86 protein-coding genes, 2 tRNA genes, 1 other RNA gene, 4 pseudogenes and 1 riboswitch (2 of these 94 running past the window's edge) are annotated in these 115,343 nt (G+C 70.1%); of the genes and pseudogenes, 41 read left to right on the top strand and 52 right to left on the bottom strand.

All coding sequences use genetic code 11. The annotated features are described in order from the left end of the window. Nucleotides 1-2,616, bottom strand: the 5' portion of a protein-coding gene (locus MANAM107_RS06250; protein ID WP_223912547.1) for a DUF4011 domain-containing protein. It extends 1,887 nt beyond the left edge of the window; 2,616 of the gene's 4,503 nt are visible here — the first part of the coding sequence; it begins with the start codon at nucleotides 2,614-2,616; its stop codon lies off the left edge, out of view. 409 nt (nucleotides 2,617-3,025) lie between these two features. On the opposite strand from MANAM107_RS06250, the pseudogene MANAM107_RS06245 reads away from it, so the two are divergent. Together MANAM107_RS06245 and MANAM107_RS06240 are read left to right on the top strand one after the other, a co-directional pair. Beyond that, nucleotides 3,026-3,659: pseudogene (locus MANAM107_RS06245) on the top strand (ABC transporter ATP-binding protein); the annotation flags it as partial. Nucleotides 3,660-3,822: 163 nt separating this feature from the next. After that, the gene (locus MANAM107_RS06240; RefSeq protein ID WP_223912540.1) at nucleotides 3,823-4,971 is read left to right on the top strand and encodes an ABC transporter permease; all 1,149 of its coding nucleotides are present in this window, start codon (nucleotides 3,823-3,825) and stop codon (nucleotides 4,969-4,971) included. A 64-nt stretch (nucleotides 4,972-5,035) separates the two neighbouring features. On the opposite strand, the gene recR is transcribed toward MANAM107_RS06240, so the two are convergent. Both recR and MANAM107_RS13075 read right to left on the bottom strand, forming a co-directional pair. Next, a complete protein-coding gene (gene recR, locus MANAM107_RS06235; RefSeq protein WP_218929162.1) occupies nucleotides 5,036-5,644 on the bottom strand; it encodes a recombination mediator RecR in 609 nt (202 codons plus the stop codon). Between the two features lies 1 nt (nucleotide 5,645). Continuing rightward, on the bottom strand, nucleotides 5,646-8,828 hold the full coding sequence (locus MANAM107_RS13075) for a DNA polymerase III subunit gamma and tau (RefSeq protein WP_263421934.1): 3,183 nt from the start codon (nucleotides 8,826-8,828) through the stop codon (nucleotides 5,646-5,648). A 323-nt stretch (nucleotides 8,829-9,151) separates the two neighbouring features. On the opposite strand from MANAM107_RS13075, the gene MANAM107_RS06225 reads away from it, so the two are divergent. Further along, complete coding sequence (locus MANAM107_RS06225; RefSeq protein ID WP_223912537.1) at nucleotides 9,152-10,039, top strand: fructose bisphosphate aldolase; 888 nt, start codon at nucleotides 9,152-9,154, stop codon at nucleotides 10,037-10,039. Between the two features lie 239 nt (nucleotides 10,040-10,278). Here the strand turns inward: MANAM107_RS06225 and ffs are convergent. After that, an RNA gene (gene ffs / locus MANAM107_RS06220) (signal recognition particle sRNA small type) lies at nucleotides 10,279-10,373 on the bottom strand. A 169-nt stretch (nucleotides 10,374-10,542) separates the two neighbouring features. Here ffs and MANAM107_RS06215 point away from each other — a divergent pair. The 3 genes from MANAM107_RS06215 (at nucleotide 10,543) to MANAM107_RS06205 (ending at nucleotide 12,046) form a co-directional block, all read left to right on the top strand. Further along, nucleotides 10,543-10,630: transfer RNA gene (locus MANAM107_RS06215), tRNA-Ser, on the top strand. Nucleotides 10,631-10,875: 245 nt separating this feature from the next. Continuing rightward, complete coding sequence (locus MANAM107_RS06210; RefSeq protein ID WP_223912534.1) at nucleotides 10,876-11,484, top strand: septum formation family protein; 609 nt, start codon at nucleotides 10,876-10,878, stop codon at nucleotides 11,482-11,484. A 100-nt stretch (nucleotides 11,485-11,584) separates the two neighbouring features. Beyond that, nucleotides 11,585-12,046 (top strand): septum formation family protein, encoded by a 462-nt coding sequence (locus MANAM107_RS06205; RefSeq protein WP_223912531.1) that lies wholly within the window; start codon nucleotides 11,585-11,587, stop codon nucleotides 12,044-12,046. 95 nt (nucleotides 12,047-12,141) lie between these two features. Here MANAM107_RS06205 and MANAM107_RS06200 read toward each other — a convergent pair whose 3' ends face one another. Continuing rightward, on the bottom strand, nucleotides 12,142-12,729 hold the full coding sequence (locus MANAM107_RS06200) for a hypothetical protein (protein WP_223912528.1): 588 nt from the start codon (nucleotides 12,727-12,729) through the stop codon (nucleotides 12,142-12,144). 350 nt (nucleotides 12,730-13,079) lie between these two features. On the opposite strand from MANAM107_RS06200, the gene MANAM107_RS06195 reads away from it, so the two are divergent. Together MANAM107_RS06195 and MANAM107_RS06190 are read left to right on the top strand one after the other, a co-directional pair. After that, on the top strand, nucleotides 13,080-13,418 hold the full coding sequence (locus MANAM107_RS06195; protein WP_124934002.1) for a type II toxin-antitoxin system VapB family antitoxin: 339 nt from the start codon (nucleotides 13,080-13,082) through the stop codon (nucleotides 13,416-13,418). A gap of 55 nt (nucleotides 13,419-13,473) precedes the next feature. Further along, the gene (locus tag MANAM107_RS06190; protein ID WP_308443647.1) at nucleotides 13,474-14,082 is read left to right on the top strand and encodes a LytR C-terminal domain-containing protein; all 609 of its coding nucleotides are present in this window, start codon (nucleotides 13,474-13,476) and stop codon (nucleotides 14,080-14,082) included. A gap of 235 nt (nucleotides 14,083-14,317) precedes the next feature. Here MANAM107_RS06190 and MANAM107_RS06185 read toward each other — a convergent pair whose 3' ends face one another. Next, nucleotides 14,318-15,745: a uracil-xanthine permease family protein gene (locus tag MANAM107_RS06185; RefSeq protein WP_223912525.1), complete on the bottom strand. Its 1,428-nt coding sequence runs from the start codon at nucleotides 15,743-15,745 to the stop codon at nucleotides 14,318-14,320. A 259-nt stretch (nucleotides 15,746-16,004) separates the two neighbouring features. Here MANAM107_RS06185 and MANAM107_RS06180 point away from each other — a divergent pair, with 259 nt between their 5' ends. Together MANAM107_RS06180 and MANAM107_RS06175 are read left to right on the top strand one after the other, a co-directional pair. Next, complete coding sequence (locus MANAM107_RS06180) at nucleotides 16,005-16,430, top strand: DUF4190 domain-containing protein (RefSeq protein WP_223912521.1); 426 nt, start codon at nucleotides 16,005-16,007, stop codon at nucleotides 16,428-16,430. Between the two features lie 107 nt (nucleotides 16,431-16,537). Further along, nucleotides 16,538-17,275, top strand: coding sequence for a glutamine amidotransferase-related protein (locus MANAM107_RS06175; RefSeq protein WP_179901265.1), 738 nt, complete (start codon nucleotides 16,538-16,540; stop codon nucleotides 17,273-17,275). A 79-nt stretch (nucleotides 17,276-17,354) separates the two neighbouring features. On the opposite strand, the gene MANAM107_RS06170 is transcribed toward MANAM107_RS06175, so the two are convergent. Further along, on the bottom strand, nucleotides 17,355-18,089 hold the full coding sequence (locus tag MANAM107_RS06170) for a glutamine amidotransferase (RefSeq protein ID WP_223912518.1): 735 nt from the start codon (nucleotides 18,087-18,089) through the stop codon (nucleotides 17,355-17,357). 68 nt (nucleotides 18,090-18,157) lie between these two features. Then, nucleotides 18,158-18,979 (bottom strand): phosphorylase family protein, encoded by an 822-nt coding sequence (locus MANAM107_RS06165; RefSeq protein WP_223912514.1) that lies wholly within the window; start codon nucleotides 18,977-18,979, stop codon nucleotides 18,158-18,160. Between the two features lie 576 nt (nucleotides 18,980-19,555). Here MANAM107_RS06165 and hrpB point away from each other — a divergent pair. Beyond that, nucleotides 19,556-22,252: an ATP-dependent helicase HrpB gene (gene hrpB / locus MANAM107_RS06160; RefSeq protein ID WP_223912511.1), complete on the top strand. Its 2,697-nt coding sequence runs from the start codon at nucleotides 19,556-19,558 to the stop codon at nucleotides 22,250-22,252. Nucleotides 22,253-22,605: 353 nt separating this feature from the next. Here the strand turns inward: hrpB and MANAM107_RS06155 are convergent. Continuing rightward, a tRNA-Ser gene (locus MANAM107_RS06155) sits at nucleotides 22,606-22,691 on the bottom strand. 129 nt (nucleotides 22,692-22,820) lie between these two features. Next, entirely contained in the window at nucleotides 22,821-23,252 is a 432-nt protein-coding gene (locus MANAM107_RS06150) for a nucleoside deaminase (RefSeq protein WP_223912901.1), read from the bottom strand. Between the two features lie 404 nt (nucleotides 23,253-23,656). Between MANAM107_RS06150 and betT the strand changes: the two genes are divergently transcribed. Beyond that, nucleotides 23,657-25,681, top strand: coding sequence for a choline BCCT transporter BetT (gene betT, locus MANAM107_RS06145; RefSeq protein ID WP_263421953.1), 2,025 nt, complete (start codon nucleotides 23,657-23,659; stop codon nucleotides 25,679-25,681). 104 nt (nucleotides 25,682-25,785) lie between these two features. Here betT and MANAM107_RS06140 read toward each other — a convergent pair whose 3' ends face one another. From MANAM107_RS06140 to MANAM107_RS06130, 3 genes are all read right to left on the bottom strand, one after another. Then, nucleotides 25,786-27,942 (bottom strand): outer membrane protein assembly factor BamB family protein, encoded by a 2,157-nt coding sequence (locus MANAM107_RS06140; protein ID WP_223912506.1) that lies wholly within the window; start codon nucleotides 27,940-27,942, stop codon nucleotides 25,786-25,788. 208 nt (nucleotides 27,943-28,150) lie between these two features. Further along, nucleotides 28,151-29,506, bottom strand: coding sequence for an FtsX-like permease family protein (locus tag MANAM107_RS06135; RefSeq protein ID WP_223912495.1), 1,356 nt, complete (start codon nucleotides 29,504-29,506; stop codon nucleotides 28,151-28,153). Continuing rightward, on the bottom strand, nucleotides 29,503-30,486 hold the full coding sequence (locus tag MANAM107_RS06130; RefSeq protein ID WP_223912492.1) for an ABC transporter ATP-binding protein: 984 nt from the start codon (nucleotides 30,484-30,486) through the stop codon (nucleotides 29,503-29,505). The genes MANAM107_RS06135 and MANAM107_RS06130 overlap by 4 nt, the downstream gene beginning before the upstream one ends. A 432-nt stretch (nucleotides 30,487-30,918) precedes the next feature. Here MANAM107_RS06130 and MANAM107_RS06125 point away from each other — a divergent pair, with 432 nt between their 5' ends. Next, nucleotides 30,919-32,241: a sensor histidine kinase gene (locus MANAM107_RS06125; RefSeq protein ID WP_223912489.1), complete on the top strand. Its 1,323-nt coding sequence runs from the start codon at nucleotides 30,919-30,921 to the stop codon at nucleotides 32,239-32,241. Nucleotides 32,242-32,302: 61 nt separating this feature from the next. Then, nucleotides 32,303-33,199, top strand: a complete 897-nt coding sequence (locus MANAM107_RS06120; RefSeq protein ID WP_223912486.1) for a response regulator transcription factor — start codon at nucleotides 32,303-32,305, stop codon at nucleotides 33,197-33,199. 142 nt (nucleotides 33,200-33,341) lie between these two features. On the opposite strand, the gene MANAM107_RS06115 is transcribed toward MANAM107_RS06120, so the two are convergent. Continuing rightward, a complete protein-coding gene (locus tag MANAM107_RS06115; RefSeq protein WP_223912483.1) occupies nucleotides 33,342-34,427 on the bottom strand; it encodes a proline racemase family protein in 1,086 nt (361 codons plus the stop codon). A gap of 187 nt (nucleotides 34,428-34,614) precedes the next feature. On the opposite strand from MANAM107_RS06115, the gene MANAM107_RS06110 reads away from it, so the two are divergent. From MANAM107_RS06110 to upp, 3 genes are all read left to right on the top strand, one after another. Next, the gene (locus MANAM107_RS06110; protein ID WP_223912480.1) at nucleotides 34,615-35,400 is read left to right on the top strand and encodes a helix-turn-helix transcriptional regulator; all 786 of its coding nucleotides are present in this window, start codon (nucleotides 34,615-34,617) and stop codon (nucleotides 35,398-35,400) included. Nucleotides 35,401-35,598: 198 nt separating this feature from the next. Continuing rightward, on the top strand, nucleotides 35,599-36,369 hold the full coding sequence (locus tag MANAM107_RS06105) for a VOC family protein (protein ID WP_223912478.1): 771 nt from the start codon (nucleotides 35,599-35,601) through the stop codon (nucleotides 36,367-36,369). A 131-nt stretch (nucleotides 36,370-36,500) separates the two neighbouring features. Then, nucleotides 36,501-37,139, top strand: a complete 639-nt coding sequence (gene upp, locus MANAM107_RS06100) for a uracil phosphoribosyltransferase (RefSeq protein ID WP_223912476.1) — start codon at nucleotides 36,501-36,503, stop codon at nucleotides 37,137-37,139. 65 nt (nucleotides 37,140-37,204) lie between these two features. Here the strand turns inward: upp and MANAM107_RS06095 are convergent, their stop codons facing one another. Together MANAM107_RS06095 and MANAM107_RS06090 are read right to left on the bottom strand one after the other, a co-directional pair. Next, nucleotides 37,205-37,711, bottom strand: a complete 507-nt coding sequence (locus MANAM107_RS06095) for an SRPBCC family protein (RefSeq protein ID WP_223912474.1) — start codon at nucleotides 37,709-37,711, stop codon at nucleotides 37,205-37,207. A gap of 87 nt (nucleotides 37,712-37,798) precedes the next feature. Next, complete coding sequence (locus MANAM107_RS06090; protein ID WP_223912472.1) at nucleotides 37,799-38,293, bottom strand: DUF5979 domain-containing protein; 495 nt, start codon at nucleotides 38,291-38,293, stop codon at nucleotides 37,799-37,801. Nucleotides 38,294-38,549: 256 nt separating this feature from the next. Between MANAM107_RS06090 and MANAM107_RS06085 the strand changes: the two genes are divergently transcribed. The 4 genes from MANAM107_RS06085 (at nucleotide 38,550) to MANAM107_RS06070 (ending at nucleotide 43,112) form a co-directional block, all read left to right on the top strand. Next, a complete protein-coding gene (locus MANAM107_RS06085) occupies nucleotides 38,550-38,699 on the top strand; it encodes a hypothetical protein (protein WP_179900767.1) in 150 nt (49 codons plus the stop codon). A gap of 4 nt (nucleotides 38,700-38,703) precedes the next feature. Then, nucleotides 38,704-40,230, top strand: a complete 1,527-nt coding sequence (locus tag MANAM107_RS06080) for a sensor histidine kinase (RefSeq protein WP_223912470.1) — start codon at nucleotides 38,704-38,706, stop codon at nucleotides 40,228-40,230. Further along, complete coding sequence (locus MANAM107_RS06075) at nucleotides 40,227-41,750, top strand: SLC13 family permease (RefSeq protein ID WP_223912468.1); 1,524 nt, start codon at nucleotides 40,227-40,229, stop codon at nucleotides 41,748-41,750. The genes MANAM107_RS06080 and MANAM107_RS06075 overlap by 4 nt, the downstream gene beginning before the upstream one ends. A 165-nt stretch (nucleotides 41,751-41,915) precedes the next feature. Further along, nucleotides 41,916-43,112 (top strand): glycerate kinase, encoded by a 1,197-nt coding sequence (locus MANAM107_RS06070; RefSeq protein WP_223912464.1) that lies wholly within the window; start codon nucleotides 41,916-41,918, stop codon nucleotides 43,110-43,112. A gap of 120 nt (nucleotides 43,113-43,232) precedes the next feature. Here MANAM107_RS06070 and MANAM107_RS06065 read toward each other — a convergent pair whose 3' ends face one another. From MANAM107_RS06065 to MANAM107_RS06055, 3 genes are all read right to left on the bottom strand, one after another. Further along, nucleotides 43,233-44,075: a MetQ/NlpA family ABC transporter substrate-binding protein gene (locus tag MANAM107_RS06065; RefSeq protein WP_223912461.1), complete on the bottom strand. Its 843-nt coding sequence runs from the start codon at nucleotides 44,073-44,075 to the stop codon at nucleotides 43,233-43,235. A 144-nt stretch (nucleotides 44,076-44,219) separates the two neighbouring features. Further along, entirely contained in the window at nucleotides 44,220-44,951 is a 732-nt protein-coding gene (locus MANAM107_RS06060) for a methionine ABC transporter permease (protein ID WP_223912458.1), read from the bottom strand. Next, nucleotides 44,948-45,964: a methionine ABC transporter ATP-binding protein gene (locus MANAM107_RS06055; protein WP_373314085.1), complete on the bottom strand. Its 1,017-nt coding sequence runs from the start codon at nucleotides 45,962-45,964 to the stop codon at nucleotides 44,948-44,950. Before MANAM107_RS06055 ends, MANAM107_RS06060 begins: the two co-directional genes overlap by 4 nt. Before the next feature lie 98 nt (nucleotides 45,965-46,062). After that, nucleotides 46,063-46,152: riboswitch (SAM riboswitch) on the bottom strand. 245 nt (nucleotides 46,153-46,397) lie between these two features. On the opposite strand from MANAM107_RS06055, the gene MANAM107_RS06050 reads away from it, so the two are divergent. Further along, nucleotides 46,398-47,432 (top strand): alpha/beta hydrolase, encoded by a 1,035-nt coding sequence (locus MANAM107_RS06050; RefSeq protein ID WP_223912452.1) that lies wholly within the window; start codon nucleotides 46,398-46,400, stop codon nucleotides 47,430-47,432. Between the two features lie 27 nt (nucleotides 47,433-47,459). On the opposite strand, the gene MANAM107_RS06045 is transcribed toward MANAM107_RS06050, so the two are convergent. Beyond that, entirely contained in the window at nucleotides 47,460-48,038 is a 579-nt protein-coding gene (locus MANAM107_RS06045; RefSeq protein WP_223912449.1) for a low molecular weight protein-tyrosine-phosphatase, read from the bottom strand. A gap of 124 nt (nucleotides 48,039-48,162) precedes the next feature. Here MANAM107_RS06045 and MANAM107_RS06040 point away from each other — a divergent pair, with 124 nt between their 5' ends. Continuing rightward, nucleotides 48,163-49,890 (top strand): DUF885 domain-containing protein, encoded by a 1,728-nt coding sequence (locus MANAM107_RS06040; protein ID WP_223912446.1) that lies wholly within the window; start codon nucleotides 48,163-48,165, stop codon nucleotides 49,888-49,890. 66 nt (nucleotides 49,891-49,956) lie between these two features. Here MANAM107_RS06040 and MANAM107_RS06035 read toward each other — a convergent pair whose 3' ends face one another. The 4 genes from MANAM107_RS06035 to efeU all read right to left on the bottom strand — a co-directional run bounded on the left by MANAM107_RS06035 (nucleotide 49,957) and on the right by efeU (nucleotide 55,238). Next, nucleotides 49,957-51,330 carry an amidohydrolase gene (locus tag MANAM107_RS06035; RefSeq protein ID WP_223912443.1) on the bottom strand — a complete coding sequence of 458 codons (1,374 nt, stop codon included), beginning with the start codon at nucleotides 51,328-51,330 and terminating at the stop codon, nucleotides 49,957-49,959. A 132-nt stretch (nucleotides 51,331-51,462) separates the two neighbouring features. After that, nucleotides 51,463-52,827, bottom strand: a complete 1,365-nt coding sequence (locus MANAM107_RS06030) for a Dyp-type peroxidase (protein ID WP_223912441.1) — start codon at nucleotides 52,825-52,827, stop codon at nucleotides 51,463-51,465. 29 nt (nucleotides 52,828-52,856) lie between these two features. Further along, a complete protein-coding gene (gene efeO, locus MANAM107_RS06025) occupies nucleotides 52,857-54,182 on the bottom strand; it encodes an iron uptake system protein EfeO (RefSeq protein WP_223912898.1) in 1,326 nt (441 codons plus the stop codon). Between the two features lie 108 nt (nucleotides 54,183-54,290). Then, nucleotides 54,291-55,238 (bottom strand): iron uptake transporter permease EfeU, encoded by a 948-nt coding sequence (gene efeU / locus MANAM107_RS06020; RefSeq protein WP_223912438.1) that lies wholly within the window; start codon nucleotides 55,236-55,238, stop codon nucleotides 54,291-54,293. A 204-nt stretch (nucleotides 55,239-55,442) separates the two neighbouring features. Between efeU and MANAM107_RS06015 the strand changes: the two genes are divergently transcribed. After that, nucleotides 55,443-57,662, top strand: coding sequence for a hypothetical protein (locus MANAM107_RS06015; RefSeq protein WP_223912435.1), 2,220 nt, complete (start codon nucleotides 55,443-55,445; stop codon nucleotides 57,660-57,662). Between the two features lie 29 nt (nucleotides 57,663-57,691). Here MANAM107_RS06015 and MANAM107_RS06010 read toward each other — a convergent pair whose 3' ends face one another. Together MANAM107_RS06010 and MANAM107_RS06005 are read right to left on the bottom strand one after the other, a co-directional pair. Further along, nucleotides 57,692-59,077, bottom strand: coding sequence for an MFS transporter (locus MANAM107_RS06010; RefSeq protein ID WP_223912432.1), 1,386 nt, complete (start codon nucleotides 59,075-59,077; stop codon nucleotides 57,692-57,694). Continuing rightward, on the bottom strand, nucleotides 59,070-62,171 hold the full coding sequence (locus MANAM107_RS06005; protein WP_223912429.1) for a glycoside hydrolase family 2 TIM barrel-domain containing protein: 3,102 nt from the start codon (nucleotides 62,169-62,171) through the stop codon (nucleotides 59,070-59,072). The genes MANAM107_RS06010 and MANAM107_RS06005 overlap by 8 nt, the downstream gene beginning before the upstream one ends. A gap of 237 nt (nucleotides 62,172-62,408) precedes the next feature. Here MANAM107_RS06005 and MANAM107_RS06000 point away from each other — a divergent pair, with 237 nt between their 5' ends. Beyond that, a complete protein-coding gene (locus tag MANAM107_RS06000; protein WP_223912895.1) occupies nucleotides 62,409-63,401 on the top strand; it encodes a LacI family DNA-binding transcriptional regulator in 993 nt (330 codons plus the stop codon). 122 nt (nucleotides 63,402-63,523) lie between these two features. Here the strand turns inward: MANAM107_RS06000 and MANAM107_RS05995 are convergent, their stop codons facing one another. The 4 genes from MANAM107_RS05995 to nrdF form a co-directional block, all read right to left on the bottom strand. Beyond that, on the bottom strand, nucleotides 63,524-64,324 hold the full coding sequence (locus MANAM107_RS05995; protein WP_223912426.1) for a hypothetical protein: 801 nt from the start codon (nucleotides 64,322-64,324) through the stop codon (nucleotides 63,524-63,526). Nucleotides 64,325-64,333: 9 nt separating this feature from the next. Continuing rightward, nucleotides 64,334-65,335 (bottom strand): IS481 family transposase, encoded by a 1,002-nt coding sequence (locus tag MANAM107_RS05990; protein ID WP_223911092.1) that lies wholly within the window; start codon nucleotides 65,333-65,335, stop codon nucleotides 64,334-64,336. A 324-nt stretch (nucleotides 65,336-65,659) separates the two neighbouring features. Then, nucleotides 65,660-66,865, bottom strand: a complete 1,206-nt coding sequence (locus MANAM107_RS05985) for a Fic family protein (protein WP_223912422.1) — start codon at nucleotides 66,863-66,865, stop codon at nucleotides 65,660-65,662. Between the two features lie 148 nt (nucleotides 66,866-67,013). Further along, complete coding sequence (gene nrdF, locus MANAM107_RS05980) at nucleotides 67,014-67,988, bottom strand: class 1b ribonucleoside-diphosphate reductase subunit beta (protein ID WP_223912406.1); 975 nt, start codon at nucleotides 67,986-67,988, stop codon at nucleotides 67,014-67,016. 176 nt (nucleotides 67,989-68,164) lie between these two features. Between nrdF and MANAM107_RS05975 the strand changes: the two genes are divergently transcribed. Then, nucleotides 68,165-68,833: a nucleoside/nucleotide kinase family protein gene (locus MANAM107_RS05975; protein WP_223912403.1), complete on the top strand. Its 669-nt coding sequence runs from the start codon at nucleotides 68,165-68,167 to the stop codon at nucleotides 68,831-68,833. A gap of 405 nt (nucleotides 68,834-69,238) precedes the next feature. Here the strand turns inward: MANAM107_RS05975 and MANAM107_RS05970 are convergent, their stop codons facing one another. The 5 genes from MANAM107_RS05970 to MANAM107_RS05950 all read right to left on the bottom strand — a co-directional run bounded on the left by MANAM107_RS05970 (nucleotide 69,239) and on the right by MANAM107_RS05950 (nucleotide 76,503). Continuing rightward, the gene (locus MANAM107_RS05970; protein ID WP_223912400.1) at nucleotides 69,239-70,687 is read right to left on the bottom strand and encodes a GntP family permease; all 1,449 of its coding nucleotides are present in this window, start codon (nucleotides 70,685-70,687) and stop codon (nucleotides 69,239-69,241) included. Further along, complete coding sequence (locus MANAM107_RS05965) at nucleotides 70,684-71,241, bottom strand: gluconokinase (RefSeq protein ID WP_223912397.1); 558 nt, start codon at nucleotides 71,239-71,241, stop codon at nucleotides 70,684-70,686. The genes MANAM107_RS05970 and MANAM107_RS05965 overlap by 4 nt, the downstream gene beginning before the upstream one ends. 100 nt (nucleotides 71,242-71,341) lie before the next feature. Further along, the gene (locus MANAM107_RS05960) at nucleotides 71,342-72,790 is read right to left on the bottom strand and encodes a sugar porter family MFS transporter (RefSeq protein ID WP_223912394.1); all 1,449 of its coding nucleotides are present in this window, start codon (nucleotides 72,788-72,790) and stop codon (nucleotides 71,342-71,344) included. A 187-nt stretch (nucleotides 72,791-72,977) separates the two neighbouring features. Next, the gene (locus MANAM107_RS05955; protein WP_223912391.1) at nucleotides 72,978-74,834 is read right to left on the bottom strand and encodes a hypothetical protein; all 1,857 of its coding nucleotides are present in this window, start codon (nucleotides 74,832-74,834) and stop codon (nucleotides 72,978-72,980) included. Beyond that, entirely contained in the window at nucleotides 74,821-76,503 is a 1,683-nt protein-coding gene (locus MANAM107_RS05950) for a hypothetical protein (protein ID WP_223912387.1), read from the bottom strand. Before MANAM107_RS05950 ends, MANAM107_RS05955 begins: the two co-directional genes overlap by 14 nt. 383 nt (nucleotides 76,504-76,886) lie before the next feature. On the opposite strand from MANAM107_RS05950, the gene MANAM107_RS05945 reads away from it, so the two are divergent. Then, the gene (locus MANAM107_RS05945; RefSeq protein WP_223912384.1) at nucleotides 76,887-78,476 is read left to right on the top strand and encodes an SLC13 family permease; all 1,590 of its coding nucleotides are present in this window, start codon (nucleotides 76,887-76,889) and stop codon (nucleotides 78,474-78,476) included. Nucleotides 78,477-78,560: 84 nt separating this feature from the next. Here the strand turns inward: MANAM107_RS05945 and MANAM107_RS05940 are convergent, their stop codons facing one another. The 5 genes and pseudogenes from MANAM107_RS05940 to MANAM107_RS05920 all read right to left on the bottom strand — a co-directional run bounded on the left by MANAM107_RS05940 (nucleotide 78,561) and on the right by MANAM107_RS05920 (nucleotide 85,816). Next, nucleotides 78,561-79,718, bottom strand: a complete 1,158-nt coding sequence (locus MANAM107_RS05940; RefSeq protein ID WP_223912379.1) for a hypothetical protein — start codon at nucleotides 79,716-79,718, stop codon at nucleotides 78,561-78,563. 326 nt (nucleotides 79,719-80,044) lie between these two features. Further along, nucleotides 80,045-80,493, bottom strand: a pseudogene (locus MANAM107_RS05935) (transposase family protein). Nucleotides 80,494-80,560: 67 nt separating this feature from the next. Then, on the bottom strand, nucleotides 80,561-82,660 hold the full coding sequence (locus MANAM107_RS05930) for a peptidase domain-containing ABC transporter (protein ID WP_223912375.1): 2,100 nt from the start codon (nucleotides 82,658-82,660) through the stop codon (nucleotides 80,561-80,563). Further along, nucleotides 82,650-85,433 carry a type 2 lanthipeptide synthetase LanM family protein gene (locus MANAM107_RS05925; protein ID WP_223912372.1) on the bottom strand — a complete coding sequence of 928 codons (2,784 nt, stop codon included), beginning with the start codon at nucleotides 85,431-85,433 and terminating at the stop codon, nucleotides 82,650-82,652. The genes MANAM107_RS05930 and MANAM107_RS05925 overlap by 11 nt, the downstream gene beginning before the upstream one ends. 230 nt (nucleotides 85,434-85,663) lie before the next feature. After that, nucleotides 85,664-85,816 carry a lacticin 481 family lantibiotic gene (locus MANAM107_RS05920; RefSeq protein ID WP_223912368.1) on the bottom strand — a complete coding sequence of 51 codons (153 nt, stop codon included), beginning with the start codon at nucleotides 85,814-85,816 and terminating at the stop codon, nucleotides 85,664-85,666. A 476-nt stretch (nucleotides 85,817-86,292) separates the two neighbouring features. Between MANAM107_RS05920 and MANAM107_RS05915 the strand changes: the two genes are divergently transcribed. From MANAM107_RS05915 to MANAM107_RS05895, 5 genes are all read left to right on the top strand, one after another. Beyond that, complete coding sequence (locus MANAM107_RS05915) at nucleotides 86,293-87,513, top strand: ATP-binding cassette domain-containing protein (protein ID WP_223912893.1); 1,221 nt, start codon at nucleotides 86,293-86,295, stop codon at nucleotides 87,511-87,513. 11 nt (nucleotides 87,514-87,524) lie between these two features. Continuing rightward, nucleotides 87,525-88,265 (top strand): ABC transporter permease, encoded by a 741-nt coding sequence (locus MANAM107_RS05910; RefSeq protein WP_263421933.1) that lies wholly within the window; start codon nucleotides 87,525-87,527, stop codon nucleotides 88,263-88,265. 35 nt (nucleotides 88,266-88,300) lie between these two features. Then, entirely contained in the window at nucleotides 88,301-89,200 is a 900-nt protein-coding gene (locus MANAM107_RS05905; RefSeq protein WP_223912362.1) for an ABC transporter permease, read from the top strand. 542 nt (nucleotides 89,201-89,742) lie between these two features. Beyond that, entirely contained in the window at nucleotides 89,743-89,988 is a 246-nt protein-coding gene (locus MANAM107_RS05900) for a transposase (RefSeq protein ID WP_223912359.1), read from the top strand. Between the two features lie 557 nt (nucleotides 89,989-90,545). Next, complete coding sequence (locus MANAM107_RS05895) at nucleotides 90,546-91,823, top strand: IS256 family transposase (RefSeq protein ID WP_223909453.1); 1,278 nt, start codon at nucleotides 90,546-90,548, stop codon at nucleotides 91,821-91,823. A 79-nt stretch (nucleotides 91,824-91,902) separates the two neighbouring features. Here MANAM107_RS05895 and MANAM107_RS05890 read toward each other — a convergent pair whose 3' ends face one another. Together MANAM107_RS05890 and MANAM107_RS05885 are read right to left on the bottom strand one after the other, a co-directional pair. Next, on the bottom strand, nucleotides 91,903-92,604 hold the full coding sequence (locus MANAM107_RS05890) for a response regulator (protein ID WP_223912355.1): 702 nt from the start codon (nucleotides 92,602-92,604) through the stop codon (nucleotides 91,903-91,905). Further along, nucleotides 92,601-93,677 (bottom strand): sensor histidine kinase, encoded by a 1,077-nt coding sequence (locus MANAM107_RS05885; RefSeq protein ID WP_223912352.1) that lies wholly within the window; start codon nucleotides 93,675-93,677, stop codon nucleotides 92,601-92,603. The genes MANAM107_RS05890 and MANAM107_RS05885 overlap by 4 nt, the downstream gene beginning before the upstream one ends. A 783-nt stretch (nucleotides 93,678-94,460) precedes the next feature. Between MANAM107_RS05885 and MANAM107_RS13250 the strand changes: the two genes are divergently transcribed. The 3 genes and pseudogenes from MANAM107_RS13250 to MANAM107_RS13240 all read left to right on the top strand — a co-directional run bounded on the left by MANAM107_RS13250 (nucleotide 94,461) and on the right by MANAM107_RS13240 (nucleotide 95,820). Next, nucleotides 94,461-94,910 carry a transposase gene (locus MANAM107_RS13250; RefSeq protein WP_373314075.1) on the top strand — a complete coding sequence of 150 codons (450 nt, stop codon included), beginning with the start codon at nucleotides 94,461-94,463 and terminating at the stop codon, nucleotides 94,908-94,910. 68 nt (nucleotides 94,911-94,978) lie between these two features. Next, nucleotides 94,979-95,311 (top strand): annotated as a pseudogene (locus tag MANAM107_RS13245) (transposase). 11 nt (nucleotides 95,312-95,322) lie between these two features. Then, nucleotides 95,323-95,820, top strand: a complete 498-nt coding sequence (locus MANAM107_RS13240; RefSeq protein ID WP_373314074.1) for a transposase — start codon at nucleotides 95,323-95,325, stop codon at nucleotides 95,818-95,820. Between the two features lie 551 nt (nucleotides 95,821-96,371). On the opposite strand, the gene MANAM107_RS05870 is transcribed toward MANAM107_RS13240, so the two are convergent. From MANAM107_RS05870 to nrdH, 4 genes are all read right to left on the bottom strand, one after another. Next, nucleotides 96,372-97,124, bottom strand: a complete 753-nt coding sequence (locus MANAM107_RS05870) for a hypothetical protein (RefSeq protein WP_223912349.1) — start codon at nucleotides 97,122-97,124, stop codon at nucleotides 96,372-96,374. 293 nt (nucleotides 97,125-97,417) lie between these two features. Continuing rightward, complete coding sequence (gene nrdE / locus MANAM107_RS05865) at nucleotides 97,418-99,574, bottom strand: class 1b ribonucleoside-diphosphate reductase subunit alpha (protein ID WP_223912346.1); 2,157 nt, start codon at nucleotides 99,572-99,574, stop codon at nucleotides 97,418-97,420. Then, nucleotides 99,559-99,978, bottom strand: coding sequence for a class Ib ribonucleoside-diphosphate reductase assembly flavoprotein NrdI (gene nrdI / locus MANAM107_RS05860; RefSeq protein WP_179901330.1), 420 nt, complete (start codon nucleotides 99,976-99,978; stop codon nucleotides 99,559-99,561). Before nrdI ends, nrdE begins: the two co-directional genes overlap by 16 nt. Nucleotides 99,979-99,997: 19 nt before the next feature. Continuing rightward, nucleotides 99,998-100,240, bottom strand: coding sequence for a glutaredoxin-like protein NrdH (gene nrdH, locus MANAM107_RS05855; protein ID WP_179901329.1), 243 nt, complete (start codon nucleotides 100,238-100,240; stop codon nucleotides 99,998-100,000). A gap of 744 nt (nucleotides 100,241-100,984) precedes the next feature. Here nrdH and MANAM107_RS05850 point away from each other — a divergent pair. From MANAM107_RS05850 to MANAM107_RS05830, 5 genes and pseudogenes are all read left to right on the top strand, one after another. Further along, nucleotides 100,985-101,662, top strand: a complete 678-nt coding sequence (locus MANAM107_RS05850; RefSeq protein WP_373314073.1) for a DUF4956 domain-containing protein — start codon at nucleotides 100,985-100,987, stop codon at nucleotides 101,660-101,662. Between the two features lie 129 nt (nucleotides 101,663-101,791). Next, a complete protein-coding gene (locus MANAM107_RS05845; RefSeq protein ID WP_223912342.1) occupies nucleotides 101,792-102,628 on the top strand; it encodes a polyphosphate polymerase domain-containing protein in 837 nt (278 codons plus the stop codon). Between the two features lie 346 nt (nucleotides 102,629-102,974). After that, nucleotides 102,975-103,524, top strand: a pseudogene (locus tag MANAM107_RS05840) (DUF4956 domain-containing protein); the annotation flags it as partial. Nucleotides 103,525-103,651: 127 nt separating this feature from the next. After that, nucleotides 103,652-104,611 carry a polyphosphate polymerase domain-containing protein gene (locus MANAM107_RS05835; protein ID WP_223912340.1) on the top strand — a complete coding sequence of 320 codons (960 nt, stop codon included), beginning with the start codon at nucleotides 103,652-103,654 and terminating at the stop codon, nucleotides 104,609-104,611. A gap of 75 nt (nucleotides 104,612-104,686) precedes the next feature. After that, complete coding sequence (locus MANAM107_RS05830) at nucleotides 104,687-106,414, top strand: carbohydrate-binding domain-containing protein (protein WP_223912337.1); 1,728 nt, start codon at nucleotides 104,687-104,689, stop codon at nucleotides 106,412-106,414. Nucleotides 106,415-106,638: 224 nt separating this feature from the next. Here the strand turns inward: MANAM107_RS05830 and MANAM107_RS05825 are convergent, their stop codons facing one another. Both MANAM107_RS05825 and hisC read right to left on the bottom strand, forming a co-directional pair. Then, nucleotides 106,639-108,558, bottom strand: a complete 1,920-nt coding sequence (locus tag MANAM107_RS05825; protein ID WP_223912335.1) for a glycoside hydrolase family 13 protein — start codon at nucleotides 108,556-108,558, stop codon at nucleotides 106,639-106,641. A 178-nt stretch (nucleotides 108,559-108,736) separates the two neighbouring features. Continuing rightward, entirely contained in the window at nucleotides 108,737-109,909 is a 1,173-nt protein-coding gene (hisC, locus tag MANAM107_RS05820; protein WP_223912333.1) for a histidinol-phosphate transaminase, read from the bottom strand. A 47-nt stretch (nucleotides 109,910-109,956) separates the two neighbouring features. Between hisC and MANAM107_RS05815 the strand changes: the two genes are divergently transcribed. After that, nucleotides 109,957-110,364 (top strand): phage holin family protein, encoded by a 408-nt coding sequence (locus MANAM107_RS05815; RefSeq protein ID WP_223912330.1) that lies wholly within the window; start codon nucleotides 109,957-109,959, stop codon nucleotides 110,362-110,364. A gap of 66 nt (nucleotides 110,365-110,430) precedes the next feature. Here the strand turns inward: MANAM107_RS05815 and MANAM107_RS05810 are convergent, their stop codons facing one another. The 4 genes from MANAM107_RS05810 to MANAM107_RS05795 form a co-directional block, all read right to left on the bottom strand. Then, nucleotides 110,431-112,761, bottom strand: coding sequence for an alpha/beta hydrolase (locus tag MANAM107_RS05810; protein ID WP_223912327.1), 2,331 nt, complete (start codon nucleotides 112,759-112,761; stop codon nucleotides 110,431-110,433). Continuing rightward, the gene (locus MANAM107_RS05805; RefSeq protein ID WP_179900074.1) at nucleotides 112,754-112,987 is read right to left on the bottom strand and encodes a hypothetical protein; all 234 of its coding nucleotides are present in this window, start codon (nucleotides 112,985-112,987) and stop codon (nucleotides 112,754-112,756) included. Before MANAM107_RS05805 ends, MANAM107_RS05810 begins: the two co-directional genes overlap by 8 nt. Nucleotides 112,988-113,294: 307 nt before the next feature. Further along, on the bottom strand, nucleotides 113,295-114,158 hold the full coding sequence (locus tag MANAM107_RS05800; protein WP_223912323.1) for a DUF817 domain-containing protein: 864 nt from the start codon (nucleotides 114,156-114,158) through the stop codon (nucleotides 113,295-113,297). A 285-nt stretch (nucleotides 114,159-114,443) separates the two neighbouring features. Beyond that, nucleotides 114,444-115,343 carry the 3' portion of an NCS1 family nucleobase:cation symporter-1 gene (locus tag MANAM107_RS05795; RefSeq protein ID WP_223912320.1) on the bottom strand. It continues 606 nt past the right edge of the window, so only the last 900 of its 1,506 coding nucleotides appear in the window; its start codon lies beyond the right edge, outside the window; the stop codon is at nucleotides 114,444-114,446.

Raw genomic sequence — 115,343 nt, 5'->3', positions numbered from 1 at the left:
CAGGCGGTGGCGGCGCACGCCGCCGGCCAGGCACTGGGTGAGGATCGAGTCCTCCTCCCGAGCACCCCCCTCCCCCGAGTCCCTGGCGGCCGCGCTGGCCACAGCCGTGGGCGGCATCTGCTTGGGATCCCCGACGACGACCACGGAGCGGCCCCGTCCCATGGTCCCCACCGCATTGGCCACGGGGATCTGGGAGGCCTCGTCGAACACGACGATGTCCACGAACTGGCGGTCGGCGGGGAAGAAGCGGGCCACGGAGTCGGGGGAGACCAGGATGCAGGGGGTCAGGGCGGTGACGAGGTCCCCGTAGGAGTCCATGATCTCGCGCACGCTCATACCCCGGCGCCGGCGGTGGATCTCGTCGCGCAGCCCTTGGGCCCGCTGGCCCGCACCGGCCAGGGCCTCCTCGCGGTTGCGGGCGACCACGCTCAGCAGCTCGGCGGCCAGTGCGCCGCGCAGGCGCTCCTGGGCCTGACGGTAGGAGTCCAGCAGGCGGGCGTGCGCCGCCACATCGAAGGCCTCCAGCCCTGCCCGGCGGGAGCGCTCCACGAAGGAGGCCTGCGCGACCCGTCTCCTGGTCGCGTCATCCAGGACCCGCAGGTCGGGGGCCGCGCCCCTGCCCCCGGGGCCGCCCGCCAGGCCCCGGGCCGGGACGAGCAGGCCGCCGGCGGCCTCCGTCAAACCGGCGCCCTCGAGGAAGGAGGCGGCGTCGTCGGGCCCCTGCGGGAGCCCACCGCCCCACCAGTGCTCCGACTCCGAGGGGATCGCGGCCACCGCCTGCCCCGGTGAGACCAGCTCGGCGCGCGCCGCGTAGTAGGAGAGGCCCACGCAGTTGGGCCCGTGCACCCCGGCACGGTAGGCCTCCAGGTGCTCCCGGATCGCAGCGATGGTTCGGCGCTCGGCCCCCAGGCTCCCGGGCACCGGGCCGGGCCCGAGGTCCAGGGCCTCGCGCAGGGCCTGGCGCACCTGCGCGGGCCTCATGCGGTTGTCGTGGAGGTTGAGCACGAGCCCGCCGATCCCGGCATCCCGGCTCAGGCGCCGGGCGACGACGTCGAGGGCCGACCTCTTCTCCGCCACGAACATGACCGTGCGCCCCGTGGCCAGGGCACGGAAGATGAGGTTGGCGACGGTCTGGGACTTCCCTGTTCCCGGCGGGCCCTCGACCACGAAGCTGCGCCCGGCCACGGCCTCGGCCACCACCCGGGCCTGCGTGGCGTCGGCGGTCAGGGGCAGGGCCTCGATGACGGTGTCGATATCGGCCTCCGGCGCGGCGCCGGCCGGGTCGGCGAAGGGGCTCGGGGGCGCCTGGACGAGGTGGCCCACCAGGGGATTGGCGGCGATGCTCGGCCAGTGCTCATCGAGGTCCCGCCACATCCGGTAGGTGGAGAACTGGAAGAGCCCCAGGTGCACGGTGGAGGACACCGCGTCGTTGCGGCCCTCCTGGCGGAGCCTGCGGCGGACCCGGTTCAGGGTCGACTCCAGGTCCAGGCCGTGCTCATCGTGCAGGGGCCGAGCCAGCTCTGCCAGATCGATACCGGTCTCCTGGGCGAAGCTGGTGAGGAAGGAGTGGTTCGGGGTGGAGATCCCCGTCTCGTCGAGCTCGATCCCGTACTCGTCGTCCTCCCTCCCGGTGCGATGGAGGGTGACCGGGATGAGGATGAGCGGGGAGCGCACCTGGCGCCCGCCCATCGACCACTCCAGGGTGCCAATGGCCAGGTAGAGGTTATTCGCCCCGGTGTCGTCAACGATGGTCTGGGCGCGGGCCGCCAGGGACTGGAGGGTCGCCGTGTAGTCCTTGCGGGCCAGTGAGGTCTCCACCTGGCGGTGCTCGGCCAGGAGGCGGGCCGCCCGGCCCTCCTCCTGGGCTCCGGGCCCGCAGTGGTAGTGGGCCGGGCGCAGGACGATGAGCTCGCGGTCGTTGATCAGGTCCTCCAGGCGCCCCACCAGGTCCTGAGGGACCTCGAGCTCGATGGGCGCGTCGGTGGAGGGCGCGTCGGTGGAGCGCAGGGGGCGGTTGATGAGGGGGTTGCGCAGGGTGAGGTCGAGCAGGCTCCGCTTCCACCCCTCGATCCGCGGCGGAACCACCCGGCCGGCCGAGCCGCTGATCGGGGCGCCGGCCGCCTCGGCCAGTGGAGCGCTGGGAGCCGGCGGGGCACCGCTCCCACGAGCAGCCGGGCTGGGGCGGTGCTGGTGCGGCGTCGGGGTCGGGGCGGCCTGGGGCACATCGGCCGGGCCGGGCAGGCCGAGGATGCGGATGAGCTCGTGCACCTCCTCACGGCCCTGTGGGGAGCCGATCAGGCGCAGGACCTCGCCGACCGCCACCAGCGCCGCCAGTGCCTTGCCGTCGTCGAAGGCCTCGCCGTGGACGGCCTCGTTGCGCAAGCGGCGCACCTCGTGGAGCTTGCCCGCCAGGCCCGCAGGCAGGCGGAGGAGGTAGCGCCCATCGCTGCCGCGCCTGGTCAGCAGGTCGATCTGGACGGAGAGGTCGGCCAGATCGCCCAGGTCGTGCGGCTGAGGGCCGGGGCCCTCGATCCTGGCACGCAGATAGGGCTCCAGGCGCTTGGGGAGGATGCTCAGGAGCGCCTTGAGGACGAGATCGCGGTTATCCAGTTCCATGGCTGTTCCTCACCTGCCTGGCCCGACGGGTCCCGGCGCGGCTGGAGCCGTCAGGACCGACGGGGCGCCCCGGGCCAGGCGGGCCCGAGGCGCGGGCCGTCCTGGCAGGAAGCCGGGGCAGGTGCGAGGTCTGGTAGGGGTGAATGAGAAGGAGGGGATGCGGCCGGAGCCGGCACACGCAGGCTACCCCAACGTCGCGCGCACCATCGGCACCCCGCCCACCAGCCCGACCGCCCCGTGACGCAGGACCCACTGCCAGTGGGCTCCGTCGTCGATGGGCGAGCAGCGCGGGCCGAGCAGGCATCCGCCGAACGGGCGAGGAGAGCACTCGGGCCCCGTGCGGACGGCGCCCCTCCCAGCAGGCCCATTGGACCCATGCCGCACCGGGCCTCATCGCTACCCTGGAGCCATGAGCATCGAGGTGACGGAGGTGTCCCGGTTCTTCGGCCGGTTCCCGGCGGTCCAGCAGCTGAGCCTGTCGGTGCCCTCGGGCAGCGTCACCGGGCTCGTGGGCCCCAACGGAGCCGGCAAGACCACTCTGCTGCTCATGCTGGCCGCCCTCCTGGCCCCGGACTCCGGCACCATCCGGGTGGCCGGGTTCGATCCCGTCTCCCAGCCCCGGGAGGTGCACCGCGCCGTGGGCTGGATGCCCGACGCCTTCGGCACCTGGGACTCCCTGACCTGCGCCGAGATCCTCCTGACCTTCGCCGACGCCCAGCAGATGGACCGGGCCGCCTCCCGGCAGGCGGCCGAGCGCATGCTCGCCACCGTCCACCTCCAGGAGATGGCCCGCCAGCCCGCGCGGGTCCTCTCCCGCGGCCAGAAGCAGCGCCTGGGCCTGGCCCGCGCCCTCATCCACCAGCCCCAGGTCCTGCTCCTGGACGAGCCCGCCTCCGGCATGGATCCCCGCTCCCGCGCCGACCTGCGCGCCCTGCTGCGCGACCTGGCCGGCGCAGGCACCACCGTCCTCATCTCCAGCCACATCCTGGGCGAGCTGGAGGAGATGGTCGACGGCGTCGTCTTCATGGCCCGCGGGCAGGCCATCGACTCCCCACTGACCGGCCAGGGCCTGAGCGCCCCACCGGGCGCGGCGCCGCCGCCGGCCGAAGGCGCGCCGGCGCCCGTGGCCGGCCCCACGCCCGTGCACCGGACCTGGCTGCTGCGCGCCCTGGAGGAGGCCTACCTGGCCCTGGAAGGAGAGCGCCGATGACCCGCAACGGCGTTATGACCGTCGCACAGCTCGAACTGCGCCAGCGGGTGAGGTCCACGCGATGGCGCATCATGCTCCTCATCTGGGCACTGGTGCTCCTGCTGGTCTGCGGTGGGCTGACCCTGTTGGCGCTGCCCACCGACGAGCTGCTGCGCAGCGCCACCCCCTGGCTCTACGACATCATCGTGTGCTTCGTCATGGGGATCGGGCTCATCGTGGCCCCCACCCTGTCCTCCACCTCCATCAACGGGGACCGTGCCGACGCCACCCTGGCCCTTCTTCAGGCCACAGCACTCAGGCCCGCCGAGATCGCCCTGGGCAAGCTCATGGCCGCCTGGCTGGCGGCGCTGGCCTTCCTGGCCGTCGCACTGCCCTTCCTGCTCGTGCTGGTGGCCGGGGGCGGCGTCTCGGCCCGGGTGTTCCTGACCCACCTGATGATCCTGCTCATCACCCTGGCCAGCGTGTGCGCGATCGGCCTGGGGCTCTCCGCACTGACGGCACGGACCTCCGCCTCCACGGTCCTGACCTACCTGGTGGTGGCGGCCCTGGTCATCGGCACCCCGCTGGCGATGACCATCCTCGCCCCGGCGGTGCGCGACCAGCAGGAGGTGACCATCCACTCCCTGCTCTCCTCCCCCGACCAGCCCGGCGCACCAGAGGATGAGACCGAGCCGCAGTGCACGCGGAGCGTCCGCATTGAGGAGATCCACCGCGTGGAGAGGGTCTGGTGGCTGCTGGCGCCCAACCCCTTCATCATCCTCAGCGACGTCTCCGCACGCTACGGCGACGTTCAGCCCGAGTACTCACCCGATATCGGGGAGGAGGTCGATTACTACGTCTACTACGTCTACTACGTCGACGTTCAGGCCGGGTACTCACCCGATAGCCCACTGGTCGCCATCGGGGAGGAGGTCGATGCGATGCGCACACCCGAGCCTGCCAGCAGAACGGAGGCCTACTGCACCTGCTCGGAGTGCGACAGCGTGCCTCCGGAGGACTCCAGGGACTCCTCGCCGGCGCACCTCGCCTTCTGGCCGGCCAGCCTGCTGTTCCTGGCGCTCCTGGGCACCGGCGCTGCGAGCGCAGCGACCCGCTGCCTGGCGGTGCCCGCCACGACCCTGCCGCGAGGCATCCGCCTGGCCTGAGGGGCGCACCGCGGCACGCAGAGCCCGAAGGGCCTCCACAACCGCCGCCGTCGTGGGTGGCGGCTCAGTCCTCCACCCGCCGGCGCCCCTCGAAGGCACGGCCCAGGGTGACCTCATCGGCGTACTCCAGGTCGCTGCCCACCGGCAGGCCGGAGGCCAGGCGGGAGACCGGCACCTCCATGCTGCGCAGCATCCGGGTGAGGTAGGCGGCGGTGGCCTCGCCGACGACGTCGGGATCGGTGGCCAGGATGACCTCCTCGACCTCCTGCGAGCCCAGGCGGTTGAACAGGTCGCGGACCCGCAGGTCGTCGGGCCCCACCCCGTTGATGGGGTCGATGGCCCCACCGAGCACGTGGTAGAGGCCCCGGTACTCGCGGGTGCGCTCGATGGCCACCACATCCTTGGGCTCCTCGACCACGCAGATGACCCGGCGGTCGCGGCGCGGGTCCCGGCAGATCCCGCACTGGGGCTCCTCGGCGATGTTCCCGCAGGTCTCGCAGAAGCGGACCCTGGCCTTGACGGCGCGCAGGGCCTCGATGAGCCGCTCCACGGCGGCGGCATCCGCAGCCAGGATGTGGAAGGCCATGCGCTGGGCGGACTTGGGGCCGATCCCGGGCAGCTCGCCGAACTCGTCGATGAGGTCCTGGACGGCGCCCTCGTAGATTGCCGGCATCTCAGTGCCCCTCCTGGGTCACGGTGATCTCCTCGATAACAGTGGCCCCCAGGATGCGCTTGACCACCTCCAGGCCGACGACGCCGGCATCCTCGGCGTCCTCGTCATCCTCACTGGGGGTGTCCTCGGCCAGGGAGACGTCCTCGCTCTGCGCGGCGGCCCGGGCCGCAGCCATGGCGGCGGCCAGCCTGGAGCCGGCCATGCCCGACGGCGCCCAGGTCGCCGAGTCCTGCGGGGCCGGGCCATCGGGGTCGCCGGGCTCCTCGGGCAGGGGGATGCCGTCGGAGAAGGTCTCGGGCTCCTCCCAGGAGGTGGGGCTCAGCGCCCCGGAGGGACTGCCAGGACCACCGGCTTCAGCGGGGCCGACCGCCTGGGCGGGCCCGGTCTCGGGAGCGCCGGCCGTCGACGGCGCGGATCCGGGGCTGTCCGGACCACGCGCCGGACCGGCCGGGGTGGGCGGCAGTGCCCGCAGGCGGTGGACGGTGGCCAGGCGGGGCTCGTCCTCCTCCAGGTCCCCGTCATCCTGGGGGCCCTGCGCGCCCGCACCGGGCGGGCCCTCCGGCGGCTGCGCCCGATCCTGGCCGAGCGCCTCGCCGCCGGGGACAACCACGGGGCCCCAGCCATCGTCCCCCACACCACGCGCAGCGCCCGCGGCCGTGGCGTCCGCACCCCGCGGGCCGGGCCCGCCGTCGGGCCCGCGCGCCGGACCCGCCGCCGGGCCGAAGTCGGGCGCGGCCTCGGGGCTGGCCGCGGATCCGGTCCCGGGAACGGACTCAACGCCGGGCTCAGGGCCGGGTCCTGCATCCTCCGGCTCCTGCGGCGATGGGCTCGCTCCTCCCCCGGGAATGGCAACAGGGCCCCAGCCGTCATCGCTCGGCGGGGCCCCGGTGGTGGCCGGCGCTGACCGGTGGGGCGCAGCGCCATCACCGCTCGCCGTCCCCGCGGCATCAGTGGGCCCATCCCCCACGGCGCCGGTGGGGGGCACCGCCTCCCAATCCTCGGGGGGAGGCTCAGCCTCCCAGCCGCCGGGACCGCTCGCCCCGCTCGGCTCCCCGGGGGCCTCGAAGCCCTGCGGGGCCCGGGCTCCCACGCCTCCACGGCCTCCACTGGGCGGGCCGGGGCTTCCAGCACCGCCCTGCGGGCCCGAGCCGGGCCTGCCTCCGCGGCCACCCCCGGGACCGTGGCCCCCAGGACCACCCGGCCCGCCAGAGCCACCAGGGCCGTCATCACCGGTGAGAATCGCGCGCACCTCCACCTGCAGGCCCAGGGCCTGGTGGATGGCGGCGGCAAGAATCGGTCCGTGCCCGCCGTTCTCGAAGGCGCCCACCAGTCCGGGGGCGTTGAACAGCAGGGTGAGGACGCCATTGGCCAAGGTGCCGGGCCGGGAGTTGGGGCCCACCAGCGCCCAGGTCGCGCGGCGCGAGCGCTTGGCGGCCTCCAGGACCTCCTCCCAGCGAGTGCGGAGCATCTCGGCCTCCGCAGCGCCGGGCCCCGGCGGCTCCTGCGTCCCCTGCGGCGCCCCACTGGGCGCTCCGGCCGACGGCGCCGATCCCGGAGCGGCCTCCTCCCATGGCACTGCTGGCGCCTGCCCCGACGACCCGGCTCCCCCGCGAGCGCCGGAGGCCCGGCGGTCCCCCGGGTGCGAGGGCGGCTCACCCTCATCCCAGGCCACTGGCGGCATCCCGGCGGGGCCGGCAGATGAGTCCGGGCCAGAGCCCGAGGCCCCCTCTGTGCCTGCGGCAGCGCCCTGCCTGCGGGGGTCGTAGCCCTCAGCGGCCTGCGCGGCACCGGGATGGGCCGGGCCACCGGCAGGCGCGCCGCCCTGCCCGGGCGCCGCCCCGCCTCCCGGGGAGCCCTCACCGCCCGCCGTGGGCGGGGACTCCGGTGTGGAGCCCGTGGATGCCTGGCGGGCAGCCTGCGCCGCCAGCTCGCGCCCCGATGCCGGGGCCGTACCGCTCCGGCTCGGCGCGGCGGGGCCACTGGCGGCACCGGGGCCACCGGTAGCGCCGCCCTGCGCCGCCGGCCCGGCCGCGGCTGTGGCAACCGGGGCGCCCATGGCCGCGGCGCCCGCGCCCTGGGCCCCGGCCACTGGCACGATGAGCCTGGCCACGAGCAGCTCCAGCTGGAGCCTGGGCGAGGTGGCCCCCACCATGGCGGTCAGGGCCTGCGCCGTCATGTCGGCCGCCCGAGACAGGGCCGCGGCGCCCAGGGTGCGGGCCTGGACATCCATGCGGGAGAGCTCGTCGACGGGCAGGGAGCCCAGCGCCGGGCCCGCCTGGTCCCCGGCCAGGGCGATGACCAGCAGATCGCGCAGGCGCTGGAGCAGGTCCTCCACGAAGCGGCGGGGATCGTGCCCGGAGGTGACCACCCGGTCGACCACGCGGAAGACCCCGGCGCCGTCGGCCGCCGCGATGGCGTCGACGCACTGGTCGAGCATGGTGGTATCGGTGTACCCCAGGAGGGCCACGGCGCGCTGGTAGTCCACGGCGCCGTCGAGGGCCCCGCCGATGAGCTGGTCCATCACCGACAGGGTGTCGCGCACGCTGCCGCCCCCGGCCCGCACCACCAGGGGGAAGACACCGGGGCCGGCATCGACGCCCTCGGCCTGGCACAGCTGGGCGAGATAGGCCTCCAGGGTGTCGGGCGGAACGAGCCGGAAGGGATAGTGGTGGGTACGCGAGCGGATGGTGCCGATGACCTTCTCCGGCTCGGTGGTCGCGAAGATGAACTTCACGTGGGCGGGGGGCTCCTCCACGAGCTTGAGCAGGGCGTTGAAGCCCTGGGCCGTGACCATGTGGGCCTCATCGAGGATGAAGATCTTGTAGCGGTCGCGCGCCGGGGCGAAGGCGGCGCGCTCGCGCAGATCGCGGGCGTCGTCGACGCCGTTGTGGCTGGCGGCGTCGATCTCCACCACATCCAGGCTCCCGGGCCCGCCGGTGGCCAGGTCCTGGCAGGAGGGGCACTGCCCGCAGGGGGTGTCGGTGGGCGCCTGGGCGCAGTTGAGGCAGCGCGCCAGGATGCGGGCGCTGGTGGTCTTGCCGCAGCCGCGCGGGCCGGAGAAGAGGTAGGCGTGGGTGACGCGGTCGGCGCGCAGGGCCGCCATGAGCGGGGCGGTCACATGGTCCTGCCCGATGACGTCCTGGAAGGCGTCGGGGCGGTAGCGGCGGTACAGGGCGGTGGTCACACTCCGAACTCTAGCCCGGAACCCCGCCCCCGCCGCTGCACATCTTCGGCGCCCACGGACCGATTCCCAGACCGACGATCCGCATGATTCCGCGGGCCCGGCCGGAGCCGCCTGGGTGAAGATGTGCAACGGGCCCGCGCTGCACATCTTCACGGCGCACAGCGGTGGCCGCGGCGCCGGATCTGGCGCTATGGCGCCGCAGGCCGGGGGCGGGCCGGCGCGAAGATGTGCAACCGGACATGTTGTTGAGAATGGTTATCATGTATGGTGCTGCTGTCGGGCCCCGCCTGACCACCCCCACCCCCACTCGCGAAGGACAGAACGTGAATCAGCAGCAGGCCGAGCAGATCCGACACGGCGCGGGATTCATCGCCGCCCTCGACCAGTCCGGCGGCTCCACCCCCAAGGCCCTGGCCGGCTACGGCATCGACTCCGAGCGCTACACCAACGAGGCCGAGATGTACGCGCTGGTCCACGCCATGCGCAGCCGCATCATCACCTCCCGGGTCTTCACCTCCGAGCGCATCATCGGAGCGATCCTCTTCGAGCGGACCATGGACGCCCAGATCGAGGGGCGCCCCACCGCCGAGTACCTGTGGGAGGTCAAGCAGATCGTCCCCTTCCTCAAGGTGGATAAGGGCCTGGCCGACGAGGCCGACGGCGCCCGCCTCATGAAGCCGATCCCCGGCCTGGAGGACCTCCTGGGCCGCGCCGTGGCCGCCGGCATCTTCGGCACCAAGATGCGCTCGGTCATCCTGGGCGCCGACGAGGCCGGCGTGCGCGCCGTCGTGGCCCAGCAGTTCGAGATCGCCGAGAAGATCCTCGATGCCGGCCTGGTCCCGATCATCGAGCCCGAGGTCGACATCCACGCCCCCGACAAGGCCGAGGCCGAGGACCTGCTCGTGACCGAGCTGACCCGCCGCCTCGACGCCCTGGACGAGGGCCGCGACGTCGTCCTGAAGGTGACGATCCCCAGCCGCGACGGCCTGTACTCCTCGCTCATCGAGCACCCGCGGGTCATGCGGGTGGTGGCACTGTCCGGCGGCTACGAGCGCGAGGACGCCAACGCGCGCCTGGCGCGCAACCCCGGCCTCATCGCCAGCTTCTCCCGGGCCCTCCTGGAGGGCCTGTCCGACGGGCAGGCCCAGGCCGACTTCGATGCGACCCTCGATGCGACGATCGAGGGGATCCATCGGGCCTCCGTGGCATGAGAGGCCCTCGCGCATCGTGACGGGCGGGGCGGGGCACTGGGCCCGCTCCTGCCCGCCACCCGGTCTGACGCGCCGGGAATCGTGGTGCAGCGTCACGCGGCGGCCGTCGTCGGAGCCCTCCCGACGGCGGCCGTCGTCGTGCTCCCGCAGCGCCGGCCCACGAGCCGGCCCACAGGCCGGGCACAAGTCGCCGCAGGCCGGTCCTGGCCGGGGCCGGCCTGCACTCCCGGCGCCCGGCACGCAAGGACCCCTCGCGCACCCGCCAGAGCCCGCTTACCCTTGCTACCTTCCGGTCCTGGGGGATTCACTGGATGACGCCGCACGAGGGGCCGGGGATGAGTGTACCCGACTCCCGTGCCACGCAGGACCCAGCAGGGCCCCACGGGCACACCACCGCGCGTGACTGATCCCACCGTCGTCGGGCGGCCATCGGGTGGCCCCGGCCCCCGGGTCTCCGATATATTCCCTTCCTGTTGCGGCGGGATCTCCTGCTCAGCACACCTGGAGGATTCGCCTAGTGGCCTATGGCGCACGCTTGGAAAGCGTGTTGGGTGCAAGCCCTCGGGGGTTCGAATCCCCCATCCTCCGCCATGAATCGCAGCCCCCGCCGGCCCCGGCGGGGGCTGCGAGTATCTACGGCCTCCTTCCGCAACTCTCCGCCCGTGAGTGGCTGGACCTGCTCAGGACGCCTGGACCAGGTGGCTCGGGGGTGCGCCGCCCGCCTGCCACCGCACCCCAGGAGGCCCGGCCCGCCGGGCAGCAGCGCCACGACGGTGGGGAGGACGGCCCATGACTACCCACTGACGCCGGGGGATGCCGCTGGCATGGTGGGCTTCATGAGCACAGCAACCCGCGCATTGATCACCATCCCCGCCGCCATGGTGCTGGCCCTGGGCCTGGGCGCCTGCCAGGACCAGGCCGTCTCGACCCCGCCCTCGCAGGACTCCCAGTCGGAGGCACAGGCCACCGGCTCCAGCGAGGCGAGCACCAGCGACGACGGCACCGCCGACGGCGGCACCCGCGAGCGCACTGCCGGCCCCACCCAGGGCACCAGCGCCCCCGAGACCTCCTCCGTCAGCTCCACCACGCTCTCCGTCGGCGACTGCCTCAAGGACCCGGGAACCGGCACGGGCAGCACACAGGTCGGTGATGTCACCGTGGTGGACTGCTCCGAGCCCCACCTCTACGAGGTCTACGCCGAGTCCGAACTGACCGGAGCGGCCCTGCCTTCTGAGCAGGAGATCGAGACCACCGCCGCGCAGACCTGCAGCACCGGCTTCGAGGAGTTCGTCGGCATCAGCCCCGAGGCCTCGCAGACCTACAGCTACACCTACCTCTACCCCACCCAGGCCACCTGGGATCAGGGAGACCGCCTCATCTCCTGCATGGTGACCACCAACACCGGCACGGAGACCACCGGCTCGGCCAAGGGAGCGGCCCAGTAGGCCCACTCCCCAGATGCATGGGGAGTCATGGGGAGTACATGGGGAGTCGTCCCCATAACGGCGGAATGCGGCGGATCTCCCGGGTGGCTACGATCCGGGCATGCGCAAACTCAAGCCACTCCTCATCATCCCTACCGCTGCGATCCTGGCCGCCGGCATGACCGGGTGCAGCGTCATCCAGTCGATCACCGGCGGCACCCACTCCGCTGACATCGCTGTGGGCCAGTGCCTCAAGGACCTCGGCGCCTCCACCCAGGAGGTGAGCCAGGTGCCCGTGGTGGACTGCTCCGAGCCCCACCTCTACGAGGTCTATGCCGAGACAGAGCTCAGCGGCGACCAGCTCCCCGATCAGGCCACCATGGACTCCGAGGCCGAGTCCACCTGCTTGGGCACCGGCTACAGCGACTACGTGGGCGTGGCCTTTGAGGAGTCGGAGTACGGCACCACCTACCTCACGCCCTCCCAGGACACCTGGGATGCCGGTGACCGCAAGATCTCCTGCCTCATCACCTCCGCGGACGGCTCGGAGATGACCGGCTCGGTCAAGGGCAGCGCCAAGTAGCCCCGACCCGGCTCCCCTCCCACCAGCCCGTCCCGGAACGACGACGGCGCCACCCCTGATGGGGTGGCGCCGTCGTTGTCGTGAACCGGCCGGCTCTACTGGGTCATGGTTCGCACGCGTAGAGTGCTCAGGGCGGTGCGCCGGAGTGCAAGGGCGCGCAGCAGCGACCCGGGGTCGATCCCCTCCTGCGCATCGCCCTGTCCGCCGCGGCGGAGGTCACTGGGGTCCTCACGCGTGCGGTGGTCGCGCATGAGGGTCTCCATCCACTCGGGAACGGAGGCCTCCTCCCGGGGGAAGAGGCGCCGCTCCTCGGCGCAGTCCTCACCGGTGCAGGGAGGCAGGAGGTAGGGCCGGCGGTCGTAGGCGAAGTCCGAGACCAGCGCGTAGTCACGGGTGCTCATCGACAGGAAGGCGGTGGTCCAGGCCCCGCGCCCGGGCCGGGCCATGGCCCGGCGCAGGGCGATGGCCCTGCCCACGATCTCGCGGGGCACGCCGCCCTCCACCCAGCGCAGCCGCCGCAGCAGACCGGTGCGGCGCAGGACGCGGTGGGCGCAGTACGAGCGCCGGCCCAGGGCATCGACCTCCACCACCAGTTCCTTGGCCCCACTGGATCTCAGCCAGCTGGCGCAGTGGTCGGCGAAGCTGTCAAGGGCCTGGTCAGGGGTGATCCCTTGTTCGCTCATGACAACCGTTTCCCCGTCCTTTCAGCAGCGCCCGGGTGGGGCACGAGGTCGTGGGCGCACCGCCCACACGGGTGCACGTTACAGGGTCGTTATCTCCCGGGTACAGCGCCCGAGGTTGGACGGGCGACCCCGGTCGATGGGGAGGACTCCCCGCAGACCGCCGTGGACCTCGTCGAGGAGCCCCATCCAAGGCCGGGTCGGGAGGCGCCGTCGGGCGGCCGGCCCGACCCACAGATGGGCCCCTGCGGGGAATGCGGTGGGGGGCGGGGGCTGCGGCTGGCGGAGATCGTCACCACCATGAGTCCTGCCTGCGGTGAGCCGAGAGCGCCACGGGCCTCTAAGATGGCGCCGTGATCTTCAAGGCAGTGCGTGAGACGGCCCCGTATCCGGAGCACGGGGTCACCACTCAGCGCGAGTGGGCGGTCATCGCTCCGCGCCAGGTTCGGCTCGCCGACCTGACCACCACGCGCGCCACCCTGGATCTGCGCAGCCTGCTCGACGACGACTCGACCTTCTACGGCGACCTGTTCGCCCATGTGGTGTCCTACCGCGGCCAGCTGTACCTGGAGACGGGGCTGCACCGGGCCCTGCGCGCCGCCCTCCAGGGGCGCACCGCCATCCACGCGCGCATCCTGGAGGTCGCCGACGACGGTGTCCCCCGCCTGGCACCGGCGCCTCCCGGGGCGTGAGGCCGCAGGTGCGGGAGCGTCACGGCCTGCGGGTGCGTCCACTACCCTGGAGGGCGTGAGCACTCCTGCAGACCCCCGCACCGAGTACCGTCGACGCATGATGCGCCGTCAGACCACTGTCATCGGCTCTATTGTCGTCGTCATGGCCGGTCTGGTGGCGGTATCCCTGCTGGTGTGGACCGGCGCGCTGCCGATCAAGGGCCCGGGCTTCGCCCAGGCTGAGGAGACGGTGGCCTACACCCCACCCCCCTGCCCGCCCGAGGGCTCCACCACGGTGGACCTGACCTCCTTGACGATCAATGTCTACAACGGCTCGGAGACGGTGGGGCTGGCCGGCAACGTGGAGGAGGTGCTCACCGACGCCGGGCTGAGCGTGGCCACGGCCGCGGACTGGCCCCAGGGCGATTACCAGGGCAATGTCCAGATCATGGCCTCCGAGGCGGGCCTGGTCGGCGCCTACTCGCTGACCCAGATCTTCCCCAACTCCACCGTGCAGATCGACACCACGCTGGAGCCCACCGATCCGACCGTCTCGGTGGTCCTGGGCGACGAGTACGAGCACACGGTCCTGCCCGCGGACGAGATCCAATTGCTGGGCTCCGGGCAGGCGATCGCAGCCCCCGGCAACTGCGTGGCCGTCTCCCCCGCCGCCAAGGAGGGCTGAGCGGGGCTCCGGGACACCGCCCATCGGCCTCCGCCGGAGCCGGGGGCAGCGCCGAGCGGCGCCAGGGCACCGCAGGGCACCGGAACTGCGGGCGACGGCCGGCAGCGGGCCCGGGCGGCGGTGGGACGAGCGCGATTGAGCCTCACGTGGCGACACGTGCGTCACTTCGCGGAATGGACGTGCCTTCTAGGTGACGTCCATTCCGCGAAGCGACGCCCGATTGCCGCCCCGCTGCTCAATCCTCCCGGCCCGCAGCCGGCTCGGCGTGGACGGCGCGGTCGGCGTGGGCGACGCGGGTGGAGTAGGCGGGGCCCTCGAGCTCGGTGCCGGCGGGCGCTGAGGCCGGGGAGGCCTGCTCCAGGTTGGTGCCCCGCACCCGGGAGATCCACCGCATGAGGTGGTAGATGCCGATGGCCGCGGCCGAGCCCAGGGCGATGCCCTCGAAGGTCATGGAGCCGGTGACGAGCGTGTAGTTGGCGATGGCCACCACCATCGAGACGGCGGCGGTGTTGAGGTTGACGGGGTCGGAGAAGTCCACGCGGTTCTGCACCCAGATGCGCACCCCCAGCATGCCGATCATCCCGTACAGGACCGTGGCGGCCCCGCCCAGCACCCCGGCGGGGATGGTGGCGATGATCTCCCCGAACTTCGGCAGCATGGACAGTCCCAGGGCTGTCAGGGCGGCCACGACGTAGGCGGCGGTGGAGTAGACGCGGGTGGCGGCCATGACGCCGATGTTCTCCGCGTAGGTGGTGGTTCCCGAGCCGCCCCCGCTGCCGGCCAGGGCGGTGGACAGGCCGTCGGCCAGCAGGGCGCGGCCGGTGACGTCGTCGAGGTTCTCCCCGGTCATCGCGGCCACCGACTTCACGTGCCCGATGTTCTCGGCCAGGAGGACCAGCACCACGGGGACGAACAGGCCCAGCAGGGAGGGGTCGAAGGCGGGGGCGCGGAAGTGGGGGGCGCCCAGCCAGGGGGCCTGGGCGATGGCGGAGAAGTCCACCTCCCCGCGCACCATCGCGGTGGCGTAGCCGATGAGCACGCCGATGAGTACCGCCAGGCGCCCGACGATCCCCTTGAACAGCACCGTGATGAGCAGGATGGAGGCGATGGTGACCACGGCGGTCACCGGGGCCTGCTTGACATTGTTCCAGGCCGAGGGCGCCAGGTTGAACCCGATGAGGGAGACGATGGCGCCGGTGACGATCGGCGGCATGAGGCGGTCGATCCAGGCCGAGCCGGCCAGGTGCACCACCAGGCCCACCAGCGCCAGGGACAGGCCGGCTGCGATGACCCCGCCCTGGGCCAGGGCCGCCTTGTGGGGGTCGACCGGGCCCGCGCCGTCGGCGACATATCCGGTGACGGCGCCGATGGGGGCGATGAGGGCGAAGGAGGAGCCCAGGTAGCTGGGCAGGCGACCGCTGGTGATCCCCAGGAACAGCAGGGTGCCCACACCGGTGAAGAACAGGGTGGTGGCGGGGTCGAAGCCGGTGAGCAGGGGGACTAGGAAGGTGGCCCCGAACATGGCGACCACATGCTGGACGCCGATGCCCACGGTGCGCGGCCAGCTCAGGCGCTCGGCGGGGGCGACGACCTCACCGGGGGCGATGGAGCGGCCGTCGCCATGGAGGCGCCAGCCGCGGAAGGAGGGGGATGATGCGGACACATTGTCTCCTGCGGGACGAGGAACAGCCGGTGCACATCCTCCCCGCAGGCCCTCGGGCACGGGAGCGGGGCGCTGGCACGGCCAGAATCACGGCAGGATCCGGCGGAACCCACCGGAACTTCAGCATAGACGCACCAGCGCCCGGCCACAGTCCTCGCCGCGGTGGGGTGTCGCACGCCGGGCCCCGCGCGCACCTCCTGCGCCCCGGCTCCTCCGCCGGGAGGAGACGGGGCCGCAACGGGGCGGGCATGATGGGCCCATGAGCACCTCCGCACCCGGACACCACTGGCAGGCCGCCTCTGCCCACGCCGGCGCGGGCAGAGGTCCGCAGGCAGTGGGCATGGTCGGGGGCGTGGCGGTGGACCTGTCCTCCGACAGGCTCCCGGCGGACTTCGTCTTCCCCGGCACCGAGGAGGTCAATCCCTTCACGGTCTTCTCCGGACCCGGCTACCAGGCCCCGCAGCCCCGCACCGATCCCGCGGCCACCGGGGCCCTGGTGTTCGCGCTGCTGTCCTTCATCCCCTGCGCGGGCCTGTTGGCAGCGGTCCTGGGGTGGTGGTCGCTGCGCCGGCTCCGGCGCTCCTGGACCACGGGCCAGGCCCTGGCCTGGCTGGGCGTGGTTGTGGGGACCGCGACGACGGTCTTCTGGCTGTGGTTCGCGTGGATGACCGTGGCCAGCCTCTGAGCGCGCCTCGCCCCAGCCCGCGGGCCGCCCCGTGCGGCGGTGAAAGGCGGTGAGGAGACTTCGGTGATGCAGCCCCCCGCCCGCCCCTCAGGCTCTACAGTGGGCCTGTGAAGCCTTTCATCATGGTGTCCACGCGCTCCGAGCTGGAGGCGGCGCAGGACGAGTACGCATCCTTCCTGGCCCAGAGCGGACTGGCCCGCGAGGACCTGCTGCACCTCCAACTGGAGGAGATCGATTTCCTGCGCGATGTCTCCGTTGAGCGGGTCTCGGGCGTCTTCATCGGAGGCAGCCCCTACAACATCACCACCCCGGCAGGCGCCAAGACCCGCAGTCAGTTGGATGTGGAGGATCAGGTCCGCGATCTGCTGGCGGTGGCCCTCAAGGAGGGGGTGCCGCTGCTGGCCACAGGCTTCGGCCTGCAGGTCCTGGCCGGCTATCTGGGGACGGCGGCCAGCCCGGAGTACGCCGAGGAGCTCGGCTCAGCGGATGTGTTCCTCACTGCCGAGGGGCGCCAGGACCCGCTGCTGGCCGGACTGCCCCAGGCCTTCACGGTGTTCGTCGGCCACGACGAGGGGGTGGGTGAGGTGCCCGCGCACGCCACGCTGCTGGCCTCCTCCCCCGACTGCCCGGTGCAGATGGTGCGCGTGGGCCGCAATGTCTACGGCACCCAGTTCAACCCCGAGCTCGACATCGAGCGCTTCAAGCAGCGCGTGAGCATCTATGACGAGGCCGGCTACGGGGACCCGGACCTCAGCGAGGACATCCTGTCCAAGGCCCGCTCCGAGGAGCCCCACCAGGCCGGCAGCATCATCCGCAATTTCGTGGCCCACTTCTCCCGCGACTAGTGCCCGGATCGATGGGCCCGGCGCCACCAGCACCCCCGCTCCACGGCGGCGGGCCAGCCGCTCCCGACTGGAGCGCGGCTCAGTCCCGGGCGTGGATCTGAACGAAGTTCGACAGCACCTTCCAGGAGTCGCTGACGTCCTGAGCGCGCACCCGGGCCTGCAGAGCGGGCAGCTCATCGGGCACGAAGTAGCCGTGGTTGGCATAGAAGCTCAGGCGGTGCGCCAGGTAATCGCCGTCGAGCTCGGGATGGAACTGGGTGGCGTAGAGGTTCGAGCGCACCCGGAAGATCTGGATCGGGCAGTCCTGCCCGGTGGCCAGGACGACCGCATTCGCGGGAGGCACGGTCACCGCCTCCTTGTGCGCCACGAAGGCCTGGAAGACCTCCGGGATGCCCGCGCAGATCGGGTCCTCCCTGCCGGCCAGGGTCAGCGTGATGTCGGGCGCCCCCACCTCTTCGCGGTAGGTGGTGTCGATGACGGCCCCCTGGTGGCGGGCGAGGGTCCCCACCCCGTAGCAGGCCCCCAGGAAGGGGAAGTCCGCCTCCACCACGCGGTCCAGCAGCCGGCCGAGCTCGGCCTCCACGCGCAGCTGGGTGGCGGACTTCAACTCCTCGGGGGTGGAGGCGTTGAAGGGCGAGCCGCCCACGAGGATCCCCGACCAGTCCTCCAGGTCGACCTCCGGGAGCGGCTCGGCCTCCAGGCGCAGCCGCACCAGGGAGGACTCCTCAAGACCCGTGCGCGCCAGGAACGCCTCGTACTCGGTGTCGGCGGGCTCGTCGTCGTCACGGGTGGCCAGGAACAGGAAAGGCTTCACGCCGGTGACCCTAGCGCCATCACGCCCTCACAGGGGCGCAATCTCACAGATCGGCTCCTCACATCGGCTCAGGCGCGCAGGCCGCCCAGGACGGTCTCGATCGCGTCGAGCACCACCGTCGCGGCGGGGCGCTGGAGGCGCGAGGTGGAGGCCGGGGCGGCCCGGCGGCCCGAGGGCTGGGCGGCGGGCTCGGCCAGGACCTCGTCGATGGCGGCCAGGGCGGCCGTGGGCACCCCCGCCGCCGCCAGGGTCATGCCCTCGGCGACCGTGTCCGTCACTGCGGCGTCGGCGCCCATGCCCGCCAGTACGCGGGCCTCGGCGGGCGTGGGGCGCATCGGCCCGGGGGTCAGGGCCACCACTCCCATGCCGCGCACGCCGCGCATGCGGGCCAGGCGGGCGGTCAGGGCCTCATCCCAGGCCGCCGAGACGATCTCATCGGCGGGGAAGAGGGGCGCGCAGGACAGGTTGATGTGGTCGCCGATGGCCAGCAGGTCGCCCGGGGCCGCCGCGCCCAGGGAGGAGGCCCGCGCTACCAGCAGGGCGGCCCGCACCCCGGCAGCCCCGACGATCCGGGCCAGGGCCGTGGTGGTCCGGGCGGACTTGCCCTCAATGGGGCTGGTGCGGCCGCGGGCCACCAGGACGCTCAGGCCGTCGCGCTCATAGGAGACCAGGGCATCCTCCTGGCCGGGTCCCACCGGGGCGCACACGCCGGGGAGGAAGGACAGGCGCACGCGCGCCGAGGGGCGCCCCCAGGCGGAGTCCAGGACCCCCAGCATCGCGGGGTCGGCGATGACCAGCAGATCGTGCCGGGCCCGCCCGGTGGCCAGAAGGATGGAGACGCCGGAAGGATCCTCATCCCAGGTTCCAGGGGCAGCCGGCTGCTCAGCCATGAGGTCCTCCGTTTTTGATGAGTTCGACAAATTCTGTCCACTAGAGTACAGGTACATGCACAACCTCATCTGTGCGATCCAACGATGCATAGCCACATTTACTAGAGAAAACCTAGAAGAGCATCAATAGTTGCAGTTGAGTAACAACTGGGCTCCTGGGGCATGACAACACTGTCATTCACCGGCAGATCATATTCCCGCGCCGGTGCAGAAGGCAGGCCCGGGCCAGGCCGACTGTGCCCGGGGCGGGCCCGCCCCGGGCACAGCGCGCAGGCAGGGCGCGCCGTTATCCAGGACGACCCCCTTCATGCTCGCACCGGCGAGATCTCATGAACGCCGGAAATATCCCGCGTGCGCATCCCTCCAACCCCGCTGCACATCTTCAACCGCGAGCCCGACGGGATCCTGCGGAAAGGTCGGGGCGGAAGGCGCCATGCGCCCCTGAAGATGTACAGCGCCCCTACCGCTGCACATCTTCAGGGCCCCAGGGACGGGCCGCCGGGACGAGAGCCGCGGAATCCTGCGGTCAGACCGATGAGTCGGGTGCTGAAGATGTGCAGCAGGGAGGATAGGGGCATGTGCCCGGACCGCGAACCCGACCCCCTGTCCGCCCTGTTCGCCTCACCTCCCGACCTGCCGGTCCTGGCCGCCCTGCCCGAGCTGCGGGCGGCCCTGGCCCAGAGCACCCGGCCCGTCATCCTCACCGCGCCCCCGGGCACCGGCAAGACCACGCTCGTGCCCGTGGCCGTCCACGACCACCTCCGGGCACAGCGCAGCCACCAAGCCGGGGGCTCCCAAGCCGGGCGCTCCGAGACCGGGCACTCCAAGGCCGGACGGCCGCTGGCCGGGCAGGATCATGGGGCCCCCACCCCGGGCCGCGTCGTCGTCACCCAGCCGCGGCGCGTGGCCGCGCGCGCCGCCGCCCGGCGCCTGGCCTCCCTCCTGGGCCAGGAGGTCGGAGGCACCGTCGGCTACGCGGTGCGCGGGGAGCGGCGGGCCTCACCGGCCACCCGCATCGAGGTCGTCACCAGCGGGCTCCTCCTGCGCCGGCTCCAGTCCGACCCCGAGCTGCCCGGGGTATCCGCCGTCGTCCTGGACGAGGTGCATGAGCGATCCCTGGACAGCGACCTCCTCCTGGCCCTGCTCCTGGACGCCCGCGCCCTGCGCGAGGACCTGCCCCTGATCGCCATGTCCGCCACGGTCCAGGCCGAGCGCCTGGCCGGGCTCCTGGGCGCGCGCGCCATCGAGGCCCCCGGACGCCTGCACCCCGTTGAGGAGATCTGGGCCCCCAGCCGCACCGGCCGCCTGGGGGCGCACGGGGTGCCCCGCGAGTTCCTGGCCCACGTGGCGGACACCGCCCTGGGGGCGCTGGAGTCCCATGAGGGCGACGCCCTGGTCTTCCTGCCCGGCGCGCGGGAGGTCGACGAGGTCACCCGCCGCCTGCGCACCGGCGTGCCCGACGGCGTCGACGTGCTGCCCCTGCACGGCCGCCTTCCTGCGGCCGCCCAGGACGCGGCCCTGGCGGCCAGTGCTCCTGGGCGGCGGCGCATCGTGGTGGCCACGAGCGTGGCCGAGTCCTCCCTGACCGTCCCAGGGGTGCGGATCGTCGTGGACGCCATGCTGGCGCGCGAGCCGCGCCTGGATGTGGCCCGCTCCATGAGCGGGCTGGTGACCGTGGGGGCCTCGCGCGCCTCGGGCATCCAGCGGGCGGGCCGGGCGGGTCGTGAGGGGCCCGGGGTCGCCTACCGCTGCTGCTCGCCCACCGACTGGGCCCGGGCACCACTGGCGCCCACCCCGGAGATCCTCACCGCGGATCTCACGCGCACCGCCCTGGAGCTGGCCGCCTGGGGAGCGCCCGACGGCGACCTGGCCTGGCTCGATGAGCCCCCGGCGGCCGCCATGGCCGCGGCCCGCGAGACCCTCGGCTCCCTGGGACTGGTCGACGACGGCGCCCTGACACCCCTGGGGCGGGCCGTGGCGGACATCCCGACCGACGTGCGGCCCGCACGGGCCCTGCTGGCTGCGGTGCCTGTCCTGGGGCGTCACCGCGCCGCGGAGGCCACCGCCCTGCTCACCACCGATCTGCGCACTGCCGACGCCGACCTGCCCGCCCTGGCCCGGCGCCTGCGCGAGGGCGGCCCCGGCAGCGGGCCGTGGCGCACGGAGGCCCGCCGGTTGGAGCGGGCCGCTGGCACGCGGGCGGCCAAGGTGGGGCCCGAGGCGGGCCGGGGGCTCCCATCCCGGCCGCCAGCGGGCTCTCCGCACCCTCCGGACGCGCAGGAGGCGATCGCCCTGGTGGTGGGGCTGGCCCACCCCCAGTGGATCGCCCAGCGCCGTGGACAGGCCCCGGCGCCGGGCTCCCCCGCCCGCTACCTCACCGTGGCCGGCAGCGGACTGCGCCTCCCCGAGGGCTCGCCCCTGGCCGGCGAGGAGTGGCTGGCGGTGGCCGAGATCGACCGCTCCCCCACCGGCGGGCCCGAGGGCCTCATCCGTGCGGCGGCCCCACTGGACGAGGCCATGGCCCTGGAGCTGGCCGCACCGTGGCTCGCCCAGGACCACCGGGTCGCCTGGCAGGGCCAGGTGCTGCGCAGCGAACAGGTGCGCGTCCTGGGCGCCATCCCCCTGAGCCGGGCGGCCGGCTCATCCCTGGAGCCCCAGGAGGCGGCGCGGGCCGTCGTCGAGCGGGTGCGGGACAAGGGCCTGGGGATGCTGACCTGGAGCGGGCAGGCCTCACGGCTGCGGGCCCGACTGGGTCTCCTGCACACGCACCTGGGCGATCCCTGGCCCGCGATGGATGAGGAGAGCCTGCTGGAGCGCGCCCAGGAGTGGCTGGCACCCGCGGTCATGACAGCGGTGGGGGACTCCTCCTCGAGCCTGGACCTGGGGGCGCTGGACATGGAGGGGGCGCTGCGGTCCCTGCTGCCCTGGCCGCAGGCCGCGCGCCTGGAGGAGCTGGTGCCCGAGCGCCTGGAGGTGCCCTCGGGATCGCTGGTGCGGGTGGAGTACGGCCAGCGCCCACGGCTGGAGGTGGCCGTCCAGGAGTGCTTCGGCTGGCAGGCCACGCCCCGCATCGTCCAGGGCCGGGTGGCGGTCCAGCTCCACCTGCTCTCCCCCGCGCGCAGGCCCGTGGCGGTCACCGACGACCTGGCCTCCTTCTGGCGGCAGGGCTACCCGCAGGTGCGCGCCGAGATGCGGGGCCGCTACCCCAAGCACGCCTGGCCCGAGGACCCCTGGCAGGTCCCGCCCCACCGCGGCACCGCCCGCCGCCGCTAGGCGCGCTTGCCCGGGAGGCGGCGCGCGCCGTCGGCAGAGGGCCGTGCGCGCCGTCGGAGGGGCCTGGCGCCGGATGCGGGGCTGCGGATCCGGGGCCCGCGGCGCTCAGAATGGGCGTCGCTTCGCGGATATCGCGTCACTTGGCGACCTGAGCGACACCTGCAGGTGTCGTCCATTCCGCGAAGTGACGCCTTTGTCGCGAAGTGACGTCCAACGTGCTCCTCCCTCCCACCGCCCTGGCCTCAGGCCCCGGGAGGCCACCCCTGGCCCGACCCGCATGGGCCCGGCCCAGCACCGCTCGGCGCGGGCAACGAGGAACCCCCTGGCGACTCGGGGTCGCCAGGGGGTGTGCGCGGTAGCGCTGGGATTCGAACCCAGGGTGGCTATGAACCACACAGACTTTCGAGATCTGCACCTTCGGCCGCTCGGACACGCTACCTCAGGCGTCGAGGGTACACGCCCGCCCGCCCTGCGCCCAATCCCCGGGGTCTGCGGTCTGCGTCACCGCACCCCGGTCCACCGCGGGGCTCCACGACGACGGGCCGCGGCATCGGGGCCGGCACCGGCGTCAGCGGCGCTGGGCGAAGAAGTCGGTGAGAAGCGCCTGGGACTCCTCGGCCCGCAGCCCGGCATGCACCTCGACCTGGTGGTTGGCGCGCGAGTCTCGCACGACGTCGCGCACCGAGCCGCAGGCGCCGGTGCGCGGCTCCCAGGCCGCGAAGACCAGGCGCGAGACCCGGGCCAGGACGATCGCCCCCGCGCACATGGTGCAGGGCTCCAGGGTGACCACGAGGGTGCAGCCCTCCAGGTGGGAGTCGCCCAGGGCGGCACCGGCGGCTCGCAGGGCGCGGATCTCGGCGTGCGCCGTCGGATCGCACTGCGCCTGGCGGGCGTTGGCGGCCTCGGCGAGCACCCCGCCCCCGCCCGACAGGACGACGGCGCCCACCGGCACCTCACCGGCCCGCCCTGCCGCACGGGCCAGCCCCAGGGCACGCCGCATGGCAGCGTCAACGGCATCAGTGGCGCCCGGCTCGTCGATCCCTCTCACCAGGACAGCCTGGCACACCCGGCGCCGCCCGCCCCGATCGGCTCCGCAGGCCCGCGGAGATCAGCGACACCGCCCACCTGTAGTATGATCCACTTCACAACAGCGTGCCGAAGCGTCCGCCAACAGCGAGGACACCGTGCACCTTTCTGCATAATTCCGCCGCTTCGGCTTGAAGCATCCTGCCAAACCTGGAAAGGTCTTAATAGTTATCTGATCGTCATCCAGGACCCAGGAAGGAACGGAGCGCCTCCGTGACACATTCCTCCACGACCACCACCGAGCCGACCACCGTCCCCGGCATCGAACCGACCGCCCAGCCCCGGCCCCTCAACCGAGTGGTCTTCCTCGCCTCCGCGATGGTCATCGCGGTGGTCGCAGCAGCGGCGATCATCAGCCCCACCGCCCTCCAGGGGGCCTTCGGTGCGGCCGTGGGCTGGACCGGGCGCTGGTTCGGGTCCTTCTACATCCTGCTGGTCACGGCGGTCCTCGTCTTCGTCGTGGCGCTGGCCTTCTCGCGCTTCGGGACCGTGCGCCTGGGCCCCAGCAACTCCACCCCGGACTTCTCCACCTTCTCGTGGGCCGCCATGCTCTTCGCCGCCGGCATCGGCACCGGGATCATGTTCTTCGCGATCGCCGAGCCCGTCGCCCAGTACATGGCACCACCCACGGGCCAGGCCGAGACGATCGCCGCCGCCCGGCAGGGCATCGTCCTGACCCTCTTCCACTACGGCATCTCCGGCTGGGGGCTGTACTCCCTGGTGGGCATGTCGATGGCCTACTTCGCCTACCGCCGTCGAGACAGCCTGGCAGTGCGCTCCACCCTGCGCCCTCTGCTGGGCGACCGGGTCGACGGGCTGGCCGGGGACCTCATCGACACCGCGGCGCTCATCGGGGGCGTGTTCGGCATCGCCGCCTCCCTGGGCGTCGGCGTGGTCCAGCTCAATGTCGCACTGAGCATCCTGTTCGGGCTGCCCCAGGGCGCCCCCACGCAGATCGGCCTCATCGCCCTGTCCGTCCTCATGGCCACCGTCTCGGCCGTCTCTGGCGTGGACCGCGGAGTGCGCATCCTGTCCAACATCAACGTGCTGCTGGCCATCGGCCTGGCCCTGTGGGTGCTGGTCACCGGCAACACCGCCTTCCTGCTGGACTCCCTGGTGGGCTCCATCGGGGACTTCGCCACCCAGTTCCCGCTGCTGACCCTGGAGACCTACGCCTACGACCGCCCCGAGACCTGGCTCAACGGGTGGACACTGTTCTTCTGGGCCTGGTGGATCACCTGGGCGGCCTTCGTCGGCATGTTCCTGGCCCGCATCTCCCGGGGACGCACCATCCGCCAGTTCGTCCTGGGCTCCCTGGCCCTGCCCTTCAGCTACATCGTCATGTGGGTCTCGATCTTCGGCAACCAGGCGCTCAGCCTCATCCGCTCGGGCGACACCGCCTTCGCCCAGGCCACCGTCAGCCAGCCCGAGCAGGGGCTCTACCTCCTGCTCAACTCCATGCCCGGGGGCACGGGCCTCATCGCCCTGGCCCTGTTCATCGGCATCCTGTTCTACGTCACCTCCGCCGACTCCGGGGCCCTGGTGATGTCCAACCTGTGCGTGCGCGCCCGGGGGGAGCACCAGGACGCGCCCGCCTGGCTGCGGATCTTCTGGGCCTCCCTCACCGGGATCCTGACCATCGCCATGCTCCTGGCCGGCGGCATCCCGATCCTCCAGCAGGCCACGATCGTCATGGCCCTGCCCTTCTCCTTCGTCATCATCACGGTCATGGTGGGCCTGTGGCGGGCCCTGAGCACGGAGGCCACCCGCAACGCGGCCCGCTCCATCGCCTACCGCAACCGCGCCCTGGGGTTCACGGGAACCGCGGCGGGCCTCAAGCGCATCTCCTGGCGCGACCGGCTCTCCCACACCTTCGACACCGTCTCCCCGGCCCGGGCCAAGCGCGCCCTGGAGGGACGGATCGTGCCGGCCCTGGAGGCGGTGGCCGAGGAGCTGCGCAAGGAGAGCCTGCTCGCAGAGGTCTACGTCGAGGGCGAGGAGGCCCAGGACCCCGACGACGAGCGCAACTTCCTGGGGCGCGCCACCCTGGTGGTCAGCCCTCCGGGAACGCCCGCCTCGCCGGAGGAGGACCCGCTGGCCGTGGAGCGGTCCTTCGGCCTGGACTCCTTCCGCTACGTGGTGCGCATGGTCCAGGCACCGGTGCCCGCCTATGGCGCCGTCGTCCACGAGGCGGACGACCTCACCGTGCGCCTGGAGGTGCGCCCGCGCGGGGGCGGCCAGGGCTACGACCTCATGGACTGGTCGGTCGACCAGGTCGCCCACGATGTCCTGGACCACTACGAGCGGTGGATCGAGTACCTGGGCACCTCCGAGACGCTGTAAAACTCCCACCACCCCAACTTTCGACAATTTGCATGAGATCGGCCTTTTCCGGGGCTGGAGAAGTACGATCTCATGCAAATTGTCGAAAAGAAGGGGTGAGGCGCCTACGGTCGCAGCGCCACCTCCGTGACCTCGGTCTCGGCGGTGTTGACGAAGACCCGCCCGGTGCTGGACTGCACCACGGACCAGTCGTTGCCCCGCGCCAGCAGCCACCCGGTCCTGGCCGCCGGGTCGATCGCACAGGTCTTGGAACTGGCGGTGTGGACCAGCAGCCTCTCCTTGGCGCAGTAGGTCATCGTGGCCAGGCGGTAGCCGGAGACCCTGCCGGAGGGCGCGGGCCGCAGCCGCAGGTACTCCGCGAGCGCCCCCGTGGCCGGGTCGATGACCAGCGCCCCACTGATCGTGGCCACATACAGGGTGCCCTCCACCAGCAGGGGGCTGTTGAGGATGTCTTCCCCGTCCACCTCCACCCGCCACAACTCGCGCTCCTGGCGCGCGTCGTAGGCCAGGACGTGGGCGTAGCCGGAGCCCTGGCCCGAGCCGCCCGTGATCGAGGTGGTGGCGTAGACGGTGTCCTTGCCGTCGGAGACCAGGCCCACGAAGGAGTGCCCGGGCACCAGGTCGGTCAGCACGGTGGCGGCGCCGTCGGCGGGGTTGATGAGGGACAGGGCCCCGCCCGCCACCCCCGAGACGGCGGCGCTGCCCACGCAGATCCGCCCGCCGGCCAGGGCCAGCCCGAAGGGCCGGGACTGCTGGTGGGAGCCCAGCTCGGCCACCTGGGAGGCCTCCCCCAGCCCGGGCCGGGCGGTGCGCCACACGCGGGCATGCTCGTAGCTGGCCATCACGAGGCCGGAGCCGTCGGTGGCCATGGACTCCACCTGCCCCTGGGTGCCCGAGGTGCGCGCCACCGCGCCCTGGGTCAGCTCCGCGGCGCCGAGGTCCAGGCGGGTCAGGGTGCGCCCCTGGTAGGCGCCCACGTACAGCGCGTTCTCGTCGTCGGGGATGAAGGGCGCCTGGCTGGCAAGGCCGGCGGGCTTCACCTCCGGATCGCGCTGGGCCACGACCCTGCCCGCCTCGACGTCGACCTCGATGTACTGGCACCCGGCCTCGGTGGAGGCCACGATGCCCAGGATGTTGCTGCGGCCGGGCAGGAGCGCCATCGCCCGCGCATAGCGGTTGGGGATGGCCGTGACCTCCCCGACCTTCCGGCCGGTGGCGTTGTCCATGGTGAACAGCACGCCGGTGCCGTCGCCCCGCCCCTGGATCGCCAGGCTGTGCCCGGGCTTGGTGGGGTGGGGGGCGTAGTGGCCGTTGAAGGGGTAGACCTCTGTCTGGGTCCAGGTGCCCGCGGCGGTGTCGTAGATGAGGCTGCGCGTGTCGCCGGGGCTGCCGATCGGCAGCTCGACGGCCAGGTGGGTCTCATCCAGGGCGGTGAGGTAGCGGGCGATGCCGGTCGAGGCGGCCTCGGGGTGGGTGATGGTGGCGGCCACCCGGCTGGGGTCCTTGCGGTCGAAGGCGGCGATGCGCGGGGAGCTGCTGCCCACGCCCGCGTAGACGGTGCCGCCGGCGACGGCGATGTGCCGGGTGATGCTGGCGCCCTGGCCCACCGCCGCCCCGTAGGTCAGGCTCCCGGCCACCGGGTCGATCCGCACCACGGTGGCCTCGGAGTTGCCGATCCACACCTGGCCATCGGCATCGAGACGCGGCTCGTAGCCCTGGGCCCATTTCTTCTCCGGGGAGACAACGGCGCCCAGGTCCTTCCAGCCGTTGTCGCGCACGTTGGCCTTGATAACCCGGGTGCCGCAGGTGGCGATGATGGCCTCGGCCTTGGGGGCGTAGACGAGCTCGCGCACGCCCGCGCCGTCGGACAGGCCGGTGAAGGTCCGGGTACCGTCGAGGGAGCCGGTGGCGGCGTCGATGATCTGCAGGTGGTTCGTGGCGCCCACGACCCCCAGGGCGATCTTGAGCCTGCCGTTGTCCGGGTGGGTGAAGAAGCAGGCGGCCATCACCTTCCTGTCGGCGCTGAGGTCGGTGTAGGTGGCGATGACGCGGGTGCCGGTCTTGCTGGTGGTGATGGTCCGCAGGGAGGTGTCCGTGGCGGGGCTGAGGGCGATGGGGGGTGGGGCCGCCGCGGCCGGGGCGGGCAGGCCCGCGCCTTGGGAGGCAGCGCCCAGGGCGCAGACCCCCAGGGCCCCGGCGACGACGCTGCGGCGACTGGGAAGGCCGGAGGGCGGGGAGGGCGGTGCGGATGCTGGGGACATGGGGCTCCTTCCGTCGGGCGCCGAGGCAGCCGTGATGTTGTTGACGGTTCACCTTATGGGCGCAGCCATGACGTTGCCTGAACGCCAGCAGCACAATCCATGACCCCAATTTTCGACAATTTGCATGAGATCGGCGTTTTCCGGGCCTGGAGAAGTACGATCTCATGCAAATTGTCGAAGAGAAGGGCAGCGGGGCGGGGCGGGCCGGTCATTCCCGGGCGCGCAGCACCTGGGCCGGGCTCTGCCGGCCGACGAGCGCGCTGACTCGCGAGGAGGCGACGACGGCCAGGCAGGTGGTCAGCAGGGTCGCGCCGCAGACGATCGCCGTGGGCCCGTTGGCGAAGCCCATCAGCATCTCAACGACCGACCGGTTCAGGAGCCGAGCCATGAGCACCGCCGCGGCCAGGGCGACAAGCAGCCCGATCAGGCACGCCGCCACAGCGTGGATGACGCCCTCGAGAACCTCCATGAGCAGGACATCGCGCTCCTCAGCCCCAGCGGCGCGCAGCAGGGCGGCGTCGCGCTGCCGCTGGCCCGCGCTCATGGCGATCACCGCCACGCCTCCCGTCCAGGCCACGAGGAAGGGAAGCCCGAACAGCGAGAAGAAGGCGCTGCTACTCGCACCGGGCAGCCCGGCGGCGACACCGAGCACGATGGCCACCAGGCCGATCGCCACCACGAAGGGCAGGACCGTAGCAGAGGATCGCCGGGACTCCAGGGCACAGGTGCGCCCCGCCACATGCCAGGCCACTCCCCTGCCGGGGACGAGGGCTGCGACCATGCGCTCCAGGAGCGGGGTGATCCACGCGCACAGGAGGCACAGGAGCACCAGGGCGCTCAGGGAGCCGTTGAAGACCGCCTGTATCCCGGCCTCGCCGTCGTCGCTCACCGTGATGACGACCAGGCCGGCCACCCACCCTGCGGCTGCGATGACCACCCCAAGGATGCGCAGGACGATCCGACCGGTATCGCGACCAGGAGCGCCGCCTCCGCCGGTACCGCGCAGCAGGACGGCCTCGGGGGCGCAGGCGGCCCGCCTGGCCGCCGACCGGCCGCCCAGCACGAGGGTCCCCGCGCTGATGAGGGCCGTCCAGATCAGGTCGGCGGCCTCCCAGCGCAGGGACGAGGTGGGCGGGAAGACCCCGTCGGAGACGAGCTGATCGAGCAGGAGCCTCCCCAGGGGGATGCTCAGCGGCACCGAGACCAGGGAGGCCAGGAGGCCCAGGGCGAGGAGCTGGCCCAGGATGAGGCCGCGCACCGTGGAGGGGCTCATGCCCAGGGCCTTCCACAGCCCGTGCTCACGCTCGCGCTGGGAGACCGCCAGGCCGCTGGTGGAGGACAGGACGGCCGTGGCCGAGAGGACCACGCCCGTGATGAGCAGGCCGGAGATGACGTTCGCCGATTCGATGATGTCGGCGTCCCCGGTGGAGCGTGCGAGCGCCAGCGCACCGTGGACCACCCGGAACTGCCCCGCGATGCAGGAGGCGGCGACCACCGCGATCGCCAGGGTCCACGCCCAGGATCCGCCGTGATGGCGCAGGTCGGCCAGCAGGAGGCGGATCATCGTGGCCCTCCCGCACCGCGATGGCACTGGGGGTCCGCGTAGCCGCTGAGGCTGCGGGCGGCCCCAATGGCGCGGGCGCCGTCCTGGCGCCCGTCCCGGCGCCCGTCCTCGCGGGCAGACAGGACGGCGGCGGAGACGGCGGCGGGATCCCCGCCGGGCAGGCTGGCGACGAGGCAGCCCGCATCCATGACCAGGACGCGCTGGGCCCGCGCCGCTGCGGCGGCGTCATGGGTCACCATGAGGACGGTGGCCCGGGCGGCGTCACGCCCGCCAGGCGCGCCCCCGGCGCCCCCAGATCCCCCAGTGCCCCCCGCGCCCTGCCCGGCGAGCGCTGCGAGCCAGTCCAGGACGGTCGCTGCTGCGCCGACGTCGAGAGCCGCCGTGGGCTCATCGGCGAAGACGAGATCGGGGCAGGAGGCCAGCACCCGCGCGATGGCGACCCGCTGGCGCTCGCCCCCGCTCATCTGGTGGGGCAGGTGGCGCGCCTGGGCGGACAGGCCGACGCGCTCCAGCGCCTCATCGACGCCCCTGCGGCTGAGGGGACGACGGCGCAGGCGCCCGGGCAGGGCCACATTGTCGCGGGCAGACAGGGAGGTGACCAGGTTGTCGTCCTGGAAGATGAACCCCACGTGCCGCGCCCGGAATCGGGCGGCGGCGCGGGAGGACAGCTCGCTGGTCCGGGTGCCCAGGAGACTGACCGTGCCGGCGGTGGGGGCGTCGAGCCCGGCGATGCACTGCAGGAGGGTGGACTTGCCGCAGCCCGAGGCGCCCACCAGGGCGGTGAAGCTGCCAGCGGGCAGGGTGAGGCCGACGTCGTCGAGGGCGGTCACGGCCGCGGCCCCCCGCCCCTGGAGGCGGAAGACGCGCCGGAGCCCCTGGACCTCGATGGCCGGGATCGCCGGCGCGGCTGGCCGCACCGCGCCGGGAGATTCGGCGCCGAGCCGGCCGGCGGGATCGGTCCGTGGACGGAATATGCTCATGCGCCGATGGCACCCGATGCCCGGCCGCGGGTCACTGGTGCGTGCTGCCGTTGCCGGCTCCACCCCGGGGCACCCCCTCCTCCTGCTCAACCGCGGTGGGTGGTGCTGGCTCCACCCGCCTCCATGCCCCGCGCTCACTCCCCCGCCCTCGATCCTCCGCAGCCGGCCCCGACCCGCACCGTCCCACCTGCCACCCCCTCCCGGCCCACCGCGAGCGCCCGGATCCGGGTGCCAGCACCCGTGCGCCCGGCCCCCGGGGAGCGTTAGCGTCCCTGTCATGCCCTCCGCACCGCGCGCTGCCCCACCCACAGCCCGGCCACTCGCGCCCCCGAGCGCCACCAACGGGGCGCTGACAACGGTGCCACCCCGGGTGCCGCCCCAGGGAGTGCCCCGGGTGGCGCCCCGGGCGATGAAGCCGCGGCCCCCGAGCGCATGAGCCCCGGGCGCCGCAGCCCCGGGCGCCGCAGCCCCGGGCACCTGGCCCGTATCGTGGCGTGGGAGCTCCTGCACGCACTGGCATGGGCTCCTCTGGCGCTGCTGGGCATCCTGGCCATCCTCTTCTTCCACCTGACCGTCCCCATCGGCGCGGCAGTGCAGCGGGCCATCGCGCGCCGCCTGGGCGCCCACGCGGCCTCGGGCCGCCCAAGCGGTGAGCGCCTGAGCCCCTGGCTCCTGTCCCGCGTGGCCGAGGCGGCCTTCTGGCGCCAGGACCTTCCCCTGTGCCTGGGGGCCTTCCTGCTGGGCCTGGCCTCGGCGTACATCACCTCCAACGGGCTGACCATCGCCGTCGCCATGATCACGGTGCCCCTGTCCGCCTCGCGGGCCCAGCCGGTGACGGTCCGGCTCAACGGGCCCGCGCTGGTCGTGACGGACCCGACCACGGCCTGGTGGCTCATCCTGCTCGGCGTGGCCGTCCTGGCCCTGACCGCCGCCCTTCTGCTGGGGGTGGGCGTGGTGCGGCTCCGGCTCATCACGGCCCTGTCCGGCGATCGCGAGGAGCCGCGAGTCCGGCGGTTGAGAGCGGAGGTCGGCCAGCTCACGGCCAGCCGCGCCACCCTCATGGACGCTTTCGAGGTCGAGCGCGCCCGCATCGAGCGGGATCTTCACGACGGCGCCCAGCAGGACCTCGTGGCCCTGACGATGAGCCTGGGGGCACTGCGCCTGAGCGCCGAGTCCCTGCCCGACGAGGAGATCTCGCAGGCCGCCCGCGCGAGCCTGCTGTCCGGCGTCGATGCCGCCCAGGACCGCGCGGAGGCGGCCCTGGGCAGTCTGCGCGAGACGGTGCACGGCATCCGCCCCGAGGTCCTGTCCGAGCGGGGCCTGGTGCCGGCCCTCCGGGATCTGGCGGGCCGAGCGCCCCTGCCGACCGCCGTCGTCATCACGGGCGACGACGGCGACCTCGCCGCGATCTCCCCGCCCGTGGCGACCGTGGTCTACTTCGCGGTCGCCGAGGCCCTGACCAACGCGGCCAAGCACGCCCGGGCCGGCCACGCCACCGTCACCGTGCGCTGCTCGGGCGCGAGCCTGAACGCGACGGTCAGCGATGACGGCGTTGGCGGGGCCGACCCGCGGCGGGAGCGGGCCACGGGCCTGCGCGGCATGGAGCAGCGGGTGGAGTCCATCGGCGGGAGGCTGGAGGTGCACTCGCCGCCCGGGGGCGGGACGCGGCTGTCGATGACGACTCCCCTGGTGCCACCCTGGGGCGCGCACTCCGCCGTGCCCCCGGCACTGGCCGGCCCTCCGGTGGCCCCGTGACCGGCGGGGGCTCGGGATGGGGCTCGGGACCGCTGCGGCCGGCCTGCGGCAGGATGAGCCCATGAGGATCCTGCTGGCCGACGACGCCACGCTCCTGCGCGAGGGTCTGGCCGGCCTGCTGACCGCGGCTGGGCACGAGGTGGTGGCGCAGGCTGCCGACGCTGATGCCCTGCGCCGCGAGGTCGCGCGCCTGGCGGGATCGGGGCGGCTGCCCGACGTCGTCGTCACCGACGTGCGCATGCCGCCCACGGGCACCGACGACGGGCTGCGCGCCGCTGTCGACCTGCGGCGCAGGTACCCGGGCCTGCCCGTGGTGGTGCTCAGCGCCTATGTGACCGGGCAGTACGTGCAGGACCTGCTGGAGGGCGCGGGGGATGCCCCGGGCGGGGGGCATGGCGGCGGGGCGGTCGGCTACCTGCTCAAGGAGCGGGTGGGGCGGGTCGCCGACTTCGTGCACTCCCTCGATGTCGTCGTGGGCGGTGGGGTGGTGATCGATCCGGAGGTGGTCTCCCACCTCATGAGGGCGGCGCGTGCCGCGGGCCAGCGGGATGGGGCGGGCATGGCCGGCCCTCCAGTGGCCGAGGCGGCGGGCGCGCGGGGGGACGGGCTGGCCGCCGGCCGGATCGGTGAGGCCCCGGGCCTTCGCGGAGCCCGCGGTCCCCGGGCGGATGAGGGCTCCTGCCTGGCGCCCGTCGCCCCTGGACGGGCCACGGCGTCGGGGCCCGGCGGCACGGATCGCGGCGGTACGGGGCTCAACCGGCTGACCCCGCGGGAGCAAGAGGTTCTCGAGCTGATGGCCCAGGGGCTGTCCAACACGCAGATCAGGGAGCGGCTGGTGCTCTCCGATGGGGCGGTGGCCAAACATGTCGCCAGCATCTTCCGTGCGCTCGACCTGCAGCCCGGTGAGGAGAACCGCCGGGTGCGGGCCGTCCTGGCCTGGCTGCACGCCACCGCCTGACCCCAGGATGCTGTTGACGGCTCGTGAGGGGCGCGCAGCCAATCCATCGCCCCCACTTTCGACAATTTGCATGAGATCGGCGTTTTCCGGGCCTGGAGAAGTACGATCTCATGCAAATTGTCGAAGAGAAGGGCAGCGGGGCTCAGTCCCCGCCCAGCACGAAGCCGTGGCGCACGGGGTCGCGGGGGTCCAGGAGCAGTTGGCTGTAGCCGGTGACATAGGCCGATCCGGTGACGCGCGGGATGATCGCCGGGTACTGGCCCACCGTCGTCGTCCCGAGAACCTCCCCGCGCAGGCGGGTGCCGATGAGGCTCTCCTGGACCAGCTCCTCCCCCACCGCCAGGCGGCCCTGGGCGTGGAGGAGCGCCATGCGGGCGCAGGTGCCCGTGCCGCAGGGCGAGCGGTCCACCTGCCCGCTGCCGAAGACGACGACGTTGCGCCAGTCCACCTGCGCGGTGGTGGACGGCTCGTAGACCTCGACCAGGTCGATGCTGGTGATATGCGGCAGGTCGGGGTGGCGCACCTGGACCTCCTCGTTGATGCGGTCGCGCAGGCGCAGCGCCGCCCCGGTCAGGGCGGGCAGGTCCTCGGCGCTCACCCGCACCCCCAGCTGCGCGGCGCTCACAATGGCGAAGAAGCTGCCGCCGAAGGCGATGTCGCACACGACCGCCTCGCCCCGCCCGGGCTGGAGCTCGAGGCGCACCTCGCGCCGGTAGACGAACGCGGGGACGTTGACGAAGGAGACCTGCGTGACCGCGCCGTCCTCCACCAGCGCCTCGGTACGCACGAGACCGGCCGGGGTATCGAGGACCACGGGGGTCGGGCCCTCGCGGGAGGGCACCATGCCCGACTGGAGGACCGCGGTGACGGTGCCGATGGTGCCGTGGCCGCACATGTTGAGGTAGCCGCCGCCGTCCATGAAGACGACGCCGACATCGGCCCGCTCATCGGCGGATGGCAGGACCACCGCGCCGAACATGTCGGCATGGCCCCGGGGCTCGTGGATGAGGGCGCAGCGCAGGTGGTCCAGGCGCTGGCGCAGGTCCTCCCGCTTGGCGGCCATGTCCCGCCCGCGGACCTCGGGCATGCCGCCGACGACGACGCGCGTGGGCTCGCCGGCCGTATGGGTCTCGATGGTGCTCAGCGCCGGCAGGCCGTCCCGGTCGGGGCCGTGGCCGCCGCGCCGGCCCCTCCAGTCATGATCCTCCACGCATGCCTGTGCGCCCACGGCCTCCCCTGTCGCTTGCCATCGTCTGCGGCTTGGCGCCCCGGTGCGCCTGGCCCGACGGTAGTGCGCCCCGCCCCCCGCAGCCTGGGACCCCAGGCCCCCAACCTTCGACAATTTGCATGAGATCGGCCTTTTCCAGGCCTGGAGAAGTACGATCTCATGCAAATTGTCGAAAAGAAGGGGCGGCATGAGTGCGCAACCCTCGGACTCCCTGGATTCCCGCAGGCCGCGAGCGCCCGCACCCCATGAGGCCCTCGCCCTGCACGCCACCGGCTTCCTGCGCGATCACTACCGCGAGCCGATCACCATCCACGACCTGTCCGACCACCTCTCCTACAGCCCCTCCCACCTCACCCGTTCCTTCACCCGAGTGGTGGGCGTCTCGCCGATCCGCTACCTGGCCTCCTGGCGCCTGCACGAGGCCAAACGCCTGCTCATCAGCGAGGGCCTGGATGTCGCGGAGGCGTGCTACGAGGTGGGCTACACCTCGGTGGGAACCTTCTCGCGGCGCTTCGTCCGAGACGTGGGGCTGCCACCCGCGTCCCTGCGCCGCTCGGCTGACTGGCTGGCGGACACCAGCCTTCCCCCGGTGAGCCTGCTGAGGCCGGCCGCGACGCGAGTGCGGGTGCGCGTCGTCGTGCCCCCGCCGCTGCGCATACGGCTCGGCGAGGAGCCCCACCAGTGGGTGGGCACCTTCCCGATGCCGATCCCCTGTGGTCCGCCATGCACCGGGGCCCTGCGCCGCGGCGTGGTCGAGGTGTGCCTGCCCGTGGTGCCGGGCGCACCCTGGCTGCTGGTCACGCTGGCACCTGGAGGCGCTGACGTCGTCGAGCACCTCGCACCCCGGGAGCCGCTCGTCGCCCGGCCGCACCGTCTGTCCGGCCAGGAGGAGGTGGTCACCATGGAGGTGGGCCCCGCACAGCCCTGGGACCATCCCATGCTGGTGGCGCTCCCCGCGCTGTGGCCCGGCTGAACCACTGCCAGACCGCTGATGGGACGCGGCGCTATGCGTCGTCGGCCCATGCGCGCCACCGGATCACAGCAGGATCGGAGTCGTCGACAGCCGGGCAGTCCACCTACCGTAGGGGCAACCTCACCTGGGCCGATGGCGACCGGCGCGGGCCTGGCCGCAGGAACGAGCCCTCATATCCTTGACATCCTTGGAGGACCGATGGCCGCTTCAACCGTCACCACGACGACTTCTCCGGGCCGCCCCTGCTGGCTCGAGCTCTACACCCCCGATGCCGAGGCCGCGGCAGCCTTCTACGGCGGGCTGCTGGGCTGGCAGGTCGCCGACGCCGACCCGGGGTCGGGCATCTCCACGATGGTGTTGCTCCGCGATCACCTCATCGCCTCCTTCGAGCCGCAGGAGGGCCAGCAGGACGATGGCGGCTGGCTGGTCACCCTGCTCGTCGACGACGTCGCGGCGGCTGTCACCCAGGCGGAGGCGGCAGGCGGGGGCGTCGTCATCCCGTGCACCGAGGTGGGCGAGGACGGCACGACCACCTTCGCCGTCGTCACTGATCCTGGGGGCGCACAGGTCGGCATGATCTCCGATACCGACCCGGCGCCCGCGGCTCCGCAGGAAGCGGGCATGCCGCTGTGGTACGAAGTGCTGACTGATGGGCTGGATGCCGGTGTCGGCTTCTACGAGACGGTGTTCGGCTGGCGCACCCGCGAGGTGGAGCCCGGCCAGGGCCTGCCCTACCGCGTCAACGACCCGGGGACGGGGCCCCTGTGCGGCATCGGGGAGCGCTCGGCCTTCACCGGGGGCGCTCCGGCCTGGCGGGTCTACTTCGGGGTGGAGGATCTCGACTCGGCCGCGGCGCGCGTGCCGGCACTCGGCGGCAGGGCACTGGGGGAGCCGCAGGACAGCCCCTACGGCCGGATTCTCCCGGTAGCCGACCCCCACGGCGCCAACTTCATGCTCGTCGAGATGTGAGGATCCCCCACCTCCCCAACCTTCGACAATTTGCATGAGATCGGCCTTTTCCGGGCCTGGAGAAGTACGATCTCATGCAAATTGTCGAAATGAAGGGGGAGCGGGGGCGGGCGACACCGTAGGCTGGGGGCATGCGCCTCCACATCGCCGACCACCCCCTCATCGACCACAAGCTCTCCGTGCTGCGGGACTCCCGGACCCCCTCGGCGGTCTTCCGCCAGCTCGTCGACGAGCTCGTCACCCTCCTGGCCTACGAGGCCACCCGCGACGTCCGCACTGAGGAGGTCGAGATCACCACCCCCGTGGCCGTCGCGCAGTGCCGCCGCCTGGCCACCCCCCAGCCCATCGTGGTGCCGATCCTGCGGGCCGGCCTGGGAATGCTGGAGGGCATGACACGCCTGCTGCCCACCGCTGAGGTCGGCTTCCTGGGCATGAAGCGCGACGAGGACACCCTGGAGGTGGAGACCTACGCCAACCGCCTGCCCGACGACCTCTCGGGCCGCCAGTGCTTCGTCATCGACCCCATGCTCGCCACCGGCCACACCCTGGTGGCCGCCATCGACTACCTCCTGGAGCGCGGGGCCCGCGACGTCACCGCCCTCTGCCTCATCGCCGCCCCCGAGGGCGTGGCCACCCTGGAGGCCGCGGTCGGCCAGCGGGCCAACGTCACCGTGGTCACCGCCGCCGTCGACGAGCGCCTCAACGAGCACGCCTACATCGTCCCGGGCCTGGGCGACGCCGGCGACCGCCTCTACGGCATCGTCGACTGACCGCCGGCTGCAGCCGGCTCGACGACGCCGCCCACCGACCGCCTCCAGCGGCCCACCCGGATTTCTTACGCGCCTTGTCCGCGAGCGCCATCGCGGCCCTCGAAGCGCGACCATGCGCGGATCCAGGCAGGGTGCCGGGTCGGGCGACGCACCCCACCGGTGGCTGCCCGCTCAGCCTTGTCCAGCAGGTCCTCGATGACGGCGTCGTGCAGCGGCGCCACGAGCACCGGGAACAGGAGCCGCATCACCCCATGAGCCCGCCCCAGCAGGATGTGCCGCACCCGGCAGCGCCGCTCACCCAGTGCCTCCACGCTGAGCTCGTGGATCCCCGCGATGCCCGTGGTCCGGTGGAACAGGAAGCGCACCCTCCTGCCGGGCTCGTACTCCACCACCCGGTAGCGGATGGCGCCGTGACCGCCATCGGCCCCCACCGCGAGCGGGCGATCCAGCACCATTGGCACCCAGCGCTCGCTGGGCCACAGCCGGTCCCCCTCGCCGCCCAGCCCATCCAGCAACGGGGCCAGGTCCTGGGCTGGGGCGTTGATCGTGCGCTCATGAATGCTGCGGATCATCGACATACCTCCGTCAGAGGAGTGGTGGCCCCCATACTACGCGGATCGGCCAGACGCGGGCGGGCTCGGGGCGGTATCGCGGCGGGCTCACCGGCCCGCGCAGCCGCCGGTCCGGGCCTCGTGCAGCACCCCGGTGCAGGCGGCCCGGTAATCGACCTCGACCACCGCGGCTGTCGGCCCACCGCCCGCGCTACCGGCGATGACCACCGAGCTCCCGGCCACCGACCGCCCCTGCCTGGGCTCGACGACGTAGCCGGGCAGGTCCAGATCCTCGGCGTCGGCCGTCACCGTGCAGCGCGTCCCCATGGGGAAGACCCCCTCGACAACGGTCGGGGCACCCGAGCCCCGGGCACTGACCGTGCCCTCCTGGCCGTCGGTGCAGGTGTAGTCCAGCAGGTAGTCGCGCACCAGCCCCGCCGGCGCCCCGGTGACGCGCACAGAGACCTGCAGGTCGCCAGTGCGCACCGCCTGCGCCCGGGCCGGGATCACCACAGCCAGGAGCACCACCATCACTCCCACGAAGGCCACGAGTGCGAACCGGTGCCTATCCAGCACTCCCCTCAGGCGGGCAGTCAGTCCCATCAAGCCGCCGCTTCCCTTTCTTCCACTCCTGCCCGCGACACACCATCAGCGGGAGGCAGAGGCTATGCCCGCCCGTGGGCGCCCGGCAATGCGCCCAGGCCACTCGTTCCCAACTCTTGACTCAACCGTGACGGCTTCATGACCCCAGGGCCCGGCAGCGGCCGCAGACCCTCGACGCCGTCACACGCCCGCTACATAAGAAAACACTAAGCCTGGTCTCGGGAGGCCCTGCGACAGGGCCGAAACACTGGGTGGCATGAACAGCGCACGCCGCATTCTCGCCCTCGCCGTCGTCATGCTCGTCCCCGTCCTGCTGGCACTGGCGGCGGAGAGTCTGGCCTTCATGCCGGGCCCGCCCCAGGCACCCGACGTCGTCCACCTCAGTGGCGGCGCGCAGGGGGGTTGAGCGCATGTCCGATCGCACCACCCCCGCGCAGGCCCCCACACCCCGGAGAGCCGACGGCTCCCGCATCCCCGCACGGCTGCGCATCGTGGCCTGGATGCTGTTCGTCGTGGCCCTGGGCCTGGTGACCATGGTCGTCTCCGTGCGCTCCACCCTCATGGCCGACATTGCCCAGAGGGCCAACGAGGAGGTGACCCAGGAGGTCACCGAGCTCCAGCGCTTCGCCGCCACCGGGCTCGATCCCGCCACCTCCAAGCCCTTCACCTCCACCACCAGCCTGGTAGAGGTCTTCCTGTCCCGCCAGCACTTCGCCGAGCACGAGTCCGTCGTCGTGGTCAACCACTCCACCGGGAAGGCGGAGCAGCTCTCGGGGGAGAACACCCCCCGGCTCGACCTGAGCCTGTCCGACCCCCTGTTCACCCAGATGATCCAGTCCCCCTCAGGGGCCACCGAGTACGGCAACGGGGAGATCCGCTGGGCCCGGGTCGAGCTCCAGCCGGAGGATCCCCAGCAGCACCTGTCCTTCATCGCGATCAGCTTCACCGGGCCGCACGTGACCACGCTCAACTCCACGATCTGGCTCATGGCGGGTATCGGCGCCGCCGTCCTGGTCCTCACCGGGCTCATCGGGCTGCTCGTCTCCCGGCAGATCCTGCGACCTCTGCGCGCCCTGGGGGAGGCGGCCCGCTCCATCACCGAGCAGGACCTGACCCACCGCCTGCCCGTGCACGGGCGCGACGACATCGCCGCCCTGACCTCATCCTTCAACGGGATGCTCGACCGACTGGAGGAGGCCTTCACCGGCCAGACCCAGTTCATCACCCGCGCGCACAGCGAGCTCGCCGAGCCGCTGAGCACCATGGACGCCCAGCTGGCCGCCGCACCGGCCACCGCGCAGGCCCGTGAGCAGCGCGCCACGATCGCCGGGCTCCTGGGGGTGCTGGAGGATCTGCACACCCTGGCCCAGGCCGAGCGCCGCGATTTCGTGCACCCCGATCAGCAGGTCGAGGTCCTGGAGCTGGCCGGCACCCTGCAGGCCGACCTGGAGGCGCAGGCCCCCGGGCGCTGGCGCCCCCAGGTCCTGGCGGCGGGCACCGCCGCCCTCGATGCTCAGCGCATCCGCCAGGCCGTCTCCCACCTGGCCCGCAACGCCCTCCAGCACGGGGGCACCGGTCCCCTCCGGCTGCGCATCGCGCCGACGACGGACAGCTACGGCCGCAGCGGCCTGGAGATCTCCGTGACCGATGCCGGCCCCGGGGTGCGCACCGAGGACGTCGACTGGCTCTTCGAGCGCTTCACCCAGGAGGAGGCCGGCTCCCGGCGCCGGGGCGCCGGACTGGGCCTGGCCATCGTCCGCGCGATCGCCGACGCCCACGACGGCACCGTCTTCATCAGCTCCGCTCCCGGACAGGGAGCCACGGTGGGGATGCGCATCCCCGCGGGCCCGGCCTGGTCCCTGCGCCGTCACGACGACGCCGCGCCTGCGCCGTCGGCCTCGGTCTCCTCGCCCCTGAGCCCAGGGGGCGCCTCATGACGACCCTGGAGACCCTGCCGCTCTCACTGGCACCGAAGGAGGCCGACCAGGAGCCCCGCGCGCGGAGCATCCCCTGGGGCCGCATCCTGTCCGCCACGGTGGCCCTGGCCCTGTGCGCGGGCATCGCAGTGGCGCATGCGCTCTCCCCCGAGGGCCCCTCCCTGCCGGCCTCCATCACGCTCATCGTCTTCGTCCTGGCGGTGTGGGCCTGGGCCTTCACCAGGCTCGATGACACCTATGTGTCGCTGGGCGCGGGCACAGCCCTGGTACTCAGCGGCTCGCTGAGCCCCAAGGAGCTGTTCTCCAGCCTCGGGGATGACACGATCTGGCTGCTCGTGGCCGCCTTCGTCATCGCCGTGGGGGTCACGGCCTCGGGCCTGACCGCCCGGGCCGCCGCCTGGCTGGTCACCGGCACCGACCGGCCCCGCGTCCTGTTCCATCTCATCACCGCAGCCATCGTGGGCACGGTCTTCGCGGCTCCCTCCACCTCGGGGCGGGCGGCCCTGCTGCTGCCGGTGTTCGTGGCCATTGCCAGGGCGCTGCAGGCCCGGCCCCAGGACAGCGGCCGCCAGCGCCGGGCCCGAGCCCGTCTGGTCCACGCCCTGTCCCTGGTCTTCCCCACCGTCATCCTGCTCTCGGCGGTCGGCTCCTTCCTGGGCGCTGGGGCGCATCTGGTGACCGCGCATATCGTGGCCGCGGCCGGGAGCCGGGACTTCTCCTTCGCCAGCTGGCTGCTGCTGGGCCTGCCCCTGGCGGCCCTGTCCAGCCACCTGGCCACCGAGCTCATCCTGGCCCTGTTCACCCGCCGCGCCGACATGCGCCAGCGCATCAGCATCGCCATGGAGGACCTGGCCGCGGGCTCCGCGACGCCGCTGACCGGCCCCCTGACCCAGGTGGAGAACCGGGCGGCCCTCCTGCTGGGCACCGTGGTGGTCCTGTGGTGCACCGAGTCCCTGCACGGCATCGACCCGGCGATCGTGGCCCTGGTGGGGGTCCTGGTCACCGCCCTGCCCGGGTACGGCGCGGTGTCGCTGAAGAAGGCCCTGGGCAAGGCGCCCTGGTCGCTGCTGGTGTTCATGGCCGCGACCCTGGCCATGGGCGACGCCCTGGTCAATACCGGCGCGGCCCAGTGGGTGGCCTCCACCGCCTTCACCGCCCTGTCGATCAGCTCCCCGTGGCCCTTCATGGTGGCCGTGGTCCTGCTCTCGACGGCGGCCCACCTGGTCATCCAGTCCCGCTCGGCGCGCTCGGCGGTACTGGTGCCGATCGTGGTGGCGCTGGCCCCCGCCGTCGGCGTCGACCCGGCGGCAGCGGCCTTCGCCTCGACCGCGGCGGCGGGCTTCTGCCACACACTGCCCTCCTCGGCCAAGCCGGTGGCCATGTTCGCCTCCGCCGAGGAGGTCGAGACCTTCACCCCGGCGGACCTGAGGCGCCTGTCGCTCATCCTGGGCCCCGCCATGGCCCTGCTGGTCCTGGCATGCAGCGCCTGGCTCTGGCCGGCGCTGGGCCTGGGCTGGTAGCGGACCCGGCCCAGCTCGCCCACCCGGTGCCCCGGCCCGGCACCCTCAGCGTCATGCCCGATGTCATCCACCAACCGAACCACCGCCCGAGCCCACCCCTGACCACCGACCGAACCGCATCTGATCCTGACGCATCCACGACCGCTCGAACCACGGGAGGATTCCATGTCCACGACCATTCCCACACGTATCGTCATCGCCCCCTCGGGCTTCAAGGAGAGCATGTCCCCCGAGGAGGTCTGCCAGGCGGTGGCCCGCGGGGTGCGTCGGGTCCTGCCCGGCGCCGTCGTCGACGAGCTGCCGCTGGTCGACGGCGGCGAGGGCTCGGCCGCCACGATGGCCCGCGCCACTGGCGGCGAGCTGGTGGCGGCGCGCGTGACCGGACCGGTGGGACAGCCCGTGGCCTCCCACCTGGCCCGGCTCGGGGGCGCCTCGACGGGCACCTGGCTCATCGAGATGGCGGCCGCCGCCGGGCTGCGCCTGGTGCCCGCCGATGTGCGCGACCCGGGCGCCACCACCACCCGCGGCGTCGGCGAGCTCATCACGGTGGCCCTCGACGCCGGGGCGCACCGCATCATCATCGGCTGCGGGGACTCGGGGACCTGTGACGGCGGGGCCGGGGCGCTGGTGGCCCTGGGCACCCGACTGCTGGATGCCCAGGGGCGCGAGGTCGAGCCCACCGGCAGCAATCTGGCCCGGGTGGATCGCATCGATACCTCGGGCATGGACCCCCGCCTGGCCAGCACCGAGATCCTGGTGGCGGGCAATATGCACAATCTCCTGACCGGGGAGCGGGGGGTGGCCCGGGTCTTCGGCCCTCAGAAGGGCGCCACTCCCGAGCAGGTCGAGGCCCTGGATGCCGGGCTGGCGCACTGGGCTGGGCTGCTGGCCGGCGCCTTCCCCGAGCAGGTGGGGGGACGCGACCTGCTGACCGGCCCCGGTACGGGGGCCTCGGGCGGCCTGGGGGCGGGGCTCGCGGCGGGCACCGGCGCCCAGCTGCTCTCCCGGTTCGAGGTGTTCATGGATGCCGAGCGCTGCGGCATGGATGTTGACGGGCTCATCGCCCAGGCGGATCTGGTGCTCACCGCGGAGGGGGCGGTGGACTTCCAGACCCCCCGCGGGAAGATCCCGGCCGAGGTGGCGCGCCGGGCCAAGCGGGCGGGCAGGCCGGTGATCGCCCTGGCGGGCACCATCGGCCGGGGGGCCGCGGATGTCCATGCCGCCGGGATCGACGCGGTGGCGGGGATGATCCCGGCGCCCATGGAGCTCGGGGAGGCGGTGGCCCGGGCGGAGGAGCTCCTGGCCGACGCCACCGAGCGCACCCTGCGCCTGGTGCTCCTGGGCGCCGCCATGGCGGCCTGAGCCGCGCCCACCCCGCCCGTTGCACATCTTCAGCCGTGACGCCGACGCATCCATGCGGAGAAGTCGGAGTCACCACCCCGCAGGGGGCCTGAAGATGTGCAACAGCGGGAGGAGCGGCCCTCAGAAGGCGGGCAGGACGGAGCCGTCGGTCCAGGTCTCCTGAATGAAGGAGCGCACCTCCTCGCGGTTGAGCAGCTCGGCGAGCTTCTTGAGGTCGGCGTTGTCCTTGTCCTCCGTGCGCACCACCAGCTGGTTGACGTAGGGGCTGTTCTCCGCCTTCTCCAGCTCCAGGGCGTCCTTGCTGGGCACCAGGCCCGCCTCGATGGCGTAGTTGCCGTTGATGACGGCGGCGTCCGCATCCTGCATGGAGCGGGCCACCTGGGCCCCATCAACGGTGGTGAAGGTGAGGTTCTTGGGGTTGGAGGTGATGTCGGTGTCGGCCGGCTGCTCCACGGCGGCATCGAGCTCGATGAGCCCGGCCTGGGCCAGGAGCTTGAGGCCACGGGCGGTGTTGGCCGGGTCGGAGTTGAGGATGATCTCGCCGCCCGAGGGGATCTCATCCACCGAGGCGACCTTGGAGGAGTACAGGCCCAGGGGCTCGATGTGGACGTCGGAGATGGCCACGAAGTCGAAGCCCTTGTCCTTGATCTGCTGGGCCAGGTAGTTGGGGGTCTGGAAGAAGTTGGCGGCCAGGGAGCCGTCATCAAGGGAGGTGTTGGGCGTCTGGTAGTCGTTGATCTCCACGATGTCCAGGCTGATGCCCGATCCCTCCACCAGATTGTCCTGGACGAACTGGAGGATAGTGACGTGGGGCTGGGGGGAGGCGCCCACGGAGATGACCGAGGTCTCGCCCTCCTTGGTGATACCGCTGACGCCGGAGTCCGAGCTGCAGGCGGCCAGGGTGGCGCCGACGGCGGCGACCAGGCCGACGGAGAAGGTGCGGCGGGGGATGGTTGCGGACATGGGGGTTCCTTTCAGGGCTGGGTCTACTGCCCGGGCCGGTGCGATGACATGGGCGGGCGCCCATCGCCGTCGGGCGGGGTCGGATGCGTTGAGGGTCGTGATGGTGCTGGGCCGGTGCCTGCGGCTCTCCGGCTGGCGGGCGCCTCAGCGGTGGTCCACCAGCCGGCTGAGCATGTCGCCGACCACCTGGATGGCGGCGACGATGAGCAGGATGAGCACGACGGTGATGATCATGACGTCGAGCTGGTAGCGCTGGTAGCCGTACTGGATGGCCAGGTCGCCCAGGCCGCCACCGCCCACGGCCCCGGCCATGGCCGAGTAGCTGAGCAGGGTGATGATGGTGACGGTGGCCGCCTGGATGAGGGTGGGCAGGGCCTCTCGCACGAGGACACCCCAGGTGATCTGGCGCTCCGAGGCGCCCATCATGAGGGCCGCCTCGACCTTGCCGTGCTCGACATTGCCCACCGCGGTCTCCACCAGGCGGGCGTAGAAGGGGATGGCCCCGATGGTCAGGGGCACGCAGGCCGCCTGCCAGCCCAGGGAGGTGCCGACGATGAGGCGGGTCAGCGGGACGATGGCCACCATGAGGATGATGAAGGGCATGGAGCGGCCGATGTTGACCAGCTGGGAGAGCACCATGTTGATGGTGGCATTGGCGTGCAGCCCCCGCTTGCCGGTGGCCACCAGCGCCAGTCCGAGCAGCAGCCCGAACAGGATGGTCAGCGCCCCGGAGACGAAGGTCATCTGGAGGGTCTGGGCGGTGGCGAGCCCGAGCTTGCGCTGAATGACCGGGTTGTCGAACCAGGTACCCGAGTTCTTGGCGGCCCCCAGGAGGAGCCGGGATGCCAGTGGGGCTGTGGTCGTCAGGGCACTCATGAGCGGACCTCCGCGGTGACGCCGGCGTTGCGCAGGGCGGTGATGGCGCCCTCGACGTCGTCAGTCGGGACGGTGATGGCCAGGCGGCCGATCTGGGCGGTGCCGATGGTCTCGAAGACCCCGGCGGCGATATCGCCGCCGAGCTCGGCCACCATGGACATCAGGGCCACCGCGGCGGGCTGGCCCGGGTGGGCGGTGATGGAGACGTCGATGACGCCGTGGCCCTGGGTGACGGCACCCTCGGGAACCGCCGGGAAGGGGACGATCTCGCGTGAGAGCCGGGAGTCGACGTCCAGGACGACGTCCTCCAGGCGCCCGCCCTCGATGATCCGGCCGGCGTCCAGGAGGCTGACGGAGTCGCAGACCTGGCGCACGACGCTCATCTCGTGGGTGATGATGATGACGGTCAGGCCCAGGGTGTCGCGCACGTCCTTGATGAGGTCGAGGATGGAGCGCGTGGTCTCGGGGTCCAGGGCGCTGGTGGGCTCGTCGCACAGCAGGACGGCGGGGTCGTCGGCCAGGGCGCGGGCGATGCCGACGCGCTGCTTCTGGCCGCCGGAGAGCTGGGAGGGGTAGGAGCCGCCCCGGTCGGCCAGTCCGACGAGGCTGAGCATGTGCGAGACGGTCTGGTGGCGGCTGCCGTGGGGCACGCCCGCGAGCGCCAGCGGGTAGGCGATGTTCTGGGCGGTGGTGCGCTGCTCCAGGAGGTTGGCGTGCTGGAAGACCATGCCGATGCGGCGGCGGGCCTCGCGCAACTCGCGGGAGGACAGGGCGGTCATGTCCTTGCCCTCGACGTAGACGTGCCCGGAGGTGGGCCGCTCCAGGGAGGTCAGGCAGCGCACGAGAGTGGACTTGCCGGCCCCGGAGGTGCCGACGATGCCGTGGATGGCGCCCGGGGCGACATCGAGGCTCAGGCCGTTGAGGGCGTGCACCGGATCGCGGCCGCGCAGCTGGTAGACCTTGTGAACGTCGCGCAGGCGGATCGTGGGCTCGGGCGCGCCCCCTCCCGTCACGCCTTGAGGCCCGTCGCCGGGACTGCCGGCATCAGCGGCCGGGCCGGGCGGGTCGGTGCTGTGCTCGTCTACGGGTGTCTGTGATCGGCTCACGCGCTCCTCCATCGGTCCTGGCGGAAGCACCCTCACCGCGAAGGGGGTTGCTGCAGCGTCGTCGAGCCAGGTCTCTCGGCTGCTCTGGATGGTCGGGTACAAAGTACGCAGAGGGGAGCGGGCCAGGCAACTCGCCGCCCCGCCAAGGGACGAAGGTCACGCTCGCGCCGGGGGTGGCGACCCGCATCCGCACGATGCGTCCCGAGACCTCGCCCGGCGATGCCTCTCAGCGCTGCGCTCACGACGCCGCGCGCAGCATGAGCGGGCAGCACGGCCGGGCGGCGGGGCACCGGCGGGCCGGCGATACGCGGGGGCCGTCGGCACGTGCTTGGATGGGCCCATGAGCACCGCCTCCGGTCCTTCCGCACCTGCCGCCCCCGCCCCGCCGCCTCCACCGTCGAACCCCTTGGAGTCCGTGGACATCCTGGGGGAGCCGTGGGTGGCGCGGCGCATTCCTGTGGCCGAGTCGCCCCAGGCGCCGGGCGCCGACCATGCGGTCCTGGTCCACCAGCGCGCCGCGGGCGCCCGCCACCGGCGGGCCGTGCTCTACCTGCACGGGCGCAGCGACTACTTCTTCCAGACCCACCTGGCCCAGGCATACCTGGATGCCGGCTATGAGTTCTACGCCCTGGACCTGCGCTCCTGCGGCCGCGCGGGCGTGGGGCACCCCTCGCCCCATGACGTGCGCGACCTGCGCGTCCATGATGAGGAGATCGCTGAGGCGCTGCGCATCATCGGCTCGGAGCACGGGCACGCCTCGGTGGTGCTCAACGGCCATTCGACCGGCGGGCTCCAGGCGGCCATCTGGGCGGCGGATCATCCCGGCAGCGTGGAGGCGCTGGTGCTCAACTCGCCGTGGCTGGACCTGCCCGGCTCGGCCCTGGTGCGCTCCTACGGGTCGGCCCTGGTGGACCTCATCTCGCGGCGCGACCCTGAGCGCGCCATCGATGAGCCGGGAGCGGGCCGCAGGGACAAGCCCCACGCCTACGTCGAGGCCCTGCACCGGGACTGGTCGGGCGAGTGGGACTGGGACCTGGCGCTCAAGCCGCTGGAGTCCTTCCCGGTGCGCGCGGGCTTCCTCGCCGGGGTGCGCCGCCTGCACCGCGAGGTGCACCACGGCCTGGGCATCGCGGTGCCGATCCTGGTGTGCTGCTCGACGGCGTCGGGGCCGGACAACCCGACCCTGGAGGAGGCCCGGACCACCGATGTGGTGCTCTCCGTGGAGCAGATCATCGAGCGCGCGCCCTTCCTGGGCGATGACGTCACGCTCCGCCAGATCCCGGGCGGGTGCCACGACCTGGCGCTCTCGCCCCGCCAGGCGCGCGAGGAGTACCTGGAGGCGGTGACCGCCTGGCTGCGGGCCCGCCTGGGCTGAGGGCCCGGCCGTGCCTCTGGGGCCCGGCTACTCCTGGGACTGCTCCTGGAGCAGGGGCGCCAGGGCGGCGCTGACGCTCTCGACCACCTCCAGGGTGTCGAGGAAATCGGCGGTCGTGCCGTACCAGGGGTCGGGCACGTCGAGGTCCTGGCCGCCCTGACCAGGGGCGGCCTGGGGGTCGAAGGAGCGGTACATGCGGATGCGGGAGGGGTCCGTGCCCAGGCGCTGCGCGCGACGGGCCAGCTCGCGGTGGTGGCGCGCAGTCATGGCCAGCAGGAGGTCTGCGGTGAGGATCTCGGCGTCGGTGATGCGGTGGGCCCGATGCTCCCCGATCGTCTGCGCCGCGGCGCCAGTGGTGTAGCCGGCCTCGCGGAGCACGGCGCGGGCACGCGAGTCCATGGGGTTGCCGCGCTCCTCATCCGAGATGCCCGCGGAGTCGACCTGGATCCGGTCCAGGGCGCCCAGGGCCTCGAGCCGGTCGCGCAGGACGGCCTCGGCCATGGCGGAGCGGCAGATGTTGCCGGTGCACACGGCGATGACCCGGTAGGGCCGGCGGGGCGCACCGGGCTCGGCGGTGTGGGGCTCGGGCAGGCGGGTCGTGCTCATGGCCCCATCGTGCCCTGCACCCCGCGCCGCTGCACATCTTCGGATCGGGGGCTGACGGGATCATGCGGGAAAGTCGGAGCCTGCGCGCTCCTGCCCCCTTGAAGATGTGCAGTAGGGTGCCGCCATGTCTGATACCCCCAGCACTCCCGATACTCCCGGTGTCCCCAGCCGCACGCCCTCGGCGATCGACGCCGTCGCCGAGCAGCATGTCTCCCGGCTGGCGCGCCTGTCCCCCGAGTTCGCCACCACGGCGGGGCTGCCGGGGCCCCGCGGCGCCCTGGACGACTACTCCCCCGAGGGCCTGGCGGCCCTCGATGATCTCAACCGCGAGACCCTGGCCGCTCTCGATGGCCTGGAACCCGCCGATGGGGTCGACGCCGTGACGCTGGCGGCGATGCGCGAGCGCCTGGGCCTAGAGCGCGAGCTGTCCCAGGCCGGTGAGGACCTGCGGGCCCTGAACAACATCACCTCGGCGGTGCAGGCCCTGCGTGACCACTTCGACCTCATGCCCACCGGCACCGCCCAGGACTGGGAGCACATCGCCTCGGCCCTGGCCGATGTGCCCCGGGCCCTTGCGGGCTACACCCAGTCCCTGCGCCTGGCGGCCTCCCGCGGGGATGTGGCGGCCAGGCGCCAGGTGGAGGCCTGCATCGCCCAGGCCGAGGACCAGGCCGGCCAGGCCTCCTCCTACGCGGCCCTCATCGAGGGAGCACCGGACGATCTGGAGGCCCCGCTGCGCTCGGCCCTGGACTCCGGGGCGCGGGCGGCCCGGGGGGCCTACGCCGATCTGGCCTCCTTCCTGGCTGAGGAGCTGGCCCCGCAGGCGGGGGCGCAGGACGCCGTGGGGCGGGAGCGCTATGAGCGCTTCTCCCGGGAGTTCCTGGGCGCCCGGATCGATCTGGATGAGACCTATGAGTGGGGCCGGGCCCGGCTGGCGGATATCGATGCCGCGCAGCGGGCCATCGCCGAGGACCTCTACGGCCCGGGCACCACCGTGCGCGAGGCCATGGAGCGCCTGGACGCCGACCCCGCGCGCACGCTGCACGGCACCCAGGCGCTGCAGGCCTGGATGCAGCGCACCTCCGATGAGGCGATCGCCGCGCTCGACGGCGTCCACTTCGACATCCCCGCTCCGCTGCGCGCCCTGGAGTGCCGGATCGCGCCGAGCACCACGGGCGGCATCTACTACACGGGGCCCTCGGATGACTTCTCCCGCCCGGGCCGCATGTGGTGGTCGGTGCCCAAGGGCACCGAGGAGTTCTCCACCTGGCAGGAGCGCACCACGGTGTTCCACGAGGGGGTTCCCGGCCACCACCTGCAGGTGGGGATGCAGACCTACCTGCGCGAGGAGCTCAACACCTGGCGCCGCCAGTGCTGCTGGGTCTCGGGGCACGGCGAGGGCTGGGCCCTGTACGCCGAGCAGTTGATGGCGGATCTGGGCTTCCATGAGGATCCGGCTGATCGCCTGGGCATGCTGGACGCGCAGCGGCTGCGGGCGGCGCGCGTGGTGCTGGACATCGGGGTGCACCTGGGCAAGCGCCGTCCCCCCGAGCTGGCGGCCCTGGAGGGCGTGGGCGAGGGCGTGTGGGATGAGGGCTCGGCCTGGGCCTTCCTGCGGCACAATGCGGCGATGAACGAGTCCTTCCTGCGCTTCGAGCTGGACCGCTACCTGGGCTGGCCGGGACAGGCCCCCTCCTATGCGGTGGGTCAGCGGCTGTGGGAGGAGATCCGCGACGCCGCCCTGGCCTCCCAGGGCAGGGCGGGCCAGGCGGGCCTGAAGGACTTCCACACCCGGGCCCTGCGCCTGGGGTCGGTGGGCCTGGACGTCATGCGCGAGGCCCTGACCGCCTGAGGCGGCGCACCGCACCGGCCGGGCCGTCCCAACCGGCCGGTGCGGCCCCGGCCGGCCGTGCCCCGGTCACTGGTCCGGGCGCTCCTCGCGCCAGAACCCCTCGACGTCGACGACGCCGCCGCTGGCCTCGAAGTCCTCGATGACGGCCCGGCGCAGGGCGTCGTCGTGCAGCCAGTCCAGGGCGACGGCGGCCAGCCCGTAGGCGCCGTCGACGGCGGCCCGGTCGCCGGTGGCCGACCCGGCGGCCCGGGTCATCTCGCGGGTATGGAGGGCCACACCGGGACCGTCGGTGACCTTGATGAGGGGGTGGATGCCGGGGACGCGCTGGGAGACGTTGCCGAAGTCGGTGCCGGCGGCGATGGTCTCGGGCAGGACGCCGGCGGGCAGGGGCTCGCGGCCGCGCTCGCGCTGGGAGCGCACCCAGGCGGCCAGGAGGGGGCCGTTGTCGCGCACGGGCATCTCGTTGGAGTGGGGGTCGGTGGTGATCTCCACGCCGGTGCCGGTCATGAGGGCGGCGCCGTGGAGGAGCTCCTCGACGCGGGTGACGAGGTCCTTGAGGGTCTCGGGGTACTTCGATCGCACCATGATGGATAGTTCGGCGCGCTCGGGCACGATGTTGGGCACGCGCCCGCCGTCGGCGACGACGGCGTGGAGGCGGTCCATGGGCAGGATCTGCTGGCGCAGCAGGCCCAGGCCGGTCAGGGCCAGGGTGACGGCGTCCAGGGCGTTGCGGCCCATGAAGGGCTGGGAGGAGGCGTGGGCGGGCACGCCGTGGAAGGCGGCGCTCAGGCGGCGCACTCCCAGCCAGGTCTGGTGGGTGAGATCGTGGGCGTAGGAGTGGGTCTGGATGGCGGCGTCGATGCCCTCGAGCATGCCGCGCACGGCGAGGATCTCCTTGGCGGTGGAGTTCTCCTCGGCGGGGGTGGTCTGGAGGATGACGCGGCCGGGCAGGGTGCCGGGCCGCTCGGCCTCGAGGGCGGCCAGGGCCAGGAAGGCGCCGGTGGAGTTGGCGCACATGACGTTGTGGCCGCAGCCGTGGCCGATGTCGGGCAGGGCGTCGTACTCGCACAGGATGGCGATGGTGCCGGCCGGGCCCTGACCGATGCCGGCGCGCAGGGCGGTGTCCATGCCGTAGACGCCGACGGCGGGCTCGATGCCGTGGTCGCGCAGGAGGCCGGCGACGGCGGCCACGGCGTGGTGCTCCTGGTAGCCAGTCTCGGGGTGGTCGTGGATATCGTGGGACAGGGCCACGATCTGGGGGGCGAGCTGCTCGATGGCCTCGGCGAGGCGGGTGCGCAGGGGGCCTGGGGCGCCGGCGCCGTCCTGGAGCGCGGTGGCGGGGCCGGTGAGGCCGGCGCGCTCGGCGGTCTCGGCGGCCATGCGCTCCTGGATGGCGCGGCTGGGCGTGGTGGGGCGGGTGAGGTCGGTCAGGTTGCGCATGGGGCCATCATGCTCTCGCGCACCCCCCTTGCGGGAGGACCCGCCCTGGTCGAGCCGCTGCGGGCGCCGAGGCCGTGGCAGGGGCGCATGCGGTGCCCCACGCCCTGTGGCGGTGGGGCACCGCATGCGCGTTCAGTCGAACAGCGCCTGGCCGACCATGGTCTCGCCGTCCTTGATGCCCCGGGGGATGGCGAACAGGGCCGAGCCCCGGTGCTGGAGGTACTCCTCCAGGGCATCGGTCTGCGTCATGCGGTCCAGGATGGGATAGAAGTTGGTGCGCGGGTCGCGCACGAAGGCCACGAAGAACAGCCCCGTCTCCAGGCGCCCCAGGGTGTCGTTGCCCTCGGTGAAGTTGTACCCGCGGCGCAGCATCCGCCGCCCCTGGTTGCGCTCGGGGGCCACGACGGCGATATGGGAGTCCGCGGGCACCAGGGGCTCGCCCTCCTCCCCCACCGCCTCGTAGTCCACCGCGGTGAACTCCTCGGAGGAGGCGGTCGGGTTGACCACGCTCAGCGGCGCCCCGTAGCGCTTGTCCCGCCCCATGATCTGCTCCTGCTCGATGAGCCGGATGCGGTCCCAGATCTCGGCGAACATGTGGATCTTGCGGGCCACGTAGTAGGTGCCGCCCACCATCCAGTCCGCGGCCCCGTCGTCACCGGACTGCACCCACAGGTGCTCGTCGAGCTCGGAGGCCTTGTCCTCGGCCTTGATGTTGTTGGTGCCGTCCTTGAAGCCGAAGAGGTTGCGGGGCGTCTCCTGCTCCACGGAGGTCGAGGAGGTACGGCCGTAGCCGATCTGGCTCCACTTGAGGGTGGCGGTGCCGAAGGCGATCCGCGTGAGGTTGCGGATGGCGTGGACGCACACCTGGGCGTCATTGGAGCAGGCCTGGATGAGCAGGTCCCCGTAGCTCTGGCCAGCGCTGAGCTGCTCGTGGGCGAAGGTCGGCATGCCCTCATCGAGGATGGCGGGCAGCCTGCCGGCCAGGCCGAAGCGGTCCCGGCCCTCCTCATCGATGAACAGGCTCTTGCCGAAGCCGAAGGTGATGGTCAGGCCGTTGGGCTTGTAGCCCCAGACCTCACCGGTGTCCTTGGGCGGCATCTGCTTGTTCGCACTGGGCTCCCCGCCCACCAGCTCACCGGCGCACATCTGCTCGGCGGCCACCGTCCACTCGGTCAGCAGCTCCTTGAGCTCCTCGACCTCCGTGGTGGAGACGGTGAAGGCGGCGGTGAACATGTTGTCCTGGGCGGGGGTCAGGATGCCCGCCTGCCGCTCGCCCCGGAAGGGGTAGACGGTCAGGATCGTGTCCTCGGCGGCCCTCTCGGAGGAGACCCATGCCCGCCCCCCGGCCACGCCCGCCAGCCCCGCCAGCGCCGCCCCCAGGCCGGCGCTGGTGAAGATGGCGCGGCGGTTGGTCATCCGCCCCTCCGACGTCGCACCGCCCTGAGGGCCCTCATGCGCCCCACCGGGCTCACGGGGCTCCGACTGCGCGCCGCTCACGTCCTCCTCCTTCCCGCTCACCGCCGGCCTCAGTGCAGGACCTTGCTGGCCACCTGCGAGAGCGACTCGCTCAGGGCGTTGACGGCGTCGGAGAACTTGCGCTGCACATCGGTGTAGTCGGTGTCGGCGGGCTTCTCCCCGGCGTCCTTCTGGACGGCGGCGATCGCGGAGTAGTCCACGTAGGTGACCTGGCCCTCGGAGCTCTTGGACTCGTGGGGTGCGAGGAGGTCCTCGACGGCCTTGAACTGCTTCTCGATCGTGTCGGCGAGATCCGGGTCGTTCTGAACCACGATGTCCTTGACGTTGCCGAAGGCCACCTGGGCGCCCTCCACGTTCGCCTTGAAGTCGTAGAGGTCGGTGTGGGAGAAGGTCTCCTCCTCGCCCACGATCTTGGTCAGGGCCACCTCCTCCATGAGGGTGGAGGCGCCGGTGGCCACGTCGGTCAGCTCCAGCGCGAAGTCCTTGCCGCCGGCGCCCTTGATGTTGCCGTAGACCAGGTCGTAGAGGGACTGGGTGTCGGTGTTGAGCTGGTCGGCGATCTTCTTGCGCGCCGCGTCGTCGGCGAACTTGAAGGTGCTGGAGGCCTCCGTGATCCACAGGTCGGCCTCGATGCGGTGCCAGCCGGTCCAGCCCTCGATGACGCTGGCGTCGGTCACGGGCTTACCGGCGTCGTCCGCCAGGTCCTGGATGCGCAGGTCCAGGGCGGCGTCGAGGTCGCCGGCCTCCTCGATGCCGAAGGCCTCGGCGGTGGGCTCGATGCGCTCGTAGTACTGGCGGGCCAGGGGGTAGAGGGTCTTGGCCTTCTCGACATCGCCGGAGAGGTAGGCCTCGACGAACTCCTGGGTGGCGGTGAGCAGCTGGCCCACCTGGTCGCGCACGTAGGCCGTGTAGTTCTTGACGGCCTCCTCCTCCAGCTTGGCGATGTCGTCGCTGACGGCGATCTCCTGGCCGGGGGTGATGGTCAGCTCGGTGACGCCCTTGAGCTCGCCGACCATATTGGGCTTGGAGGCGCCGTAGTAGGTGCCCTCCTTCAGGGCGGTGGTCAGTGTGGCGGTGGTGCCGGGGCCGATGCTCTCCTGCTCGGAGACGATCTGGAGCTTGTCGTCGGTGAGGACCTCGAACTCGTTGGGGACGGTGCCCTGGTTGGTGATGGTGAAGGTGACCAGGCCGGCGGGGAAGGAGACCGGGGAGATCTCGCAGCCGTCGTCGGTGATGGTGACCGTGACGGCCTGGGCTGAGGCGGAGGCCGAGGCCCCCGAGCCGGTGGAGTTCCTGGGGTTGTCGGCGCAGGCGGCCAGCCCCAGGGCGGTGAGCGGGAGCAGGGTGAGCAGGCTGCGGCGCTTGATGCTCGGGATCATCATCGTGTCTTCCTTCGGTGAGAGGTGGATGAGGGGTGTTGCGGGGAGGTCCAAGGGGCAGGCGGAGGGTGAGTGCTGGCGGGCCGGGGGTGCCCTGCCTGCGGCTCAGGTGGAGGCGGCCTGGTCGGAGTGCTCGGCGGGCGCGGGGGCACCGGCCCGCTCGGCCTCGGGGGCGGGGCGCTCCTGGTCTGCGGGTCCCGCCGTCACGGTGCGCCGCGGGGGCCGGGTGCCGCGGATCTGGAGGGTCAGCATGATGAGGACGGGGACGATGTAGGCCACCCAGCCCGCCACCTGGAGGACGGTGGGCTGGAGGTTGACCTGGAACATGGCGTTGAGGACCACGTAGAGCCAGTACAGGGGGGAGCTCGGCGGGGGCAGGTGGGCGGAGAGGTCCCAGGCGTGGTTCATGATGCCCGGCAGGACGCCGGCCTCCTGGAAGTCGCCGACGCCGTAGGCGACGATCCCCGCGGCGACGACCACCAGGAAGTACCCGGTGACGGCGAAGAACAGGTGGAAGTTGATGCGCACCGCGCCCTGGTAGATGAGATAGCCCAGCACGATGCCCAGGGCGAGCCCGGTGACCACCCCCAGGGTGGTCTGGATGGTGGAGGTCTCGATGCTGGAGCGCACCGTGGCCCACACGAACAGGGCGGTCTCGACCCCTTCGCGCCCGACGGCGATGATGGCGATCCACACCACCCCCCAGCCCGAGGAGTGCTCGGCCAGGCTCCTGGACAGCGAGGACTCCAGCCCCTGCTTCATCTCCCGGGCATTGCGGCCCATCCAGAAGATCATCCAGGTGACCATGCCCACGGCGATGAAGGACAGGGTGCCGCCGAGGATCTCCTGGGCCTGGAAGGTCAGGGTCTTGGGCCCCCAGGTCAGGACCGCCCCCACGCTCAGGGGGATGAGGGCCGCCAGCCCGACACCGATCCACAGCTTGGGCAGCACATCGCGACGGCCCGTCTTGACCAGGTAGGCCACCAGGATGCTGACGACGAGGGCGGCCTCCAGGCCTTCTCGTAGGGCGATGAGCAGGTTGGCGAGGAACACCCGGCCTCCATGTCATATCCGAACAGTTACGAGCAAGGCAAGGCTAGCCTATTCTAGCGGGCGCCAACAAGCGGCCCCGGAGTAAGGCCGCCGGGGCGCCGCCTGCGGAGCGTCATTCCAGCGGAGTGGTCACGCATCAATAACCGTGAGACTCTTCATGCATCCATGGACCGGCCAACCGACTCCGCATAGGCCCGCATCGACATGACTCCCATCTTCGCGCCGCCACCATCCAGCCCCTCGCCCAAGGACCCCGGGTCCTCGCCGGCCGCATCCCCCGGCGGCACTGCGCAGGACGGCGCCGGGACCCTTCCCCCGGCACCCTCGGCACTGGGACAGGTCCAGCCCGCCCGCCCCAGGCGTCCCGCCCCCCGGATACGCCCCGGCAATCTCCCACCGGCGCGCAGAAGAAAGCGCAGCGGCAGGCGCAAGGCACTCGTGGGCGGCGGCGTCGTCCTGACCATCGTGGCCCTGGTCCTGGGCGGCGGGTGGATCTTCACCCGCTGGGCCGACGCCCAGGACTACCGCCATGAGCCGGGCCTGGCCGCCAGCATCGACCTCTCCACCCTGAGCGGGCCCGAACCGGTGGCCTTCACCTCCTCGGGCCGCACGGTGCTCTCCGCCGGGGGCCGCAGCATCATGCGGGTGGCGCACGACCATGGCGAGGCCCTCGTCGCGCTGGGCGGCTCATCGACCACGACCCTGCCCCAGTGGGTCACGCCCCTGCCCGATGAGCTGACCGGGGCGGACCTGAACTGCACCGCCAGCAGCGGTGTCCTCGACTGCGGCGCACAGGTGCAGCTGGACCTCGGCACCGGGGCCTACACCGATCCACCGCCCCTGACCACACCTCCGCCCACCGCCGCTGCCGAGGACGACGCCGACGTCACCAAGCCCCCGCCCGCGGCCCCGAGCACACCCTCCGGCGACGAGGCCGCCCCCTCGGTGCGCCTGGGCGAGACCTCCTCGGATGAGGCGCCCATCATCAGTCCCTCGGGAGCGGTGACGACCTCCGACGGCACCGCCATCGCGGGCCTGACCCTCGACCCGCTGGCGCCCACATGGGCGGCCCAGGCCAAGGTGGCCCGGCGCGTGGGGGCCTTCCGGATCCCCGGATCGCAGGCGGCCTGGGTGATCAGCGACGGCACCACCCTGGCCGCCGTCAAGGGCAAGGAGCTCCTGTGGAGCCGCCCACTGCCGGAGGGCGCCGCGGGCCTCAACGGGCTCGGCGGTCAGGACGAGCCCTCCTGGCTGGTGATGGGCGGCACGCTCATCATGGCCCAGTCCGACGGCGTGGTGGCCACCAGCATCGCCGATGGCACGCAGACCTGGCAGATCACCACCCCCGTCACCTCCTGGCTGCCCAGCAAGGACAGGATCCTCATCGCCAACAATGGGCAGGTCGCGCTGCTCTCGCCGCAGGAGGGCCTGCCCCGGGCCGACGACATCGCACCCTCCGCCCCCGTTGCCGCACCGGGCCTGGACACCCTGGGGGAGGCCACCCTGGACATCCCCGCCGACTGCGCGCCCGTGGGCACACCCAGCCCCGAGGGCACCACCAGCTCCGCGACGTTCGTGGGCGGTGTCGCCACCGCCGAGGCCACCGGGGAGGCCGAGGCGCTCGGCGCCCCCGCCTCGGTCACGATCACCTCGGTGACCCCGACGACCATCGCCGGCAAACCGGTGGCACTGGCCACGCTGTCCTGCAACGGTGGGGGGAACACCGCTCGCAGCACCGTGGCCGCCTACGGCCAGGACAGCTCCTACATGGGCTCCCTGCCCAGCGGCCAGCTCGACGCGATCGGCCACACGCCCAACCTGCTCATCGAGAGCCTCCACGCGGTGGGCTCAACGGTGTTCTTCCACGTGCCGGGCATCCAGATGGCCGGAGACCAGGACTGCCAGGCCTGCGCCGGCAGTGCCACCGCCACGGCCACCGCCCAGTGGAACGGCTCCGGCATGGATGTGGTGGATGTGCTCTATGACACCCCCGCGGGCGGTCTGCGCATCCCACCCCTGCCCGACGTCCAGGCCTTCTACGACGCCATCGCTGCCCAGGACTACACCACGGCCAGTCAGCACGCCGATGACAAGCTGCTCGGCGCCCTCAACCAGCAGGTCACCAACCCAGCGGCCGAGGGCCAGTTCACCCTGCGCACCATGCAGTTCCCCAAGGGCGGCACCGTCACCGGCTGCTCGCTGGCCGGCCCGGGCACCATCACGGTGGGGCAGGGCACTGTTGCGGCCACGGGCGTCCAACCCGGGGAGATCATCTGCGCCGTGAGCTCGGAGGATCCCGCACTGCCCTGGCTCCACCCCACCCAGGATGCCAGCGGCGCCATCTCCTACACGGTGTGGATGGTTCTCACCGCAGGCACGGATGGCTCCTTCGAGGCGGTCCGCTTCGAGCGCGCCGGGGCATAGCCCCGAGCCCATCGAGTCAGCCCACCGCCTCAGCCCGCCGAGCCCTCCCGCTGCCTGAGCCCGGCGTTGGCGCGCTCGACGTCGAGCCGGGAGAGAAGCAGCAGGATGACGGCGGTGGCGGCCAGGGGGAGCCACACGTACATGACGTAGAGCATCTGGATGGCCGAGGCCGGCTGGGCCTCAGCCCCACCGATGTACCCACTGGCCGCCAGGAGCCATCCGGACAGGGCGGTGCCGATCCCCCCGCCCACCTTGACCCCCAGGGAGGTGCAGGAGAACATCAGCCCGTCAATGCGGTGCCCGGTGCGCAGCCGGGTGTGCTCGGAGGCCTCGGCGATGAGCGCATTGAGAGTGCCCTGCAGCGGGCTCATCCCGATCGAGGCCAGGGCGGAGAAGGCGAGCATGAGGGGGATGCTGCCCATGTAGGCGGCCACGACCACGCCCAGGCGCCCGAGGACCGCCACGGCGTACCCGGCGATGTTGACCCGGTACATCCCCCCGGTACGGCGCACGACCACCGGAGTGGCGAGCAGCCCGACGATGAGGGGGATGTTGATCGCCCAGGCGAAGATCCCCAGCAGGTCGGCATCGCCCAGGACATAGGTCATGAAGTAGATGCCCATGTTGAGCATTGCGGTGAAGACCTGGGTGAGCAGGAAGACCACGAGGATGATGAGGTAGTACTTGTTGCTCAGAAGCAGGCGCACCGACTGCCTCAGGCTGAGCCGCTCCTCATCCGCGCCCTGGGCGCCCCCGTCCTGCTCATCGAGCTCCTCGGGGGGCAGCTCCGTGACGCTGAGCACCGACAGGGTGTTGACCGCCAGGCCGATGACGGCGTAGATGATCGCCATGGCGCGCCACCCCTGCGCCCCGCCGCCGAGCATCTCCACGCCCTGGACGGTGATGGACTGGATGAGCAGGCTGGTGCCGAAGGCGAACATGAATCGGATGGAGCCCATCTGCACCCGCTCCGCGCTGCTCTTCGTGATCAGTGCCGTCAGGGCCGAGTAGGCGATGTTGTTAGCCGTGTAGAACACGGAGTTGAGCAGGGTGTAGGTGATGAAGAACCAGGCGTACTTGGCGCCCTCCCCCAGGGCCGCGGGGATGGCGAAGAGCGCGATGATCATCGCCGCGCAGCCCACGAATCCCCACAGCATCCACGGCCGGGCCCGGCCCATCCGGGTGCGGGTCCGGTCCAGGAGCCGGCCGAAGATGATATCGGAGAATCCGTCGAAGACCCGGGAGACCATCATCAGGGTGCCGATGATCCCGGGGTTGAGGCCGGCAGTGTCGGTCAGGTAGATCATGAGGAAGGCCGACAGGAGCGCGTACACCACGTTCCCCGCCACATCCCCCGACCCATAGCCGACCTTGTTGTACCAGCGCAGGTAGGTCGTCTCAGTGCTGTCAGTCATTGCTCACCTCGTTGTGCGTGTGCTGGTCCATGACGGCGGGCACCAGCTCCAGGGCCATGCCCAGTTCCTCGTCGTCGATCCGGTATTTCTTTCGCAGCGCGGGCCCGCAGCTGTTCGAGCCGATGCCCGCCATCGCCCCGTCGAGGCACAGCACGGTGCTGCCCGACGGGGTGAGCTCGGTATTCCGCCTGCGCCGGGCCAGTTCCTCCTGGGTGTAGGGCGAGGCGTTGAAGGAGAAGGGCGAGCGGCCCACAGCGCTCAGCGAGGTCCGTGGGCCGCTGAGGGTCACGTAGTCGCAGTCGGCCCGGCTGCCGCCCTCCTGGGGGCGGATGCAGTCCGGCGCCATCTCGGCGATATCGGAGAGGAACTCCCCGTGGTAGCCGGCACGGCGCTTGTCGGCATAGCTCTCGTGGGGGCCCAGCCCGTAGTAGGAGACCCGCCTCATGGACTCGGGCAGGAACAGGCGCAGTCCCAGGCGCGGCAGGGGCGGCAGCTCCTGGTCCCGGCGCGCCCGCAGTTCGACGCCGATCGAGCCGTCAGCCCTGATGACCCACACCGCCGCCACGCGCAGGATCGGCTGGATCGAGGGCGCCACCATGGCGATGTCGCTGCGGATGATCACCTCGGCCTCATGCTGCTCGACCTCGATGTCATAGGCGCGGGCCCGGGCCAGGTGGTAGAGGGCGCGCTCCCACTCCTTCCTCATGTGCCGGTCGTTGTCGGTGGGGGCCCGCCAGAGGTTGATCTCCATGGGGCGCTCCAGCAGCTCAATCCCGCCGACCCGCAGCGCCTCGGGCAGCCCGGTGCGGGTGTCGAGGGCGCATGAGAACCACTCGCCGGCGATCTCGATCCTGGGGCCCTGACGGCGCACCCGCAGCCGGCCCCGCGGGGCGGGGACGTCATCGAGGCGGGCCAAGACCCGGTGGCGCGGGTCCGCATTGGCCAGGGGAGCCTCATCGAAGCCCAGGGGGTGGCCGGGCTCCAGCAGGGGATGGTCGGCGATGAGCCGGTAGCGCAGCAGCAGATGGCAGCGGCCCGAGGCGGGCACGGCCAGCGGGCAGGGGATCGTGACCTGGGAATGCGGGGGCACGGGCCCCCCGGGCTCCAGGGCGCCGCTGTCGACCACTTGGCCATCGCGGCGCAGCTCGTAGTCGATGCGCAGGTAGTCGGTCATATCGGTCATGTCGAGCTCGTTGCGGATGGTCACCTCCCCGCGCTCCTGGTCCAGGCCCACGAGGCGGGCGGGGCGCTGGACGTTCTTGAGCTCGGCCAGGCCGGGGTGGGGGCGCCTGTCGGGATCGACCAGCCCATCGAGGCAGAAGCCGCCGTCATGGATGTCCTCATCGTGGTCCCCGCCGTAGAGGTAGACGCGGCCCGCCCCGGTCCCGCCCCCGGCCACGGCGTGGTCGCACCACTCCCACACGAAGCCCCCGCAGAGCCGGTCGTGGGCCATGATGAGCTCCTGGTAGTCCTCCAGGTCGCCGGGCCCGTTGCCCATGGCGTGGCTGTACTCCACGAGCACCAGGGGCTTATCCGGATCCGATGCCAGGTAGTCCTCGATCTCCTCCAGGGCGGGGTACATGCGGCCGTAGAGGTCGATGCCGGAGTAGTCGTAGCGGCGCTTGGAGTCGCGGTAGTAGGCGCCCTCGTAGTGGGTCAGGCGCGTGGGATCGAAGGACTTGACCCAGGCCAGGGCCCCCTCCAGGGTGCACCCGTAGGCGCACTCGTTGCCCGCCGACCAGGCGATGACGCTGGGCCTGTTCTTCTCCCGGTGGACGCACAGGCGCACCCGGTCCACGGTCGCCTCGGTCCACTCGGGATTGTCGGCGATGAGCTCGTTCCAGTGCTCCACCTGGTTGTCCCAGGAGGGGTCGGCCAGGAAGCGGGCCTGGGTCCCGTGGCTCTCATTGTCGGCCTCGGACATGACGTAGAAGCCGTACTCGTCGCACAGCTCGTAGAAGCGGGGGTCGTTGGGGTAGTGGGCGCTGCGCACGGCGTTGATGTTGTGCCGCTTCATGAGCGCCAGGTCGCGCCGCATGTGGTCCAGGTCCACCGCGGGCCCGGTGCTGGGGTCGGAGTCGTGCCGGTTGACGCCGCGCAGGGTCAGGGGTCGGCCGTTGAGGCGCACGACGGCGTCACTGACCTCGATCCGGCGCAGTCCCACCCGGTCGGTGATGGCCTCCTGCGGGGTGGTCAGGGTCAGGGTGTAGAGGTGGGGATCCTCAGCGCTCCACAGGTGAGGATCCTCGACGGCCAGGGCCACCCGGTGGGTGTAGTGGGGATCGCCGTCGAAGGACTCCAGGGCGCCCCGGGCCACGACCCCGCCCTCGTGGGACAGCTCCACCCGCGTGGGAGCCGCCCCGCCGCGGAAGGCCGCGCGCACCTCGACCTCGGCGCTGCTCGGCTCAGCCCCCGGCCCCAGGGTGGTCGTGGTGGCGTAGTCGAAGACCATCGCCTCGGGGCGGGACAGGAGGTAGACGTCACGGAAGATGCCACTGGTGCGGAACTTGTCCTGATCCTCCAGGTAGGTGCCGTCGCACCACTTGAGGACCAGGACCGCCAGGCGGTTGGCCCCGGGGACCAGGTGCTCGGTGATGTCGAACTCGCTGGTGGCGTGGGAGACCTGGCTGTAGCCGAGGTAGTGGCCGTTGAGCCAGGCGTAGAAGCAGGAGTCGACGCCCTCCAGGACCAGGTGGGTGCGGGGGGCCTGGGGGCAGGGGGTGTGCTCGAAGTCCCGGAGGTAGGCCCCGCAGGGGTTGTCCTGGGGGACGAAGGGGGGATCGAGGGGGATGGGATAGCGGACGTTGGTGTACTGGTGGTGGTCGTAGCCGAGATGCTGCCAGGTGCTGGGCACGGGGATGGGGGCGAAGCCCTCGGTGGCGGCGCCGGGCTCCCAGAAGGGCTCGGTCAGGTCGTGGATGCTCGGCAGGTAGCGGAAGGCCCACTGGCCGTTGAGCATCTGGATGCGGTCGGAGGCGGCCCGGGCCTCGGGCCCCGGGTCGATCGTGGTGGAGGCGGGCAGGTAGTAGGCGCGTGGGGGCAGGGTGTTCTCGTGGAGGACCGCCAGGTCCTCATAGTGCCGGGGGACGATCATCGTGCTGCTCCATCGGATAGGAGGACATCGCGGCCCAGCGCCACGATGTTGACGTCAACATAACGATGACTTCTAGCCTTGACAAGGCTTTCTCCACAGGTAATCCGGTTTATGTTAACGTCATTACAGCGCTTCTCCGAGTCTGCCGGTGGGCCTGGTAGCCTTCCCGGCATGGCAACGGGAGGGGAGGCGCGGCGCGGGGGCCCACGGGGGCCGGCAGCAGCGGGCGCCCCGTCACTGGCCGACGTCGCCCGCCTAGCGGGCGTGTCCTCCCAGACCGTCTCGCGCGTGTCCTCCGGGGCCACGAATGTGAGGCCCGAGACGCGCGAGAGGGTCCTGCAGGCGATGAACCAGCTGGGCTACTCCCCCAACCGTGCCGCCCAGGCCCTGCGGCGCGGCTCCTTCAGGACCATCGGGGTCCTGACCCAGCAGATCCAGCGAACCGGCGAGGCGCTGACCACCGCGGGCGTCCTGGAGGCCGCCTCCGCGGCCGACTACTCCGTCAGCCTCGCCCAGGTGGCGCATCCCGAGTCGGAGGACCTGAGCCGGGCCACGTACCGCTTGACGCATCAGGCCATCGACGGCCTGGTGGTGGTGCAGTCAGGGCAGGCCGGGCCCGCGCATCTGTCACTGCCTCCCAGCATGCCCGTGGCGGTCTCCGACTCGGCCCTGGTGGGTCACTACCCCTCGGCCTCCGCCGACCAGGTCCAGGGCGTGCGCGACGCCGTCGGCCACCTCCTGGCCCTGGGGCACCGCACGATCCATCACGTCACCGGCCCCCCGGGGTCCCAGTCGGCCCTCATCCGCCGGGCCACGTGGGCCCGCTGCCTCCAGGAGGCCGGCATCGCCCCTCCTGAGCCCGTGCCGGGCGATTGGGACCCGGCCGCCGGCTACCGGGCGGGCCTGCGCCTCGCCCGCGATCCCGAGGTCTCCGCAGTGCTCTGCGCCAACGACGAGATCGCACTGGGCCTCATCCGGGCCATGCACGAGCAGGGCCGGCGCGTGCCCGAGGATGTCTCCGTCGTCGGCTTCGACGGCCTGGCGCTGGGCGAGTTCAGCTTCCCCCCACTGACCACCGTGCGCCTGGACTTCCGCCAGCACGGCCGCGCGATGGTCGAGCTCATCCTGGAGCAGGTGGCCGCAGGCGGGCCGCAGGGCGCCAGGAGCGTGGTGATCCCCACCGAGATGGTCATCCGCGCCAGCACCGCTCCCGCGCCCCGCCCTGGCTGAGCCGGTACGTCCGTCGGGGCACGTGGCGGGGTCAGGCAATTCCCGCTGGGTGAGCCGCGTTCCGCCCGCTCATACCCGGCGGTATCACCGGGCGGAATACGGATGACCCAGCGGGGAGAGGGTCAGCGCCCCTGCTCCGGCAGCAGGATCGAGCTGCCCAGGGCGAAGGGGAAGCCGGGCTTGAGCAGGCACTGGACGGCGGGCTGGGCCAGCTCCACCACCCGGTCCGCGTCCAGTCCCTCCTGCCCGTCCTCGCCGAAGTCGGCCACCAGGTCGGAGTAGGGCACCCTCAGCTCCAGCAGGGACATGCCGTCGGCGCGCGTGGCGGTCTGCCACACCCCGCTGTCCATCTCCAGGAGCGTGCCCAGGTGGAAGCTCATGACGCCGGCATCATCGACGTCGGCGGGAATGGACAGCAGGTGGTGCGGCTCGGGGTCGCGCGGGGCGCGCAGGGTGAAAATGAGGATGCCGCCGTCGCGGGCGGCCCGCAGCATGAGGCGGCCGATGTGGATGCTGAAACCGATGAGGTCGAAGTTGCCCTCCATGGCCTCCTCGAAGCCCAGGGGCTCATCGAGCACCACTGGGGCGCCCTCACCGGGGTCGTTGATGGCCCGGCGGCCCTGCGGGGTCGCCGCCTTGAGCAGCAGGACGCGACCGCCCTCGGCCAGGGTCCCGGTCTCCACATGCTCGCCCCACCCCTGGGGCACCTCGGTGGGGCCGGGCTCGGTCTCCACCAGGCCCATGCCCAGGACGGTGGCCAGATCGGTGCCGTCGCTGGGGCGGTGCCAGGTGATGGTGGCGTCGTCGTGCCAGATGGGCACCACCCCGTTGAAGGGGATGCCGAAGCGCACGTGCTCGCGCTCATCAGCCGTGCGGCCCGGATCCGCATGCTTGCCCGCAGGACCCGCCAGGTACTCGCTCATGGCTCCAGACTAGTTGTACTTCCCTGTGAGGTTGTGAACGCGGCTGGCGGGGGTTTGGCCGTTGATGGCGGTGTGGGGTCGGTGGTGATTGTAGTGGTGGAGCCAGGCCTGGTAGGCGGTCTCGCGCTGGGTCTGGCTGGTGTAGGTGTGGGCGTAGGCCCACTCGTCTTGCAGGGTGCGGTTGAAGCGCTCGACCTTGCCGTTGGTCTGCGGCTGGTAGGGACGGGTGTAGCGGTGCTTGATGCCGGCTGCGGACAGGACCTGGTTAAAGGCCCGTGAGCGGTAGCAGGCCCCGTTATCTGTCATGACAGCGCCGACAGTGATGCCCAGGTCCTCGAAGAACGCCTTGGCGCGCTGAAAGAACCCCGCGGCACTTTCCTGGGTCTGGTCGGCCAGGATCTCGGAGTAGACCACACGCGAGTAGTCGTCTATCGCGTGGTGGATGTACCGGTAGCCTCCGACCGGGCCGCCCCGGCGGCGGGTGCGGGTCTTGGCGCGGTCCGCGGCCAGGGCGGGCGCTGAGCCACGTCCGTGAGCGCGCCAGCCCCCGCCGTCGGGGATGCGGCCGAGCTTCTTGATATCGACATGCACCAACTGGCCCGGGGCACTCTTTTCGTAACGCACCGGCGCAGGGCGGCGCACCGCCAGCCCGGTGGCCCGGTCCACCTCGGCCAGGCGGGGCATGCGGTAGCGCTCCAGGACCCGCCCTACTGTGGAGCGTGCCAGGCCCAGGTGGTAGGCGATGCGGTGGGGCCCCCACCGGCGGTTGAACCTCAAGGCGATGATGCGCCGCTCAGTGCGCCTTGCCAGCCGCCCTGGGCTGTGGTGGGGACGGGCGGAGCGGTCCTCCATGGGCTGGCCGGCCCGGTACCGGCCCACCCACCGGCTGGCGGTGGCCGGCGAGACCTGGAAGCGCTCAGCCGCCCGGCGCACGGGCCATCCCTGCTCGACCACCAGGACAGCAAGACGACGACGCCCCTCAGGGGTCAGTGGTGCGTTAGCGTGGGTCATGAAGGCCTCCGGTCAGTGATGCGAGTGTGTCAACCCACATCCTGCCGGAGGCCTTCACTCACCACCCACCCCGTTCACAACCTCCCGAGGAAGTACAACTAGTCACCGCAGCCGGCCCGGCCGGGGCACCACGGGCCGCCCCGGCCCGCCGGCCCTCAGTCCCGCCCCGGGGCCCACACGGGGTGAGCCAGGGCGAGGGAGGTGTAGAGGAGGCGGAGAACGCTGCGACGCTGCTGCCGGGGAGATTCCATCCCATCACCGTAGGGCCGGACAGGAGCGCGGGGAACGGGTAGCGCTCCCCACCCGTGCCGACAGGCGCCGCGACTAGCCCAGGCCTCCCGACAGGAGGGCCCTGAGGACGCGGGGGGCGGTGAAGCGGCGCGGATGGGCATCGGGGTCGATCGGTTGGAGGACCCCCAGGTCCACCAGCTGGCCCACCAGGCTGTTGGCGCGGCCGTAGGACAGGCCGAGGGCCTCCTGCACCCTGCGCACAGTGAAGGAGGGATGGGCCACGGCGAAGTCGACCAGAGCTGGGGCCTGGGCTGAGCGCAGCGGTGAGGATCGGATCATCCCCCGGAGCTCGTGCTGAACGCCGGCCAGGACGAGCATCTGCTCGCGCGTGCTCACGGCTGCGGCCTCCAGCCCCTGGGCGAAGAAGGTCAGGAAGGCATCCCAGTCGCCGCGGGTGCTCACCCCCAGCAGTGCGTCGTAGTACTCGGTGCGGCGGGCCTCGAACCAGGGCGAGACCGTGAGTGTGGGTTCGCTGAGCATCCCGGAGCCCAGAAGGGTCAGGACGATGAGGTAGCGCCCCAGGCGCCCATTTCCGTCGCGGAAGGGGTGCAGGGTCTCGAACTGGTAGTGCGCCATGCCCGCGACGACCACGGGGTCGATGGCACCGGAGTGGTCCTGGCGGAGCCAGTCGACAAGAGCCGTGACACCAGCACGGAGCCTATCGCCCGGCGGTACCGGTACGAAGCGGCTGGCGTGGATGGGCGCAGCTCCCGGAGCAGCGCCATCGCGTCGGCCGATGACGACCTGGGTGGTACGAAGTCGCCCGGATTCGCCCTCCAGCGCAGTGCCCCGCATAAGGAGGCCCTGAAGGTTCTCGATGAGGCCGATCGTCAATGGCCTGCCCTCCTGGACCCATGTGAAGCCCGCATCAGCCATGGAGACGTAGTTGAGGATCTCTGTCATCTCCACCGTTGCCGGGGAGTCCTCATCAGCCGTGAGGACCTCATCCAGGGGCGCGTATGTGCCCTCCAAGGCGGAGGTGGACTGGGCCTCCCGTCGCAGAGCCGGGATACGCAGGAGGGAGGGACTGGGCAGTTGACGCGCGCTGGCATCCAGGGCCGCCAGCGCCCGGCCGGCCGCAGCGATGGCACGGTAGGTCGCTCCGCTCAGCACAGGCTCCTGATCGCCAAGCGGGCATGGCACGAAGGCATGGTGGTCCCAGCGGCCCAGGAACCGATCCGCCCCAGAGATCTCGACCAGCTCCCCCATGGTCGCGTTCTCGAACATCCTCAGATCCATGAAGTCACTCTACAGGCACTTGTAGGACATGAGAGGAGCGATCATGTCACACAACTGCCACTTGTGTGACATGCCGGTCGGTGGTGTGCGTGCCGGCGGGGAGCCCGGCCGCCGTCGGTTCCGCCGGCGGCGCCGAGCCCCGAGCGGCTCAGAACTCCCAGTCCTCGTCCTGGGTGGCCTCGGCGGTGCCCATGACGTAGGAGGAGCCCGAGCCGGAGAAGAAATCGTGGTTCTCATCGGCATTGGGGCTCAGGGAGGCCAGAATCGCCGGGTTGACGTCGGTGGTCTCCGCCGGGAACATCGCCTCATAGCCCAGGTTCATCATCGCCTTGTTGGCGTTGTAGCGCAGGAACTTCTTGACGTCCTCGGTCAGCCCCAGCTCGTCGTAGAGGTCCTCGGTGTACTGCTCCTCGTTGTCGTAGAGCTCGTAGAGCAGCTCGATCGTGTAGTCCTTGAGCTCGGCCTGGCGCTGCGGGGAGGACTCGCGCACCGCCAACTGGTACTTGTAGCCGATGTAGTAGCCGTGGACGGCCTCGTCGCGGATGATGAGGCGGATGAGGTCGGCGGTGTTGGTCAGCTTGGCATGGCTGGACCAGTACATCGGGGCGTAGAAGCCGGAGTAGAACAGGAAGGACTCCAGCATGGTGGAGGCCACCTTGCGCTTCTCGGGGTCATCGCCCCGGTAGTAGTCCAGGATGATGCGGGCCTTGCGCTGGAGGTTCTCGTTCTCCTCACTCCAGCGGAAGGCCTCGTCGATCTCCGCGGTGGAGATGAGGGTGGAGAAGATCGAGGAGTAGGACCGGGCGTGGACGCTCTCCATGAAGGCGATGTTGGTCAGCACCGCCTCCTCGTGGGGGGTGCGGGCATCGGGGATGAGGGAGACCGCCCCGACCGTACCCTGGATGGTGTCCAGGAGGGTCAGGCCGGTGAACACGCGGGTGGTCATGTTCTTCTCGGCCTCGGTCAGGGTCGCCCAGGACTGGACGTCGTTGGACAGCGGGACCTTCTCGGGCAGCCAGAAGTTGCCGGTGAGCCGGTCCCAGACCTCCAGGTCCTTGTCGTCGGACAGGCGGTTCCAGTTGATCGCCTGGACGCGGTCGATGAGCTTGATGGGCTCGTGCATGTTCTTCCTCCGGGGCTCAGCGGGATGCCCCCATGCTAACGACGAGGCGCAGCGCTGCCGAGGCGGCGGGGCCGGGGGGGCGTCGACGATCCCTGCGCGACTGGTCACGGCCGGGCGCCGCGCCCCGCACGCGGGACGGCGGGACACCGGCCCGCACCAGTGGGGACAATGCCGCCATGAGCCTGAAGACGCCCGCTGCCCCACGACTCACCGGTGAGCCCGCCGCCCTCCTGGCCGGCCTCCTCGACGACGCCGAGCAGCTGGCCGGCCGGGCCGCCTCCGGGCGGGCCGTCGTCGGCCTCACGGGGGCGCCCGGGGCCGGCAAGTCCACCCTGGCCGCCGAGCTGGAGGCGCTGCTGGCCGGGCGGGGGCTGCTGGCGGGCAGCGTCCCCATGGACGGCTTCCACCTGTCCAATGCGATGCTCGACGCCGTGGGGCGCCACGAGCGCAAGGGCGCGCCGGACACCTTCGACGTCGCGGGCTACCTGGCCGTCCTGGACCGGGTGCGCACCGGCGCCGAGGTCCTGGCCCCGGTCTACCGGCGCGACCTGCATGAGCCGGTGGCCGCCGGCACCCTGGTCAGCGGTCCGGGCATCGTGGTCACCGAGGGCAACTACCTGGCCCTGGAGGCGCAGGGCTGGGGTCCGGTGCGCGAGCGCATCGATGTGCTCATCCACCTGGAGGTCGACGAGGAGGAGCTGTCCCGGCGCCTGGTGGCCCGCCACCAGGCCTTCGGGCGGGACCAGGCCCAGGCCGGCCACTGGGTGCGCACCGTCGACCTGCCCAATGCCCGGCTGGTCTCGGCCAGTGCGCACCGCTGCGACCAGGTCTGGCGGCTGGGGTGACCCGCCTGCGCCGGCCCGCGCGCCATCACCGGTGTGGAGGGCTGGGTGCGCCTCCCTGGGGGCTGTTGAGGGGGAGGGCGGGTCTTGCGGTGGGCTGCGGTTCGGTTGGGCGTCACTTCGCGACGGAGGCGTAACTTCGCGGACAGAGCGACACCGACAAGTACCGTCCAAGTCGCGAAGTGACGCCCAACCTGCGACCCCAGCGCCTTTCCGATCCCTGGCCCTCCCGGCGACACACGGCCCTCCCGGAGCACGTGGCCCTCCCGGGCCCCGTCGATAGCCCGGCCCCTCAGGGCATGAGGAGCAAGGGGACCCGCCCCGGGCCCAGCAGCCCAACGATCCAGGCCCCGGACCACCCCGAACCAGGCAGGGGCGCCAAAACCTCACCCTCCCAGAGAAGCGCACCTAGACGACGAGGTTGAGGAGCAGGACCGCGGCCAGGGCGACCACGGAGACCAGGCACTCCATGAGCGACCAGGTCTTGAAGGTCTGGCCGACGGTCATGCCGAAATACTCCTTGACCATCCAGAAGCCCGCATCATTGACGTGGGAGAGGAAGACCGATCCGGCGCCGATGGACAGCACCAGCAGGGCGGCCTCGGGCGCCGTCAGCCCTGTGGCCAGCGGCGCCATGATGCCCGCAGCGGTAATGGTGGCCACGGTGGCCGAGCCGGTGGCCAGGCGCACAGCAACCGCCACGAGCCAGCCCGCCAGGAGGGTTGAGAGCCCGGCGCCTTGGATGGCCTCGGCCATGACCTCGGCAACCCCGGAGTCCACCAGGGTCTGCTTGAAGCCGCCGCCGGCCCCGACGATGAGGAGGATGCCGGCGATCGGACCCAGTGCCGCCCCCACCCGGGAGCTGATCTCCTGCGCCCCCTGCCCCATGCGGGCGCCCAGAACCAGCAGGCTCAGGAGGGTGGTGATCAGGAGCGCCACCACCGGCGTGCCCGCAAAAGCCGCGGCCTTGTAGAGAATCGAGCCGGTGGACTCCGGCATCACCGTCTCCACCAGGGTCCGCAGGAGCATGAGGACCACGGGCAGCAGGACGATGGAGATCGCCACCGCGAAGGAGGGCCGGTCCTCCCGGGACCGCTCCGCGTCCGGCTCCCCCGGATCGTCCTGATCCCCCAGGATGCCGCTGGCCTGGATGGGCACCCATGAGGCCATGAGCCGGGCGGCCACGGGCCCGGAGATGATGACTGTGGGGACGGCGACGATGAGCCCCAGGCCCAGAGTCAGCCCCAGATCGGCACCGATGGCGTCGATCGCGATGAGCGGGCCGGGGTGCGGGGGCACGAGTCCGTGGAGGGCGGACAGGCCCGCCAGGGCCGGGATCCCCACGAGCATGACGGGCAGGCGGGAGCGGCGGGCCACGAGCATGACGATGGGAATGAGCAGGACAACACCGACCTCGAAGAACAGCGGGATCCCCACGACGAAGGCCACCAGGGCCATGGCCCAGGGCAGGAGCGGGACCCTGGTGCGGGCCAGGACCGTGTCCACGATGGCATCCGCGCCCCCGGACTCGATGAGGAAGGTCCCGATGATGGCGCCCAGGGCGATGAGGACGCCGACACCGCCGATCGTGGAGCCCAGGCCCTGGGTGAAGGGCGTCAGGGAGTCGATCAGCGGGATGCCGGCGATCACCGCCATGACGAAAGAGCCCAGGGTCAGGGCGAGGAAGGGGTGCAGCTTGGCCCGCACGATGAGCACGACGATCGCAGCCACCCCGACGAGGGCGGCGATGACGAGTTGGGCGGGCGATGAGGAGTGGGGGACGGCGTCGGCCTCCAGGGGCGCCCGGGTCAGGAGGGAGCCCGCAGCCGAGGCGGCAGCCAGTGGGGGCGGTGTCATGACCCGCTCCTCTCACTGGGCTGGAGCGCCTCGAGGATGGCGGTCAGGGTGAGCTCGGGGGTCGGCTGGGACTCCACAACAACGCCGTCCTCGTCGGCCTCCAAGGGCTCGAGTGTGGCCAGCTGGGAAGGCAGGAGGCTGGGCGGCATGAAGTGGCCGGAGCGCTGCTCCATGCGCTCCTCCAACTGGGCCTGCGGGACGTGGAGGTGGATGAAGCGCACCCGGCCCTCAGCCCCGGCGAGCAGGTCGCGGTAGGAGCGCTTGAGGGCGGAGCAGGTGACGATGGTCGAGCAGCCCGCCCGACCGCGGTCGGTCATCCACTCGCGCAGGGAGGCGAGCCAGGGCCACCGGTCCTCGTCGGTCAGAGGAGCCCCGGAGGACATCTTGTCGATGTTGGCCTGGGGGTGGAAGTCGTCGGCCTCGGCCACGGGCCACCCCAGGAAGTCGGACAGGAGCCCGGCGGCAGTGGTCTTCCCGCAGCCGGCCACGCCCATGACGATGAGGTGGATTGCCGGGTCCTGCGGGGTGGGATTGCTGGGAGCAGCGTCGGGCATGACTCTCCTTCGAGTGGTGGGAAGCGCTGGGATGAAGCGCTGCCACTATGCTGGTCGGTGCTGGATACGGCGTGAGGCGGCAGTAGCCCACCCGCACGGCTCACACGCGGAGGTCCTCCATGTCCTCCAGCTCGCGGCCCTTGGTCTCGGGCACCTTGCGCAGCACGAAGAGGAAGGACAGCAGCGCGCAGGCGGCGTAGAAGCCGTAGGCGAAGGTCAGGCCGATATCGGAGAAGACGGGGAAGGTGGTGGAGATGAAGAAGTTCGCCACCCACTGCGCGGCCGCGGCCACGGCCAGCGCCCCGGCGCGGATCCGGTTGGGGAACATCTCCCCCAGCAGCACCCACACCAGCGGCCCCCAGGTGGCACCGAAGGCGACGACGAACAGGTTGGCCGCCACCAGGGCGATCGGCGCCCACGGGGCGGCCAGCGACACCTCGCCGTTGGCGCCGACGGTGGCGAAGGAGAAGGCCAGGGCCATGAGCCCCAGGGAGGCTGTCATCACCACCGAGCCGACCAGCAGCATGGGGCGCCGCCCCACCCGGTCCACCAGCAGGATCGCCACGATGGTGACCACGATATTGGTCACCGAGGTGATGACCGTGATGGTCAGGGCGTCGGACTCCTGAAAGCCAATGGTGCGCCACAGGGTGGTGGAGTAGTAGAAGATGACATTGATGCCCACGAACTGCTGGAAGACCGACAGCGCGATGCCCACCCACACGATGGGCTTGAGCCCCATGGCCGGCCCGCGCAGGTCGGACAGGGACTCGCGCTTCTCAGAGTCGATGGTGGAGCGGATCTCCTCGATCTTGAGGTTGACGTTGACGATCCCGGTGAAGTCGTAGAGGACCTGGGAGGCCTTGTCGTAGTGACCGCGGGCCACCAGGAAGCGGGGGGACTCGGGCAGCCGGAAGGCGAACAGGCCGTAGAGGAGGGCCGGGATGGCCTCGGCCATGAACATCCACCGCCACGCGCTCATCCCCCACCACAGGGTACCGGCAGCGCCCCCGGCGAATCCGGCGAACATGGCGTCCGCCAGGAGGGCGGAGAAGATGCCGACGACGATCGCCAGCTGCTGGAGGGAGCCCAGGCGGCCGCGCACCGAGGCCGGGGAGACCTCCGCGATGTAGGCCGGGGCGATGACCGAGGCGGCCCCGACCCCCAGGCCCCCGATGACGCGCCAGATAATGAAGTCGGCCACGCCCCAGGCCAGGCCCGAGCCGAGCGCGGAGACGATGAAGAGCGCGGCGGCGATGAGCATGACGGGCACCCGGCCCATGCGGTTGGCGATCGGGCCGGCGAACCAGGCGCCCAGGGCGCAGCCGATGAGTGCGGAGGACACGGAGAAGCCCTTGAGGGCGGAGCTCAGGGCGAACTCGCCGGCCAGGGCGTCGACGGCGCCATTGATGACGGCGGTGTCGAAGCCGAAGAGGAATCCGCCCAGCGCCGCGGCGATGCAGATGCCGATGACGCGCGCGTTGAGGCGGCTGACTCCTGGGGCGGTTGTGCTCTCGGTGTTGTCGGTGGGGCGGGGGGTGTCTGACATGTTGTCGTCCTGACGTCGGCGCCAGTGCCGTGGAGCGGTCGTCGCACCACGTGGCCTCCCATGCGGAGGCTCCCCCAGGGTACGGGAATGAGGCGCACAACACACCGAATTGACCGAGTGGGCTGGCTGTGGGCTGGCTGCGGGCCGGGGCCGGGCTGCCGGCCGCGCGGCGGTGGCGCTGCAGGGCTCAGCGCAGGAAGTAGACGACCGTTCGGTTCTCATCCGATGACAGGTCCACGACAAGCAGCATGCCTCCCGGCACCGCCTGGAGCATGGCATGGCCGTGAGCGGGATCGGCGGTCGGCAGGTCAAGCACGATCGGCGGGCCGTCCCCGTTGCGCGCGACGGTGACCGTCGGTGTCTCCCGGCTCACCGCAGCGGCGGTGAGATCGACGTTCGGGTAGCCCGCCTTAATCAAATCATCATCTTCAATCTCACCGGTGGTGTGGATGATCCGCCCCGTCCCCGGGTCCAGCACACGGTCCACGGCCACGAAGTCCGGCGTACCGTCCTGAGTCTCCCTTACGGGGGGTCGCAGGAGGATCATGCTGGCATCACCCCACGGCCGGTCCCTCCCTGCGCGCTGGTCGAAGGGGCCGGCGCTGTCCCCGATGGGCCAGGTGGCTCCGTCGTCGATGTTGACGGCCTCGAGGTCCGCCGTGGCCAGCTCATCGTCGGCGGCCCCGTCGACGACGCGTACCGTCCAGCCGCGCACAAGCACGATACCGTCGCTGCGCCACTGATCGGCCACCACGTTGGTCACCGTGCGGACGCGGCTGGGATCCTGGTCGTCCACCAAGGTGAGGTCGCACAGCTCCCGTGGCAGGCCCGCCCCCGCACTGTCGGCCTCGGCGCCATCAGCGCTCGGAGCCTGTGTGCACTGCACCTGGGTCACCAAGGTCGAGCTGCCCGCGGTCCGCCGGGTGTAGTACTCCGGGGCGGGGATCGACCACAGTGCGGAGCCGTCCTTCAGGGAGATCGCTCGACCACCGACGAGCACCACGTGATCGGTCACCTGAATGCCAGTGCCCGGGTTGGCGTTGGCCGCCGGGAGGTCCTCGTGGGTGATCTGCCGCCCACTGACCGCGTCGAGCACGATGACGACCGAGGCGCTCCTGGTACTCGCCTGCGGCGTCGGCCCCTGGTAGACGACGACGAGGCTCTTGCCGTCGGGGCTGATCAGCGCGGTCTCAATGGTGGAGCCCGCGCGCTCCACGCTCCATCGGGTGGAGCCATCCTCGGTGCTCAGGCATGAGACAACCGACTTCTGGACCAGGATCGGGCCACCAGCCCCGGGAAGAGCTTTGGACAGGCGGTTGGCATCACCCTCACCAGTGGGATCCAAATCGCGCATCCAGGCGACCTCCCCTGCCACCGACTGCGGGAGCTCCTCGGCGGCGGGCGCAGGGACGCCGTCGGCGAGGTGGGCGGTCACGGGGCTGGTGGCCACCCGCACCACCGTGGGCGCGAGGATGAGGGCCGCGGCGGCCAGGGCCGCTGCCGCCAGCAGGGCCGTATGGGCCGCCCAGGCACGCAGCCGGGAAAGAGAGCGGCGGAAGCCTCCCGCGACGAGAAGTGCGTGGTTGCGCAGAGGATCTGCCCGGTGCTCCAGCAGGCGGCAGGTCAGAGCCGTCCCCACGGAGACGATCAGGACGGCTTGGGTCAGCAGCGAGTCATTGCCGAAGCCCGTTGCCACCAGGCCCTTCTGCCGCATCAGGAGCAGGTGGCCGACGACGACGAGGTCGGCGAGCCCGAGGGCCAGGATGGCGGCACGACTGGGGACGGGGACCTTCTCGATGCTGTAGGCGGCGCGGTTGGCGGCGCTCGCCTTCCCCGAGAACGCCGCCCTGGCGATGAGAAACAGGCTGAGGAGGACAACGACTGCGCCGTCCGCACCGGGAAGCGCGGACCGGATCATCACAGCGGCCGTGAGCAGCGCACCGCACTGGACTCCCTGCAGCACCTGGACCCAGGTGAAGCGCCTGGAGGTCTCCGGTGAGGCGTCGTCGCCAGGGGCGCCACTGGTCTGGTCAGTCATCGTCACCTCTATTCCTGAGCTGGACCCCAGTGTCCGTGGCCTCGACCGTAGGCGGGTTGGGCTGATCCAGCACCGCCCCCTGCGGCAGGAGGATCACGGAGACCTCGCCGGGAGCGGTGGTGGCGCCGTCGTCGTCCTGAACTTCAAGCTGATCGCGGGTCCGGGGCCAGGAGGTGAAGAGGCACCAGCCGTCAACCGTGAGGTAGACGGACCCAACCTTGCCCGGTTCCAGCTCGATGCGCTCCCCGGTCTCGGGCTGTAGCAGCCAGTCGGATCCCTCAGAGGGATCCGGGCCTGTTCTGCGGCACCATACCCAGCCCGCGTAGGTCAATATCCGTTCGTCATGACCCTCCTGGCTTTCGAGACAAACGTCCGCTACCTGATTGGTTCTCCGCCCGGAGGATGCCTCCACAATGTCCACGAGCCCCGTCGGGATGTCATTGTTTTCCCTCATTTCCCTGAAGTTCTCGCTCGAGGCGAGGTAGAGGTGTGAGGCGCCGCCACCGATGAGCCATTTCAGCTCCCGCCTGCTCCATAGCATCCGGCCGGTGGCGATATCCCAGACGTCGATCACCTGGTTGCTGGAGTTGGGTGTGGGAGCGGTCTGGAGAGCCAGGTGGGTATTGGTCAGTGCGAGGAGCGCCGTCTGACCTTCACCGCTAACGCGGCTCACCTCTTCGCCAGTGGCGGTATCCAGGACGATGACGGAGAACCGCGTGTCCCCGGAGGCTCCCGGCCCCTGATGCGCCCGAGTGCCCACCGCGATGAGGCGGCCGTCTGGTGAGGTGGTGGCAAGGACCGGGGAGTCCAAGTATCGGTTCGAAAGCCATGGCATCCAGCTCTCCCGGATTCTGATGCCCTCCCGACGCCACAGAACCCTGCCGTCCTTAGCCTCCAGGGCGGCCAGGCACCAGCCCGAGATGTAGTCGTCCTTGCGGAAGCGCCACCAGAGGGCCAGCGGCCCACGGGCTCCGGCGAAGACACCCTCGAGCTTGCTTTCATCGTCATCCCAGGGCATGGTCGAGCCCCAGGCGGGGTCGGAGGAGGTGCCCGGGGGCCAGGGCTCCTCCAGCCCGCCCCGGCGCAGAGTGCTGAGCCAGCCCCGGCTCCCCAGTGCCGCCCCACCGGTGAGCGCGGCCGAGGCCAGCGCGGCACCGGCGATGACAGCGGTGCGGCGCCCGGGACGGAGCCGGGCCCCGAAGTGCGCCGACACGCAGGGCGACTCGGCCCGGGGCGCCGACTGGCTCCGGGAGGGCGGCGCCGCCGGCAGGAGGAGGATGCCGATGCCTCCGATGACGGCGGCGATGGGCACAAGCCGCTGGGCGTCAACGAGCAGGGGCGGGTCGACGAGACCCTTCGGCTGCGCCAGGAGGAGGGCCCAGCCGACGGCGAGCACCAGTGCGAGCACGCCGAGGATCCGGGCGCCGCGCTGTGGGCCCGGTGCTGGTGACATGGTGTCGGCTCGCACCCAGAGCTTGCCCGCGGTCAGCGCACCCAGGCCGATGGCAGTGATCCAGGCGGGGATCGTGTGCGGCCCCTCCGGGAGATGATCGAGGGGCCTCTCGGGAATGCCCGTGATACCGGTCCCCCAGAACGCGATGACGAGGGCCAGCATGACGCCGGAGGTGGTCAGCAGCAGGGCGGCGGCGGTGCACATCACGGTGCGTCCGGCCACCGTGGGCGAGGGCCCTCGCGGCGGGCCCTGCTCCTGCTCGGGACCGGCTCCGCGAGGAGTGTCCTGCGATGGCGATGGCGCGCCGCCCTCATACGGGCCAGAGTCGAGTGATGACCGCGGCATAGGCAGCATTGTCCCCTCCCAGGTCACAGCCGTGCAACGAGGAGCATCCTCCCGTGCCGGGCGGGCAGCCTCCTCCTTGACGGGCAGTCCCCCATCAGCTCCCCATCAGGCACCCGCGCGCTCCGCCACGATATCCGCCCCCGGATGCGCCGCTCTTGCCGGTGGGCGCGACGGCACCGCTGACCGCCGCACCATGGCGTAGGGCGAAAGTCCCAGGTAAACTCGTGCAACTTATCCGTTTGCACGAGGAGGTGCACGCCATGAGTCTGCCCGTCACCCACGAGTCGAGCTCCCGCGCCCGTGCCGGCTCCGAGACCCCTCCCACGCCCTCGGCGCTGCGTCGTCAGCGCATCGGCCTCATCCTCGGGCCGGTGCTGGCGGCGCTGGTCTACACCCTCTTCCCCGCCGACGCCGTCGATCAGGTCAACAGCGCTGCCGCGGCGGCCGGCAACGAGGCCACCTACACCATCGCCGGCCTGCGAGCGGTGGCGGCTGCTGCCGTCCTTCTCGGGACGTGGTGGATGACCGAGGCGATCCCGCTGGCAGCCACCGCCCTGCTCCCCCTGGTCATCTTCCCGGCCTTGCAGGTGGCGGAGTTCAAGGAGGTGGCAGCCCCCTACGCCTCGGACACGATCTTCCTGTTCATGGGCGGTTTCATGCTGGCCCTGACCATGCAGAAGTGGAACCTCCACCGCCGTGTGGCCCTGGCGGTGGTGCTGCGGGTGGGCACCAGGCCGCGCACGCTGGTGCTGGGATTCATGGTCGCCACGGGCTTCCTGTCCATGTGGGTGTCCAACACGGCCACGGCGGTGGTCATGCTGCCCATCGGCATCTCGGTGCTGGGTCTGGTCTCCTCCCTGGTGGGAGGCATGGGCAGGATACGGTGCCTGTCGGCGTCCCTCATGCTCGGCATTGCCTACGCGGCCTCGATCGGCTCGGTGGGGACGATCATCGGCACCCCGCCCAACGCGCTCATGGTGGCCTACCTCTCCGAGACGCATGGGATCGAGATCGGCTTCGGCCAGTGGATGCTGGTGGGGGTCCCCCTGGCGGTGATTCTCATGGGGGTGGCCTGGTGGCTGCTGGTCTACGTGCTCTTCCGGCCCGAGGTCGATGACATCCCCGGCGGCCGGGAGGTCATCGAGGAGGCCTGGCGCGAGCTGGGCCCCATGAGCAGGGGCGAGATGAGGGTGGCGGTCGTCTTCGTGATGACGGCGGCCGCCTGGGTCTTGACCCCCATCATCCTGGAGCAGACGGGATCGTCCTTGACGATCTCCGATGCGCTCATCGCGATGATCTCGGCGACCCTGCTCTTCCTCCTGCCGGGCGATCGCACACGGGGGACCCGGCTCCTGGACTGGACCACGGCCAAGGACCTGCCCTGGGATGTGCTGCTGCTCTTCGGCGGCGGGCTGTCGCTGTCGGCGATGTTCTCCCGCCTGGGACTATCGATCTGGATCGGGGAGCAGGCCAAGGGACTGGGGGCGCTGCCGATCGCGCTCCTCATCGCGGCTGTGGCCCTGCTGGTCATCCTGCTGACGGAACTGACCTCGAACACGGCGACGGCGGCGGCCTTCCTGCCGATCATGGGCGGGGTCGCCATCGGTATCGGCCTGACCGAGCAGACCCCCGCCAACATCATGCTGCTGGTGGTGCCGGTGGCCCTGTCGGCGACCTTCGCCTTCATGCTGCCGGTGGCCACACCCCCCAATGCGGTGGCCTACGGGTCGGGCTACATCGAGATCGGGGACATGGTCAGGGCCGGCCTCTGGCTCAACCTGGCAGGCGCGGTGCTGGTGACGCTGGCGGTCATGGGCCTGGTGGTCCCGGTCTTCGGCCTGAGCCTGTGAGCTGCGGGGCGCCTTCAGCGCCTGTCCGGCGTGGGGGCGCCCCGCCCGCAGCCAGGCCCGCCCGCGCGGCCCTGACCGCCACGCTCACCCCAGCTCGGCGAGCACCTCGCGGGAGCGCTCCAGGGAGATGCCCGGTCCCGCGAGTGCCGGGACGACCTCGGGAACGGAGAGGGTGCCGTCGGTGCACTCGAAGACGACGCCGCGGTAGCCGTCACCGCCGTCGGCGAGGATCCACCGGGCCCAGGTGCCGGTTCGCGCCAGGTCCAGCACGCCGCGCAGATCCTCCACCCCAAGAGGCTGGTCGGAGCGCGGCCCCGCGCCTTCAGGCTCGGACAGGCGCACGACTGCGCCCGCCTCCCCCGACTCCACGGTCGCCTCATACCACCGCAGCCCGCAGGCTGCCTCAGCCAGATCGGCCAGGGGCACCTCGGACATGTCGTCTCCAGCCATCATGCGGGTGATGAGCACGCAGTTCCCGTCGTAGTCGCGCTGCTGCTCCAGGACGACGCCGGCCGGCAGACTCGCAGGCGCAGCCGACAGCCAGACAGCCGGGTCGAGGAGGCCGCCGCCGTCGGGATCAGGATGACGCAGGGCCAGTGTCTCGCCGGTCAACGCGGCCGAGTTGGTGCCACTGTCGAGCGCCTCGCTGGCCACTGACATGCAGGCGGCCAGGACATCATGATCAGTGGCACTGGCGATCTCAGCGGTGATCCCCATGTCCTGGCTGCGCCGGCGGCTGCGCAGTTCGACCCGCACCTGGAGGGGGACGGCGTCCGAGCCGGGCGGTACCAGGAGGCCATCCACCGCCTCATGGAGCCCGACGACGAAGGACGCCATCCGAGTGGGCGTGACAGTCTCACCGAGGTCACCGATGACCTGGAGGCTCGCCTGGACCGATGAGCTCGACCAGCCGGAGCGGTTGTCCTCGGAGATATCGACGCCTGTCCACCCGTGCTCGGTGTTGAAGCGGGTGACGGCGGCGCGCAGCTCGGCCAGCCCGGGTGCCGGGGTGGGTGGGGGTGGGAGCGGACAAGGGCAGGGGCGGTTCGCGTTGTGGTACGACAGGGCGGCGCCGCCGGCAAGAACCGCGGCCAGGACGCCCAGGGCCCCCAGGGTCGCAGTGCGCCGTCGCACCCAAGGCCGACGCCGGGGTGCGGGGGTGGCGCCCGTGATGGGGCCTCCGTCCGGAGCAGCCTCTGCGGTAGGCCCGGGCGAGTCCGCAGCGTCATCGGTGGAGGACATGCGCCCAGGATAGACGGCAGGGCCCGCCCACCTCGGCTCCTATCACGCACGGTCACCGCCTGACCCGGGTCGCTTTCACGGCTCCCCTGAGCTGCCAGGAAGGCAGGCGTTCCCGACAAGGCGGGCGTTGTCGACAAGGCTTACCTTCCCGATAACGCCCGCGTATGATGATCCCTGCTCAGGGCAGTAGCCTTGCGGAGTGGACCCGGCAGCCTTCCGGACGGTGGGCGAGCCGGGTTTCGCGCTGGATGGGGGATCCCCAGTCCACTACTGATCACGCACCGAGGGCGTTATTCACATGGGGGTTATCAGCCTATTCTGTAGAGCTATAGTTTGGTGACCAGGGTGATGATGGTGGGGAGTTCTGCCAGGCGGTGGCGGTAGCCGGTGGATAGGATCTTCCATTTCTTCAGTGTGGCGATCGTGTGCTCGATAGCGGCACGCATGGACGATACGGCCCTGTTGAACTCTTTTCCCATTCCAGGCGTTCTCTGCCTGGAGTCTTCTTGATAGGGGTCAGCGCACCGTGAGCGGTATAGGCGGTGTCGGCGATCCAATCAGCGCCGGCAAGGATCTCATCCCAGCCGCACAGGCCCAGGGCGGCGCCATCGGGGCGTGAGCCGGGCACTGGGTCCGATATGGCTACGAGAGTGCCGTCGGTGGTGGTGGCGACCTGGACGTTCAGGCACTGGGCGTGGTGGTTGCCCCAGTCAGTTGGCCTTCTCGACCTGTCTGCCGGCTGCGGGCCTGTTGCCAGTGGAGATCGGTGTACCATCCACGAGCAGGAGGCTGCCCTGGGCCACGCCCCTGGGCCAGGCAGATGCCAGTCATGGCCAGCACGCCTATGCGACGAGGAGGTTGGCGCTGGCAACGAACCTCTTGTACCGCCGGCTCGTCTGCTCCAGGGCGGTCGGCACGCCGATGACAGGTGCACTGTGGCTGCCCTTGACGTAGACGACCCGGTCGACCCGGCTCAGAATGTCCATCTGGTGGCTGACGGCGATAATCGTCACGCCGCGGTAGGCTTCGGCCTGCAAGATGTTCCGATAGATGCTCTCACGCGTGCTCGCGTCCACTCCGCTGAGTGCCTCATCCCAGAAGATGCCGCGGCAGCCTCGTATGAGGGATCTGGCCACAAGGAGGCGCTGTGCTTGCCCGGAGGAGAAATTCCTGCCGGACTCGAAGACGGCGGAGTCAAGCCCGCGGGGCAGGCGGGAGATCGTATCCGCGAGGTTGACTGCGGCGAGCGCCTCCCAGATGGCGGCCTCGGTGCTGTCGGTACCTTCGGCTACCAGGTTGTCGCGCACGGTTCCGGTGTGGAGTGACATACCGGGCAGCACCACGCCCAGCCCCGAGCGGTCCCATCCGCTTCCATATTCTACTGTTCCAGTGTGTGGCAGTAGGCCCATGAGCGTGTGCAGCAGGGTGGATTTTCCTGATCCTGACTCCCCAATGATGGCCACGCGTTCTCCTTGACCGATGGTCAGCGAGATGGGAGCGAAGACCGGTTCACCACCTGGGTAGGTGCAGGACATGTCGCGTGCCGTGATGAACGCTGGCGAGTCAGCGAGGACGACGTCGCGGTGCGGCTCTTCAGGCTCCTCTCGGAGAGGGGCCTGCTTATGCTCGAAGACTACGGCCTTTGCCCAAGAGACGAAGAAGTTCTGGAGCTCCGACGTTGCTCCTGCCAGCATGCCCACTCCCGACTGGAATAGCACTACATCGGGCATGTCTACGTGCCCTGAGCGGTAGAGGCTGACGCTGAAAGCCGCAATGACTACTAGGGAGATTCCGTAGTAGACGCGCTGGACACCCATGCTGAGGTTCTGGGCGCCCAAGGTCGCCTTGAAGGCTTCAGCCAGGCGGTTGTTCTCCGCTGACCAGCGAGCCGCCGCCTGGTCCTCCGTGCGGGTCACCTTGGTCTCCTCAACACAGTGGATGTCCTGCTGGATGGTTGAGGTGAAGGCGACCTGACGCTGGACGTAGGCCTGGCTGGCGTCACGCTCCCGCTGGACGGCGAGTCCGGCCAGGATGCTGAACAGCAGCGATATCCCGCACGTTACGAGGGTCAGGGGCACGGATATCCATGCCAGGTAGACCACCAGGACCATGACGGAGAGGAAATTGATGGCAGCCGGGATTGCTGAGGAGAGGATGAGGTCCCTGATTGTTCCACGCAGGCTGATGATCTCGATCAGGGATCCGACGGTCTGGCTCTTGAAGAACAGGTAGGGCCGCCTCAGCACCGAGCGGAAGAGCGAGTCCGAGTAGCGCTGTTCAAACCTGCTTGTCAGCCTGCGCTGGGCAGCGGTCAGCAGCAGGCAGGATGCCAGGTATAGGAGGAGGAGCACTATGCCCAGAGAGATGGTGACCGGCCAGAGGTAGTCTGCGCCGAGCACAGTGCGCACCCCGGCGGCGACTGCCATGGAGGCGGCCTGCCCGATCGTCAGGCCGAGGAACAGCAACCACAGGTGCTGGGAGAGGAAGATCCTGACGGCGGAGGACGGCCGGGAGCGGGGCGCCAGTGCCGGGGGGCGGTCCTGCTCGACGAGGATCCATACCCCGGTGAAAGAGCGGTGGAAGTCCTCCAGCGGTAGGCGGATCCTGCCAAGAGCAGGATCGAGTACGCGGGCGTGGGTGCGCGACATCGAGACGACTACCACGAAATGGTTGGAGTTCCAGTACGCGATCGCAGGGCCGTTGAAGGAGGCGAAGACCTCACGCGTCCATTCTGGCCCGGGATCCCGGAAGGCGCGGGTGCAGGTTCCGACGGAGCTATCGATCTGCCTCAGGTAGCTGGCTTTCAGACCGTCCGCAGGCAGGGCGTCGCCGTCGTAGAACTCATGGGGGAGGATGTCGATCCCCAGGGAGGAGACGGCCATCGAGTAGCAGGCCAGAAGGCAGTCCTGCTCTCCGGTTTGCATCCGGAACTTAACGCGCATGGCCACCACCCCACTCGAGACTGGGAAGGAGCAGCGGTGAGATGGTCCTGCCTGGCTTGGCATGCTCGGCGAGTGCGTGCAGGATGCCGGGCAGTCCGCTCATCGCCGAGTAGGATTGGAAGTGGTCGCTCAGACCGCACAGCCAGTCCTTGGCGATCCCAAAACTACTCATGCTCGTCCACTCATCTTCCCAGGATCTTCCTGCTAGCCGGTGGGCCACGCTCTCAAGGGCGAGCAAGTTTCCTCCCACTCCGTGGCAGAGGGCAAAGGTGTGAAGTCCCAACCCATGCTCCTCGACCCCGTCTGCGGCGAGCAGCAGCTCATCACTGACGGCTGCGCGCTCGTCGGATGAGAGCAGGCCGTGCTCGTCGTCGAGGTCAAGCCACCGGCACCGGGCCAGCATGAGGCCGGTGAGCCCGTGGCACCAATTGGCGCTGGCAAGCCCGTCGTCGCGGCGCATGTCCACCCAGGTGTTCCCACGTCGGAAGTGCTCGTCGTGCTTCCAGGCCGCCCTCCAGGAGTCGCGATACTCGCCACGACCGGTGATAGCGGCGGCATGGAGCAGTGCAGTAGCGATCCCGCTGGCACCGTGGGCGAAGCTGGCGTTGTCGACGGCTTGGGGCCTGGAGACGGCCCAGTTACTGCCACGTAAGCTGACCAAGTAGTCGGCCAGTTGAGTGATGAGCGGCTCGGCCTGCCTGCGGTCCGGCAGGGTTGCCAGCGCGATGATAGTTCCTGCGGCCCCGCTGATGACGTCCACATCAAGGCCGTCAAGGGGAACCGAGGCGCATGTGTCCACGAAGTCGTGGGTCAACTGGTCCGCGTCAGCGTCGGCCAGGCCCTGGGCGCCAAGCGCGCGAAGAAGGGCCAGGTATCCCAGCGTCCCGTTGTAGTAGGAAAAGAGTGCCCCCTTCGCGGCCAGGCCTCGCCTGTAGGATTTGAGAGCCTCTTGGGCGATGCTGCGCAGCAGGGGATCCATGCTGCGCTCGCCACTGAGCTCACGGTAGCTCAGGAGTCCCACCGCGAGCCCCGGTGTCCCCGAGTAGAGCGATCCTGTGAGCGGGGACAACTCCAGTGCGTCGTGGTCGTCGACTCCCAGACTCAGCCAGTTGACAGAGCCGTCCGCCTTGGCGCTGACCGCGGACTCGCATATCGTCCTGTAGAGGTCCTTGGCTCCCTCGTGCGCACAGTACCCAGATTCCTGGAGTCCGCGCTCGTACCTCATGCGCTGGGGGCTTTGGAGAGAAAGCGATGTTTCGCTGTCAAAGGCGAATCGGATGAGCCTCTGCTGGAGGGCAAGGTCGTCATCGCCAAGCGTGTCAAGGACCGTGTACACGCCGTGGGCCGGAGGGGCATCCAGGCTGGCCACCAGCGCTCCACACGGGTCATGGACCTCTATGGAGTCTCCTGAGCACCAGAATATCGGAATGCTGCCTTCGTTCATCTGGGTAATCTCAGAGGAGACGATCTGCTCGGAAAGTCCCTCGGACCTACGGCGGAGGTAGTCATAGATCTCATTCTGCCGCCCGAGTCTGGTTACAGACCACAGGTAGTTCATGAACATTCTGTAGTCAGCGGTCCTGCGGGCGAGGAGCCGGCAGTCAATGCTGGGGGCGCGGTCCGCCACCAGCAGAGCAATATCCTGCTTTACTCCCACCGCTGCCATGTAAGACCGCGTGAAGCCCCGGACGATGGCATCGACGTGGTCCACCGGCTGCAGGGCGGTGGACTCTCCGTCTTCGACGAGGTGCGGTAGATGGGCTGTGTCAATGTGCTCCAGCACCTGTTTGGTGAACTTGATATCGTCGCGGCCAAGGTTAACGAGCGCCCGCAACTCCCTCCTCCACCTGCCCTGGGACAGTCCGCTGACGTCGCCCCCATACATCTCATTGCCGGCACCTATGGGAAGCATACCTATACCGCTGACAGATGACATGATGGAGCCGTTGACTTCGAGTGCCGCCTGGGTTGCGAGGACAGGCTGCCTCAACGGGGTGCTGAACATGGTCTCAGCGTCAACGACGCAGGGGGAGCCGTCTCCAGGCAGGATGTTCTCGTGGTGAAGATCCGTCAGGCCGACCAGGTGGGCCACAGCGAGCAGGTGCCCCGCCCTCTCATAGTAGGTGTCAACCGCGTCCCTGCTTGAGCACGGCTCGGGTTTCATCTCCTGTACCCAGGAATACCGCGAACGGGCGCTGAGCCGCGGCGTTATCCGGGGCGCACTGATGCGAGCCGCCGTTGCGACCGCGTCAGAAACGGCCTGTAGCAGGAGCTCACCAGAGGACTCCCGGGGCTTGTAGTACAGGGTCACGTCCCCACTCAGGGAGAGCCAGCACGTGGCGGCTCCGTCATGAAGGTCTCCAGTCGGTTTGATGTGGAGGATATCGCAGGCCTCTGGTGGAATGATGGACTCGGCTACCAGCGATTCATAGTCGTCTTTGAATCGCTGGAGCACCGTGGCGCACAGGGCCTCAAGGGATTCGAGTCGGGAACGAAGGCGCTCAAGAACTCCTGGGAACCTGGAGCGAATGTCAGGGATCACCCTCTCGTTGGCGGAGGCCTCGAAGTCCTGGTAGCGCTCTTCCGGGGAGTCTCCGTCAAGCCGACCCTCAATTCTGTACTCGTTGATGAGGTAGACCAGGACAGGACCGACTGTATTCAAGATATGCGAATCAAGATGCTCGGGAGGCAGAAATCGTCGGATCAGGGGTCCAGCCTCATCGCTCCACGTCGAGACATACGCGTGGAACGGAGTGTCGGACGAATTCTCCATGAGAGTACTCCAAGTGCATGTAGTCGTTTCTGCCTGCAATGATCGTTAAGGTGAGGATGACGCAAAGTCGAGAGCCCACAGTTTTCTTGCATCTTCCATCCGTGCGCTCTGCGGGCTTGCAACCATGATCACTTTCTTAAAACTAACGCCAAATATATTCCGTGGGATGTGGGGTGGACAGCCCGGACGACCGCTGTCATGACTGAGGCCTCCCTACTGGCCAGCCACGCTCAGGAGCAGCAAGTGAACGCGAACGCCCAGGTGTTCAGGTGACACTCGTGACTAATCGTAGTGATGACGCCATTAGCTCCCAGGACTTCATCGAGCTCAGCGTCACTCAGCTCATCGAGGGCGGCTACGGCCTGCATGTTGATGTTGCTCATGATGTTCTCCTTTCGGATTCGCACCGTCCTTTGGCGGTGCCGGTCGGGTTGCAATAGTTGTCGGGTTGTTGACGGTGTCGAGGTCCCAGCGGCCGCCGGGCCGTCCAAGGTTGGCGACTCAGAAGTTGAACCTCGGTAAGGACGCTAGGCGTCCCCCTCCGCCTCGTCAAGGACGAGAAAATGGTGTCCCAAATGAGTGGAACCTCGTTCCGCACAGATTCTATTTACTGCGCGCGATGGCGCCACTGGTTCTTGATGTCAACACGACAAGTGGACGACAATCTTGCTACCGCCGACCGAGGCCTCATGCCATTGAGCACCCCTACTCCAGAACGTCAATACGACGATCGGCTAGCCCATTCGTAGGATAAGAATCAGCCCCACGGATTTCCGATCGCTGCTAGGGTGAATACACCTATCACATAGCCAATGCCCCTGCGTTCGGGGCAGCAGAATCGGAAAGGAGTTCAGCAGTGATGAAGACTAGTCAGCACCCGGTGGTGCGCAGTACGGGACTGTCCAAGCGGTACGGAGCTGCTGAGGTCGTCAGCGGTGTTGGTCTGGAGGTTCCTGCCGGGCAGGTGTACGGCTTCCTCGGCCCCAATGGAGCAGGTAAATCCACCACGATGAAGATGCTGCTGGGGTTGACCCGCCCCACCGCCGGGAACGTGGAGATCTTTGGTGAGCCCTTCTCACCTGGTCGTACACTGGCCCGCGTGGGTTCGCTGATCGAGCAGCCCTCCTTCTACGGTCACCTGACTGGGCGAGAGAACCTTGACATCGTGCGGCGGGTCAAGCACCTGGGCGCGGCCAGCATTGATCAGGCCCTGAATACCGTGGGCCTGTCCTATGCCGCCGACAAGCAGGCACGGGCCTACTCCCTGGGCATGAAGCAGCGGCTGGGCCTGGCCATGGCACTGCTGGGAGAGCCCGAGCTCCTCATCCTGGACGAGCCCACCAACGGGCTGGACCCCTCCGGCATCCACGAGATCCGCGAGCTGATCACCAGCCTGCCGACCACCCGGGGGATCACCGTGATGGTCTCCAGCCATCTGCTCAGTGAGATCGAGCAGATGGCCGACACCATCGGCATTATCAGCCGCGGCCATCTGGTCTATCAGGGGCCGCTCTCCGCCCTGGCCGAGGCCGGCCGCATCGTGGTGCGCATCCGCCCCGATCAGACCGCTCCTGCCGCCCAGGCCCTGACCGCCCAGGGATGGCAGGTCAACTCGGTCCAAGACGGGGAGATCACCATGCCCGCCTACGACGACAATCACGTCGCCCGGCTGGTCGCCGCCCTGGTCACCACGGGCGCCAGCATCTACCGCGTCGAGTTGAGACGCCGCTCCTTGGAGCAGATCTTCCTCGATATCACCGAGCAGGCACCCCCGCATGGCCAGGCCAGCGCCCCGCAACAGCCACTGCCCGGAACGCCGCACCAACGTGCTGACGCCCGTCAGGCGCCAGTCCAGCGGCAGGGACTTTCACCTCAGGCATCGGCGTCCGTCCATACGGGCACCCGAGGACCGCACCGGCAGCCATGGCAGACGCCTCAGCCGCCGGCGGCCCCGGCTCGCCGGGCTGCCTTCCAGGCACCGGCGGCACAGCCCCCGTCGCAGGCCCGCCCGACCCCAGCCCGACCGGTGCCTACTTATGCCCAGCCTGCCTACCAAGGGTGGCGGGGGGTGGGAGCATGAGAGCCCTAGGATTGGAGATCTCCAAGCTCAGGAGGTCGCGACTGTGGCTCACCCTGCTTCTGGCCACCGGCTTCGAACTGGCTTGGGCCGCGGCAGTCACGACCCGGGCCCTGGCGGACCCGCCCGATGGGACCATCGCCGGCACTAGCGTCGCTATCTTCCAAGCCACAGCCGTGCACGGCATAGTCGCGCCAATCATCTCCGCTGTGGTGGCCTCGCGCCTGGCCACCACCGAGCATGACAGCACCATGCTGTCCCAGCTCCTCGCCGACGGCCAGCCGCACACCTCCCTGTTCCTGGCCAAGCTCACCACTGCCCTGGCGATCTGCTCAGTACCCGCCATCGCCCTGGTGACCGCAACCACACTGCTAACCGCCGCTAGCGGTGCACCTATCAACCAGAGCATGACCGCAACCTGGCTGGTCAGTTTGCTCCTGGCCAACATCGCGATGACCGCTATCCACCTGGCCCTGGCACTCCTTGTCCATCGCCAGGCCGTAACACTGACCGTCGGCGCCCTGGGTGGCCTGTTCGGCAACCTGACCAACTTCATCCCCGCGGCCCTGACCGTCTTCCTGCCCTGGCAGTACCCCGGTGTGGTCTCTCCCGTACGCATACTGAGGGACGGCGGCAGGATCACTGGCCTAGCACCCTTGGACCACCTAGGCGTCTACATCGTCATCGTCATCGTCATCGGCCTCGCCGCCGCCGCCATCACCCAGGCCGTCTTCAGCCGACAAGTCACACGTTAGACCCACCCAGCCGAGCGAGACCAGGAGACCACCTCATGACTACAGTAGCAACGAGCCCTCAGAATCCCGTGGGCCCCCATGCCGTCGGGGCCGCCACGACCAACCGCCTCAGCATCACCGCAAGCCAGCCCTCTAGGCCCACCCCGCCCAGTCCAACCGTTACTACCAGGACCAGCCGGCTGCACCAACGGTTCCTGCTGCCCCTGACCATCGAGCGGATCAAGTCCAAACGCTCCTGGATCCTGGTCATCGTCGCAGTGGCCTTGGCCGCCCTCAACACCGCCAGCGGCGTGTACAAATACCTCGGCTACACCGAGATCTTCCGCGCTCAAGGCGTCACCTGGCAGGTAGTCTGGGGCCAGGGTTCACTGATGTGGGGCACCTTCTTCCTCCCCCTCCTGATCACCATCCGTGCCACAGGCCTGGCCCGCATGGAGCACGAGCATGACAATTGGCGCCGCATGGCCACCTACGGCGCCGCTGCCACTACTTACACCGGAAAATTAACCCTGACCACCCTGTTCGCCCTCTACTGCCAGACGGTCTTCCTCCTGCTCGTCATGGCCGCCAGTGCGGCCCTGGGATTCCACCTCACCCCGACCGATATCACCACCGCGATCACCTGGGCCCTCCTGGGAGCCTTGGGAGCCATCACCATCGTCACCGTCCAATTGCTCATTGGCATCTACGTACCCAGCTTCGCCACCGCTGTCCTGATCGGAATGGGCGCCTCCTTCCTGGGCCTGGCCACACTCCTGGCCGTACCACCGCTGGCACCCTTCTACCCCTACTCCCAGATCACCATTGGTATGCAGGCCCGCACGCTGTCCATGCCCACGCCCACACAGATTGCGTGGTTCCTCATCTGGAATACCACCCTCATCACCGCCACCATTTTCTTCAGTAGGAGGGCACTGAAGAAGAAGCAGCACTGACATCGCAAGAGAAACCAGTCGGGGACTTGATTGATGCCGATTACAGCGCGGTGTTCTCGACCGGATAGATGCAATGTCACGGCTCCCACATTCTAGACTGCCAAGGGTTGCCTGGAAGGTTATTCACGGACCAAACAAGTGCCCCCAACCCGGGCAAACGTAGGCAAACCCTGCCCTTACGAATAATCCTCCTGGCATACAGCAAACAGCGCAATCCTTATCCTCCCCCAGCAAATCAATCCAGGATCCGGCGCGCCTCCATGGCGCACCGGTCATCGGGGTTGATGAACACACCTGGCACCATGCTAAGCGAGACAATAAGCTCGTCACCGTGATCATCAACCTGATCCCCGTGCCCGACGCCACTGGTCCAGACGCCCTCCTCGATGTTGTGGAGAGCCGGTCAGGCAAGGCCCTCAAGGACTGGCTGAACCAGCGCGATTAGGCATGGCGTCAGGGTCTCGAGGCGGTGCCATAGACGGCTTTCGCCGGGTTTAAGACCTCGGCCGCAGAGAAATTGCCCCGCCCTCGAAAGGCAGGCGATGGACCATACCATCGATAGCCTGAAGGCCGCTATCCCGGCGGGGCTGAAAGAGATCAAAGCACTGGATGCGACCCTGACCAGCCGTAGCCAGGACATCCCGACCTGCTTCGACCATTCCCACACATCCAATTGCCTCACCGAAGCCACGGACAGACTCCTGGAGCGCCTGCGAGCCGTCACCCTGAGATTTAGAAATCTGACCCACCACATCACCTACATCACCCGCAGCCTCATCCACTCCTGACGACCACGAAACAAACTACAACGATCAACCCAACAAACCAATATGCCCCACCTACCACACCTTCAAACACGAAGAGTCAGCAGACAGGGCATGAAGTGATCCGGCCCCCCAGGAGGCCCGGATCACTACGCAAGAGCAGCAGCTTAGCCACGACTATAACCAGAAATGCCACCAGGGGCCCTGCATGCCGGCGATAACCGTGAATACGTTGAACATGATGTTCGCCCTCCTTAGCGTCTGGGTTGCGGACAGGATTACTATCGCGCACGACGCAGGCTCCGCCGTCAGCCGTATGGCTCACCATATCGACTGACCCGAACCATCAGTTCGACGGATGCTGATGACAACCAGGCGAGACGTACGATCCAGGAGCCTCGCGCAGATGATCAATGGATCCATCCAGGCCAGCACGGGAATCGACGATCAACATGCGGACGAGTAGTGCCCCATAGAGTGGTGTAGCCGCTGGTGGTCGCGGACCCGCGCTGAGCGTGGGCGCGGTCACCGTGTGGCCCTTCAAGGAATCTCCTACAACCCACTCGAAAGGACATCACACGATGACCGCTCCTCATATTGTCGACCCTGCTGCCGTGTTGGACCAAGCCCTGGGGCAGGCTTCCCCGGATCTGATGCGCTCGTTGCTGCAGACAGTGATCAACGCCCTGCTCTCAGCTGACGCTGATTCGGTGTGCGGCGCTCAGTACGGCCAGGCCAGCCCTGAGCGCCGGGCTCAGCGCAACGGCTACCGTCACCGGGACCTGGACACCCGGGTGGGCACGATCGATGTCGCCGTTCCCAAGCTGCGCACCGGCTCCTACTTCCCCGACTGGCTGCCAGGGCGCCGCAAACGAGCGGAGTCCGCACTCGTGACAGTGGTGGCTGACGCCTACCTGGCGGGAGTCTGGCCCCGCCGCATGGACAAGCTCGTAGAGACCCTGGGCATCAACAGCCTGTCGAAATCCCAGGTCTGGCGCATGGCTGCCGAGCTCGATGAGCATGTGACCTCCTTGCGCAACCGGCCCCTGGATCAAGCGGGCCCCTTCACCTTCGTGGCCGCCGACGCCCTGACGATGAAGGTGCGCGAGGGCGGACGAGTCGTCAATGCCGTGGTGCTGACCGCCACCGGGGTCAACTCCGATGGTCATCGTGAGGTCCTGGGCCTGCGGGTAGCCACCGCCGAGAGCGGGGCAGCGTGGAACGAGTTCCTGGCAGACCTGGTAGCCCGGGGCCTGAGCGGGGTCAGGCTGGTGACATCCGACGCCCACAAGGGCCTGGTGGAGGCGATCGCGGCGAACCTGCCCACAGCCTCCTGGCAGCGCTGCCGCACTCACTACGCCGCCAACCTGATGACCATCACCCCCAAAAGCGCCTGGCCCGCTCTCAAGGCCATGCTCCACAGCGTCTATGACCAGCCCCACGCAGCAGCTGTCCAGGCCCAGTTCGACCGTCTCCTGGACCACACCCGCCAGAGCCTGCCCCAGGTCCACGACCACCTGGACGCCGCTAGAGCCGATCTCCTGGCCTTTACAGCCTTCCCCACCGACGTATGGCGCCAGATCTGGTCCAACAACCCCCAAGAGCGCCTGAACAAGGAGATCCGCCGCCGCACCGACAGCGCCGGCATCTTCCCCAACCGTCAGGCCATCATCCGCGCGGTCGGCGCTATCCTAGCCGAGCAGACCGACGAATGGGACGAAGACCACCACTACCTCGGCCTAGAAATCCTGACCCGCTGCCGCACCAACACCACACCACAGGACGATCCAACCCCACCACCAGCCCTAACAGCCCGACCGCCTCGCCGAAGGACCCCTACACCACCCCCAAGGACTTGACCTGCGGACGATCATGGTCATACCAGCACAGAAGTAAAACCGACCTTATCACAAGTCCCAGTTAACGAGGGAACGGCGTTCATACCATGTTGTGCCGCAGCGCATAGACTGCTGCTCCCACTCGATCCTGCACGCCTAGCTTGGCGATGATGGCAGAAACATGAGTCTTGATGGTAGCTTCACTGACCCCGAGCCTCCGGGCAATCTGCTTATTGCTCAAGGAGTCAACCAAGAGCTCCAGGACATCAAGTTCGCGCCCCGAGAGTGCCACACCACGCGGCGGAGCAGCCTGCTCCGTCTCAACTACAGTAGGGATCGACGGCTGCTGGGCAGATGGAGGACCGCTCAACCGACCTTGAAGATGATCACTGACAATAGATGAGGAGGATGTTGGAGAAAGCACAAGATTTCCCTCCACCGCCTGTTGGATAGCACCCGCTAATGTGGCTACATTATCTTCCTTCGCCACAAAGCCACGCACACCGGCAGCCAAAGCTCGATCAACAATCGAATCGGCGGTGAACGTGGTAAGAATAAGGATCGCCAAGTCCGGAGTCTCGTCACGAAGAATCTCGGCAAGAGCCAAACCGTCGAGGCGAGGCATCTGCACATCGAGAAGCACTGCCTGGATATCAGGGATATCATTAGATCGGATAAAATCGAGCGCCTCCTGACCGTCCTTCGCAACCCAGGCCACAGCAATGTCTCCATTTCTGGAGAGCAAATCCGTCAGCATATGACGGACCAGGCCATCATCGTCAGCGATGCCGATACTGATCATGAGGGTTCCTCCGTTGCGATTGAGGTTGCTGAGGAGCGAAGCGGCACGGAGGCGGTCACCATCCACACCCCATCATCCTCCAGTGTCGACAAGGATCCGCCGACCACCTCCAACCGCTCCCGCATGCCCAGTACTCCCTGGCCCGAAGAAGGTAGATCCTGGGAGTCAGGATTCCTGATTCCATTAGTCATCACCAGCCGAACTTGCCTGACATCCCGAACCAGCGTGATGGTGACCGGTTTGCCCGGGTCTCCATGTCGCACGATGTTGGAACTCATCTCCCGAGCGACACGAGACAGCGCCGTGGCCTGGAGCCGACCGCAGTCAGTATCGCCAACAGCCTGGTAACTCACAGTATAGCCGGCAGTGGCCAGGTCATCGGCGAGCGCACGCACGACACTATTGAGGTCAAGCACGACTGTTCCGAGCCCACCGAACTGCTCGCCTGAGGACGCTACTGCCTCTTCCTCCCCCGCTTTCTCTGTGCGGAGCACCCGAAGAATAAGTCGTAATTCATGAAGGGCGTCGGAAGCAGTTGCGTCAATCGCAGCAAATTCCTGACGCACAGCCGGAGGATAGGATGGGTCAGAAGCTGCACGCTGCGCACGCAACGCCGTTTGGGACATCGAGTAGGCAACAAGATCATGCATCTCACGGGCCACCTCCGTTCGGATAGCCGCCAATTGCTCGGTGGCCACAGAGACCTCTTGATGCCACGTTATTTCAGTGCGCCGTAGCATAATGCTCAGCAGAATCGGGCAGATAATAATCAAGAGGATGGATGCAGCAACGCTATGTTGTGGGTACAGCGCGAGCACGGACAAGGGGATAGTTGATGCGAGGACGAACGCAAGACGCGAATCAAGAAAGCGACCCAGGAGAAATCCGAAGATAGCCGTCAGTATTCCCATATCGCCAATATCGGCAGCAGGGAGGAGAAGAGAAGCCACCCAGAGAATCAGGTAGATCAATGCCCCTTTTACTGGGCGAAAGGGAATCAATGCCAGTGACGCCACTCCCCCGATCATGATTATCACGCGCTCCAGACTGGGATGGCCGTTGAAAATCAACATGAGCACAAGATTGAGCAAGCCGAGGAGAAGCCCGGTTAAGGAGTACTTCTGCTGGAGCGGGGCTGCACTCCACAGGCGCACCCCCCGCCGCCACAGGGACTGCGCTATCTGGAGGTCAGCCGATCTCCTCACGGGTCATTGCTACCTTAGGGCAGCGGCGCCGTCAAGGTGTGCGCGGATCGCGAGATCTTGGTGTCAAGGGGTGGGCGCAGCGAGGGGGCGTTCGAAGGCTTGGTGTGGGGTGAGGTAGTCCAGGGTCACTCGGGGGCGTTCACCCGTGCTCGTTCGGCGATGGCGGTCAGGTAGGGCTGGTGCTAGGGGATGGGGGTGCCTTTGGGCAGGTACTGGCGGATCAGCCCACCTGTGTTCTCGTTGGATCCTGGTTGCCATGGGCTGTGGGGATCGGCGAGATACACCGGCATATCGGTGGCCCCGCTACAGGGCGGCGTAGCCGGTGTATCTGGCTGCCCTGGTCCGGCGTCAGGGTGCCCTTCATCAATCAGCGCCTCCACACGCCAGTGGAGTCCTTTTCCCTTGAGCAGTGCCAGGATGCTCAGGAATCGGGTGGCGGGCCTCCACCGGGGTGACTCGGGGCGCTGGGTCCGTGGGCCTCGATGATCACCTCGCCCTCCCAATGGCCCGCCACCCGCCGATCGATGGCCTCCTGGAGGGGGCTCACCGAGGCTGGCATGGCGATGATCGGGGCCTTGCGCTGACCCAGGGATCGGCGAGGGGGCGTGTTAACTGTTCTGTGTAAGCCCTCTTGGAAGGACTGGCACACTGATGACTGTGATGGATGACAAGACTGTTCCTGCTTCTGGTGCTCAGGTGGCTGCTGAGCTTCGGGACTGTGGTGCTCTTGATGGGCTGTTGGCCCAGATCCGTGAGGGCTCGACGCCTCTGACCGGCCAGGACGGGCTGCTGCCCGCACTGCTCAAGGAGTCCTTGGAGGCCGGGCTGCGCGCCGAGCCAGGTGACCACCTGGGCTATGCCAAGGGCGAGCCCACCACCGAGGCCAGGGGTAACGCCCGCAATGGCACCACCACTAAGACCGTTGACTCTGAGGTCGGTCCCTTCGAGATCGAGGTCCCCCGGGACCGGGCGGGGAGCTTTACCCCGCGCCTGGTGCGCAAGGGCCAGCGCCCGATGGACGGGTTGGATGCGTGTGAATCACCAGGCCTGGTACGCCCGGGGGGATTGAGAAGTGCGCGACATCTCCCATCACCTGCGTAAGACGCTGGGGGTGGACCTGTCCAGTGCGACGATCTCCAAGATCACTGACGCGGTGCGCTGGGGCGGTCATGGACTGGCAGCAGCGCCCGCTGGAGGCCTTCTACCCGGTGGTCTACCTGGATGCCATCAGGATCAAGATCCGCCAGGGCAATCGGGTGGCCAATCGTGCCGCTCATATCGCCATCGGCGTGGATATGGAGGGCATCAAGCATGTGCCTTAAGCATCTGGGCCCCGGGCCGACGAGGGAGCCTCCTTCTGGGCCCACGTATGCGCCGATCTGGCCAACCGCGGCATCGACGACGTGCTGATCGTATGCTGTGACGGGCTAACAGGCCTGCCCGAGGCCATCGAAGCGACCTGGCCCGACTCAGTGGTCCAGACCTGCGCGGGTACCACCTGATCAGGGCCTCCATGCGCTTTGTGTCCTACGCCGATCGCAGGAAGGTCGCCGCGGCCCTCAAGCCGGTCTACACCGCCCCCAATCAGGAGGCCGCCTGGCAGGCCCTGGAGGACTTCGCCTCCAGCGACCTGGGCGGTAAGTACCCCCAGACCGCGGCGACCTGGGAGCGGGCTTGGGAACGGTTCACCCCTTTCCTGGCTTTCCCCCCGGCCCTGCGACGAGTGATCTACACCACTAATAGTATCGAGTCGCTGAACTACCAGCGGCGCAAGGTCACCAAGAACCGAGGCCACTTCCCTTCCGACGAAGCCGCCACCAAGCTGCTGTGGCTGACCATCTGCGACATCGAGGACAACAGAGCCCACCAGCGAGACAAGGACAAAGGCAAGAAGCCCAACGACCGAAGAGCCAAACCCCGCCTCGTCGAGGGCTCCAAGGTCACCAGTTGGAAGCAGGCCCTGGCCCAACTCACCACCGCCTACCCCGACCGCATCAAGCCCTACCTCTAACCCACCCGCTTACACAGAAAACTTGACAGGCTCCGGCGAGGCCGGCGCCGGGTGCGCCCCACCGCGGCATGATCCCGTGCTCACGCAGCCTCGCCCGTGGCATAGCGCAGCCCCCCGGGCGTAAATCGCTTCACCCGAGGCAACCGCTCCCATCGCCTCTGGGGGAACCTCCTTTGCCAGGGCCTCGAGCCTCTCATCAGCGGGCCTGGCTCGCAGCCGCCCCGCGGATCTGACGCGGCCAGCATCGGGCGCGCCAGGGCCGGCCAGCACCCTGGCCCACCTGGGCCGGGCAGGCATCGACCTTGCAAGCCCTGGGGGCGCGCCCTGCGCCGCTGGGCCGCCACGTCCGCACCCACGGGCCGGTACCCACAAGCCCTGCGATTGCCAGCGATCTCCCGCAATACCACTGAGACATCACCACCGATCCGCTCAGCGACCCTGCACAACAACCACCCCGACTCCAGCCCCCGCGCGATCGCAGCCCGATCCATCATCGTCAGCACCCCATCCAGCACAGCCTCCCACCCCCAACCAGCACTGCTACTACGACCCTATGACACCGCCGGGTTGATAGCGCCGAGTACTACCCTGATAAGGAAGGGATGGTCGGGATCTGGGGTTGATTGCTGCTTGACGACGGTCATGCCTGTAGTGCGGATATCGTGCGCGAGATCCTCGGGCGTGACCAGATGAAACTCAGATATCCACTCCTGCGATCCGCGGCGCAGGATTCTTCGCCAGGTGCGATTCCGGTGATCGGTCTCATCGATCAACTCTGCGTCGGAGTGGAGTCGAACGATGTGGGTGGGAGGCGCCTGCGGGAGCACATATTCGACAGAGGCAATGAAGACACCACCTAATGGCAGGCACCCAGCGGCTCGCCTCATCACCCTCAGACGCTCACCCGGGGTGAGAGAGGCGATGGAACCACTGAGGATGCATACCGCCTTGAAACGAGTAGCGTGATAACGCATGGCGGCGCTCATAGCCTCCGCCTTCACATACGACCTTCGCTCCTGCTGCCCCTCAATGCGCTGGACTGGCGGCTCCTCGAGCATCCCGCCGTCAATATCGATGACTACCACTCGGTAGTCGCTCGCATGATCCGGAAGCATCGCATAGTAGGATTCGGATACGAATTCAAGCACATCGAGACCGGACAATGAGGAGTCCGGTAGCGTGTCAAGAAAATCCATCACCGTCGCTATCTCGCTACGAACATATCGCGCGAGATCAAACTGCCACTGAAGTCCTCCGGCCGCATAATGCCCAGAAATGCCATGGGCGCTATCAGATTCAGGCATGCCAATCCCGCCTTCAAGTCGAGCATCTGTGGACAGTCGAGATGAACATGGCATCGGCATAATCGACGACAGTCACTGCCATCCGGCACTATCGAGGCGCGGGAGCGTCATTTTCCTAGCCGATCTCCGATGCTCGTCACTGACTCCACCTTGCCACATCGGCGGACGAGAGTTCCTAGGTCGACTGGACTATCCAATCGACTGATGACACGCCCTGACGACCGCCTACGGATTCCCTCCAGAGGCACTTGCCGCTACGAGGGGCACGCTCCAGGGACCGCTTCCCGGCCGGATCACAGCATGCAGGACACGCAGCCCTCGACCTCGGTGCCCACCAGGGCGGCCTGGCGCAGACGGATGTAGTAGAGGGTCTTGATGCCCTTGCGCCAGGCGTAGATCTGGGCGCGGTTGACATCGCGCGTGGTGGCGGTGTCCGGGAAGAACAGGGTCAGGCTCAGCCCCTGGTCCACATGCTGGGTGGCCGCCGCGTAGGTGTCGATGATCTTCTCGGGGCCGATCTCGTAGGCGTCCCGGTAGAACTCCAGGTTGTCGTTCGTCATGAAGGGCGCCGGGTAGTAGACCCGCCCGATCTTGCCCTCCTTGCGGATCTCCACCTTGGCCACGATCGGGTGGATCGAGGAGGTCGAGTTGTTGATGTAGGAGATCGAGCCCGTGGGCGGCACCGCCTGCAGGTTGCGGTTGTACAGACCCCCCTTCTTCACCTTCTCCGCCAGCTCGGCCCAGTCCTCGCGGGTGGGAACCTTGACCGATGACTTCTCGAACAGCTCGCGCACCCGCTCGGTCACGGGCACGAAGTCCTGCGTCGTGTACTTCTCGAAGAACTCCCCACTGGCGTAGGTCGAGTCCTCGAAGCCCACGAAGCTCTGCCCGCGCTCCACCGCCATCTCGTTCGACGCCGTCAGGGCCGCATAGAGCACGCAGGCGAAGTAGACGTTGGTGAAGTCCAGGCCCTCCTCGGAGCCGTAGTGGATGCGCTCACGCGCCAGGAAGCCGTGCAGGTTCATCTGCCCCAGCCCGATCGCGTGCGACTCGTGGTTGCCCCGGTCGATGGAGGGCACGCTGGGCAGGTGCGTCTGGTCGCTGACCGCCGTCAGGCCGCGCACCGCGGTGCGGATGGTGCGGGCGAAGTCCGGGGAGTCCATCGTCTTGGCGATGTTGAGCGATCCCAGGTTGCAGGAGATGTCCTTGCCCACGTGGGCGAAGGTGAGGTCCTCGTTGAGCGTGCTGGCCTCGGAGACCTGGAGGATCTCCGAGCACAGGTTGGACATGACCACCTTGCCCTTGATCGGGTTGGCCCGGTTGACCGTGTCCTCGAACATCACATACGGGTAGCCGGACTCGAACTGGATCTCGGCCAGGGTCTGGAAGAAGGTGCGGGCGTTGATCTTCTTCTTCTTGATGCGCCCGTCGTCCACCATCTCCCGGTACTTCTCGGTGACGTTGACCTCAGAGAAGGGCATGCCGTAGACGCGCTCGACGTCGTAGGGGCTGAAGAGGTACATGTCCTCGTTGTTGCGGGCCAGCTCGAAGGTGATATCCGGGATGACCACGCCCAGGGACAGGGTCTTGATCCGGATCTTCTCATCGGCGTTCTCGCGCTTGGTGTCCAGGAAGCGCATGATGTCGGGGTGGTGGGCGTGCAGGTACACCGCCCCCGCGCCCTGGCGGGCACCGAGCTGGTTGGCGTAGGAGAAGGAGTCCTCCAGCAGCTTCATCACTGGGATGACGCCACTGGACTGGTTCTCGATGCGCTTGATGGGCGCCCCCATCTCCCGCAGGTTGCTCAGCAGCAGGGCCACTCCCCCACCGCGCTTGGACAGCTGGAGGGCGGAGTTGATACCCCGGGCGATGGACTCCATGTTGTCCTCGATGCGCACCAGGAAGCAGGAGACCGGCTCCCCGCGCTGGGCCTTGCCCTCGTTGAGGAAGGTGGGGGTGGCAGGCTGGAAGCGACCGGTCATCATCTCCTCGATGAGGTCCAGGGCCAGCTGCTCATCGCCGTCGGCCAGGGTCAGGGCCACCATCGCGACCCGATCCTCGAAGCGCTCCAGGTAGCGCTTGCCGTCGAAGGTCTTGAGCGTGTAGGAGGTGTAGTACTTGAAGGCGCCCAGGAAGGTCTCGAAGCGGAACTTATGGGCGTAGGCGGCCTTGAAGGCGCTCTTGACGAAGGCGGGGGAGTACTTGTCCAGGATGTGGCCCTCGTAGTAGCCCTCGGTGACCAGGTACTCGAGCTTCTCCTCCAGATCATGGAAGAAGACAGTGTTCTGGTTGACGTGCTGGAGGAAGTACTGGCGGGCGGCCTCCCGGTCGGCGTCGAACTGGATGAGCCCGTTCGCGTCGTAGAGGTTGAGCTTCGCATTGAGCGCGTGGTAGTCCAGCTCCGGGGAGGACACGGTCTCAGAGCCGGTGTCCGTCAGCGTTTCTGCCAAAAGTCTTCCAATCCTTGAGTGACGCGCGCGACGTCAGTGGGAGTGCCCAGCAGCTCATAGCGGTAGAGGAGGGGCACGCCGAGCTTGCTGGCGATGATGTCACCGGCCAGGCAGTAGGCCCGGCCGAAGTTCGTGTTGCCCGAGGCGATAACGCCGCGGCACAGGCCACGATTGTGCGGATCGTTGAGGAAGGCGATCACCTGCTTGGGCACCGCCCCCTTGACGGCCCCGCCGCCGTAGGTGGGCACCACGAGAACGTACTCGCGGTCCACCGTCACCGGCGCCTCGGTGCGCCGCAAAGGGATGCGCACCGCCGGGATGCCCAGCTTCCCGACGAACCGGTGCGTGTTCTCCGAGGTGGAGGAGAAGTAGACCAGGAAGGGCCCCTCGCGTGCCGTGCTCACCGGGCGCCGGCCCTCAGGATCAGACCGCAACCGCCTCAAGGGCGGCCAGGACCTTGATCTTGTCCGGGCGGAAGCCGGACCAGTGCTCACCGCCGGCCATGACCACGGGCGCCTGGGCGTAGCCGAGGGACTTGACCTGCTCCAGGGCCTCGGCGTCCAGGGAGATGTCCACGACCTCGTAGGACAGGCCGGCCTTGTCCAGCGCACGGTAGGTCGCAGTGCACTGGACGCAGTTGGGCTTGCTGTAGACGGTGATCGCCATGGTGGCCTCTCCCTCGGGTTCCGGTGGCGACCCCGGCGCCTCGCCCCCGCAAGGGGATGGCACTGGTGTAACCACACGCTTGTCATTCGCGGAAGGCCATGGTGGCCCCGCGAGACAAGACACTACCCCTAGGGGTCCACCGGGTCCACCACCCCAACATGCTGTGTCTAGCGCCGACCTGTGCACAACATCCTCCTGCTTGTGGATAGTTCCGGGACCGCCTGTGGAGGAGTCGTGGACAGCTCCTCCGCGCACGGCGCCCCCCACCCGGAGGACCCCTGCGCCGATCCGCAGAACCATGGTCCTGCAGGGGTACGACACGAACAGGGCGCCCGTGACCACAGCCCCATCGGCCTGCGCCATCCACCGCCGTCACAGATCTGGGGACAAGTCGCTCAATCTCGTTTACGTCACAGCGCGCCCTCCGCGTGTCGCCACCCCATCGCCGCCCCGCGCGCCGCGCGGTCGCAGGGCCATGCAGCCGCCGGGACCGACCCCAAGGCCCCTACCACCCTCGCGAACTCGCACAGGAAATTTATTGATATGGAAACTACCGACTCCAGGAGAGGATTCCCAGGAAGGGTTTTGCGTTGAGATTACAAGGAAATCAGGGATCTTGTACGCTCTCTTCAGGAGATCTTTACAGTTTTTCCTCATGTTTTTCATAGAAAGACTCCTTAGGTTCGCCTCGCTAGTTCCCGTCACACCAACGGTTCCCCCCAACCCGACCGTAGGAGCCCCAATATGTCCCTGTCCTCATTAGTTACGCCTCTGAGCCACATCGCCGCCGACCTGGTGGCCCTCACCGTTCTGGTGGGAGTGCTCTACTCACGCCGCCACCGCCGCAAGGACCTCATCGCCGCCTACATCGGCGTCAACATCGGGGTCCTGGCCGTCACCCTCCTGCTGTCCACCGCGGATATCGGCGCCGGCCTGGGGCTGGGCCTGTTCGGCGTGCTGTCCATCATCCGCCTGCGCTCCACCCAGTTGAGCCAGCACGAGGTCGCCTACTTCTTCGCCGCCCTGGCCCTGGGTCTGCTCGGCGGCATCCAGACCGCCCCACTCCCCCTTGATGCGGCCCTCATGGCGCTGGTCGTGGCCTCCCTGTGGATCGGGGACCACCCCGCCCTCATGCGCCGCCACCGCCACCAGGTCATCCTCCTGGACCGCGCCATCAGCGATGAGCGACAGCTGACCGAGCACCTGGAGCGGACCCTGGGCGCCCGGGTCCGCTACCTGGAGATCCAGCGCCTCGACCTGGTCAACGACACCACCCAGGTCGACGTGCGCCTCCAGCTTCCCCGCACCACCCGCACCTCCTCGGCACCCGACCCCCGCCCTTGGCCCGACCAGCGACCGCCCCACCCCACCGCCTGGCCTCAGCAGAGCCCCGCCCCCTGGCCCCAGCCACAGGCCGCCTGACCGGGCCCCGACGATCGCGGTTCAGCCAAGGCCCGGCCCATCCCGGCCCCGGCAGCCCCGATCCATCCCCGGCGGCCGGAGCCGGGCCACAGCATCCGATGACAGCCATGACAGACCACAGGAGCCCTCATGCCCCGGCACACGCTCAGGCTGCGCACCCACGGGATGGCGACGATCAGCCTCCAAGAGCTCAACACCGACGCAGACCTGCTCACCCGCATCGACCGCAAGTACCTCATCCCCCTGCCCGACGCCCAGGCGCTCATCAGCACCCTGGCCCCGCACGGCAGGGTCCTCCAGATCGACCAGCTCCAGGCCTTCTCCTACGCCTCGACCTACTTCGACACCCCCGACCTGTCCACCTACCTGCTCTCAGCACGCAAGCGCCGCCGCAGCTTCAAGGTCCGCACCCGCACCTACCTGGACTCCGACCTGTGCTTCCTGGAGGTCAAGACCCAGGGCTCGCGCGAGAGCACCGTCAAGACCCGCCTGCCCTACAGCTCCGCGGACTGCAACCGCATCACCCGGGAGGGCGGCGACTTCGTCATCGAGCGCCTGATCGACTCGCACATCCTCGCCCCGTCCCAGGCGGCGCAGGTCGCCCAGATGCTCAGCCCGGTCATCATGACCCACTACGACCGCATCACCATGCACCTGCCCCAGGACGAGGCCCGGGTGACGGTCGATGCCTACCTGACGTGGAGGGATATTGACGTCAGCGGGCCGGGAACCCGGACCTCCTCGATCGGCGACCTCATCGTCGTGGAGACCAAGAACCCCTCCACCCCCTCCCTGGCGGACCGCTTCCTGTGGTCCCAGGGCCACCGCCCGGCCCGCATCTCCAAGTACGCCACCGGGATGGCGCTGCTCCACCCCGGGCTCCCCGCCAATAAGTGGCACCGCACCCTGACTCACGAGCTCGCCGGCTCCCGCCCCAGCACCTACCAGGCCCGGCACGCCGCCTGAGCCACGATCACGGATCGCCGCTCAGCGGCATCGGGGAAGCCCGCCCCGGCCCCGCTGCACATCTTCAGACCCCGGCCCGACTCCCAGCGCTGGATCTTCCGCATGATCTCGCCAGTCCCGAATACCGGGGCGAGCTGAAGATGTGCAACCCCCACCACGCCTACCCCCGCAGGCCAGCAGCTCCCGGTGATCCCTCTGACAGTCCCAGCCCGCATCCCGCCTGAGAATCCGCGCCGGAGAAATCCATGCCTGGGGCTTGCCTCATTCACAGCCGGCTCATTGACTGCGCGTCTTGACTCCTTGGTGTCAGCCCGAACGGGCCTCCCAACACATTAGGAGTCACCGCATGAGCGCCCTCATGTACATCGCCGCCGACCTCATCGCCCTGGGCATCCTCATCGGCACCCTCTACGCCCCACGACACAACCGCAAGGACCTCATCGCCGCCTACATCGGCGTCAACATCGGGGTCCTGGCCGTCACCCTCCTGCTGTCCACCGCGAGCATCGCCGCGGGCCTGGGGCTGGGCCTGTTCGGCGTGCTATCCATCATCCGCCTGCGCTCCACCCAGCTGGCCCAGCACGAGGTCGCCTACTTCTTCGCCGCCCTGGCCCTGGGCCTGCTCGGCGGCATCCAGACCGCCCCGATCCTGGGCGTGGCTGCCCTCATGGCGCTGGTCGTGGCCTCCCTGTGGATCGGGGACCACCCCGCCCTCATGCGCCGCCACCGCCACCAGGTCATCCTCCTGGACCGCGCCCTCAGCAACGAGACCGCGCTCATCGCCCACCTGGAGCGCACCCTGGGCGGCCAGGTCCGCTCCCTGGAGGTCCAGCGCCTCGACCTGGTCAACGACACCACCCTGGTCGACGTGCGCTTCCAACTGCCCCGCACCACCACCGAGCTCACCGCCGCCGACGCCGCGGCCGCCCACCTGCCCTCCGTCGCCTCACCGGCGGACAGCTTCACCGGCGCCCGCCACGCCGTCACCGCGAACTGAGCCCCGCAGCATCAGGAGGAGCCCGTATGACCCGCCCCGCCGCCCCCATCCCGGGCCCGGCACGACCCGCCTCACCACAGTCCGCACCGCCCCAGCCCGCACCGACCGCCCTGAGCGCGCAGCACCTTCCCGCCACCACACTGGAGAGGCTGGAGGCGGCCGCGGGCCTGCTGACCCGCGTGGACCGCAAGTACCTCCTACCGATCGCAGGCACCCAGGAGCTCATCGACGCCCTGGCGAACCGGGCCCACGTCCTGCAGATCGAGGGCAGGCGCAGCTTCTCCTACGCCTCGACCTACTTCGACACCCCCGGCCTGGAGTCCTACATGCGCGCAGCACGCAAGCGCCGCCACCGCTTCAAGGTCCGCACCCGCACCTACCTGGACTCCGACCTGTGCTTCTTAGAGGTCAAGACCTGCGACTCGCGCGAGGCCACCGTCAAGACCCGCATCTCCTACAGCCCCGGCGACTCCGGCCGCATCACCGAGGAGGGGCGCGACTTCGTGGCCTCCTGCCTGACCGGCCTGGGGGTCGTCGAGGAGCAGGCCGCCCAGCGCATCGCCGAGTCCCTCGCCCCCGTCCTGGCCACCACCTACCAGCGCTGCACCCTGCACCTGCCCGACGACGGTGCCCGCGCCACCATCGACACCGACCTGACCTGGAGGCGCCTGACCCGCTCGACCTGGAGGACGGAGCCCGGCAGGTCGGCCCTGCCCACCCGACGCTCCCCGGCCGCCGAGCCGGGTGCGCCGGTGAGGCTCAGCGGATACGCCGTCGTCGAGACGAAGAACCCCGCCGGCCCCTCACCCACCGACCGCCTGCTGTGGTCAGCGGGCCACCGGCCCGCGCGCATCTCCAAGTACGCCACCGGATTGGCCCTGCTCCACCCCGAGCTGCCCGCCAACAGGTGGCACCGCCTCCTGAGCCGCGACCTCACCGATCTCACCGGGATGGCCCGACTGGACGCGCTCGCCGCAGCGGCCTAGCGCCGTCCGCACACCATCCATCCGCCGCAGGCCCGGCCTGCACCGACCCACCCGCACCACCACAAGGACAGCACCATGATCACCCGCACTCTCCTCCACCGCCGCACCACCGGACCGATCGCCCTCCTGGCCGCACTGACCCTGGCCGCCGGATGCACCGCCTCCGGCGCCACCACCAGCAGTGAGGCGGCCTCCACCGGCCACTCCGGCTCGGCGTCGTCGGCCTCCTCGCAATCCTCGACGGCCTCGGAGTCCTCACAGGCCCCGGGCACCGCCTGGACCACGATCTCCTCGGCCGTCGCCTCGGCCTCCACCGGCGCCACCACCGCCGACATCCTGGGGGTCAACGCACAGGTCGAGCAGGCCTCCACCTCCCAGGACGACGCCGGGACCGTGGATGCCTCCGGCGCCACCACGATCGCCCTGTCCGAGGGCTCGGCCACCATCCAGGGCCAGGGCGCCAGCGCGGAGGGCTCGACAGTGACCATCACCGAGGCGGGCACCTACGTGCTCTCCGGGACGACCTCCAACGGCAGGGTCGTGGTGGCCGCCCCCGACGCCGAGGTGCGCATCGTCCTGGACGGCGCCTCGATCACCAGCACCGACGGCCCAGCCATCGACATCCAGGACGCCGGGGAGGCGATCGTGGTCCTGGCCAAGGGCTCGACCAACACCCTGGCCGACGGCGCCACCTACGCCGACACCTCCTCCGAGGCTCCGACCGCCGCCCTGTTCTCCTCCGACACCCTCACCCTGACCGGCACCGGCTCACTGTCCGTGACCGGCTCGCACAAGGACGGCATCTCCTCCAAGAACGGCCTCATCATCACCGGAGGCACGACCATCGAGGTCACGGCCGTCGACGACGGCCTGCGCGGCAAGGACTACGTGGCGGTCAACTCCGGGACGCTGAGCATCAATGCCGGTGGGGATGCGGTGAAGTCCAGTGAGGACAATGACGAGACCAAGGGCTTCGTGTCCCTGGGCAAGGCCTCGCTCACCCTGGTCTCCGGCGACGACGGGATCGCCGCCACCACGGATGTCACAGTGGCCGGCACGACCCTGTCGATCACCGCCGGCGGGGGCCAGGCCAATGCCGTGCCCCAGGAGGAGGCCGGGCCGGGCACCCAGTCCGACCAGGAGTCCCAGGACACCACCCCCTCCCCCAAGGGGATCAACGCGGGGGTGAGTTACACCCAGGACTCGGGCACCCTCACCCTCGACACCGCCGATGAGGGCCTCCAGGCCCCCTTCGTGACCATCAGCGGCGGCGAGCTGTCGGTGGCCTCCGGCGATGACGGGATCAACGCCTCCAATGGCGACTACGTCATCGAGGGCCATGAGAGCGCCGACTCGGAGTCCGATGACGGCTCGGTGCTGACGATCTCGGGGGGCACCGTCCAGGTGGACTACGCCGCCTCGGACGGCATCGACTCCAATGGCTCGGCCCATGTCACCGGGGGCAAGGTCGTCATCGGGGGCTCGACGGGCTCCATGGACGGGGCGATCGACGCCAATGGCGCCACCACCCTCGTGGGCGTCACCGGGGATCCGGCGGTCGCCGAGGGCGACACCATCACCCTCAGCGGGGCTTCGCAGTGGACGCTGACCAGTACGATCTCCGCCGACTACATCACGGTCCTGGGACTGCAGGAGGGCCAGGAGTACACGGTGTCCTCCACCTCCGGCGGCTCCGCCACCGGCACCGCCTCCGCCCTGTCCTCGGGGATGGGCGGCCCCATGGGGCAGGCTCCCGGGGGCCAGGGCGCCCCGGGAGCGCCGGCCCAGGACAGCCGGGGCTGACCCCGCTGCACATCGTCAACCGGCGGACTGGGGCAGGAACCGCGAGCTTCTGCGGTTCCTGCCCCAGCTCGGTGGCACCGCCGCCTCCACGATGTGCAACGGGGCCGGCGCTGCACATCTTCGGCAGCCACTTGCCGAGACACGTCACAAAGAACCGCAGAATGCTGCGTGATCGTTACGCGTCATAGGGACCAGCGGTGCTGAAGATGTGCAGCGGGGCAGGCTCAGGGAACCAGCCAGGCGGTGGCATCGGCGGGCAGGACCGCGGGTTGCGATGCGGCGTCGATCGGGGCGCTGGACAGCAGCACCCGTCCCGCGGGCAGCTCCACCGGCGCCCCGAAGGCCGTCCAGCACTGCACGCCGCCGCGGGCGAAGGCCAGGGCGTGATCCGGGGTCTCCAGCCAGGTGAGGGGCTCATCATTGGCCGCGCCCCACACCCGGCGGCGCAGCGCCAGCCCCGCCCGGTAGAGCTCCAGGGCGGAGCCCTCATCGCCGTCCTGCTCCTGGGCGCTGTAGGCGCCCCAGTCCTCGGGCTGGGGGAGGTGGGGCTCAGCGCCGCCCTCGGGGCCGAATCCGCTGCTGGAGCCCGAGCGCGTCCACGGCAGCGGCACCCGGCAGCCGTCCCGGCCCTTCTCCACCGCGCGCCGGCGCAGGGCAATGGGGTCCTGCAGGCGGTCCTCGGGGATGTCGGGGACCTCGGGCAGGCCCAGCTCGTCGCCCTGGTAGATGTACATGGAGCCGGGCAGGGCCATGACCAGCAGCGCCCCGGCCAGGGCCCGGCGGCGGCCGGCGGCCGCATCACCCACGGGGGCCGCCCCATTGGCGACCACCCACTGGCGGGCCAGGGCCAGGCTCACCCCGGCGGGCTCCTCCCCCTGCGCCGGGTCGTAGGGCCCGGGCTCCTCCACGCCCGGGGCATGTGGGGAGGCCCCGGCCTCCTGGCAAGGGTCCTGGGCAGCGCCCCGGCCCCCTCCAGGACCGGGGCCCGCCTGGCTCTCCTCCCGCCTGCTCCCGTGCTGCGGGTCGAAGCTGTAGCGGGAGGCCACGCGGATGACGTCGTGGCAGCCCAGCACCCAGGTGGTCGAGCCGCAGCGCTCCAGGTCGTCCAGCCCGGCCTGCACCGCCCACCGGTAGGAGGCGGGGGTGAAGTCGGCGTCCTGCATCTGGAAGTTGAAGGCCTGGCCCACGCTGGCGGCGTAGGCCGCGCGACGGGAGGCGGCGACCCCGGCCTCGGCCACGGCGAAGCGGGGCGGGTCGTAGTCCTCCAGGATGGTGCGCCACTCGCGGTAGATCTCGTGGACCTCATCGCGGTCGAACAGGGGGTGGGAGCCGTCCTCGGGCAGGGGCCACCAGGGGATCTGCACGAAGGGGCGGTAGGGCTCGGACATGTCCTTGGCCATGCCCAGTGCCGCATCAACGCGGAAGCCGTCCACACCGCGGTCGGCCCAGAATCGCAGGGTGCCGCGGAAGTGCTCGCGCACGGCGGGGTGGTCCCAGTTGAGGTCCGGCTGCTGGACGGCGAAGATGTGCAGGTACCACTGGTAGGGCCGGCCGGTGCCGGGGCCGGTGAGGGCCCGCCCCTGGGCGTCACGGTCCACGATGCGCTCCCAGGCCGGCCCCCCGAAGATCGATCGCCAGTCATTGGGCGGCTCGGCGCCATCGGGGCCGGTGCCGGGGCGCACGTGGTAGAGCGCCCGCTCAGGCGCGTCGGGCCCACCGGCCAGGGCCGCGCGGAACCACTCGTGGCGGTTGGAGGAGTGGTTGGGGACGATATCGACCATCACCCGGATGCCCGCCTCGTGGAGTGCGGCGACCATGGTGTCGAAGTCCTCCAGGGTTCCGATCTGGGGGGCGACGTCGCGGTAGTCATCGACGTCGTAGCCCCCGTCCGCGAGCGCGGAGGGGTAGAAGGGCGAGAGCCAGACGGCGTCCACGCCCAGCTCCTTGAGGTAGGGCACGCGGGAGGTGATGCCCACCAGGTCCCCGATGCCGTTGCCGTCGGCGTCGGCGAAGGAGCGCGGGTAGATCTGGTAGACCACAGCGTCCTTCCACCATGGCCGCTGCTGGGCGGCAGGCGGGGCGCTGTGCGGTGCGGGGTGGTCGTAGGGGCGGGGGGCCCGGGGCGGGGCGGGGCTGTCAGTCACGGGAGGACTGTGCCACAGGTCCGCTGAGGTGCCGGCCTGTCCTGCAGGTGGTCATCGTCGCCACCGGGGCCTGTCCGCCCTGGGATCGATGCTTCTGCCCTGAGCCCGACATGGCGGGTGTGACCATTGAGCGCCGCAACCCGCAGCCAGGGGTCCTCAAGCAGTGCGGCGCTGATGGTCAGGCCCCGCTCGAGGAGCCGGCCGCGCCCATCCATGCGGCGGCGGCCGCCGCCACGCGCTCGTTATCGGCGGGCAGGCCCACGCTCACCCGCACGCCCTCGCCGGCGAAGGGCCGCACGAGCAGGCCCGCCTGCGCGAAGTGCTCGGCCACGGCGCTCGCCTCCCGGCCCACCGGTAGCCACAGGAAGTTCCCCTGCGCCGTAGGGACCTGCCACCCCTGATCGCGCAGCACCCCGGCCAGGCGGTCGCGCTCGACGGCGATATCCCGGCAGCGCCGCGCGGTCTCGGCCTGGACCTCCTCCCCCAGGGCGGCCAGGGCGGCGGCCTGGGCGGGCAGGCTGACGCCGAAGGGCGTGCACACCGAGCGCACGGCGGAGGCCAGGCCCGGCTCGGCGATGAGGCATCCCACGCGCAGCCCGGCCAGGGCGTGGGCCTTGGAGAAGGTGCGCGCGATGACCAGGTTAGGGTGGGAGTCCAGCAGCGGCAGGGCCCGGCCGGCCCCGGGGTCGGTGACGAAGTCGAGGTAGGCCTCGTCGACGAGCACCACCACGTCCTGGGGCACGCCCGCCACCAGGTCGGCCAGGTCGGTGGCGCTGAGGACCGTCCCGGTGGGGTTGTTGGGGCTGCAGGCGATGACCATGCGCGTGCGGGGAGTGATCGCGGCCAGCATCGCGGGGATGTCGTGGCGGGCCTGGGCGTCCAGGGGGACGCGGACGGCCGTGGCCCCGGCCACGGCCACGCAGATCGGGTAGGCCTCGAAGGAGCGCCAGGGCAGGACCACCTCATCGCCCGGCTGGCAGACCGTGTCCAGGAGGTGCTGGATGAGTGCGACCGAGCCGTTGCCCACCACCACCTGGTCGGGGCTGATGCCCCAGTGCTCCGCCAGTGCCGCCACGAGGCCCGCCCCGGTCATCTGCGGGTAGCGGTTGACCTCCCGGCCCGCCCGAGCGATGGCCTGGACCACCGGCTCCTGGGGCGGGTAGGGCAGCTCGTTGGAGGAGAGCTTGACCGCCTGTGCGCCTGGCGCCCGGGCTCCGGGCACGTAGGCGGGCAGATCGGCGAGATCGGGGCGGATGCGCACCGTGGTCGTGGGGCGCACCGGGCCCACGGCGCTCCCCGGCTCCGCGGGACCTGCTGGATTCGCGGCGCTCCTGGCGCTGACGGTGCTCATGGCCCCAATCCTGGCACTGCACAGCACCACCTGGAAGGATTCGTGACATGGAGCTGATCGTGCGGACCCTTGGCAATGCGGCGGGCCTGTGGCTGGCCACCTCCCTACTGGCGGGGCTGAGCGTGCCTCAGGGCGGGTCCACTGCGGCGATGTGGATCAACCTGGTGGTGCTGGGCCTGGTACTGGCGCTGGTCAACTCGTTGATCAAACCTGTGGCGCGCCTGGTGGCCCTGCCCCTGTACATCCTGACCTTCGGACTGTTCGCCCTGGTGGTCAACGGCGCCATGCTGTCCCTGACGGGGTGGCTGACGGACAATCTGGATGCCCTGGGGGCCGGCGGCTCAGTGCCCCTGGGCCTGGAGGTCTCATCCTTCGGCGCCGCAGTGGCGGGCTCCCTCATCGTCTCGGTGATCTCAGCGCTCATCGTCGCGCTCCTGGGCCCCCGGGAGGACTGAGCCCCAACGCCGGCCGCCCCTGAAGGAGCCCCGCCTGCGGGCCCGAGCCCACCCCGCGGCCGGCTCCTAGCCCGCGCCCGGGCCGTAGCCGGGCAGCCTGGGGACCGTTCCCAGGAGCAGCGGAGGGCCGCTTCCCGGACGGTGGATCGGGCCGACCGGGTCGTTCAGCTCCCGCTGGATGACGAAGACCTGCTCGGTGGTCACCGCACCCTCCTCCCCCGCGCCGGTGACCCGGTTGAAGGCCTCGCTCCACGGCGCGATCTCGGGATAGGCCTCCTCCATGCCCTGGGTGGCCCGGGCGTAGACATCCGAGCCGTGCGGGTACTCCTCGATACCCATCTGGTGGGTGTCGACGAGCGCGACCTGGCGGTTCTCTGCGGTGGGGGTCGCCGCCCCCTCCAGGCCCGGCACGGCGTCTGCCGTGTTCTCCACGTGCAGGACGTGGACGTCGTCGGGGATGTCGGCCTCCGCCGTGGGGCTGCCGGCCGTCAGGACCGAGGTGATGGTGTAGCGCTCCCGGATGGCGGGGTCGGCGGCCAGGTTGGACACGGTGATCCCGCCCTGGGAGTGGCCGTAGAGGGCGACCTCCTGGCCTGGCTGGATCCCCGCCTGGCGCATGGCGGTGACCACGGCGCTCTCCATGACCGTGGGCACTCCGGCCACTGCCTCCAGATTGGTCAGCAGGTCCTGGGGCTCGTTGTCCCCGCTGGTCCAGTCGGTGGTTCCCGGGACGTAGACCGTCCAGGAGACCCTGCCATCAGCATGGTCGGTGCGCTGGATGGAGATGACGCCGACCTCCTGACCCTCGCCCTGCATCTTGCTGCCGGCGCTCTGGACGTCCTGGGAATGACTGATGGTCTCGGAGATGGTGCGCGGGGCGGTAGCCGGCGTCATGGCACCCAGCAGGCCGGGGGCCACGGGGGTGCCCAGGCCGTAGGGGTCCTCACGCGAGGGCGGCAGCACGGAGTAGCCCTTGCCGTTGACGGGCTTGACGCTCAGACCCACCTGGGAGCCGAAGAGGGTTGCCCCGCTCTGGCCGGAGAGGTTGGCCAGGTGGAGGCAGGCCCGCTGCATGGGAGTGAGGCTGGCGGTGCTCACCGTGCGGGTGCCCACCCGGGTGGTCTCGGGCAGCTGCTCACTGACCCAGGGGTCGATGCGCTGGGCCACCGCGGCCAGGTAGGCCTGGATCGTCACCGCCTCCCGGCCGGTCTTGGCCTGGCTCAGCCAGCTGCTGAGCAGGATGAGGCGGGCGATGTCGTTCTTCACCCACTGAGCGGTGGCGGGATCGTTGAGCAGCACGGTCAGGCTCTGCACCCCGGCCAGTATCATCTCGTTCTCTGAGACGTTATCGAGGATCCACTGGTAGAGATCGGTCCCCGGGGTGAGGGCGAGGCCGGCCCCGGCGACGACGGGCCACAGCGCCCGGTTGAGCAGCATGTTGTCGAAGGCCCGCATATCCACCGGCCCCATGGTGCCCCCTCCCGGTGTCGCCGAGCCCTCGGCCAGGCCGTAGAGCTCGGAGCAGGCGCTGAGGTCTGAGGCCAGGGCCCGCAGCACCGAGGCGGTGTCCTGCAGCGATCCCGGCCCGCTGATGAGGCTCGTCAGCGCAGTCACCGCGGTGGATCTCTTCAGCTCGAAGGTGGTGGCCGGATCCCATTGGCCCGGTGCCCAGGAGCTGAGCGAGCCGGGCTCGGTGAAGGCGGGCAGGCCCTCGAGCGGTGAGGTGGGGGCGGACACACCCGGCGTGCATGTAAAGATCGCCCCCATGGGGGCGGGCTCGGAGGAGTAGGGGTCCTGGCAGACGAAGAAGCGGCTGACCTGGGTGGAGGGCGTGGGGTCGGGAACCACCGGTGCGGGCCGGGCCTGGACCTCGTTGAGGGCCGCCTGGGCATGGGTGCGCGCATCATCGAGGGAGTCGGCTGCCAGGATCAGGGAGCCGGCGGTGGCATCCAGATCGTCGGTGCTCACCGAGGTGGTGCCGCCGCTGACGATGATCGCGGCGCCGCTGCCCGCCCAGGGGATGCTCCACTCGTGCCCACGCAGGCTGCCCACCGAATCCGGGGCGTTCCCATGCAGGCCGCCCGCCGAGTCCGGGGAGGGATCCACCGGCGCCGCTCCCGGCTGTGGGGCCGGCTCGCTCAGGCGTCCCGAGCCTGGGTCGGGCCGGCTCGGCACGGGGGTGGGCACGGCGACGGGCTCCCCCGGGGTCGGAGTGCGGGACGGCGGCGGGCCGGGAGCCGGCGCGGGGGCGGGCTCGCCCGGGGTGCGGTCCGGCAGGGTGAGCATGGGGGTCGCGGCGCCCTGGAGCGATCCCGGGGAGACGCCGGTGCCGGAGCCTGCAGGGGCTCGTGGGCTGCCGGCCGTGGGGGCCGGTGGGGCGGTGGCGGTGCTAGCCATCGACGTTCACCGCCACGCACTGGGCGCTGGCGCCGTCGAGATCCTTGACGGCCAGTGCCGCGATGTCCAGCAGCCCCGAGACACCGCCCAGGAGCAGGACCGCGCTGTCCAGGCTGGTCTGGAAGGCACTGGCGGCCCCGCCGCTCCAGGTGGGGGGCACGGTGGTGGGCATGAGGGTGACGGCGGTGTCGTAGTCGCCGTCGGCGAGCATCAGGTCAAGACTCATGGCACGACGCTAGGACCGCCGGGGCTCCCTGCGCTCGGGTGAGCTCCAGGGCTGTGGACGGCACCTGCAGGAGCCGCGCCTGTGGATCCCGGCTCGCCCCGCGGGCGCGGGGATCACCGGAATCACCGCCCCTCGGTGGGCCTGCCCCGCCGCGCCATCAGTGCACCGGCGCCCCTCGTCGCTGGATCTCCCGCGTTGTGCCGGGTCACTCGCATCCTGCTGGCTCAGCGGGGGCCTACCGGCCCAGCGGAATACGAGTGACCCAGCGGGATGCGCATCACCCCGCAGGCAATGGGCCCGCCCGGCCCTACCGGGGGGCCTCGCCCCGCTCCAGGCGCCCGCGCACGACTCGGGGCAAACCGCTGCCGTAGAGGGTCCCCTCCCGGGCCTTGACGGCGGCGACCAGCACGAAGCTCAGGGAGATGAGCAGCGCCCAGCTGCCGAACTTCCCGGCGTGCACCAGGTGCCACCCCTCAGCCTGGTCGGGGTAGCGCCACGCGCTGAGTCCGGTGGCCAGATTCTCGGCCACCCACAGGAAGAAGCCGATGAGGACGAAGGACAGTGCCGTCGGCATCCAGTAGCGATCCCCGCCCACCGTGAAGTGCACGGTGGAGCCCCACAGGGCCGCCACGAAGCCCAGGGCGATGGCCCAGCGGAGGTCGACGATGACGTGATGGGTGAAGAAGTTCAGGTAGGCCAGGACCGCCAGGATGCTCACCGGCCACCACCTGAATCCCCCCACATGCAGGTCGAAGCGCCGGAAGGCCTGGCAGATGTAGGAGCCGACCGAGGCGTACATGAAGCCGGAGAACAGCGGGACACCGCCCAGGCGCACCACTGCCGCATCGGGGTAGGCCCAGGACCCGATATGGACCTTGAAGACCTCCAGGGCCAGGCCGATGAGGTGGAAGGCGCAGATGACCCCCAGCTCCCGCCGGGTCTCCAGCTTCAGCGCCACGAAGGCGATCTGGACGATGACCACGTAGATGAGCAGGGCGTCGTAGCGCTCCAGGGGCATCTCCACGGCGCTCCACACGAGCATGGAGACCGCCAGGCCCGCGAAGATCGCGATGGGGAAGGCGCAGCATGCCAGCTCGATGATCGCGAACTGCACGAGCCTGCGGCCGATGAGCTCGGCGCGGGTGAAGGGAAGTCGTACGGCTGGCGGCACGGACGCAGTATGCGCCCCGCCCGCGTGGTCCCGCGGCGGATCAGCCCGCTCACCGGCCCCGTCGCGGCGGGCAGGAGTCCCCTTGACACGCCGGTACTCCCAGTGCGTGCGGCCCCCAGCCCCCATGGTGCTCCCCGTGGCGGGCCCCGCGGCACGGGGCCTGCATGGGGCTGGCACCGCATCGGCCCTGCGCGCACAGGCACCGGGCGCCGTCGGGAACGGATGCTCTCCCGACGGCGCCCGGGACACCCGGCGCACTGCTGGGGCCCAGCACTCTGCGGGCCCTCAGCCCTTCGCGTCGGCCTGCGCCACGACAGGGTCGGGGCGCTCGCCGCGGGCGCTCATCACCGCCCAGTAGCACAGCGCGCCCAGGGGCGCGGCGATGAACCAGGAGAAGGGCGCCAGCTCACGGCACAGCTCGAAGGGCAGCAGCGCGATGCCCAGGGCCACGAGCGCCGCGGGGATGAAGGCCACGACGGCGTTCATGTTGAACCCCCGCTGGTAGTAGTAGCGCCCCTCCTCCTTGGGGGAGTACAGGTCGCGCAGGTCGACCCGGGAGCGCTTGTAGTAGAAGTAGTCGAGCACCAGGATGCCGAAGAAGGGGCCCAGCAGGGCGCCCAGGGACCCCAGGAAGTAGGTGATCGCCGTCGGGCTGCCGTAGAGGTTCCACGGGGTGACCACGATGGAGGCGATGACCGCGACGATCCCGCCCACCCGGAAGGAGATGTGCTTGGGGTGGACATTGGACAGGTCGAAGGCGGCCGACACGAAGTTGGCCACAATATTGACCCCGATGGTGGCCACGATGAATCCGACGCTCACCACGTAGAAGACCAGGTCGTTATCAATGCGCGCCAGCAGGTCGCCGGGGTCGTGGAAGGCCTCGCCGTAGACCTCGATGGCGGCCGCCGAGCACAGCACGGAGGTCATGGCGAAGGCGGTCCAGTTCAGGGGCAGGCCCAGGGCGTTGCCCAGGACCATGGAGCGGGCGCTGGGCGCGTAGCGGGCGAAGTCGGAGAAGTTGAGCATGAGGGTCGCCAGTGTCCCCACCGTCAGGCCGACGGTGACGAAGACCTGGTAGACCTGGTGGCCCAGCGGGGGTGTGATGCCGTCGGCATTGGCCATCCAGTCGAACTTCCAGTCGGCCTGCCACAGCATCCACACGCCCAGGCCGATCATGATGAC

The organism is Actinomyces capricornis (genome assembly GCF_019974135.1).
In the GTDB taxonomy this organism is placed as follows: Bacteria; Actinomycetota; Actinomycetes; order Actinomycetales; family Actinomycetaceae; genus Actinomyces; species Actinomyces capricornis.
The sequence above is the reverse complement of the archived record's forward strand: the minus strand, read 5'-3'. Positions and strand labels throughout refer to the sequence as shown.

Coding starts and splice junctions, on each gene's coding strand:
- MANAM107_RS06240 (WP_223912540.1), top strand. CDS start 3,823: ATGACCCGCAACGGCGTTATGACCGTCGCACAGCTCGAACTGCGCCAG.
- recR (WP_218929162.1), bottom strand. CDS start 5,644: ATGCCGGCAATCTACGAGGGCGCCGTCCAGGACCTCATCGACGAGTTC.
- MANAM107_RS06210 (WP_223912534.1), top strand. CDS start 10,876: ATGAGCACAGCAACCCGCGCATTGATCACCATCCCCGCCGCCATGGTG.
- MANAM107_RS06205 (WP_223912531.1), top strand. CDS start 11,585: ATGCGCAAACTCAAGCCACTCCTCATCATCCCTACCGCTGCGATCCTG.
- MANAM107_RS06200 (WP_223912528.1), bottom strand. CDS start 12,729: ATGAGCGAACAAGGGATCACCCCTGACCAGGCCCTTGACAGCTTCGCC.
- MANAM107_RS06180 (WP_223912521.1), top strand. CDS start 16,005: ATGAGCACCTCCGCACCCGGACACCACTGGCAGGCCGCCTCTGCCCAC.
- MANAM107_RS06165 (WP_223912514.1), bottom strand. CDS start 18,979: ATGGCTGAGCAGCCGGCTGCCCCTGGAACCTGGGATGAGGATCCTTCC.
- hrpB (WP_223912511.1), top strand. CDS start 19,556: ATGTGCCCGGACCGCGAACCCGACCCCCTGTCCGCCCTGTTCGCCTCA.
- MANAM107_RS06150 (WP_223912901.1), bottom strand. CDS start 23,252: ATGCGGCGTGCCCTGGGGCTGGCCCGTGCGGCAGGGCGGGCCGGTGAG.
- betT (WP_263421953.1), top strand. CDS start 23,657: ATGGTCATCGCGGTGGTCGCAGCAGCGGCGATCATCAGCCCCACCGCC.
- MANAM107_RS06140 (WP_223912506.1), bottom strand. CDS start 27,942: ATGTCCCCAGCATCCGCACCGCCCTCCCCGCCCTCCGGCCTTCCCAGT.
- MANAM107_RS06135 (WP_223912495.1), bottom strand. CDS start 29,506: ATGATCCGCCTCCTGCTGGCCGACCTGCGCCATCACGGCGGATCCTGG.
- MANAM107_RS06130 (WP_223912492.1), bottom strand. CDS start 30,486: ATGAGCATATTCCGTCCACGGACCGATCCCGCCGGCCGGCTCGGCGCC.
- MANAM107_RS06125 (WP_223912489.1), top strand. CDS start 30,919: ATGAGCCCCGGGCGCCGCAGCCCCGGGCGCCGCAGCCCCGGGCACCTG.
- MANAM107_RS06120 (WP_223912486.1), top strand. CDS start 32,303: ATGAGGATCCTGCTGGCCGACGACGCCACGCTCCTGCGCGAGGGTCTG.
- MANAM107_RS06110 (WP_223912480.1), top strand. CDS start 34,615: ATGAGTGCGCAACCCTCGGACTCCCTGGATTCCCGCAGGCCGCGAGCG.
- MANAM107_RS06105 (WP_223912478.1), top strand. CDS start 35,599: ATGGCCGCTTCAACCGTCACCACGACGACTTCTCCGGGCCGCCCCTGC.
- upp (WP_223912476.1), top strand. CDS start 36,501: ATGCGCCTCCACATCGCCGACCACCCCCTCATCGACCACAAGCTCTCC.
- MANAM107_RS06095 (WP_223912474.1), bottom strand. CDS start 37,711: ATGATCCGCAGCATTCATGAGCGCACGATCAACGCCCCAGCCCAGGAC.
- MANAM107_RS06090 (WP_223912472.1), bottom strand. CDS start 38,293: ATGGGACTGACTGCCCGCCTGAGGGGAGTGCTGGATAGGCACCGGTTC.
- MANAM107_RS06085 (WP_179900767.1), top strand. CDS start 38,550: ATGAACAGCGCACGCCGCATTCTCGCCCTCGCCGTCGTCATGCTCGTC.
- MANAM107_RS06080 (WP_223912470.1), top strand. CDS start 38,704: ATGTCCGATCGCACCACCCCCGCGCAGGCCCCCACACCCCGGAGAGCC.
- MANAM107_RS06075 (WP_223912468.1), top strand. CDS start 40,227: ATGACGACCCTGGAGACCCTGCCGCTCTCACTGGCACCGAAGGAGGCC.
- MANAM107_RS06070 (WP_223912464.1), top strand. CDS start 41,916: ATGTCCACGACCATTCCCACACGTATCGTCATCGCCCCCTCGGGCTTC.
- MANAM107_RS06065 (WP_223912461.1), bottom strand. CDS start 44,075: ATGTCCGCAACCATCCCCCGCCGCACCTTCTCCGTCGGCCTGGTCGCC.
- MANAM107_RS06060 (WP_223912458.1), bottom strand. CDS start 44,951: ATGAGTGCCCTGACGACCACAGCCCCACTGGCATCCCGGCTCCTCCTG.
- MANAM107_RS06050 (WP_223912452.1), top strand. CDS start 46,398: ATGAGCACCGCCTCCGGTCCTTCCGCACCTGCCGCCCCCGCCCCGCCG.
- MANAM107_RS06045 (WP_223912449.1), bottom strand. CDS start 48,038: ATGAGCACGACCCGCCTGCCCGAGCCCCACACCGCCGAGCCCGGTGCG.
- MANAM107_RS06040 (WP_223912446.1), top strand. CDS start 48,163: ATGTCTGATACCCCCAGCACTCCCGATACTCCCGGTGTCCCCAGCCGC.
- MANAM107_RS06035 (WP_223912443.1), bottom strand. CDS start 51,330: ATGCGCAACCTGACCGACCTCACCCGCCCCACCACGCCCAGCCGCGCC.
- MANAM107_RS06015 (WP_223912435.1), top strand. CDS start 55,443: ATGACTCCCATCTTCGCGCCGCCACCATCCAGCCCCTCGCCCAAGGAC.
- MANAM107_RS06010 (WP_223912432.1), bottom strand. CDS start 59,077: ATGACTGACAGCACTGAGACGACCTACCTGCGCTGGTACAACAAGGTC.
- MANAM107_RS06005 (WP_223912429.1), bottom strand. CDS start 62,171: ATGATCGTCCCCCGGCACTATGAGGACCTGGCGGTCCTCCACGAGAAC.
- MANAM107_RS05995 (WP_223912426.1), bottom strand. CDS start 64,324: ATGAGCGAGTACCTGGCGGGTCCTGCGGGCAAGCATGCGGATCCGGGC.
- MANAM107_RS05990 (WP_223911092.1), bottom strand. CDS start 65,335: ATGACCCACGCTAACGCACCACTGACCCCTGAGGGGCGTCGTCGTCTT.
- MANAM107_RS05985 (WP_223912422.1), bottom strand. CDS start 66,865: ATGGATCTGAGGATGTTCGAGAACGCGACCATGGGGGAGCTGGTCGAG.
- nrdF (WP_223912406.1), bottom strand. CDS start 67,988: ATGCACGAGCCCATCAAGCTCATCGACCGCGTCCAGGCGATCAACTGG.
- MANAM107_RS05975 (WP_223912403.1), top strand. CDS start 68,165: ATGAGCCTGAAGACGCCCGCTGCCCCACGACTCACCGGTGAGCCCGCC.
- MANAM107_RS05970 (WP_223912400.1), bottom strand. CDS start 70,687: ATGACACCGCCCCCACTGGCTGCCGCCTCGGCTGCGGGCTCCCTCCTG.
- MANAM107_RS05965 (WP_223912397.1), bottom strand. CDS start 71,241: ATGCCCGACGCTGCTCCCAGCAATCCCACCCCGCAGGACCCGGCAATC.
- MANAM107_RS05960 (WP_223912394.1), bottom strand. CDS start 72,790: ATGTCAGACACCCCCCGCCCCACCGACAACACCGAGAGCACAACCGCC.
- MANAM107_RS05945 (WP_223912384.1), top strand. CDS start 76,887: ATGAGTCTGCCCGTCACCCACGAGTCGAGCTCCCGCGCCCGTGCCGGC.
- MANAM107_RS05940 (WP_223912379.1), bottom strand. CDS start 79,718: ATGTCCTCCACCGATGACGCTGCGGACTCGCCCGGGCCTACCGCAGAG.
- MANAM107_RS05930 (WP_223912375.1), bottom strand. CDS start 82,660: ATGCGCGTTAAGTTCCGGATGCAAACCGGAGAGCAGGACTGCCTTCTG.
- MANAM107_RS05925 (WP_223912372.1), bottom strand. CDS start 85,433: ATGGAGAATTCGTCCGACACTCCGTTCCACGCGTATGTCTCGACGTGG.
- MANAM107_RS05920 (WP_223912368.1), bottom strand. CDS start 85,816: ATGAGCAACATCAACATGCAGGCCGTAGCCGCCCTCGATGAGCTGAGT.
- MANAM107_RS05915 (WP_223912893.1), top strand. CDS start 86,293: ATGAAGACTAGTCAGCACCCGGTGGTGCGCAGTACGGGACTGTCCAAG.
- MANAM107_RS05905 (WP_223912362.1), top strand. CDS start 88,301: ATGACTACAGTAGCAACGAGCCCTCAGAATCCCGTGGGCCCCCATGCC.
- MANAM107_RS05900 (WP_223912359.1), top strand. CDS start 89,743: ATGGACCATACCATCGATAGCCTGAAGGCCGCTATCCCGGCGGGGCTG.
- MANAM107_RS05895 (WP_223909453.1), top strand. CDS start 90,546: ATGACCGCTCCTCATATTGTCGACCCTGCTGCCGTGTTGGACCAAGCC.
- MANAM107_RS05890 (WP_223912355.1), bottom strand. CDS start 92,604: ATGATCAGTATCGGCATCGCTGACGATGATGGCCTGGTCCGTCATATG.
- MANAM107_RS05885 (WP_223912352.1), bottom strand. CDS start 93,677: ATGTTGATTTTCAACGGCCATCCCAGTCTGGAGCGCGTGATAATCATG.
- MANAM107_RS13250 (WP_373314075.1), top strand. CDS start 94,461: ATGACTGTGATGGATGACAAGACTGTTCCTGCTTCTGGTGCTCAGGTG.
- MANAM107_RS13240 (WP_373314074.1), top strand. CDS start 95,323: ATGCGCTTTGTGTCCTACGCCGATCGCAGGAAGGTCGCCGCGGCCCTC.
- MANAM107_RS05870 (WP_223912349.1), bottom strand. CDS start 97,124: ATGCCTGAATCTGATAGCGCCCATGGCATTTCTGGGCATTATGCGGCC.
- nrdH (WP_179901329.1), bottom strand. CDS start 100,240: ATGGCGATCACCGTCTACAGCAAGCCCAACTGCGTCCAGTGCACTGCG.
- MANAM107_RS05850 (WP_373314073.1), top strand. CDS start 100,985: ATGTCCCTGTCCTCATTAGTTACGCCTCTGAGCCACATCGCCGCCGAC.
- MANAM107_RS05845 (WP_223912342.1), top strand. CDS start 101,792: ATGCCCCGGCACACGCTCAGGCTGCGCACCCACGGGATGGCGACGATC.
- MANAM107_RS05835 (WP_223912340.1), top strand. CDS start 103,652: ATGACCCGCCCCGCCGCCCCCATCCCGGGCCCGGCACGACCCGCCTCA.
- MANAM107_RS05830 (WP_223912337.1), top strand. CDS start 104,687: ATGATCACCCGCACTCTCCTCCACCGCCGCACCACCGGACCGATCGCC.
- hisC (WP_223912333.1), bottom strand. CDS start 109,909: ATGAGCACCGTCAGCGCCAGGAGCGCCGCGAATCCAGCAGGTCCCGCG.
- MANAM107_RS05815 (WP_223912330.1), top strand. CDS start 109,957: ATGGAGCTGATCGTGCGGACCCTTGGCAATGCGGCGGGCCTGTGGCTG.
- MANAM107_RS05810 (WP_223912327.1), bottom strand. CDS start 112,761: ATGGCTAGCACCGCCACCGCCCCACCGGCCCCCACGGCCGGCAGCCCA.
- MANAM107_RS05805 (WP_179900074.1), bottom strand. CDS start 112,987: ATGAGTCTTGACCTGATGCTCGCCGACGGCGACTACGACACCGCCGTC.